Annotated in this window: 97 protein-coding genes, 3 pseudogenes and 1 riboswitch (2 of these 101 running past the window's edge); of the genes and pseudogenes, 63 read left to right on the top strand and 37 right to left on the bottom strand. The window is 67.4% G+C overall.

The window, feature by feature from the left end:
- The 5 genes from QF040_RS20950 to QF040_RS20930 form a co-directional block, all read right to left on the bottom strand.
- Positions 1-748, bottom strand: the 5' portion of a protein-coding gene (locus tag QF040_RS20950; protein WP_429612653.1) for an ABC transporter substrate-binding protein. 239 nt of this gene lie to the left of the window's left edge; 748 of the gene's 987 nt are visible here — the first part of the coding sequence; it begins with the start codon at positions 746-748; its stop codon lies beyond the left edge, outside the window.
- Between the two features lie 58 nt (positions 749-806).
- Complete coding sequence (locus tag QF040_RS20945; protein ID WP_176661549.1) at positions 807-1,670, bottom strand: creatininase family protein; 864 nt, start codon at positions 1,668-1,670, stop codon at positions 807-809.
- 23 nt (positions 1,671-1,693) lie between these two features.
- A complete protein-coding gene (locus tag QF040_RS20940; RefSeq protein ID WP_429612652.1) occupies positions 1,694-2,965 on the bottom strand; it encodes an amidohydrolase family protein in 1,272 nt (423 codons plus the stop codon).
- A complete protein-coding gene (locus QF040_RS20935; protein ID WP_429612651.1) occupies positions 2,962-3,549 on the bottom strand; it encodes an NAD(P)H-dependent oxidoreductase in 588 nt (195 codons plus the stop codon). Before QF040_RS20935 ends, QF040_RS20940 begins: the two co-directional genes overlap by 4 nt.
- 123 nt (positions 3,550-3,672) lie before the next feature.
- The gene (locus QF040_RS20930; protein WP_429612650.1) at positions 3,673-5,685 is read right to left on the bottom strand and encodes a helix-turn-helix domain-containing protein; all 2,013 of its coding nucleotides are present in this window, start codon (positions 5,683-5,685) and stop codon (positions 3,673-3,675) included.
- 195 nt (positions 5,686-5,880) lie between these two features.
- Here QF040_RS20930 and QF040_RS20925 point away from each other — a divergent pair, with 195 nt between their 5' ends.
- The 9 genes from QF040_RS20925 to QF040_RS20885 all read left to right on the top strand — a co-directional run bounded on the left by QF040_RS20925 (position 5,881) and on the right by QF040_RS20885 (position 15,620).
- On the top strand, positions 5,881-6,672 hold the full coding sequence (locus QF040_RS20925; protein WP_429612649.1) for an SDR family oxidoreductase: 792 nt from the start codon (positions 5,881-5,883) through the stop codon (positions 6,670-6,672).
- Positions 6,673-6,737: 65 nt separating this feature from the next.
- On the top strand, positions 6,738-7,988 hold the full coding sequence (locus QF040_RS20920) for a branched-chain amino acid ABC transporter substrate-binding protein (protein WP_429612648.1): 1,251 nt from the start codon (positions 6,738-6,740) through the stop codon (positions 7,986-7,988).
- An 84-nt stretch (positions 7,989-8,072) separates the two neighbouring features.
- Positions 8,073-9,014, top strand: coding sequence for a branched-chain amino acid ABC transporter permease (locus QF040_RS20915; RefSeq protein WP_429612647.1), 942 nt, complete (start codon positions 8,073-8,075; stop codon positions 9,012-9,014).
- A 4-nt stretch (positions 9,015-9,018) separates the two neighbouring features.
- Positions 9,019-10,263, top strand: a complete 1,245-nt coding sequence (locus tag QF040_RS20910) for a branched-chain amino acid ABC transporter permease (RefSeq protein ID WP_429612646.1) — start codon at positions 9,019-9,021, stop codon at positions 10,261-10,263.
- Positions 10,260-11,015: an ABC transporter ATP-binding protein gene (locus QF040_RS20905; protein ID WP_429612645.1), complete on the top strand. Its 756-nt coding sequence runs from the start codon at positions 10,260-10,262 to the stop codon at positions 11,013-11,015. Before QF040_RS20910 ends, QF040_RS20905 begins: the two co-directional genes overlap by 4 nt.
- On the top strand, positions 11,012-11,734 hold the full coding sequence (locus QF040_RS20900) for an ABC transporter ATP-binding protein (RefSeq protein WP_307684597.1): 723 nt from the start codon (positions 11,012-11,014) through the stop codon (positions 11,732-11,734). Before QF040_RS20905 ends, QF040_RS20900 begins: the two co-directional genes overlap by 4 nt.
- 38 nt (positions 11,735-11,772) lie before the next feature.
- Positions 11,773-12,720, top strand: a complete 948-nt coding sequence (locus QF040_RS20895; protein WP_429612644.1) for a 3-keto-5-aminohexanoate cleavage protein — start codon at positions 11,773-11,775, stop codon at positions 12,718-12,720.
- Positions 12,721-12,763: 43 nt separating this feature from the next.
- The gene (locus tag QF040_RS20890) at positions 12,764-13,669 is read left to right on the top strand and encodes an SDR family NAD(P)-dependent oxidoreductase (RefSeq protein WP_429612643.1); all 906 of its coding nucleotides are present in this window, start codon (positions 12,764-12,766) and stop codon (positions 13,667-13,669) included.
- Between the two features lie 169 nt (positions 13,670-13,838).
- The gene (locus QF040_RS20885; RefSeq protein ID WP_429612642.1) at positions 13,839-15,620 is read left to right on the top strand and encodes a tannase/feruloyl esterase family alpha/beta hydrolase; all 1,782 of its coding nucleotides are present in this window, start codon (positions 13,839-13,841) and stop codon (positions 15,618-15,620) included.
- A gap of 18 nt (positions 15,621-15,638) precedes the next feature.
- Here the strand turns inward: QF040_RS20885 and QF040_RS20880 are convergent, their stop codons facing one another.
- Positions 15,639-16,865, bottom strand: coding sequence for an MFS transporter (locus tag QF040_RS20880; RefSeq protein ID WP_429612641.1), 1,227 nt, complete (start codon positions 16,863-16,865; stop codon positions 15,639-15,641).
- Between the two features lie 114 nt (positions 16,866-16,979).
- On the opposite strand from QF040_RS20880, the pseudogene QF040_RS20875 reads away from it, so the two are divergent.
- A pseudogene (locus tag QF040_RS20875) lies at positions 16,980-17,928 on the top strand (LysR family transcriptional regulator).
- Here QF040_RS20875 and QF040_RS20870 read toward each other — a convergent pair.
- Positions 17,909-18,595: a TetR family transcriptional regulator C-terminal domain-containing protein gene (locus tag QF040_RS20870; RefSeq protein WP_429614680.1), complete on the bottom strand. Its 687-nt coding sequence runs from the start codon at positions 18,593-18,595 to the stop codon at positions 17,909-17,911. The pseudogene QF040_RS20875 and the gene QF040_RS20870 sit on opposite strands and share 20 nt — an antisense overlap.
- A gap of 149 nt (positions 18,596-18,744) precedes the next feature.
- On the opposite strand from QF040_RS20870, the gene QF040_RS20865 reads away from it, so the two are divergent.
- Complete coding sequence (locus tag QF040_RS20865; protein WP_429612640.1) at positions 18,745-19,815, top strand: asparaginase; 1,071 nt, start codon at positions 18,745-18,747, stop codon at positions 19,813-19,815.
- Between the two features lie 114 nt (positions 19,816-19,929).
- Here the strand turns inward: QF040_RS20865 and QF040_RS20860 are convergent, their stop codons facing one another.
- Genes QF040_RS20860 through QF040_RS20850 form a run of 3 tightly spaced genes read right to left on the bottom strand, consistent with a single transcriptional unit; the run spans position 19,930 to position 22,567 of the window.
- Entirely contained in the window at positions 19,930-20,763 is an 834-nt protein-coding gene (locus QF040_RS20860; protein WP_429612639.1) for a phosphatase PAP2 family protein, read from the bottom strand.
- 11 nt (positions 20,764-20,774) lie between these two features.
- On the bottom strand, positions 20,775-21,602 hold the full coding sequence (locus tag QF040_RS20855) for a metallophosphoesterase family protein (RefSeq protein ID WP_429612638.1): 828 nt from the start codon (positions 21,600-21,602) through the stop codon (positions 20,775-20,777).
- The gene (locus tag QF040_RS20850; RefSeq protein ID WP_429612637.1) at positions 21,599-22,567 is read right to left on the bottom strand and encodes a diacylglycerol/lipid kinase family protein; all 969 of its coding nucleotides are present in this window, start codon (positions 22,565-22,567) and stop codon (positions 21,599-21,601) included. The genes QF040_RS20855 and QF040_RS20850 overlap by 4 nt, the downstream gene beginning before the upstream one ends.
- 228 nt (positions 22,568-22,795) lie before the next feature.
- On the opposite strand from QF040_RS20850, the gene glyQ reads away from it, so the two are divergent.
- The 5 genes from glyQ to QF040_RS20825 are packed head-to-tail and all read left to right on the top strand — an operon-like array spanning position 22,796 to position 28,200.
- Positions 22,796-23,704: a glycine--tRNA ligase subunit alpha gene (gene glyQ / locus QF040_RS20845; protein WP_306881403.1), complete on the top strand. Its 909-nt coding sequence runs from the start codon at positions 22,796-22,798 to the stop codon at positions 23,702-23,704.
- Positions 23,705-23,722: 18 nt separating this feature from the next.
- Entirely contained in the window at positions 23,723-25,858 is a 2,136-nt protein-coding gene (glyS, locus tag QF040_RS20840) for a glycine--tRNA ligase subunit beta (RefSeq protein ID WP_429614679.1), read from the top strand.
- A gap of 34 nt (positions 25,859-25,892) precedes the next feature.
- Complete coding sequence (gene gmhB / locus QF040_RS20835; protein WP_013543748.1) at positions 25,893-26,471, top strand: D-glycero-beta-D-manno-heptose 1,7-bisphosphate 7-phosphatase; 579 nt, start codon at positions 25,893-25,895, stop codon at positions 26,469-26,471.
- The gene (locus tag QF040_RS20830; protein ID WP_013543747.1) at positions 26,471-27,205 is read left to right on the top strand and encodes a lysophospholipid acyltransferase family protein; all 735 of its coding nucleotides are present in this window, start codon (positions 26,471-26,473) and stop codon (positions 27,203-27,205) included. The genes gmhB and QF040_RS20830 overlap by 1 nt, the downstream gene beginning before the upstream one ends.
- Positions 27,206-27,231: 26 nt before the next feature.
- The gene (locus tag QF040_RS20825) at positions 27,232-28,200 is read left to right on the top strand and encodes a M48 family metallopeptidase (protein ID WP_429612636.1); all 969 of its coding nucleotides are present in this window, start codon (positions 27,232-27,234) and stop codon (positions 28,198-28,200) included.
- Positions 28,201-28,222: 22 nt separating this feature from the next.
- Here QF040_RS20825 and QF040_RS20820 read toward each other — a convergent pair whose 3' ends face one another.
- The 4 genes from QF040_RS20820 to QF040_RS20805 form a co-directional block, all read right to left on the bottom strand.
- The gene (locus QF040_RS20820) at positions 28,223-29,098 is read right to left on the bottom strand and encodes a carbohydrate ABC transporter permease (protein WP_013543745.1); all 876 of its coding nucleotides are present in this window, start codon (positions 29,096-29,098) and stop codon (positions 28,223-28,225) included.
- 10 nt (positions 29,099-29,108) lie between these two features.
- Positions 29,109-30,017 carry a carbohydrate ABC transporter permease gene (locus QF040_RS20815; protein ID WP_429612635.1) on the bottom strand — a complete coding sequence of 303 codons (909 nt, stop codon included), beginning with the start codon at positions 30,015-30,017 and terminating at the stop codon, positions 29,109-29,111.
- A 31-nt stretch (positions 30,018-30,048) separates the two neighbouring features.
- Entirely contained in the window at positions 30,049-31,377 is a 1,329-nt protein-coding gene (locus QF040_RS20810) for an ABC transporter substrate-binding protein (protein ID WP_013543743.1), read from the bottom strand.
- Between the two features lie 74 nt (positions 31,378-31,451).
- The gene (locus QF040_RS20805; RefSeq protein WP_429612634.1) at positions 31,452-32,525 is read right to left on the bottom strand and encodes an ABC transporter ATP-binding protein; all 1,074 of its coding nucleotides are present in this window, start codon (positions 32,523-32,525) and stop codon (positions 31,452-31,454) included.
- A gap of 176 nt (positions 32,526-32,701) precedes the next feature.
- Between QF040_RS20805 and QF040_RS20800 the strand changes: the two genes are divergently transcribed.
- From QF040_RS20800 to QF040_RS20790, 3 genes are read left to right on the top strand one after another with little or no spacing between them, the layout of a single operon-like run.
- On the top strand, positions 32,702-33,544 hold the full coding sequence (locus tag QF040_RS20800; RefSeq protein ID WP_429612633.1) for a FadR/GntR family transcriptional regulator: 843 nt from the start codon (positions 32,702-32,704) through the stop codon (positions 33,542-33,544).
- The gene (gene denD / locus QF040_RS20795; protein ID WP_429612632.1) at positions 33,541-34,557 is read left to right on the top strand and encodes a D-erythronate dehydrogenase; all 1,017 of its coding nucleotides are present in this window, start codon (positions 33,541-33,543) and stop codon (positions 34,555-34,557) included. Before QF040_RS20800 ends, denD begins: the two co-directional genes overlap by 4 nt.
- Positions 34,557-36,410: an IlvD/Edd family dehydratase gene (locus QF040_RS20790; protein WP_429612631.1), complete on the top strand. Its 1,854-nt coding sequence runs from the start codon at positions 34,557-34,559 to the stop codon at positions 36,408-36,410. The genes denD and QF040_RS20790 overlap by 1 nt, the downstream gene beginning before the upstream one ends.
- 170 nt (positions 36,411-36,580) lie before the next feature.
- Here the strand turns inward: QF040_RS20790 and QF040_RS20785 are convergent, their stop codons facing one another.
- The 4 genes and pseudogenes from QF040_RS20785 to QF040_RS20770 all read right to left on the bottom strand — a co-directional run bounded on the left by QF040_RS20785 (position 36,581) and on the right by QF040_RS20770 (position 40,885).
- Positions 36,581-37,351, bottom strand: a complete 771-nt coding sequence (locus QF040_RS20785) for an SDR family oxidoreductase (protein ID WP_429612630.1) — start codon at positions 37,349-37,351, stop codon at positions 36,581-36,583.
- 69 nt (positions 37,352-37,420) lie between these two features.
- Positions 37,421-38,338 (bottom strand): pseudouridine synthase, encoded by a 918-nt coding sequence (locus tag QF040_RS20780; RefSeq protein WP_429612629.1) that lies wholly within the window; start codon positions 38,336-38,338, stop codon positions 37,421-37,423.
- Positions 38,335-39,642, bottom strand: coding sequence for a leucine-rich repeat-containing protein kinase family protein (locus QF040_RS20775; RefSeq protein ID WP_429612628.1), 1,308 nt, complete (start codon positions 39,640-39,642; stop codon positions 38,335-38,337). The genes QF040_RS20780 and QF040_RS20775 overlap by 4 nt, the downstream gene beginning before the upstream one ends.
- Positions 39,643-39,822: 180 nt before the next feature.
- A pseudogene (locus tag QF040_RS20770) lies at positions 39,823-40,885 on the bottom strand (MBL fold metallo-hydrolase).
- A 134-nt stretch (positions 40,886-41,019) separates the two neighbouring features.
- Here QF040_RS20770 and QF040_RS20765 point away from each other — a divergent pair.
- The 9 genes and pseudogenes from QF040_RS20765 to iaaH all read left to right on the top strand — a co-directional run bounded on the left by QF040_RS20765 (position 41,020) and on the right by iaaH (position 51,975).
- A complete protein-coding gene (locus tag QF040_RS20765; RefSeq protein WP_429612627.1) occupies positions 41,020-41,436 on the top strand; it encodes a MerR family transcriptional regulator in 417 nt (138 codons plus the stop codon).
- A gap of 30 nt (positions 41,437-41,466) precedes the next feature.
- Entirely contained in the window at positions 41,467-42,210 is a 744-nt protein-coding gene (can, locus tag QF040_RS20760) for a carbonate dehydratase (protein ID WP_429612626.1), read from the top strand.
- Positions 42,211-42,223: 13 nt separating this feature from the next.
- Positions 42,224-44,045 (top strand): annotated as a pseudogene (aceK, locus tag QF040_RS20755) (bifunctional isocitrate dehydrogenase kinase/phosphatase).
- Positions 44,046-44,111: 66 nt separating this feature from the next.
- A complete protein-coding gene (locus tag QF040_RS20750; protein ID WP_013543731.1) occupies positions 44,112-45,296 on the top strand; it encodes an acetyl-CoA C-acyltransferase in 1,185 nt (394 codons plus the stop codon).
- Positions 45,297-45,387: 91 nt separating this feature from the next.
- Entirely contained in the window at positions 45,388-46,638 is a 1,251-nt protein-coding gene (locus tag QF040_RS20745) for a M20 family metallopeptidase (protein WP_307501296.1), read from the top strand.
- 28 nt (positions 46,639-46,666) lie between these two features.
- Complete coding sequence (locus QF040_RS20740) at positions 46,667-47,797, top strand: acyl-CoA dehydrogenase family protein (RefSeq protein ID WP_429612625.1); 1,131 nt, start codon at positions 46,667-46,669, stop codon at positions 47,795-47,797.
- Between the two features lie 83 nt (positions 47,798-47,880).
- Positions 47,881-49,542, top strand: coding sequence for an alpha,alpha-trehalase TreF (gene treF, locus QF040_RS20735; RefSeq protein ID WP_429612624.1), 1,662 nt, complete (start codon positions 47,881-47,883; stop codon positions 49,540-49,542).
- Positions 49,539-50,372: a metallophosphoesterase gene (locus QF040_RS20730; protein WP_429612623.1), complete on the top strand. Its 834-nt coding sequence runs from the start codon at positions 49,539-49,541 to the stop codon at positions 50,370-50,372. Before treF ends, QF040_RS20730 begins: the two co-directional genes overlap by 4 nt.
- A gap of 88 nt (positions 50,373-50,460) precedes the next feature.
- A complete protein-coding gene (gene iaaH / locus QF040_RS20725) occupies positions 50,461-51,975 on the top strand; it encodes an indoleacetamide hydrolase (RefSeq protein ID WP_429612622.1) in 1,515 nt (504 codons plus the stop codon).
- Between the two features lie 15 nt (positions 51,976-51,990).
- Here the strand turns inward: iaaH and QF040_RS20720 are convergent, their stop codons facing one another.
- On the bottom strand, positions 51,991-52,728 hold the full coding sequence (locus QF040_RS20720; RefSeq protein ID WP_429612621.1) for a response regulator transcription factor: 738 nt from the start codon (positions 52,726-52,728) through the stop codon (positions 51,991-51,993).
- A 118-nt stretch (positions 52,729-52,846) separates the two neighbouring features.
- On the opposite strand from QF040_RS20720, the gene QF040_RS20715 reads away from it, so the two are divergent.
- From QF040_RS20715 to QF040_RS20690, 6 genes are all read left to right on the top strand, one after another.
- Complete coding sequence (locus tag QF040_RS20715) at positions 52,847-54,667, top strand: hybrid sensor histidine kinase/response regulator (RefSeq protein WP_429612620.1); 1,821 nt, start codon at positions 52,847-52,849, stop codon at positions 54,665-54,667.
- Between the two features lie 65 nt (positions 54,668-54,732).
- Positions 54,733-55,167: a YchJ family protein gene (locus tag QF040_RS20710; protein WP_306881422.1), complete on the top strand. Its 435-nt coding sequence runs from the start codon at positions 54,733-54,735 to the stop codon at positions 55,165-55,167.
- 36 nt (positions 55,168-55,203) lie between these two features.
- A riboswitch (TPP riboswitch) is annotated at positions 55,204-55,309 on the top strand.
- Between the two features lie 86 nt (positions 55,310-55,395).
- The gene (gene thiC, locus QF040_RS20705) at positions 55,396-57,282 is read left to right on the top strand and encodes a phosphomethylpyrimidine synthase ThiC (protein ID WP_429612619.1); all 1,887 of its coding nucleotides are present in this window, start codon (positions 55,396-55,398) and stop codon (positions 57,280-57,282) included.
- Positions 57,283-58,083: 801 nt separating this feature from the next.
- Positions 58,084-58,776: an HAD family hydrolase gene (locus tag QF040_RS20700; RefSeq protein WP_429612618.1), complete on the top strand. Its 693-nt coding sequence runs from the start codon at positions 58,084-58,086 to the stop codon at positions 58,774-58,776.
- A gap of 74 nt (positions 58,777-58,850) precedes the next feature.
- Positions 58,851-59,183 (top strand): thioredoxin family protein, encoded by a 333-nt coding sequence (locus QF040_RS20695; protein WP_429612617.1) that lies wholly within the window; start codon positions 58,851-58,853, stop codon positions 59,181-59,183.
- A 12-nt stretch (positions 59,184-59,195) separates the two neighbouring features.
- On the top strand, positions 59,196-59,651 hold the full coding sequence (locus QF040_RS20690; RefSeq protein WP_429612616.1) for a hypothetical protein: 456 nt from the start codon (positions 59,196-59,198) through the stop codon (positions 59,649-59,651).
- A gap of 36 nt (positions 59,652-59,687) precedes the next feature.
- On the opposite strand, the gene QF040_RS20685 is transcribed toward QF040_RS20690, so the two are convergent.
- On the bottom strand, positions 59,688-60,722 hold the full coding sequence (locus tag QF040_RS20685; RefSeq protein ID WP_429612615.1) for an AraC family transcriptional regulator: 1,035 nt from the start codon (positions 60,720-60,722) through the stop codon (positions 59,688-59,690).
- A 140-nt stretch (positions 60,723-60,862) separates the two neighbouring features.
- Between QF040_RS20685 and QF040_RS20680 the strand changes: the two genes are divergently transcribed.
- From QF040_RS20680 to QF040_RS20650, 7 genes are all read left to right on the top strand, one after another.
- Positions 60,863-62,035, top strand: coding sequence for an isovaleryl-CoA dehydrogenase (locus QF040_RS20680; protein WP_307601257.1), 1,173 nt, complete (start codon positions 60,863-60,865; stop codon positions 62,033-62,035).
- A 145-nt stretch (positions 62,036-62,180) separates the two neighbouring features.
- Complete coding sequence (locus QF040_RS20675) at positions 62,181-63,863, top strand: AMP-binding protein (RefSeq protein ID WP_429612614.1); 1,683 nt, start codon at positions 62,181-62,183, stop codon at positions 63,861-63,863.
- Positions 63,860-65,518 carry a carboxyl transferase domain-containing protein gene (locus QF040_RS20670; protein ID WP_429612613.1) on the top strand — a complete coding sequence of 553 codons (1,659 nt, stop codon included), beginning with the start codon at positions 63,860-63,862 and terminating at the stop codon, positions 65,516-65,518. The genes QF040_RS20675 and QF040_RS20670 overlap by 4 nt, the downstream gene beginning before the upstream one ends.
- A 13-nt stretch (positions 65,519-65,531) precedes the next feature.
- On the top strand, positions 65,532-66,326 hold the full coding sequence (locus tag QF040_RS20665) for an enoyl-CoA hydratase/isomerase family protein (protein WP_429612612.1): 795 nt from the start codon (positions 65,532-65,534) through the stop codon (positions 66,324-66,326).
- A 16-nt stretch (positions 66,327-66,342) separates the two neighbouring features.
- Entirely contained in the window at positions 66,343-67,014 is a 672-nt protein-coding gene (locus tag QF040_RS20660; protein ID WP_429612611.1) for a DUF4126 domain-containing protein, read from the top strand.
- A complete protein-coding gene (locus QF040_RS20655; RefSeq protein WP_429612610.1) occupies positions 67,007-69,094 on the top strand; it encodes a biotin carboxylase N-terminal domain-containing protein in 2,088 nt (695 codons plus the stop codon). Before QF040_RS20660 ends, QF040_RS20655 begins: the two co-directional genes overlap by 8 nt.
- Positions 69,095-69,184: 90 nt before the next feature.
- Complete coding sequence (locus QF040_RS20650; RefSeq protein WP_429612609.1) at positions 69,185-70,141, top strand: DUF4349 domain-containing protein; 957 nt, start codon at positions 69,185-69,187, stop codon at positions 70,139-70,141.
- 18 nt (positions 70,142-70,159) lie between these two features.
- Here QF040_RS20650 and QF040_RS20645 read toward each other — a convergent pair whose 3' ends face one another.
- The gene (locus QF040_RS20645; RefSeq protein WP_429612608.1) at positions 70,160-70,474 is read right to left on the bottom strand and encodes an EthD family reductase; all 315 of its coding nucleotides are present in this window, start codon (positions 70,472-70,474) and stop codon (positions 70,160-70,162) included.
- A 90-nt stretch (positions 70,475-70,564) separates the two neighbouring features.
- Between QF040_RS20645 and QF040_RS20640 the strand changes: the two genes are divergently transcribed.
- The 7 genes from QF040_RS20640 (at position 70,565) to QF040_RS20610 (ending at position 76,596) form a co-directional block, all read left to right on the top strand.
- Complete coding sequence (locus QF040_RS20640) at positions 70,565-71,485, top strand: 2-hydroxyacid dehydrogenase (protein WP_429612607.1); 921 nt, start codon at positions 70,565-70,567, stop codon at positions 71,483-71,485.
- 90 nt (positions 71,486-71,575) lie between these two features.
- Positions 71,576-72,325, top strand: a complete 750-nt coding sequence (locus tag QF040_RS20635) for an IclR family transcriptional regulator (RefSeq protein ID WP_429612606.1) — start codon at positions 71,576-71,578, stop codon at positions 72,323-72,325.
- Positions 72,322-72,723 (top strand): cupin domain-containing protein, encoded by a 402-nt coding sequence (locus QF040_RS20630; protein WP_429612605.1) that lies wholly within the window; start codon positions 72,322-72,324, stop codon positions 72,721-72,723. Before QF040_RS20635 ends, QF040_RS20630 begins: the two co-directional genes overlap by 4 nt.
- 26 nt (positions 72,724-72,749) lie before the next feature.
- Positions 72,750-73,763, top strand: coding sequence for a Bug family tripartite tricarboxylate transporter substrate binding protein (locus tag QF040_RS20625; RefSeq protein ID WP_429612604.1), 1,014 nt, complete (start codon positions 72,750-72,752; stop codon positions 73,761-73,763).
- A 134-nt stretch (positions 73,764-73,897) separates the two neighbouring features.
- Positions 73,898-75,124, top strand: a complete 1,227-nt coding sequence (locus QF040_RS20620) for a CaiB/BaiF CoA transferase family protein (RefSeq protein WP_429612603.1) — start codon at positions 73,898-73,900, stop codon at positions 75,122-75,124.
- A complete protein-coding gene (locus QF040_RS20615; RefSeq protein WP_429612602.1) occupies positions 75,121-76,290 on the top strand; it encodes an acyl-CoA dehydrogenase family protein in 1,170 nt (389 codons plus the stop codon). Before QF040_RS20620 ends, QF040_RS20615 begins: the two co-directional genes overlap by 4 nt.
- 9 nt (positions 76,291-76,299) lie before the next feature.
- Positions 76,300-76,596 (top strand): acylphosphatase, encoded by a 297-nt coding sequence (locus QF040_RS20610; RefSeq protein WP_429612601.1) that lies wholly within the window; start codon positions 76,300-76,302, stop codon positions 76,594-76,596.
- Between the two features lie 9 nt (positions 76,597-76,605).
- Here QF040_RS20610 and QF040_RS20605 read toward each other — a convergent pair whose 3' ends face one another.
- The 5 genes from QF040_RS20605 to QF040_RS20585 all read right to left on the bottom strand — a co-directional run bounded on the left by QF040_RS20605 (position 76,606) and on the right by QF040_RS20585 (position 81,603).
- Positions 76,606-77,583 carry a Bug family tripartite tricarboxylate transporter substrate binding protein gene (locus QF040_RS20605; RefSeq protein ID WP_429612600.1) on the bottom strand — a complete coding sequence of 326 codons (978 nt, stop codon included), beginning with the start codon at positions 77,581-77,583 and terminating at the stop codon, positions 76,606-76,608.
- A gap of 138 nt (positions 77,584-77,721) precedes the next feature.
- A complete protein-coding gene (locus QF040_RS20600) occupies positions 77,722-78,663 on the bottom strand; it encodes a Bug family tripartite tricarboxylate transporter substrate binding protein (RefSeq protein ID WP_429612599.1) in 942 nt (313 codons plus the stop codon).
- Positions 78,660-79,466 (bottom strand): citryl-CoA lyase, encoded by an 807-nt coding sequence (locus tag QF040_RS20595; RefSeq protein ID WP_429612598.1) that lies wholly within the window; start codon positions 79,464-79,466, stop codon positions 78,660-78,662. Before QF040_RS20595 ends, QF040_RS20600 begins: the two co-directional genes overlap by 4 nt.
- Positions 79,467-79,501: 35 nt before the next feature.
- The gene (locus QF040_RS20590; RefSeq protein WP_429612597.1) at positions 79,502-80,413 is read right to left on the bottom strand and encodes a dioxygenase; all 912 of its coding nucleotides are present in this window, start codon (positions 80,411-80,413) and stop codon (positions 79,502-79,504) included.
- A 38-nt stretch (positions 80,414-80,451) separates the two neighbouring features.
- A complete protein-coding gene (locus QF040_RS20585; protein WP_429612596.1) occupies positions 80,452-81,603 on the bottom strand; it encodes a CaiB/BaiF CoA transferase family protein in 1,152 nt (383 codons plus the stop codon).
- Between the two features lie 123 nt (positions 81,604-81,726).
- Between QF040_RS20585 and QF040_RS20580 the strand changes: the two genes are divergently transcribed.
- The 8 genes from QF040_RS20580 (at position 81,727) to QF040_RS20545 (ending at position 88,008) form a co-directional block, all read left to right on the top strand.
- Positions 81,727-82,644 carry a LysR substrate-binding domain-containing protein gene (locus QF040_RS20580; RefSeq protein ID WP_429612595.1) on the top strand — a complete coding sequence of 306 codons (918 nt, stop codon included), beginning with the start codon at positions 81,727-81,729 and terminating at the stop codon, positions 82,642-82,644.
- A 137-nt stretch (positions 82,645-82,781) separates the two neighbouring features.
- Positions 82,782-83,702, top strand: coding sequence for a hydroxymethylglutaryl-CoA lyase (locus tag QF040_RS20575; protein ID WP_429612594.1), 921 nt, complete (start codon positions 82,782-82,784; stop codon positions 83,700-83,702).
- Positions 83,703-83,733: 31 nt separating this feature from the next.
- Entirely contained in the window at positions 83,734-84,372 is a 639-nt protein-coding gene (gene rhtB, locus QF040_RS20570) for a homoserine/homoserine lactone efflux protein (protein WP_429612593.1), read from the top strand.
- Positions 84,373-84,397: 25 nt separating this feature from the next.
- Positions 84,398-84,886 carry a YbaK/EbsC family protein gene (locus QF040_RS20565; protein WP_429612592.1) on the top strand — a complete coding sequence of 163 codons (489 nt, stop codon included), beginning with the start codon at positions 84,398-84,400 and terminating at the stop codon, positions 84,884-84,886.
- Positions 84,883-85,167: a DUF1289 domain-containing protein gene (locus QF040_RS20560; RefSeq protein WP_429612591.1), complete on the top strand. Its 285-nt coding sequence runs from the start codon at positions 84,883-84,885 to the stop codon at positions 85,165-85,167. Before QF040_RS20565 ends, QF040_RS20560 begins: the two co-directional genes overlap by 4 nt.
- Positions 85,164-85,808 (top strand): 2-hydroxychromene-2-carboxylate isomerase, encoded by a 645-nt coding sequence (locus tag QF040_RS20555; RefSeq protein ID WP_429612590.1) that lies wholly within the window; start codon positions 85,164-85,166, stop codon positions 85,806-85,808. The genes QF040_RS20560 and QF040_RS20555 overlap by 4 nt, the downstream gene beginning before the upstream one ends.
- Positions 85,809-86,000: 192 nt before the next feature.
- Positions 86,001-87,695 (top strand): MFS transporter, encoded by a 1,695-nt coding sequence (locus tag QF040_RS20550; protein WP_429612589.1) that lies wholly within the window; start codon positions 86,001-86,003, stop codon positions 87,693-87,695.
- 163 nt (positions 87,696-87,858) lie between these two features.
- The gene (locus QF040_RS20545) at positions 87,859-88,008 is read left to right on the top strand and encodes a hypothetical protein (RefSeq protein ID WP_164546835.1); all 150 of its coding nucleotides are present in this window, start codon (positions 87,859-87,861) and stop codon (positions 88,006-88,008) included.
- Positions 88,009-88,032: 24 nt separating this feature from the next.
- Here the strand turns inward: QF040_RS20545 and QF040_RS20540 are convergent, their stop codons facing one another.
- The 3 genes from QF040_RS20540 to QF040_RS20530 form a co-directional block, all read right to left on the bottom strand.
- Positions 88,033-89,148, bottom strand: a complete 1,116-nt coding sequence (locus tag QF040_RS20540) for an ABC transporter substrate-binding protein (protein ID WP_429612588.1) — start codon at positions 89,146-89,148, stop codon at positions 88,033-88,035.
- Between the two features lie 173 nt (positions 89,149-89,321).
- Positions 89,322-90,434: an ABC transporter substrate-binding protein gene (locus tag QF040_RS20535; RefSeq protein WP_429612587.1), complete on the bottom strand. Its 1,113-nt coding sequence runs from the start codon at positions 90,432-90,434 to the stop codon at positions 89,322-89,324.
- Between the two features lie 181 nt (positions 90,435-90,615).
- Positions 90,616-91,728 carry an ABC transporter substrate-binding protein gene (locus QF040_RS20530; RefSeq protein WP_307501379.1) on the bottom strand — a complete coding sequence of 371 codons (1,113 nt, stop codon included), beginning with the start codon at positions 91,726-91,728 and terminating at the stop codon, positions 90,616-90,618.
- 178 nt (positions 91,729-91,906) lie between these two features.
- Between QF040_RS20530 and uvrA the strand changes: the two genes are divergently transcribed.
- Positions 91,907-97,660 carry an excinuclease ABC subunit UvrA gene (uvrA, locus tag QF040_RS20525; RefSeq protein ID WP_429612586.1) on the top strand — a complete coding sequence of 1,918 codons (5,754 nt, stop codon included), beginning with the start codon at positions 91,907-91,909 and terminating at the stop codon, positions 97,658-97,660.
- A gap of 51 nt (positions 97,661-97,711) precedes the next feature.
- Here the strand turns inward: uvrA and QF040_RS20520 are convergent, their stop codons facing one another.
- From QF040_RS20520 to gabT, 7 genes are all read right to left on the bottom strand, one after another.
- On the bottom strand, positions 97,712-99,190 hold the full coding sequence (locus tag QF040_RS20520) for an NAD-dependent succinate-semialdehyde dehydrogenase (protein WP_429612585.1): 1,479 nt from the start codon (positions 99,188-99,190) through the stop codon (positions 97,712-97,714).
- Between the two features lie 40 nt (positions 99,191-99,230).
- Entirely contained in the window at positions 99,231-100,190 is a 960-nt protein-coding gene (gene speB, locus QF040_RS20515) for an agmatinase (protein WP_429612584.1), read from the bottom strand.
- A gap of 16 nt (positions 100,191-100,206) precedes the next feature.
- Positions 100,207-101,025, bottom strand: coding sequence for an ABC transporter permease (locus QF040_RS20510; protein ID WP_257864875.1), 819 nt, complete (start codon positions 101,023-101,025; stop codon positions 100,207-100,209).
- A gap of 30 nt (positions 101,026-101,055) precedes the next feature.
- Entirely contained in the window at positions 101,056-102,312 is a 1,257-nt protein-coding gene (locus tag QF040_RS20505; RefSeq protein WP_429612583.1) for an ABC transporter permease, read from the bottom strand.
- A gap of 18 nt (positions 102,313-102,330) precedes the next feature.
- The gene (locus QF040_RS20500) at positions 102,331-103,359 is read right to left on the bottom strand and encodes an ABC transporter substrate-binding protein (protein ID WP_307601310.1); all 1,029 of its coding nucleotides are present in this window, start codon (positions 103,357-103,359) and stop codon (positions 102,331-102,333) included.
- Between the two features lie 63 nt (positions 103,360-103,422).
- Positions 103,423-104,517: an ABC transporter ATP-binding protein gene (locus QF040_RS20495; RefSeq protein WP_429612582.1), complete on the bottom strand. Its 1,095-nt coding sequence runs from the start codon at positions 104,515-104,517 to the stop codon at positions 103,423-103,425.
- A gap of 34 nt (positions 104,518-104,551) precedes the next feature.
- A complete protein-coding gene (gene gabT, locus QF040_RS20490) occupies positions 104,552-105,844 on the bottom strand; it encodes a 4-aminobutyrate--2-oxoglutarate transaminase (protein ID WP_429612581.1) in 1,293 nt (430 codons plus the stop codon).
- Positions 105,845-106,008: 164 nt separating this feature from the next.
- Here gabT and QF040_RS20485 point away from each other — a divergent pair, with 164 nt between their 5' ends.
- From QF040_RS20485 to QF040_RS20465, 5 genes are all read left to right on the top strand, one after another.
- Positions 106,009-107,418: a PLP-dependent aminotransferase family protein gene (locus QF040_RS20485; protein WP_429612580.1), complete on the top strand. Its 1,410-nt coding sequence runs from the start codon at positions 106,009-106,011 to the stop codon at positions 107,416-107,418.
- Between the two features lie 134 nt (positions 107,419-107,552).
- Entirely contained in the window at positions 107,553-108,602 is a 1,050-nt protein-coding gene (locus QF040_RS20480; protein WP_429612579.1) for an ornithine cyclodeaminase, read from the top strand.
- Between the two features lie 45 nt (positions 108,603-108,647).
- Positions 108,648-109,694 (top strand): histone deacetylase family protein, encoded by a 1,047-nt coding sequence (locus QF040_RS20475; protein ID WP_429612578.1) that lies wholly within the window; start codon positions 108,648-108,650, stop codon positions 109,692-109,694.
- Positions 109,695-109,789: 95 nt separating this feature from the next.
- On the top strand, positions 109,790-110,758 hold the full coding sequence (locus tag QF040_RS20470) for a Bug family tripartite tricarboxylate transporter substrate binding protein (RefSeq protein WP_429612577.1): 969 nt from the start codon (positions 109,790-109,792) through the stop codon (positions 110,756-110,758).
- 112 nt (positions 110,759-110,870) lie between these two features.
- Positions 110,871-111,947, top strand: coding sequence for a Fic family protein (locus tag QF040_RS20465; RefSeq protein WP_307501399.1), 1,077 nt, complete (start codon positions 110,871-110,873; stop codon positions 111,945-111,947).
- A 126-nt stretch (positions 111,948-112,073) separates the two neighbouring features.
- Here QF040_RS20465 and QF040_RS20460 read toward each other — a convergent pair whose 3' ends face one another.
- Complete coding sequence (locus QF040_RS20460) at positions 112,074-112,649, bottom strand: TetR/AcrR family transcriptional regulator (RefSeq protein WP_429612576.1); 576 nt, start codon at positions 112,647-112,649, stop codon at positions 112,074-112,076.
- Positions 112,650-112,737: 88 nt separating this feature from the next.
- Between QF040_RS20460 and QF040_RS20455 the strand changes: the two genes are divergently transcribed.
- A protein-coding gene (locus QF040_RS20455; protein ID WP_429612575.1) for an MFS transporter crosses the window boundary here: on the top strand, positions 112,738-113,442 show its 5' portion. 561 nt of this gene lie beyond the right edge of the window; the window shows 705 of its 1,266 coding nt (coding positions 1-705); it begins with the start codon at positions 112,738-112,740; the stop codon falls past the right edge of the window.

Raw genomic sequence — 113,442 nt, 5'->3', positions numbered from 1 at the left:
TGATGAGCGCATTGGCGGGCGCCGGATCGGCGAGGTAGCTCTTCCAGCCCTCGGCCGAGGCCTTCACGAACGCGGCGACCTGCTTGCTGCGCTCTTTCACCGTCTTCTCCATGCACGACACCGTGGTCGCGTAAGCGGGGAAACCGTGGTCGCTGAACATCAGCACCGTGCTCTTCACGCCGGCCTTCTGGATGGCGTAGGGCTCGGAGGTCAGGTAGCCCTGCTGCGCGGTGTTCTTGTCCGCCACGAAGGGCTGGATGTTGAAGGTGTAGGGGCGCGTCTGTTCGTCCACGAGGCCGAACTTGGCCTTCAACCAGGGCCAGTAGCCGCGGTTGGCCTGCGCGCCGATCAGGAGCGTCTTGCCTTTCAGGTCCTCGAACTTCTTGACGTCGTCGTGCGCGATCAGCACCTGCGGGTCCTTCTGGAAGAAGGCCGCGACGTTGACCACCGGCACGCCGCCTTCGCGCACCTGCATCATCTGGATGTCGCTCGAACCCATGATGCAGTCGGCCTGGCCGGCCGCCATCATCTGCGTGATGTTGACCTGCGGGCCGCCCATCTTGATGGTCACGTCCAGCCCGTGCTTCTTGTAGATGCCCTGCGCCACCGCCTGGTAGAAGCCGCCGTGCTCGGCCTGCGCGTACCAGTTGGTCATGTAGGTGAACTTGTCTTGTGCATGTGCGGGTGCGACCGCGGCGAAGAGCGACAGCGCGGCGGCGCCGGCCAGGGAAAGAGCGAAGGAACGCATGGTGGGGACCTCTCGAAGGCTGGATGAAAAAGAATGAAGCCGATGCAAGGAGCGCGCCTCAGGCCGGCACGAACGATTGCTGGATGAAACCCTGCTGGTGGCCGCGCTCCCAGGTGGGCTCTTCGCGCACCACCCAGCGCAGTGCATGCAGTTCGGTCAGCGCCTGCACCCAGCTGTCGGAGAGCGTCTCCAGGATCTCGATGCCCTGCTCGCGCGTGGCGCTGGTCGGGTCGCCGATCACGCCGCTCGGGCCGAAATCGCGCGCGGTCCATGCGCAGGCGGGCCGGCCGTCGGCCGACAGCAGCTTGATCGGGAAGGGCGGCGGAAAGTTGGCCGCCGCGCGCTCCATGTGCACCGTGTCGGGCGCGAGCGCGAGCATCAGCGCGGTCTCTGAATGGCCGGCGTGCATCGACAGGCGCTTTTCCTGTTCGCTGATCTGCTTGCTCGATGCGTTCGGCAGGCGCGACACGCCATGCGGCACCACCACGAAGTCGCCGTGCCGCAGCCGCAGTTCGCGCGCCGCCATCTCCAGCACCTGCGGCTGGCCGCCGTGGCCGTTGGCGAACAGGAGCTTGCGAAAACCCGCGCGGTAGACCGACTCGCCGATCTCGGTCACGGTCGAGAGCAGCGTGGTGCCGGTCAGCGTCATCGTGCCGGGGAAGTGCAGGTGCTCTTCCGACTTGCCGTAGGTGATGGTGGGCAGCGCGAAGGCGCGCACCTCGGCGGGCAGCTTCTCGAGCGCCCGGCCCATCACGCCCGAGGCGATCACGCTGTCGACCGAGCACGGCAGGTGCGGGCCGTGCTGCTCGATGGCGCCGCAGGGCAGCACGATGACCGTGTTCTCGCGATCGGGCAGCGCCGCGATTTCGGTCCAGCTCAGGTAGGGCAGGAAGCGGTGGGGCGGGATGTAGCCGTGGAGCATGGGAGTCCTTGCGTGTTCTTTGCTTACTTGGGGAAGAAGGGCGTGGCGTCGCCGTGCGTCACATGGCCGTCGCGCAGCACCACGCGGGTGGCGGTGCGCGAGGGCCAGCCGTGGCGGTCGGCCTGCGTGAAGAGCACGAGGTCCGCTTTCGCACCGACCAGCGTGGGCGCCGTCGTGGCGGGCGCGCGTTGCAACCAGTCGCCGCGGCACAGCGCCTGCGACCAGTTGTCGAAGGGTTCGTCGAGTTGCGCCACCAGCGCGGCCGTGCCCAGCGCCTCGACCGGGTCGAAGCTGCCGAGCCGGCAGAACGGGTCCTGCACGTTGTCGCTCGCGAACAGCAGTGGAATGCCGCGCTCGCGTATTTCCTTCACGAGCGTGATGCCGCGCAGCCGCGGCGTGCGGCCCGTGACCGCGTCCTGCAGCAGCAGGTTGGTCGCGGGCAGCGAGACGACGGTGATCGGCGCGCGCGCCACCGCATCGAGCGTGGCGAGGGCCTCTGCCTCTGGCTGCACCGCGAGCGCGCAGATGTGGCCACAGACCACGCGACCCTCGAAGCCGATCTCGCGGAGGATGCGCGCGGTGGTCTCAAGGCCGACCGCGGAGGCGTTGAGTTCCTCGTCGACATGCAGGTCAATGTCCAGGTCGCAGGCCTGCGCCGCAGTCAGCAGGTTGCGCAGCGCGTTCTCGCTCCAGTTGGTCGAATGCACGAAGCCGCCGAGCAGCGCATGCGGCCCCGTGGCCTTCACCTGTGTCGCCAGGCGCAGCGCCTGCGCGGCGTCTTCGAAGAGCGGCAGCTTGATGAGGCTCACCTGCTCGAGATGCACCCGGCCCGCCCATTCCTCTGCGAGCTCGGCCAGCACCGGCCAGGCCAGCGGCACCGCATCGGGCTCCCACCAGTCGACGTGCGTGCGCACATGCGTGGTGCCGCATTCCCAGGCCCACTGCAGGCCGCGCTCGGCGCGCTCGCGCACGTCGGCGGGGCTCCAGTGCACGCGGTCGGCGAGCATCGCGTCGATGGCGCCGAGCAAGCCCGGCTGCACATCTTTCATGCGCGGGAGCGTGAAGGCCTTGTCCAGGTGCGTGTGGGCGTCGACGAAGCCGGGCAGCACGAGGGTGCCTGCGAGATCCCAGCTTTGGGGGGAGGGCACGGCGTCGTCGGCGGGGCGCACCGATTGCACGCGCCCGGCGTCGAGCGCGATGCATGCCAGCACCGGAACGCCGTCGCGCTGCGGCCAATCCGTCGGAAGCAGCCAGCGCGGCAGCCGCGCGTTGTCCAGCAGCACGGGCGCGTTCATGCGAAGCGCGCCATCGCTTGACCCACTCGCGCCATGAAGCGCTTGAGCTGGGGCTCGGTCGCCACGTTCATGTGGTAGTGAGCGTGGTAGTCCACCTTGGCGCGTTGGCCGGTGAGCCGCTTCATGTAGCGCGTGACGATCTTGCGCGGCGGATCGCCCATGTACCAGGCCATCCAGCGCGGCCGGCCGTAGGTGACCACGGCGCTGATGCGCGTGATGTGCGTGAGCATCGGCTTCACGTTCGCCGGATCGCTGATGTCGAAGGCCACGCCCGGCATGAAGAGCCGGTCGAAGTAGCCCTTGAGCATGGCCGGCAGCCCGAAGCACCAGGTCGGAAAGCAGAACACGATGCCCTCGGCCCACTGCAGCCGCTCGACATACGGCTGGAGCGGCAGCTGGTTGGCCGGCACGTCGTGGTAGCCGAGCCGCTCCTCGCGCGAGAGCACCGGGTTGAAGCCCTCGGCGTACAGGTCGCAGTCGTCCACCTCGTGCCCGGCGGCGCGCAGGTTCTTCAGCACTTCCTGGTGCAGGGCCGCATGGAAGCTGGTTTCGACCGGGTGGCAGTAGACGACGAGCACGCGCATGGTGTGTTTGACCGCTTAATCAGAGCAAGTGGTCAGGTTATGCAAGCGACGTGCCAGTCCGGATGCACCGGAGTGGTGATTTCTCCTGGATTACGCTGTTGGGGCCTGGCAGGCCCGGCCGGATCAGCCCTCGAGCGTCGGCGCGTCGCCCGCCATCCCCAGGCTCCAGAGCCGCAGCGCCACATGGATCTCCAGCGCCCGGCTCGCGTTGCCCCAGTGCCCCAGCAGTTCTTCCACGCTGGCAAGCCGCTGCCGCACCGTGTTGACGTGGATGCCCATGCGCGCCGCGGTCGTCTTCGCGTTCTGGTTGTTGTCGAAATACGCCAGCAGCGTGGCCGTGAGTTCCGAGCCGCGCTTCCTGTCGTGGCCCATCACGGCGCCGATGGCTGCATTCAGGAAGGTGTTCAGGCTCGCCTGGTCGTGCGTCTCGAAGAGCACCGAATACAGCGCCATCTCGTTCTGCCCGACGATGTGGCCGCGCATGCCCAGGCGACCCAGCACCGCGAGCGCGCGCCGCAGCGTCGCATACAGCGCCGGCATCTCGGCGGGCGTGCGCACCGGCCGCGACAGCACACCCCGGTAGGCATCGCCGAGCTCGCGGCTGGCGAATGCGGTGAATTGCGCCAGGACATCCTGCGCCTTCGTCGCACCGCACACGATGGCCAGCGCGCCATCGACTTCGTCCATCACCAGGTCCGAGAGCGGTGCGCCGGTCCTGAGGCGGCGCGCCCAGAAGCCCGGCCGGGGCTGCTCCATCTCGACCACCATCAGCGAGATCGGCTGCGACAGGTCGAGGCCGAAGCGTTCGGCGCGGTCCTGCGTGAGGGCGGGTTCGTCTTGCCTGGGCGAGATGAGCGTGTGCAGCAGCGCCGAGACATCGCGGCTCTTGCTCGCTTCCACGCGCTCCTGCGACAGCAGCACGACGCCGATGACGCTCGAGCTCCGTTCGAAGGTGCGCACCGAGATGTCGCGCAGGTCCTCCTGCCGGAAGAGCAGCACCGCGCCGAGCACGTCGTTGCCGCCGATCACCGCGATCGCGCGGCACAGCTCGCCGTCGCGTGTGTAGGCGACCGCCGAGCGGCCGGCTTGGCGGCTCTCGCGCAGCGCCTGCGCCAGCGCGGCGCTGTGTTCGTCGTGCGGTGCATAGGCATCGGCCGCCGTGCCGATGTAGCCCGGTGCCGTGGCGCGGCCGATCACCTCGCTGGCTTCGTCGAGCACCAGCACGCTGCCGTTGAGCAGTTGCGCGACCGACTCGCACAGCGCGCCGAGCGACGCGCCCTTCGCGAGCAGCGAGGTGAGTTGCTCGTGCGCCTCGGCCGCCTCCTGCACATCGCGCGCATGCCGCTCGAGCTCGGCACGCGCGAGGTCCGCGTTGTCCAGCGCGGTCTTCGCTTCCGCAAAAGCCTTGGCGTTGTTGATGGCGACGGCCGCATGCGTGGCGAGCGTGCAGAGGATCGACACGTTCAGCGCCGTGTGCGTGCGGTGGTAGCGGTCGGCCACGAAGAGCAGGCCGATCACGTTGTCGTCGCACATGAGCGGCGCACCGACCAGTGCCGCGACGCCTTCGTCTCGGAAGGTGTCGTCCAGCGCCGGGTCGTGCGCGAAGCGGTTGTCGTGCAGGTAGTCGGGCGTGAAGAAGGGCAGGCGCGTGGACATCACGATGCCTGCCACGCCCAGGTTCCGGCCGGCGGTCATCTTGCCGGTGCGGTCGGAGATGGCGCCGTCGGCCACGACCACCTGGAACTCGCCGCTCGCCGTGTCGTAGATCGTGAGCCAGCACAGGTGCGCGCCCATCAGCTTGCGCGCGCGGCTCACGATGGCTTTCAGCAGGCCCGCGAGATCGAGGCGGCTCGACAGGTCCTGCGCCGATTCGATCACCGCGAGCATGCCGCGCTCGCGCTGCTCATGCAGTTCGAGCCGGTTGCGCAGCGCCATGGCCATGCGCACCAGTTCCACCAGGCCGGGCTTGCGCTGCAGCGCATCGGGCAGCGACTCGACATGCGCGAGGCAGGCGGCGAACTCTTCTGCGGATGCGTTCCGGTGCAGGAGGCCGATGAGCTCGGGTGCGATCTCCTCGCCTGTCTGGCCCAGCGACGGGCCGTTCGTTCGCTTTCGTTCGTGGGGCGGTGCCGGCATAGGGCGCGAAGGCTAGCAGAACGATGCGCGCATGGGCATGGGCCCAAGCCCTAGTTCGCGCGGCTGCGCGCCGCGTGCGCCATGGATCACATCGCACGGGCGTCGGATGTGTGTCTGCCGCACATAGGTTTCGGCCGGGGGCTTCCGGACACTTGCCGTGCCGAACCGTTCACACGAGACATCACGACACATCCCATGAGCATCATCGATTCACTGCGGCCCGCGCCCGGCCTGCGCGTGCTGGTCACCGCGGGCGGCTCCGGCATCGGCGCGGCCGTTGCCCGCGCCTTCCGCGAAACCGGCGCGCGCGTGCATGTGTGCGACATCGACCGCGGCGCCCTCGACCGCCTGGCCGTCGAGGCGCCGGAGATCACCTCGAGCATGGCGGATGCCTCGGTGCCCGACGACGTCGACCTCGTCTTCGACGACGTGCACGGCGCGCTGGGCGGGCTGGACGTGCTGGTCAGCAACGTCGGCATCGCGGGGCCGACCGGCGCGATCCAGGACCTGAGCCGCGGCGACTGGGAACGCACGGTGGCCGTCAACCTCAACAGCCAGTTCTATTTCGCGCAGCGCGCCGTGCCCTTGCTCCGGCAGTCCGCGCAGAACCCGTGCCTCATTGCGATGAGTTCGGTCGCGGGCCGGCTCGGCTATGCGTTCCGCACGCCGTATGCCGCCACCAAGTGGGCCATCGTCGGCCTCATGAAATCGCTGGCGATCGAGCTCGGCCCGCACGGCGTGCGCGTCAACGCGATCCTTCCGGGCACGGTGGAAGGCGAGCGCATGAACAGCGTGATCGGCGCGCGCGCGGCGACCGCGGGCGTGTCCGTGGAGGCGATGCGCGCGCAGTACCTGCAGAAGATCTCGCTGCGCCGCATGGTCACGCTGGACGACGTGGCGGCCATGGCGCTTTTTCTCTCTTCGCCCGCGGCGCGCAACCTGACCGGCCAGGCGATCAGCGTCGACGGGAACATGGAATACCTCTGAGCGCCCCGGGCGCGGCCGCTGCATCCCCTTTCGATTTCCTTTTCATAAAAAGCATGGAGACATCAATGCACAAGTTCAACGCACTCGCCTTCGCCCTCGTTCCCGCGGTGGGCCTTCTTTGCGGCGCTTCGACCGCATTCGCCGCGCCGGTCAAGATCGGCGTGCTCGAAACGCTCTCGGGCCCGCAGGCCTCGTCGGGCCAGGCGTATCGCGCGGCCGTTCGCTACGCCATCGACCAGATCAACGCCGCGGGCGGCTGGAACGGCGAGCCCGTGCAGCTGATGGAGTACGACAACCAGGGCGGCCCTGCGGGCGCGGCCGACAAGCTCAAGGCCGCTGCCGCGGACGGCGTGCAGCTCATCGTGCAGGGTGCCTCGTCGGCCATCGGTGGGCAGATCACCGAAGACATCCGCAAGTACAACCTGCGCAATCCCGGCAAGGAGATGGTCTACCTCAACGTCGGCGCCGAAGCGCTGGAGCTCACCGGCGAGAAGTGCAACTTCCACCACTTCCGCTTCGGCGGCGATCCGCAGGTGCGCACCAAGGCGCTCGTGAGCGCGATGAAGCAGGCCAATGCGCTGGGCACCAAGGTCTATTCGATCAACCAGAACTACTCCTGGGGCCAGGACATGGAGAAGGCCATCGCCGACAACGCGGCGGCCGGCGGCTACCAGGTGGTCGAGAAGACGCTGCACGACGTCAACAAGGTGCAGGACTTCGCGCCCTACGTCGCGAAGATCGCCGCGTCGAAGGCCGATTCGGTGCTCACGGGCAACTGGTCGAACGACCTGCTGCTCCTGATGAAGGCCTCGAAGTCGGCGGGCCTGAAGGCGCGCTTCGGCACGGTCTACCTCGACCAGCCGGGCAACCTCGCCAACGCCGGCGACCTGGCCGTCGGGCACTTCGTCGTGCAGACCTTCAACCCCGAGGCGGGCGGTGCCGAAGGCGAGCGCTTCGTCAACGACTACAAGGCCAAGACCGGCCACGTGCCCGTGTTCATCGAGCCGCAGACCGTCTTCGGCATGGCCATGGTGGCCGATGCATTGAAGCGCACCAAGCCCGAAGGCGGCGCGCTCAACGTCAACGCATTCGCGAAGGCGCTGGAGGCCACCACCATCAAGACGCCGATGGGCGAGATGAGCATGCGCGCCGCCGACCACCAGGCGCAGCTGCCGATGGTGGTGTCCACCGTCACCAAGGATGCGAAGTTCAAGGTCGACGACACCGACATGGGCTTCAAGCCGGTCAAGCGCTTCACCGCGCAGGAAGCCTCGACGCCCGCGCAGGCCAGCTGCGCGATGAAGCGGCCCGGCTGAGCCCGGCATTTCCTGAACCTTCACCAGGCCGGCGAGGCGAAGGCGCCCCGGCCGGCGCAGCTTCGGCTGCTCCCGAGAAAACCTATGGACCAGATCATCGTTTCCCTCATGAACGGCGTCATCTACGGCTTGCTGCTGTTCATGGTGTCCGCCGGGCTCACGCTCATCTTCGGAATGATGGGCGTGCTCAACTTCGCGCACGCCTCGTTCTACATGCTCGGGGCGTACTTCGCGTACACGCTGCAGGGCGCGATCGGCTTCTGGCTCGCGCTCGTTGTCTCGCCGGTGCTCGTGGGGCTGGTCGGCGTGGTGGTCGAGCGCTTCTTCCTTCGGCGGGTGCACCACCACGGGCATGCGCATGAGCTGCTCCTGACCTTCGGCCTCTCGTTCATCGTGGCCGAATCGATCAAGCTCTTCTTCGGCAACTACCCGGTCGACTACCGGATTCCCGCGGCACTCGATGTGTCGGCTTTCAGCGTCGGCGGCTCGCAGTACCCGGTGTACCGCCTTTTGATGGGCGGCGTCGCCATCGCGATGTTCGTGGTCATCTACCTGCTGCTGACGCGCACGCGCGTGGGCATCGTGGTGCGCTCGGCCATCTACAAGCCGCGCATGGCGGAGGCGCTGGGCCACAACGTGCCGCTGGTCTTCATGGGTGTCTTCGGCGTGGGCGCGGCGCTCGCGGGCCTCGCGGGCGCGGTGGCCGGCGCGTTCTACACGACGAACCCCAACATGGCGCTCGAACTCGGCGTGATGGTGTTCGTGGTGGTCGTGGTCGGCGGGCTGGGCTCGCTCGGCGGCGCGATGCTGGCTTCGCTCCTGATCGGCGTCGTCACCTCGCTGGCCGTCGGCGTGGACCGCAGCCTCGCCGACCTGTTCGCGCTCTTCGGCGCGGGCGAATGGGCCACGAGCGTGGGCGGCCTGATGACGCTGAAGATCTCCAGCCTGTCCGCGACCATTCCGTTCGCGCTCATGTTGCTGATCCTGCTCGTGCGGCCCAGCGGCCTCATGGGCGAGAAGGCCTGACGCGATGAAGACGGCTCTTCTCCTCGTCCTCGCGGGCGTCGCGGCGCTCGCCGCGCTGCCTTTCCTGCTGTCGCAGGGGCTGCTGAACGCGGCGATCCAGATGCTCATCGCCGCGCTGTTCGCGAGCGCCTACAACCTGCTGTGCGGGCAGGCGGGCATGCTCTCCTTCGGCCACGCGGCCTACTTCGGTGTCGGCGCGTTCGGCACCGTGCATGCGATGAACGCGATTGGCGGCGTGGGCCTCCTGCCCACCCCCTTGATGCCGCTCGCGGGCGCCGCCTGCGGCCTCGTCTTCGGCGGCATCGCCGGCTGGTTCGCGACCCAGCGCACCGGCACCTACTTCGCGATGATCACGCTCGCCATCGCCGAGCTGGTGCACTCGCTCGCGCCGCATCTGAAGGGCCTCTTCGGCGGCGAGGCCGGTGTGTCCACCATGCGCATGCCGGCATGGGGCCTCGAATTCGGATCGACCACGCAGGTCTACTACCTCACGCTCGCGTGGGTGCTGCTGTCGGTGCTGCTGCTGTACCTCTTCACGCGCACGCCCATGGGGCGGCTCGCCTATGGCCTCCGCGAAAACAGCCACCGGCTGCGCTTCCTCGGCTACAACGTGCACGGCCTGGGCATGCTGGTGTTCGCGATCTCGGCGATGTTCTCGGGCATCGCGGGCGGGCTGCAGGTGGTGTCGAACGAATCGGCGAACTACGTGGTGTTCGATCCGGCGCTCTCGGCCGCGGTCGTTCTCAACACCTACATCGGCGGCGTGAAGGTGTTCCTCGGCCCCGCGTTCGGCGCGGCGCTCATGACCTTCTTCGGCTACGCCGTGTCGGACCTCACGCAGTCGTGGCTGCTCTACCAGGGCATCCTGTTCGTGCTCGTGATGATGTTCATGCCCTCGGGGCTCGCGGGCCTCATCGGCACCACCGGGCGACTGCGCCAAAGCATCGGCATCGCGCGCCTGGTGCCGCTCGTGCTGCTGTCCGTCGCCGCTGCCGTGCTGCTGAGCATGGGCGGCGCGTTCGCGGTCGAGATGCTGCAGCGCATCTTCTCGCAGGACTACCGCGCGATGGCCAAGCTCGCTGCGGGCGGTGCCTGGCCGCCGGTCACGCTGCTCGCGCGCGCCTGGTCGCCGACGGCGGTGGCGACGTGGGCGGTGCCGGTGGTGCTCATCGGCGCGGGCGCCTTGCTCGCATGGATCGGGCAGCGACAACTCAAGCAAGCCACCGAGCGTGCGGGAGGTGCCGCATGAGCGATCCGATCCTCAGCATCCGCGGGCTGCGCAAGTCCTTCGGCCCGACGGAAATCATGCGCGGCGTGGACCTCGACCTGCTCGGCACCGAAAGGCATGCGCTCATCGGCCCGAACGGCGCGGGCAAGTCCACGCTCTTCCATCTCATCTCGGGGCACCTCGCGCCGAGCGCCGGCACGGTCCATTTCGACGGGCATTCCATCGGTGGCCGCACGCCGCAGGCGATCAACCGGCTGGGCCTGGCGCGCTCGTTCCAGATCACCAACATCTTTCCGAAGCTCAGCGTGTTCGAGAACATCCGCCTCGCGGTGATGCGCCCGAACGGGCTCGCGTACGCGTTCTGGAAATTCATCGACAGCGACCGGCGCGTCCGCGAAGAGACGTACCGGTTGCTGGAGCTGGTGCGGTTGACAAGCCGCGCGGGCGCCATCGCCGGTGAGATGGCGTACTCCGAGCAGCGCTCGCTCGAGATCGCGATGACGCTCGCCTCCGACCCGAAGGTGATCCTGCTGGACGAACCGATGGCGGGCATGTCGAACGAGGAAACGCACTACACGGCCGAGCTGATCCTCGAAGTGACCAAGGGGCGCGCGCTGATGCTCGTGGAGCACGACATGGACGTGGTGTTCTCGCTGAGCGACCGCATCAGCGTGCTGGTGTACGGCCAGGTGATCGCGACCGGCACGCCCGACGAGATCCGCGCCAGCGCGAGCGTGAAGGAAGCCTACCTGGGCGAGGAGGTGGCCGCATGAGCGCCGCCGCCGAAACCCTGCTGCACGTCGAAGACCTGCACGCCCACTACGGCAAGAGCCACATCCTGCACGGCGTGAACCTGCAGGTCGCGCGCAACGAGGTCGTGAGCCTGCTCGGACGCAACGGCTCGGGCCGCTCGACCACGATGAAGGCGGTCATGGGGCTGGTCACGCCGACCTCCGGCCACATCCGGCTGCAAGGCCGCGAGCTCGCGGGCGCAAGGCCCTACGCCATCTGCCGCGCCGGCATCGGCTACGTGCCCGAGGAGCGCGAGGTGTTCGCCAACCTCACCGTCGACGAGAACCTGCGCATGGGCGAGCAGACGCCCGTGCCCGGCGCGCATCGCTGGCGCATCGAGGAGATGTTCGACTACTTCCCGCGGCTCAAGGAACGCCGCAACACCAAGGCCGGCAGCATGTCCGGCGGCGAACAGCAGATGCTGACGATGTGCCGCTCGCTGCTGGGCAATCCGCTGGTGCTGCTGATCGACGAGCCCACCGAGGGCCTTGCGCCCAAGATCGTCGCGCAGGTGGCCGAATGCATCCGCGACATGCACCGCAAGGGCGTCTCGGTCGTGCTGGTCGAGCAGAAGCTGGCCATTGCGCTGAAGGTCTCCACGCGCGTGTGCGTGATGGGGCACGGGCGCATCGTCTTCGAGGGCACGCCGCAGGAGCTGGCGGCCAACGAGAAGCTCGTGGCCGAGTGGCTCGCGGTCTGACTCTTTTCTCCTTTTCATTCACCGCTGCGAATCCCGACATGACAACCACGACAACCCAAGACAAGGTCATCATTTCCTGCGCGGTCACCGGCTCGGTCCACACGCCGACGATGTCCGAGCACCTGGCACTCACGCCCGACCAGATCGCCGAGCAGGCCATCGAAGCGGCGGAGGCCGGCGCCGCCATCCTGCACCTGCATGCGCGCGATCCGAAAGACGGCCGGCCCTCGGCCGATCCGAAGATCTTCGATGCCTTCGTGCCGCGCATCCGCGATGCCACCGACGCGGTCATCAACATCACCACCGGCGGCAGCACGCGCATGACGCTGGAGGAGCGGCTGGCCTATCCGCTGCAGGCCAAGCCCGAGATGTGCTCGCTGAACATGGGCTCGATGAACTTCTCGATCCACCCGGCCGCGCGGCGCATCGCCGAATGGAAGCACGAGTGGGAAAAACCGTACGTCGAAGGCATGGAGGACCTGATCTTTCGCAACACCTTCCGCGACATCAAGCACATCCTGAAAGTGCTGGGCGATGACTGCGGCACGCGCTTCGAGTTCGAGTGCTACGACGTCGGCCATCTCTACAACCTCGCGCACTTCGTGGACGAGGGGCTCATCAAGGGGCCGCTCTTCATCCAGAGCATCTACGGCATCCTGGGCGGCCTCGGGCCGGACCCGGAAAACCTCGTCGTGATGCGCACCACCGCCGACCGCCTCTTCGGCCGCGACGGCTACCGCTTCTCGATCCTCGGCGCGGGCCGCCACCAGATGCCGCTTCTGACCATGGGCGCGGTGATGGGCGGCAACGTGCGCGTGGGCCTCGAAGACAGCCTCTACCTCGCCAAGGGCCAGCTCGCGAAGTCGTGCGCCGAGCAGGTGCGCAAGATCCGCCGGATTCTCGAAGAGCTTTCGCTCGAGATCGCCACGCCCGACGAGGCGCGCGCGATGCTGGGCCTGAAGGGCCGGGACGCGGTCGCGTTCTGAACGCCCGGCACCGGCAAGCCATTCATATCAATCAGGAGTAGCAATGAAGAAGTTCTTGGACGGCCGCGTGGCCATCGTCACGGGGGCCGGCAGTGGCCTGGGCAAGGCGCATGCGATGGCGCTCGCCCGGCATGGCGCGCGCGTCGTGGTCAACGACGTGGCGGGCCGGCACGAAGGCTCGCCGGGGCGCACCGTCGCCGACGAGATCGTGCGGGCCGGCGGCCTGGCCATCGCCGACGGCGGCGACGTCACCGATTTCGCGCAGATGGAGCAGATGGCCGCGCGGGCCATCGGCGAATGGGGCCGCATCGACATCCTCGTGAACAACGCGGGCGTGCTGCGCGACAAGACCTTCTCGAAGATGTCGCTCGACGATTTCCGGCGCGTGATGGACGTGCACCTGATGGGCACCGTCCACTGCGTGAAGGCGGTGTGGGAGCACATGCGCGAGCGCAGGTACGGGCGCATCGTGATGACGACGTCTTCATCGGGCCTGTACGGCAACTTCGGCCAGTCGAACTACAGCGCCGCGAAGATGGCGCTCGTGGGCCTCATGCAGACGCTGGCGCTCGAAGGCGCCAAGCAGAACATTCGTGTCAACTGCCTCGCGCCCACGGCCGCGACGGCCATGACCGAAGGCGTCCTGCCGCCCGAGGCGCTGGCCCGGCTCGCGCCGGACAACGTGAGCCCGGGGCTCGTCGCACTCGTCGGCGAGGACGCGCCGACGCGCACCATCCTGCTCGCGGGCGCCGGCAGCTTCGAGAGCGCGAACATCACGATGACGCAGGGCATCTTCATCGGCGACGCGGAAGACCCGGTGGCGCACATCCGTTCGCGCATGGACGAAATCCTCGACCGCCAGGACGAGCGCGTGCCCGGCACGGGGTTCGAGCAGTACCAACTGGAGCTTTCCAAGGCCGGCATCGAGATGGCGCTGCCCGGCGCGTAACGCGAGCAAAGGGCGCGGCGAGGGTTTTCACTGCATGGGGGCACCACATCGGATGTGCCCCGCCGATGTCGGGTTCGCACATTGGATTCGAGAGGGGCGCGCGCGAGACTTTGTCGGGCCCCGAAAGAAGGCCGTGTACGCAACTCACAAAGACATCGGAGACAGACCCATGAAATCCAGCAACAGAGACCTGGCCCTGGTGGCCGCAGCCTGCCTCGCCGCGACGGCCATGCTCGCCGGCTGCGGTGGTGGCGGCAGTGGCGGCGGCGGCTTCCCGTTCGTGACCCTGCCCCCGGCCGCGCCACCGCCCGGGTCGCCGCCACCGGCTTCTCCGCCGCCGCCTTCGCAGCCTGCGGCGCTCACCTGCGACCGGCTGCAGGGCATGACCGTTGCCGCATCGGCGATCGGCCTGCCCACTTCCGGCGCCACCGTCACGTCCGTCAAGACCGTGGCCGCGAGCGGAAGCGGCGCGGCCGCCGTGCCCGAGTACTGCGAGGTCGCGGGCAAGATCGCGCCGGTCGATCCGGCTGCACCCAACATCCTCTTCCAGCTGGCGCTGCCCACGCGCTGGAACCAGAAGGTCGTCATGTTCGGCGGCGGCGGGTTCAACGGCACGATCCCGAACGTGAAGGGCAATGTGCCCAACGGCCCCGTCGACCAGCCCACGCCGCTCGGCCGCGGCTACGCCACCTTCGCGAGCGACTCGGGCCACCAGGCCAACGCGCTCGGTTCGCAGGACGGCTCCTTCGGCCTGAACGACGAGGCCGTGCGCAACTTCGGCGGCGACGTGCTCAAGAAGGTGCACGACGTGGCGCTTTCGCTGGTGAAGTCGCGCTACGCCGCGAGCCCGGTGAAGGCGTATTTCGCGGGCGGCTCGACCGGCGGGCGCGAAGCGCTGACGGCCATCCAGCGCTGGCCCGCGGACTGGGACGGCGCGATCGCGTGGTACCCCGCGTGGAACGATGCAGCGGCGCTCCTGGCCGGACACCGCATGAGCCGCGCGCTCGCGCAGCCGGGTGCCTACCCCAACGTGCCGAAGCGCGAGGTGCTCTACAAGGCCGCGATGGAAGCCTGCGACGCGCTCGATGGCGCCACCGACGGCCTCATCAGCAACCAGAACCTGTGCAACGCGCGCTTCGATCCGTCGACGGCCACGCTGGCCGGCGTTCCGGTGCGCTGCGCGGGCGGTGCCGACACCGGCAACACCTGCCTCTCGGATGCGCAGATCGCGGCACTGAAGACCATCGACACGCCGACCAACTTCAATTACCTGCTCGCGAGCGGCGAGACCCAGTACCCGGGCTACAACGTGTGGGGCGCGGACCTGGGCATCACCACCTGGCCCTCGCCGCTGGAGCCGGTGGTGACCTTCCTCGCCTTCGGCACCTCGCAGCCGGGGCGGCCGATGCCCGCGACCGCGCCTTATGTCAGCGTGCTGACCGACCAGTGGATCAAGTACTCGGTGACGCGCGATCCGCTGTACGACTCGCTCTCGCTCGATCCGGAGAACGCCGGCCCATGGGCCAACCGCATCAGCGCGCTGAGCACGCAGCTGGATGTCAGCACCGACATCTCGGCGTTCAAGGCGCGCGGCGGCAAGCTGCTGCTGGCCCACGGCCTGGCCGACGTGCTGGTGAGCACGCGTGCCACCGAGCAGTACTACCAGCGGCTGCAGTCGCGGCTGGGGCTTGCGGAGGTCGACTCGTTCGTTCGGTACTACGAGGTCGCGGGCCTCGGCCATGCGGTGAGCAGCGTCTTCAATGCGACCTGGGATTCGCTCACGGCGCTGGAGCAATGGGCCGAGAAGGGCGCAGCCCCCGCGGGTCAGGTGACGACCGACACGGCGGGCGTCCCCGGCCGCACCCGGCCGCTGTGCGATTACCCGAAGTGGCCGCAGTACAAGGGGGCCGGCGACGTGAACCTCGCGGCCTCCTTCCGCTGCGCCGACTGAGGCATCGGCGGGGCTGGCTCAGGGCTTGCGGGGCGCGGGCAGCAACCGCACGGCCAGGGCCGCGGCCGCCGTGCCGGTTGCCAGCCAGGTCACGCCGGCCCAGCCCCATTGCGCCAGCGAGAGCGCGCCGAGTGCCGAGCCCGCCGCCATGCCGATGAACATGCTGGTGAACAGCACCGCGTTCAGCCGGCTGCGCGCGCCGGGCTCGATGCCGTAGACGATGGTCTGGTGCGCGATCAGCGTGGCCTGCATGCCGAGGTCGAAGCCGACGGCCGCGAGCGCCAGCAGCCAGAGCTGCGCATGCGGCGTCATCAGCGGCGCGAGGCCCATCGCGGCGAACGACACAACGGCCAGCCCCGCGCCCAGGCGCGTCACCAATTGAGGCCCGCGCCGGTCGGCCAGGCGCCCGGCCAGTGGTGCCGCGAGTGCGCCCGCCGCGCCGGCCAGGCCGAAGGCGCCGGCCGCGGCGCTCCCGAGGTGGAAGGGCGCGCCGTGCAGCATCACCGCCAGCGTCGACCAGAACGCGCTGAAGCCCACCGCCAGCAGCGCCTGCGCCAATGCGGCGCGGCGCAGCGCGCCATGGCGCGACCACAGCGTGCCCAGCGAACCGAGCAGCGCACCGTAGGCCAGGTGCGTGGTCGCCCGGAAGCGCGGCAGCCCGCGCCAGGCGGCCGCACCGATGAGCGCGATGCTGGCCGCCGCCGCGATGAACATCGCGCGCCAGCCGAAATGCTCGGCCACGAAGCCGCTCACCACACGCGACAGCAGGATGCCGAGCAGCAGTCCCGTCATCACCGTGCCGACGGTCTTGCCGCGCGAGGCTTCGGGTGCCAGCGCGGCGGCGGCGGGCACGATGTCCTGCGCCATCGTGGCCGCGAGGCCGATGGCGAGGCTGGCCGCGAGCAGCACGCCGATCGACGGTGCGGCGCCGGCCACCAGCAGCGCGGCGCAGAGCGCGGCGGCCTTGATCAGCACGATGCGGCGGCGGTCGAAGCGGTCGCCCAGCGGCGCCAGCAGCAGGATGCCGAGCGCGTAGCCCAACTGCGTGAGCGTGGGGATGAAGCCGACTGCGCGGGGAGAGGCGCCGATGTCGGCGCCCAGCACGCCGAGCATCGGCTGCGCGTAGTAGAGCGACGCCACCGACAGGCCGGCGCCGGTGGCCAGCAGCAGGACGAGCGAGGCCGGCAGTGCCTGGCCGTCCGGGGCAGCGCCTGGGTGGGCATGCATTGTTTGAATGGAAGACATGGTGATAACCCTTGTTTTTCTGGCTAGGGGCTGAAATGTGCTCCTCTAGGGAGCGACTTGGTAGCCCCGCGGGTCGCACAATGTCTATACGAGATGCGCATAAAGAGCGAAGAAATGCCCCATTCACCCCCGGCCGCCGACCGCATCGAGCTGATGCAGACCTTCGTCCACATCGTCGAAGCCGGCAGCCTCTCGGCCGCCGCACTGCGGATGGACGCGACCCAGCCCACCGTGAGCCGCCGGCTGCAGGCGCTGGAGCGCTCGCTGGGCGTGCGGCTGCTGCGCCGCTCCACGCACGCCATGAAGCTCACCGAGGACGGCGAGCGCTGCTACGAGCGCGCCAAGGAGCTGATCGCCAACTGGCGCGCCTTCGAGGCGGACCTGCGCGGCGTGGGCGACGAGCCCGAAGGCACGCTGCGCGTGGTGGCGCCGCATGCGCTGGGGCAGCGGCTGCTGGTCGGCCCCGCTGGCCGATTACCTGCGCGCCTACCCGCGGGTGTCGGTCGAATGGCTGCTGCACGACCGCCGGCCCGACTTCATCGCCGAGGGCGTCGACTGCGCGATCCAGGTCGGCGAGGTGACCGACACCATGGCCGTGGCCATCAAGCTCTCGGAGGTGCCGCGCGTGGTGGTCGCCGCGCCGTCGGTGCTGGAAGGGCGCAAGCCGCCCACGCACGCGTCGGAGCTGGCCGAGCTGCCGTGGCTCGCGCTGCGCACCTTCTATCGCAACGAGGTGCAGCTCACGCACCGGCCGAGCGGCGAGATCGCGCGGGTGCCGATCCGCCCCTGCCTGAGCACCGACAGCCTCTATGCGCTGCACAGCGCGGCGGCCATGGGGCTGGGCGCCTGCATCGGCTCGGCCTGGCTCATGAACGACGACATCGCCGCCGGCCGGCTGGTGCAGCTCGCGCCGCAATGGCATGCGGTGCCGCTGCCGGTGTACCTGACCTATTCGCCGGCGCGCTTCCAGCCTGCGCGGCTGCGCCGCTTCATCGAGATGGTGCGGCTCGCGCTGGCCGATCCGACCGGCCGCGCCTGGGAGGTCAAGGCGTCGTCGTCTTGATGCCGCAGCCGCCCAGCACGAAGGCCACGAGCTCGCGCGCGATGGGTTCGCGGTCGATCGGCGCGTCGGGCGGCAGGCCGAGCATCACGCGCGTTTGGATCGCGTAGTCGGCATAGCTCTGGGTCATGGCCCAGATGTGCATGAGGAGGATGCGCGCATCGAGCGGACGCATCTGCCCGCGCGCGATCCAGCCGTTGATGATGTCCACCTTCTTCTGCGTCCAGGCCCGGGCGTTGGGCCAGTAGCGGTCGAGGTTGCGGCCGCCGTCCAGGATCTCGCGGGTGAAGATGCGCGACATCTCGGGGCTGTCGATGGCATGGTCCAGCTTCTTCCGGATGTAGTCGCCCAGCACGGTGGCCGGGTCGCTTGAGTCCTCGAACGAGAACACCACCTTCCAGGCGTGCAGCACCTGCATCAGCAGCTCTTCGTAGAGCTCTTCCTTGCCGGCGATGTAATAGTGCAGCTGGGGCTTGGTGAGGCCGGCGCGCGCGGCGATGGCCTGGGTCGAAGTGCCCTTGAGGCCATGCAGGCTGAACTCGGCGACCGCCGCGGTGCGGATGGCGGCCATGATGCGCTCGCGCCCCGGGCGTGCGCGCGACAGCGGGCCCTCGGGGGCGGGCATTTCCTGGGCGGTGGAGGAGGGCAGGGCGGCGGTGTCGGAGGTCATGCTGGAGATTGCGGCGTGGCGCCCGGGCGATGGTAATCCTTGGCGCATGGCCGCATGCCGTGCCGGCATGGCCGCGGGGCGCAGGCGGGCATGGTTCATGTATCTTCCTCGCCGCTTCCAGAATTTCACCTCAGACCAAGGAGTCTTCCATGTACCTTTCCCCCCGTTTCCGGGCCTTCGCCGCGGGCGCCGCCCTGCTTGCCGCCAGCGCCATCGCGCAGGCCCAGCAGGCGCTGCCCAACGTGGTGATCCTCGCCACCGGCGGCACCATCGCCGGTGCCGGCGCCTCGGCCGTCAACAGCGCCACCTACGCAGCCGCCAAGGTCGGCGTCGACAAGCTCATCGCCGGCCTGCCCGAGCTCTCGAAGGTCGCCAACGTGCGCGGCGAGCAGGTGTTCCAGGTCGCATCGGAAAGCCTCACCAACGACAACCTGCTGACGCTGGCCAAGCGCGTCTCGGCGCTGTCCAAGCAATCGGACGTCGACGGCATCGTCATCACCCACGGCACCGACACGCTGGAAGAAACCGCGTACTTCCTCACGCTCACCGTGCACACCAACAAGCCGATCGTCGTGGTCGGTTCGATGCGTCCCGGCACGGCTCTCTCGGCCGACGGCGCGCTCAACCTGTACGACGCGGTCAACGTGGCGGGCAGCAAGGACGCCGTGGGCAAGGGCGTGCTGGTGACGATGGGCGACAACATCGACAGCGGCCGCGACGTGAGCAAGAACGTCAACATCAAGACCAGCGCGTTCTCCAGCCAATGGGGTCCGCTGGGCATGATCGTCGAGGGCAAGAACTACTGGTTCCGTGCACCGGTCAAGCGCCACACCATGAACTCGGAGTTCGACATCGACAGCATCAATGCGCTGCCGCCGGTCGAAATCGCGATGGGCTATGAAGGCGTGTCGTCGGTGGCCATCGACGCGATTGCCAAGAGCGGCGCCAAGGCGCTGATCCATGGCGGCACCGGCAACGGCTCGGTGGCCGACCGCATCGTTCCGAACCTGCAGAAGGCGCGCACCGATGGCGTGATCGTGATCCGCAGCTCGCGCGTGCCCGACGGTTTCGTGATCCGCAACGCCGAGCAGCCCGACGACAAGTACGACTGGGTGGTGGCGCACGACCTGCGCCCGCAGAAGGCGCGCATCCTGGCGATGGTGGCCTTGACCAAGACCAGCAACACCAAGGAACTGCAGCGAATCTTCTGGGAATATTGATCTCCCCCAGGCTTGCTCGCTTCGCGTAGCCTCCCACCCCCCTTCCGGGGGCAACACCTGCGGCCCGGCAAAGCCGGTTCCGCGGTGTTTCTGGCGAAGACGCCGAAGCGATGCTCAGGCCTGCGCGCGTCGCCCTTTGCGGTGCCGCGCGTATTCCAGGCTGCTCACGCACACGAGCAGCCAGGCGAAGCCGGTCAGCAGGCCGGCCGCCACATCGCTCGCAAAATGCACCTGCAGGAAGATGCGGCTGCACGCGATGGTCAGGATGGCGCCCACGGCTGCCATGGCCGCCGGCACATGCCAGCGCGCCGGCAGCGTGCGCAGCGCCAGGTACAGCAGCATTCCGTAACTCACGATCGCGCCCGCGCTGTGTCCGCTCGGGAAGCTGTAGCTCGTCTCGAACGCCAGCCCGTGGTCATGCACCGGCCGGGCCCGCTCGAAGATGTGCTTGAGCGCAGGGTTCAGCACCACGATGCCGCCGAGCGCCAGCACCCAGCCGAGCGCGAGGCCGCGGTACGCGTGGCGCCACAGCACGGCGGCGACGATCAGGCACACCGGCGCAAGAAAGGCGAAGTCGCCCAGGTGGGTGAGCCAGCTGAACGCGACGAGGGCGGCCCACGGCACGTGGGTGCCGATGGCATCGGCCAGCGCCTGATCGGCCCGGCCCATCGAATGGCCGTCCGAGAGGTTCGAGGCGATCCAGGCGAACACGCTCGCGGCCGCAAGGATCAACAGGAAACCCGCCGCGAGCCCGAGCGCGATGCGCGGTTCGCTCGGCTCCTCGGCATCGCGGGCCTTTAAATGGCGGCGCTGCAGCGTCCAGCAGACGGCACCGGCGCCGAGCACGGACGCAATCCAGATCGAGAGAAACCAGCCGAGCGCATGGGCGCCGAGTTGCTGGGCGAGGAGAACGAGAGGCGGGGTCAGTGAGGAGGCTTCCAATGGCATGCGGCAGGACCCTAAGGGGGCGCGGTGCCGCTGGCAAGCGAAAGCGGGAATACTTTGGCGCACTCGAAGGCTTTGCCGGCGGCCGCGTAGTCCCAGCGTTCGACGCGGCAGGCGCGCGCGTCGCCGGACATGGCGAGGCGCACCACGTTCACCGAATTCGCAAAGCCGGCGCGCACGCGATGCGACACCGCCGTGCCCGCCTGCACGGCGAACGCGGTGCGCTTGCAGCCCGAGAACGCGTCGTGCAGCGAGCGCACGTAGGGCAGGTGGATGTGCCCGCCCAGGATCAGGTCGACGCCCGCTTCGGACCAGCGCGCGACCGCCCGCTCGCGGCCGTGCAGCCGGTTCGACAGGTCTTCCTCGCGCGTGACCATCACCGGCTGGTGCGTCACCACCACGCGCAACTGCGAGGGCGATGCGGCCGCGAGGCGCGCCGCCACCCGCTCGACCTGCGCGGGCGACACCACGCCGTCCGAATGCCGGTACCAGCGCGTGGTGTTCACGGTGACGACGAGCCAGTCTTCCGATTCGAATGCCGGCTCCAGGTCGTCGCCGAAGGCCTCCATGTACCGGCCGTAGGGCGAGAAGCAGCGCGCGGCGAGCTGGAACAGCGGGATGTCGTGATTGCCCGGAACGACCAGCTTCGCGGGCGCCGCCAGCCGGTCGACGAAGGCGCGCGCCGCCGCGAACTGCACGCGCGTCGCGCGCTGCGTGATGTCGCCCGACATCACCACCACCTGCGGCGCCAGCGCGTCGGCGAAACGCTCGAGCGCGCGCAGCACGTCCGGCTGCTCGGTGCCGAAATGTGGATCGGAGATCTGCAGCAGGCAAGCGCTCATTGCTTGGCCGCTTCCAGCTCGGGCGCGATGTCGGGCCGCACCAGCCACAGCGGTTCGGGCGACACGCGGAACAACAGCGGCATGTCGGCCCAGGCGATTTCGCCGTCCGTCGCCACCTTCACGCGGCGCGGCGCGCGCAGGGGGCCTGCCTTCACCGTCATCGATTCGAAGGGAAAGCTCAGCACCTGGTCGGCGCGGCCGAGCCGACCCATTGCGCCGCGCACCAGCAGCCCGGGCATCGCGAGCACCCCGACCGGCTTGAGCGCGATGGCGGCCAACTGCCCCTGCTCGGGCGCATCGGCGTGCTCGATGCCCACCTGCAGCAGTTGCAACGGGTTGTTGCCCACGAAAAGCGTCGGCGTGCGGATGTCCTTTTCCTGCCCGCGCCAGGCCATGCGCAGGTTCCAGTGCCGGTGGCGGCCGCGCATCACCGTCAAGAGGCCCGCGAAGAAGGCGATCCAGCGGCTGCGGCCGTAGCGCGCCTTGTAGGTCTCGCGCTCTTCCAGCAGCTCGGCGTACAGGCCCATGCTGGCGTTCACCAGGAAGACCCGGTCGTTGACCAGCCCGACCTGCACGGCGCGCGGCTGCTCGGCCAGCAGGATCTTCAGCGCCTCTGCCGTGTCGCGCGGAATGCCGTGGGTGCGGCTGAAGTAGTTGAAGGTGCCCTGCGGCAGCACGCCGAAGGCGCACCCGCTGCCGAGCGTGGCCTGCGCCACCGCGTTGATGGTGCCGTCGCCGCCCGCGGCCACCACCACGCCGCCCACGGCGCGGGCGCGTTCCACGGCTTCGCGCGCCAGTGCCTGCAACCGGCCAAGGCCGTCGACCAGGAAGATCCGGTGCTTGCGGTCGGCCGCGGCAAGGCCTTCCTCGATGACCTGGCGGGCCGCGGCGGTGCTCTCGCTGCCCGAACTGGCGTTGAGCACGATGAAAAACGGGGCATTCGGGCCGATGTGGGGCGGTTGCATGTCTGTGGGAATGGGGAAAGACGGGCCTGGAAGGGCCTTGTGAAGGGCTGCGGTGTGAAGGGCTGCCGCGTGCGGCCGGCCGGTGGTTGTCTCATGCCCGGCCGGGCGGCGGGAGCGGCCGGCATCCCGCCCGGCTGTGGGAGAGTTGCCCTCCGCCCGTAAAATCGTCCGCTTTCGCGGCGCATCGCCGCGCTACCGTCCAATGTCCGGCTCGTGCCGGCCAGCTTCATGTTGAACTTCCAGCAAATCATTCTCAAACTGCAGTCGTACTGGGCCGACCAGGGCTGCGCGCTGCTGCAGCCGTACGACATGGAGGTCGGCGCGGGCACCTCGCACACCGCCACCTTCCTCAGGGCCCTCGGCCCCGAACCCTGGAAGGCAGCCTACGTGCAGCCCAGCCGCCGCCCCAAGGACGGCCGCTATGGCGAGAACCCCAACCGCCTGCAGCACTACTACCAGTACCAGGTCGTGCTGAAGCCGGCGCCCGCCAACATCCTGGAGCTGTACCTCGGCAGCCTCGAAGCCCTTGGCTTCGACCTGAAGAAGAACGACATCCGCTTCGTCGAAGACGACTGGGAGAACCCCACGCTCGGCGCCTGGGGCCTGGGCTGGGAGGTCTGGCTCAACGGCATGGAGGTGACGCAGTTCACCTACTTCCAGCAGGTCGGCGGCATCGATTGCAAGCCGATCACCGGCGAGATCACCTACGGCCTCGAGCGCCTGGCGATGTACCTGCAGCAGAAGGAAAGCATCTACGAACTGGAATGGGCGCCCGGCGTGACCTACGGCGACGTGTACCACCAGAACGAGGTCGAGCAGTCGACCTACAACTTCGAGCACAGCGACGCCGAGTTCCTCTTCACCGCCTTCAACGCGCACGAGAAGCAGGCCAAGCACCTCATGACCGAGCAGCTCGCGCTGCCGGCCTACGAGCAGGTACTCAAGGCCGCGCACAGCTTCAATCTGCTCGATGCGCGCGGCGCGATCAGCGTGACCGAGCGCGCGGCCTACATCGGCCGCATCCGCAATCTCGCGCGCAGCGTGGCGCAGAGCTACTACGACAGCCGCGAGCGACTGGGCTTCCCGATGGCGCCGCGCGAATGGGTCGCGCAGATTCCCCCGAAGAAAGCCGCCTGAGCGATGACGACGACTCCCATGAACAACAAGAACTCCCTGCTGGTCGAACTGTTTGTCGAAGAGCTGCCGCCCAAGGCCCTCAAGAAGCTCGGCGACGCCTTTGCGGGCGTGCTGCGCGACCAACTCGTGGCGCAAGGCCTGGCCGAAGCCGGCTCGGTGCTCATCGCGTATGCCTCGCCGCGCCGCCTGGCCGCGCACCTCACGCACGTGGCCGAGCGCGCCGCCGACAAGGCCGTCTCGCAAAAGCTCATGCCCGTGGCCGTGGGGCTCGATGCCTCGGGCCAGCCGACGCCCGCGCTGCTCAAGCGCCTGGGCGCGCTCGGCGCCGACGCCTCGGCCGTGCCCGGCTTGAAGCGCGCGATGGACGGCAAGGCCGAAGCGCTCTTCTACGAAAGCACCGCCAAGGGCGCCACGCTGGCCGAGGGCCTGCAGAAGGCGCTGGCTGAAGCGATTGCCAAGCTGCCGATTCCCAAGGTGATGAGCTACCAGCTCGAAAGCGGCTGCGAACTGCCGGGCTGGAGCAGCGTGAGCTTCGTGCGCCCCGCGCACGGCCTCGTGGCGCTGCATGGCGACACCGTGGTGCCCATCGAGGCGCTGGGCCTCAAAGCCGGCCGTGAGACGCACGGCCACCGCTTCGAGGCGGCGGTCGATCCGGTCGTGCTGCGCGATGCGAACAGCTATGCGCTGCAGCTGCAGGACGACGGCGCGGTCATCGCGAGCTTCGAGGCGCGCCGCGCCGAAATCGCGCGCCAGCTCGCGGCGGCCGCGGTCAAGGTCGGCGGCGGCTCGGTGCCGATCGACGACGACGCGCTGCTCGACGAAGTGACCGCGCTGGTCGAACGCCCCAACGTGCTGGTCTGCAGCTTCGAGCGCGAGTTCCTCGAAGTGCCGCAGGAGTGCCTCATCCTCACGATGAAGGCCAACCAGAAGTACTTTCCGCTGCTCGACGCGTCGAGCAAGCTGACCAACAAGTTCCTGGTCGTCAGCAACATCAGCCCCGACGACGCGAGCGCGGTCATCGAAGGCAACGAGCGTGTGGTGCGCCCGCGCCTGGCCGATGCCAAGTTCTTCTTCGACCAGGACCGCAAGAAATCGCTGGCCTCGCGCGTCGAGTCGCTGGGCAAGGTGGTCTATCACAACAAGCTCGGCACGCAGGGCGAACGCGTGCAGCGCGTGATGCACATCGCGCGCGGCATTGCAGAGAAGCTCGGCGATGCGAAGGTCGCCGCACAGGCCACGCAGGCCGCCCAACTGGCCAAGGCCGATCTGGTGACTGACATGGTCGGCGAGTTCCCCGAGCTGCAGGGCACGATGGGCCGCTACTACGCGCTGCACGACGGCCTCGACGCCGCGGTGGCCGATGCGATCGAAGACCACTACAAGCCGCGCTTCGCCGGCGACGAGCTGCCGCGCAACAGCGTCGGCCTCGTGGTCGCGCTGGCCGACAAGCTCGAAACGCTGGTCGGCATGTTCGGCATCGGCAACCTGCCCACCGGCGACCGCGACCCGTTCGCGCTGCGCCGCCATGCGCTGGGCGTGATCCGCATGCTGATCGAGAAAGACCTCGCGCTGGGGCTCGACGCCCTGCTGCAGGACGCCGCCGCGCAGTTCAAGGACATCGCCGGTTTCGACGGCAGCAAGGCCACGGTCGAGCTGCGCGACTTCATCCTCGACCGCCTCGCCGGCAGCCTGCGCGAGCAGGGCGCGAGCGCCCAGGAAGTCGACGCCGTGCTGGCCCCGCTGCCGCAGCGCCTGGGCGAAGTGCCCAAGCTGCTGGCCGCCGTGCGCGCCTTCGCCGCACTCCCCGCCGCCGCCGCGCTGGCCGCTGCCAACAAGCGCATCGGCAACATCCTGAAGAAGGCGCCCGAGGCCGACGCGCACGTCAGCGAACTGCTGCTGCAGGAGCCCGCCGAAAAGGCGCTGCACGCCGCGATGGCCGAGGTCGTGCCCGCCGCCAACGCGCAGTTCGAAGCCGGCGACTACACCGGCTCGCTGCAGACGCTGGCCGCGCTGCGCGAGCCGGTCGATGCCTTCTTCGACGGCGTGATGGTCAATGCCGAGCAGGCCGACCTCCGGCTCAACCGGCTGGGCTTGCTGATGTCGCTGCACACCGCGATGAACCGCGTGGCGCAGCTCGAGCGGCTGGCTGTCTGACCCCTTCGACGACTTCTCCACCGGTGGCCTCGCCATGAAACTCGTCATCCTCGACCGCAACGGCACGATCAATGTGCACCGCGAAGATTTCGTGAAGAGCGACATCGAGTGGACGCCGCTGCCCGGTGCGCTCGAAGCCGTGGCGCGGCTCAACCATGCGGGGTGGCATGTGGTGGTCGCGTCGAACCAGTCGGGCCTGGGCCGGGGCCTGTTCGACATGGCTTCGCTCAACGCCATGCACGCCAAGATGCACAAGATGCTCGCGGCGGTGGGCGGCAAGGTCGATGCGGTGTTCTATTGCCCGCACAGCCCCGACGAGGACTGCGATTGCCGCAAGCCGAAGTCGGGCCTGTTCCTGCAGATCGGCGACCGCTACGGCATCGACCTCAAGGGCGTGCCGACCGCGGGCGACAGCCTGCGCGACCTGCAGGCGGGCGCGGCCGCCGGCTGCGAGCCGCACCTTTTGCTCACGGGCATGGGCGCGGCCTGCATCGGCGTGGATCCGCTGCCTCCCGAATATCCGGCGAACACGATGGTTCACGAGAACCTCGCCGCCTTTGTCGATTTCCTGCTTGCGCGCGAAGCGCGGGCTGCACTCCAGGTAGCTGTCTGATGGCGTTTATCCGTTCCGTTCTCCACGCACTCTGGATGCTTGTCACCGTGGTGCCGTGGGGCATCATCATGTGCGTCAGTTCGATCTGGAAGCGCGGCATTCCGCTCTACTGGATGGCCGAGCAATGGCTCAGCTGGGCCATCGGCGGCGCGCGTGTGTTGCTGGGCATCAAGACGCGCGTGACCGGCATGGAGAACCTGCCGACCGACCAGCTCGCCGGCGCGATCCTGCTGGTCAAGCACCAGTCCACGCTCGAGACCTTCCTCATGCCGACGCTGATGCCGCATCCGCTGGCCTACGTGTTCAAGAAGGAACTGATCTACGTGCCCTTCTTCGGCTGGGCGATGGCGCGGCTGGACATGATCCACATCGACCGCAGCCAGCGCGCGCAGGCCTTCAACAAGGTGGTGAACCAGGGCCGCAAGCTGCTCGCGCAGGGCATCTGGATCATCATGTTCCCCGAAGGCACGCGCATTCCGCGCGGCCAGAAGGGCACCTACAAGAGCGGCGGCACGCGCCTGGCCTGCGAGACCGGCGTGCCGGTGATTCCGATTGCCGTCACCTCGGCGAAGGTCTGGCCGCGCAAGGCGTTCATCAAGCGGCCGGGCGTGGTCGATGTGTCGATCGGGCCGGCGATCTCGAGCGTGGGCCGCAAGCCCGACGAGCTGATGCGCGAAGTCGAAGCCTGGATCGAAGCGGAGATGCACCGGCTCGACCCCGAGGCGTACCGCTAGAAGCTGGAAGGAACAGAGGGCACCAGATGCAAGGTCTGCTGCAGTTCACCATGGACCTGTTCGAGGGGCTGGGCAGCGAGTTCGCGCAGCCCGAGCCGCCCGCGCCGCGCCCGAAGAAGGTCCGCAAGGCTGCGCCGCCCGTCGTGACGCCGGTGCCGGTCTCGCCGGAAGCGGAGGTTCAGAACATCGGCCCTGCGCTGCCCGCGATCCCGCTGCGCGACACGCTGACCCTCGCGAGCTTCATCCATCCACAGGCCACGCGCGAACTGGTGCTGGGCTCGGCGCGCGTGGCTTACGAATTCAAGCGCGGCAAGCGCAAGACCATCGGTTTTCTCGTGGGCGCCGACGGGCTCTCGGTGCGCGCGCCGCGCTGGGTCGCGCTGCGCGATGTCGATGCCGCGGTGCGCGAGAAGGCCGACTGGATCCTGCGCAAGCTCCAGGAAACGCAGCAGCGCCATGCGCGCGTCGAAGCCACGCGCATCGAGTGGATGGACGGCGCTGCGTTTCCGTTCATGGGCGGGCCGGTCGTGATCCGGCTCGATCCGAAACATGGCTTTGCCAGCGTCGGCGGCACGCTCGACGAGGCCGAGGTCGCGGGCGGTCCGCGCATCCTGCGGCTGGCCGTCGCGCAGAACGCCGAGCCCTCGCAGATCCGCGATGCCGCGCAGGCCTGGCTCATGCGGCAGGCGCGCAAGCTCTTCATCGAGCGGCTCGACCATTTCGCGCCGCTCTTGGGCGTGCGCTGGCAGAAGCTGTCGCTGTCGAACGCCGCCACGCGCTGGGGCAGCGCGAGCGCTGACGGATCGCTTCGCCTCAACTGGCGGCTCATTCACTTCCGCCTGCCGGTGATCGACTACGTGGTGGCGCACGAGCTGGCCCATCTGCGCGTGATGGACCATTCGCACCGCTTCTGGGAAACCGTCGAGAGCGTGGTGCCCGACTACGACGTGCTGCGCCAGCAGCTCAAGGACGAAGCCGTTCCGCGCTGGAACTGACGCTGCGCACCGTGCGCGCCGTTTATTCCTTGACCGACCCGGTCATCCCCGACACGTAGTACTCGACGAAGAACGAGTAGATGAACGCCACCGGCAGCGAGCCCAGCAGCGCGCCGGCCATGAGCGGCCCCCACTGGTACACGTCGCCCTGCACGAGCTCGGTCACCACACCGACGGGCAGCGTCTTCACCTCCGACGACGAGATGAAGGTGAGCGCGTAGATGAACTCGTTCCACGACAGCGTGAACGCGAAGATGCCCGCCGAGATGAGCCCCGGCACCGCCAGCGGCAGCACGATCTTCACGAGGATCTGCCAGCGGCTCGCGCCGTCGATGAGCGCGCACTCTTCGAGCTCGGCCGGGATCGAGCGGAAGTACCCCATCAAGAGCCATGTGCAGAAGGGAATGAGGAAGGTCGGATACGTGAGGATCAGCGCCCAGCGCGTGTCGAAGAGGCCGAGGTTGAACACCACGTTCGCGAGCGGAATGAACAAAATCGACGGCGGCACCATGTACGCGAGAAAGATCGAGAGCCCGACGTGCTTCGACCCCTTGAAGCGCAGCCGCTCGATGGCATAGGCCGCGAACACCGAGGCCGCGAGCGACACGAAGGTCGACACCACCGACACCAGCACCGTGTTCCACAGCCACTGCGGGTACGAGGTCTCGAACAGCAGCTTGTAGAAGTGCGAGAGCGTCGGGTTGATCACCCAGAACGGATTGCCTTCGCGCGAGAGCAGTTCGGCATCGGGCTTCACCGAGGTGATGGCCATCCAGTAGAACGGGAACAGCAGCACGATCAAGAAGACCACGAGCGGCAGGTACACGGTCACCGCCTTGCGCGGGATCGTGTCGAGGTAGCTCATGCCGACGGTGTCGACCTGGCCGGCATTGCTCATTGGAAATTCCTCATTTGTCCGATCCCCCCTGCTGCCACGCGCGGCGCTGCAGGCCGAAGAAGCTGAACATTACGCAAGCCAGCAGGAACGGCACCATCGCGATCGCGATGGCCGCGCCTTCGCCCAGCGCACCGCCCGAAATCGCGCGCTGGAACGACAGCGTGGCCATCAGGTGCGTCGCATTGAGCGGGCCGCCGCGGGTGATGACGTAGATGAGCTGGAAGTCGGTGAAGGTGAACAGCACCGAGAAGGTCATGACCACCGCGATGATCGGCGTGAGCAGCGGCATCGTGACGTGGCGGAACTGCTGCCACGGCGTCGCGCCGTCGATGGCGGAGGCTTCGTAGTAGGAGGGCGAGATCGTCTGCAGGCCCGCGAGCAACGTGATCGCCACGAAGGGCACGCCGCGCCACACGTTCGCGATGATCACCGCAATGCGCGCGTTCCACTCGGAGCCGAGGAAATCGATGTACTGGTCGATGAGCCCCATCTTCACCAGCGCCCAGCTGATGATGGAGAACTGCGAGTCGTAGATCCACCAGAACGCGATCGCCGAGAGGGCCGTCGGCACGATGTACGGCAGCAGGATCACCGCGCGGAAAAAAGTCTTGAAACGGATGTTCCGGTTCAGCAGTATCGCGAGCCACAGGCCCAGGAAGAACTTGAACACGCTCGCCACGGTTGTGTAGAAGAGCGTGTTGAAGAGGGCGAGCCGCGTCACGGCGTCGCCCCACAGGTACTCGTAGTTCTCCAGGCCGATCCACTGGCCTGCGCGGCCCACCTTGGCGTCGGTGAAGCCGAGGTAGGTGCCCAGGCCGAGCGGATAGGTCAGGAAGAGGAGCAGCAGCACCGCCGCCGGCAACATGAACGCGAGCCCGAGCGCATTGCGGCTGTTCTGGAACCTGGCGAGAAGTGTCATGAGCGGGCTGCTTCGGAAGTTGAAGGATCGGTCAGACCTTGTAGTAGCGCTCGGCACGCTTCTGCGCGCGCTCGGCGGCTTCCTTCGGCGTCTTCGATCCGCTCGCAGCCTCGGCCACCATGTTCGGAATGATGAAGTCCGCCGCCGCGCCGGCCGACGCGTAGCCCAGCTTGCCGTCGTAGCCGCCCGGGCGCAGGTTCTTCACCGAGTCGCGGTAGGGCATGTTCTTCGGGTCCGAGGTCCAGATCGCGCTGTTCTCGTAGAAGCGCAGGGGCTGCGCCACGTAGCCGCCGCCGCCTTGCAGCCACGGGTCGAACTGCTCCTTCTCCATCATGAAGCGCAGGAACTCCTTGGCCGCCTGCGGGAATTTCGTGTACTTCATGACCATCTGGTTGAAGAACAGGTGCGACTCCGTCGGCACGCCGACCGGGCCGATGGGGAACACCGCGTGGTTGATGTCCGCGGCCATTTCCTTGATCTTGGGGTCGGCGGAATTCTTGGCGGCGTAGTAGACAGAGATGCCGTTGTTGGTGACGCTGATCTGCCCGTCGAGAAAAGCCTTGTTGTTGTTCGGGTCCAGCCATGAGAGCGTGCCCGGAATGAAGTTGGCGTAGAGCTCCTTGCCGTACTCCAGCGCCTTCAGCGTCTCGGGGCTGTCGATGACCACCTTGTTGTTCTTGTCGACCAGCTTGCCGCCGTGCGACCAGATGAGCCAGTTGCACCAGGTGCTGTCGCCGGTCGCGTTGCCCAGCGCCATGCCGCCGGGCGTGCCCTTTTCCTTCAGTGCCTTGTAGAGCTTGAGGAAGTCGTCGGTGGTCTTGGGGAAGGTCGCGAAGCCCGCGGCCTTGACCATGCTCTCGCGGTACACGATGAGCGAGCCCGAGGCGCCCAGCGGCAGGCCCAGCCACTTCTTGCCGTCGGGGCGCATGAAGGCTTCGCCGGCCGGATACCAGCCGCCGTATTTCTTGCCGAGGTATTCGGCCAGGTCCGTCACGTCGAGCAGCTTGTCGGGATAGAGGTTGGCGTCGTCGTTGGTCGACAGGATGATGTCGGGGCCCGCGCCCGTGTTGGCGGCCACAGCAGCCTTCGGGCGCACGTCTTCCCAGCCTTCGTTGTCCACGCGCACTTCGACGCCCGTGGCCTCGGTGAACTTCTTGACGTTGGCCATGTAGGCATCGATGTCGCCCTGCACGAAGCGGCTCCATCGCAGCACGCGCAGCTTGGCGCCCTTCTCGGGCTTGAACGTCAGGTTCTGCGCCTGCGCGAACGGTGCGAACAGGGCGCTGCCCGTGCCGACAGTCGCGGCAGCGGCAACGCCGGCCGAACCCTCGAGAAACCTGCGGCGATTGAAATCACTCATGAGCTGTCTCCTTCGTTGTAAACGGACCGGTGTGAACCAAAGACAAGGCGAACAAGGCGAGAAATCGGGCGAGCTCAGGCGACCAGGCGCAGGCCGCTTTCGGCATCGAACAGGTGGGCGCGCGCAAGGTCGGGCAAGAGATGGATCGTGCTGCCCGGCGCGAAGTCGTAGCGCTCGCGGAACACGGCCGAGAGCTCGGCGCCTTCATGCCGGCACGCGACGAAAGTGTCCATGCCGGTCGGCTCCATCACCACCACGCGCGACGGAATGCCGCCGCTGTTGCCGAGCGTCAGGTGCTCGGGGCGCGTGCCGTACACGACCGGCTGGCCATCGGTGCCGCCTGCGTGAAGGGGCGCATCGAGCCGCGTGCCGTCGGGCAGTTCGACATGCGCGGCACCGCCCGCGCGCCGCAGCGTGCCGGGCAGGAAGTTCATGGCCGGCGAGCCGATGAAGCCCGCGACGAACTGGTTCGCCGGATGGTCGTACAGGTCCAGCGGGCTGCCGGTCTGCTCGATGCGGCCGTCGCGCATCACCACGATCTTGTCGCCCATGGTCATGGCCTCGATCTGGTCGTGCGTGACGTAGATCGACGTGGTCTTCAGGCGCTGGTGCAGTTCCTTGATCTCGCTGCGCATCGCCACGCGCAGCTTGGCGTCGAGGTTCGACAGCGGCTCGTCGAAGAGAAAGACCTGCGGATCGCGCACGATCGCGCGCCCCATCGCCACGCGCTGGCGCTGTCCGCCCGAGAGCTGGCGCGGATAGCGTTCGAGCAGCGGCGCGAGCGCAAGGATTTCGGCCGCGCGCTGCACCTTGCTGTCGATGGTGGCCTTGTCCATCTTCGCCAGCGAGAGGGCGAAGGCCATGTTGTCGCGCACCGTCATGTGCGGATACAGCGCGTAGTTCTGGAACACCATCGCGATGTCGCGTTCCTTGGGCGGCAGGTCGTTCACGCGGCGATCGCCGATGCGGATCTCGCCGCCGTGAATCTCCTCCAGCCCCGCGATCATGCGCAGCAAGGTCGACTTGCCGCAGCCCGAGGGGCCCACCAGCACCGTGAACGAACCGTCGGCAATGTCGATGTCCACCCCGTGAAGGATGGCGACTTCGCCGAATCGCTTCTTGACCGCCTGAATCGTGACACTGGCCATGCAAGGAGTCCTGACAAATCGCGGGAAGGGGAGCCGAGCGACACGGAGACCTCCGCATCGCAGCCCGCGCAGTATCGGCACTCGTTTTTGAAACCGGTATCAGGGCAAACCGGTACGAGAAAATCCCGGTTGACTTGTATGATGACCCGATAACAGCGCTCCAATTTTCCGCAGTCGTGCAGGCCTCCGCCCTCTCAGAACCCTTTCCCCTGGTCACGGATCGCCTGTCCGACCGCCTCGCATCCCGGCTGGCGGCGCAGATCGAATCGGGCGCGCTGCGGCCCGGCGATCGTCTTCCCACCGAACAACAGCTCGCGGCCTCGCACGGCGTCTCGCGCACCGTGGTGCGCGAGGCGGTGCACCAGCTCAAGTCGCAGGCGCTGGTCACTTCGCGGCAGGGTCTCGGCTGCTTCGTGGCGCAGGCGCCGCTCAACCGTCCGCTCGCCTTCGATCCGGCCGTGCTCGAGTCGGTGCAATCCGTCGTCGATGTGGTCGAGGTGCGCCGCGTGCTCGAAGGCGAGATCGCCGCGCTCGCCGCCAAGCGCGCAACGCGCAGCCAGATCGCGGCGCTGCGGCGCGCACTGAAGGCCATCGACACGGCCGCCGCGGCAGGGCAGGACGGCGTCGCCGAAGACCTCGCCTTCCACCGCGTGATCGGCGAAGCCACGGGCAATCCGCAGTTCCGTTTGCTGCTCGGCTTTCTCGAGCAGTACCTGCGCGAAGGCATGCGCATCACCCGCGGCAATGAAGCACGGCGGCTCGACTTCATGGAGGCGGTGCAGAACGAGCACCGCGCCATCGTCGAAGCCATCGCGGCGCGCGACCCCGTGGCCGCGCGCCATCACGCCACACAGCATCTGATCCGCGGCGAGCAGCGGCTCGTCGAAGGCGGAGTCATTACCGGCCAGCGCCGTCGCGCGGCGGCGCGCGCATTGCGTACCGCCGCACCGGTTGCCACACCAAAACGCGCGACCGGCACCACCAGCACCACCAAGAGGACAAAAAGGGACACCCCATGAAACTGTTGATCACCGGAGGCGGCGGCTTCGTCGGCTCCCGACTTGCGCGCGCGCTGCTCGCGCGCGGCACGCTGGCTGGCCAGCGCATCGAGCGGCTGGTGCTGACCGACATCGCGCCGCCGCCCGCCGACCTGCTGTCCGATGCGCGCGTCGAGGCCCGCACCGGCCCGCTGCTCGCGCAGACAGAGGCGCTGAAGACAGAAGCCTTCGACGGCGTGTTCCATCTCGCCTCGGCCGTGTCGGGTGAATGCGAGGCCGATTTCGAACTGGGCCTGCGCTCCAACCTCGACAGCACGCGCGCACTGCTCGATGCGCTGCGAGCCAACGTCGGCGCGGGCGGCAAGGTGACGCGGCTGGTGTTCTCCAGCTCGGTCGCGGTGTTCGGGCCCGACCCCTCGGTGCCGCTGCCCAAGCTGGTGGCCGACGACACGCTGCCGCTGCCGCAGACCTCCTACGGTACGCAGAAGCTGGTCTGCGAGCACCTCATTTCCGACTACACGCGCAAGGGCTACATCGACGGCCGCGCCGCGCGGCTGATGACCGTCACCGTGCGTCCGGGCCGCCCGAACGGTGCTGCCTCGTCGTTCTTCAGCGGCATCATCCGCGAGCCGCTGGCGGGCGTGGAATCGGTCTGCCCGGTGTCGCCCGACGTGTCGCATCCGATGACCTCGCCGGCGCACACGGTCGATGGCCTCATCGCCGTCTACGAAGCCAGCCGCGAGGCCTTCGGCGGGCGCGCCGCGCTCAACCTGCCGGCGCTCAATGTGCGCGTGAGCGACATGCTCGATGCGCTCGAGGAAGTGGCCGGCCCGAAGGTGCGCGCGCTGGTGCGTTTCGAGCGCGACGAGCGCATCGCCGGCATCGTGGCCAACTGGCCGGCCGGCGCCACCGCCGAGCGCGCGGCCAAGCTCGGCCTGCATCCGCACGAGAATTTCGCAGACATCATTCGCCAATACATCGCCGATTGCGCCGCGCTTCCGAATGCGGCAGAAACCCTGAAGGGAATGTCCTGATGAGCAAGAAGAAAAGCCCCAAGCCCACCTCCGAACCCAAGGTCCGGAGCGGCGCCTCGAAAAAGCCTGCGAGCGCGCTCAAGCTGCGCTCGCAGGAATGGTTCGACAACCCGGCCAACACCGACATGACGGCGCTCTACCTGGAGCGCACCATGAACTACGGCCTCGGCCTCGAGGAACTGCAATCGGGCCGTCCGATCATCGGCATTGCGCAGACGGGCTCCGACATCGCGCCCTGCAACCGCCATCACCTCGTGCTGGCCGAGCGCGTGCGCGAGGGCATCCGCGACGCAGGCGGCATCGCGTTCGAGTTTCCGATCCATCCGATCCAGGAAACCTGCAAGCGCCCGACAGCCTCGCTGGACCGCAACCTGCAGTACCTCTCGCTAGTCGAAATTCTGTACGGCTACCCGCTCGATGGCGTGGTGCTGACCACCGGCTGCGACAAGACCACGCCGGCGCAATTGATGGCGGCGGCCACCGTCGACATTCCGGCCATCGCGCTCAACTCCGGGCCGATGCTCAACGGCTGGTACAAGGGCGAGCGCACGGGCTCGGGCACCATCGTCTGGAAGGCGCGCGAGCTGCTGGCCGCGGGCGAGATCGACGAGACCGGCTTCCTGAAGCTGGTGGCGTCTTCGGCGCCATCGACGGGCCACTGCAACACCATGGGCACGGCCTCCACGATGAACTCGCTGACCGAGGCGCTCGGCATGACGCTGCCCGGCAGCGCCGCCATTCCCGCGCCGTACCGCGATCGCCAGGAGATGGCCTACATGACCGGCAAGCGCATCGTCGAGATGGTGCGCGAGAACCTCAAGCCCTCGGACATCCTCACGCGCGCCGCCTTCGAGAACGCGATCGTCGTGAACTCGGCCATCGGCGGTTCGACCAACGCGCCCATTCACCTGAACGCCATCGCGCGCCACATCGGCGTGCCGCTGACCACCGGCGACTGGGAGAAGCACGGCTACAAGATCCCGCTGCTGGTCAACCTGCAACCCGCGGGCGAGTACCTCGGCGAGGACTACTACCGCGCGGGCGGCGTGCCCGCCGTGGTGGCCGAACTGATCGCCAAGGGCAAGATCCAGCACTCGATCACCGCCAACGGCAAGAGCATCATCGAGAACTGCGAAGGCCGCTTCACCGAAGACCGGAAGGTGATCTTCCCGTACGCCAAGCCGATGATGAAGAACGCCGGCTTCCTCGATTTCAGCGGCAACCTGTTCGACTCCGCGATCATGAAGACCAGCGTGATCACGCCCGAGTTCCACACCCGCTACCTCGAGAACCCGGCCGATCCGATGGCCTTCGAAGGCACCGCCGTGGTGTTCGACGGGCCCGAGGACTACCACCGCCGCATCGACGATCCGAAGATGAAAATCGATGCGCACAGCATCCTGTTCATGCGCGGTGTCGGGCCGGTCGGTTACCCCGGTGCTGCCGAGGTCGTGAACATGCGCGCACCGGCCTACCTCCTGAAGAAGGGGGTCACCGCGCTGCCCTGCATCGGCGATGGCCGGCAGTCGGGCACGTCGGGCTCGCCATCGATCCTGAATGCTTCGCCGGAGGCGGCGACGGGTGGCGCGCTCGCGCTCTTGAAGACGGGCGACCGCGTGCGCATCGACCTGAAGAAGCGCACGGCCAACATGCTGGTGTCCGACGAAGAGTTGGCCCAGCGCCGCCAGAAGCTCGAAGCCGCCGGCGGCTACCCGTATCCGCCGAGCCAGACGCCGTGGCAGGAGATCCAGCGCTCGGTGGTCGATGAACTCTCCGAAGGCATGGTGCTCAAGCCGGCGGTCAAGTACCAGAAGATCCACGCCACCTTCGGCGTGCCGCGCGACAACCACTGACGCGGCAGGAACCCCAGCCGTTCGCGCGAGAACCGCAACCGTTCGGGCTGAGCCCTGCACCGCCGTTCGGGCTGAGCTTGTCGAAGCCTCGCGCGGCGCTTCGACAGGCTCGGCGTGAACGGATTTATTTTCAGCCCGAACGGCTTTTTATTTCCGCAAGCTTCAGGCGCTCAGCGCGCGTGCGTCACGCCGCCATCGACGACAAGCGTGGAGCCCATCACGTAGTCGCCCGCGCGCGATGCAAGATAGATCGCGGCGCCGGCCATGTCTTCCGGCGTGCCGATGCGGCCCGCGGGAATGCGGCCCTTGACCTCGTCGCCGTGGTCGCGCGCATCCTTGTTCATGTCGGAGGCGAACGCGCCGGGCGCGATCGCGCTCACCACGATGCGCTCTTGCGCGAGGCGCAGCGCCATGCGGCGCGTGAGCTGGATCAGCCCGGCCTTGCTGGCCGCATACGAATAGGTTTCCTGCGGGTTCACCGAAATGCCGTCGATCGAGGCGATGTTGATCACCTTCGAGAGGTGATCGGTCGCGGCCTTCTTGAGCATCGGCGTGAGCGCCTGGGTCAGGAAGAAGGGCGTCTTCAGGTTCAGGTCGACCACCTTGTCCCAGCCGCTCTCGGGAAACTCCGCGTACGGCGCGCCCCAGGCGGCACCGGCGTTGTTGACGAGGATGTCGAGCGAGCCTTCATGCTTCGCATAGGCATCGACCAGACCCTGCGCACCTTCGACCGTGGACACGTCCGCCGGCAGCGAGACGCAGTGGCCGAAGGCCGAGAGCTCCTTGGCGGTCTGGTCGCAGGCGGCAGCCTTGCGCGCCGAGATGTACACGCGCGCGCCCTGGGCCAGGAAGCCCTCGGCGATCATGCGGCCGATTCCGCGCGAGCCGCCGGTGATCAAGGCGGTGCGGCCCTTCAGCGAGAAGAGTTGGGTGGTGTCCATGGTGCGGGTGTCTCCTGAATTGAAAGAACTTCAGGAAACGAGCTTAGTGCGGAGCGTGCCCGCGCCGCGTCACCTTGGTGCCAGCGACAGGCTCCGGGGGCTGGTGAAGCTGCGCAGGTTGCCGGTGACCGGGTCCTGGAAGGCGACCGACTTGGCCAGCAGCTGCAACGGCTTGTCGAAATCGTCGGTGTTCTCGGGCATGAGCACAGGGTAGATCGGGTCGTTCTCGATCGGCATGCCAAGTGCGAGGCAATGCACGCGCAATTGGTGCTTGCGGCCGGTGACGGGCGAGAGCCGCAGCAGCGCGCGGCCGCCTCGTATTTCTTGAACCTCGATGCGCGTCTCGGAGTTCGGCTCGCCCGGCTCTTCGCGCATGCGCATGAAATGCTCGTCGTCCACGAGGCGGCTGCGGTAGATGCCGGGCACCGTCGAGACGCCTTCCTGCCACGGCACCACCGCCTCGTAGTGCTTGACGATGCGGCGCTCCGGAAACATCTGCTGGTAGGCGCCGCGCGTCTCGCGGCGCACGGAGAACAGCACGAGGCCCGAGGTGCTGCGGTCGATGCGATGCAGCGGCACGAGATCGTCGATGTTCAGCTTGCGCTTGAGCCGTACGAGCAGGCTTTCCTGCAGGTACTTGCCCGTCGGTGTGATGGGGAGGAACGGGGGCTTGTCGGCCACGACGAGCTCGTCGTCCTGGAACAGCACCTGCTCCTCGAAGGGGATGTGAACCTCGCCGTCGAGTGTGCGGTAGTAATAAACACGCAGCGGCGATTCGTAGCGGCGCTGGATGGTGACGGGGATGCGGTGCTCGTCGATCACGTTGCCGGCCGCGATGCGTTCCAGCCATGCGTCGCGCGTGATCGCGGGGAAGCGTTCGATGAGGAACTCGGAGATGGTCGGCCAGGGTCCGTACGGCAGGCCGACGCAGCTCGGGCCGACGCCGTCGCGCGTGGGCAGCGGCGGCGTCTGGCGGGGGCGGCTCACGATGCGGCTTCCTGTTGCAGCACGCGCAGCGCTTCGTCGAACGACGGGCGCGCGGCGACGTCGGGATGCATGCAGCGATCCTTCAATGCGGACATGGCGGCGGGCGGCGCATCGGTGCAGCGTTCGAGCAGTTCTTCGAGCAGGCAGCCGAAGGCGCGCATCTCCAGGCGCTGCAGGACCGTGGTTTGGCTGCTATCGAGCGAGCCCGTCATCCAGCCCGCGCCGAAGTCGCCGAGCCGGCCGCCGCCTTGCGCATTCCACAGGATGTTGTGCGCGTAGAGATCGCCGTGGAGGATGCCGCGTGCGTGCAGGTGCTGCATGGCGGAGGCGATGTCGCTTGCGATACGCAGCGCGATATCGGCGGTCCATTTCGCGTCGTCCGCATAGATGTCGCGTGTGCACGATGCGAGGCTCGGTGGTCCCGCCAGCGTGCGGAAGGAGGGCGGCACCAGCGGCATCACGAGGCCCTCTGTGCCGTCGGGGTGGCCGTCGATGCGGCTCTGCGCGGCGATCAGCGTCGGGTGCGCGCCGGCCGCGATGCAGGCGGCCATTTCGCTGTGCGGCCAGCCATCGCTGGTGACCGCGCCCTTGAAGAGCTTCACGGCCACGCCCTGCTGCAATGGCCCCAGCGTGGCCTGATGGATCACGCCCGACGCACCTTCGCCGAGCTTCTTGCCGAGCGCGAGATCGCGCCAATCGACATGCGGCACCGACTGCGCGGTCATCGCGGCGTCCTCGGCTTGCGTATCGAACGGATTGCCGGCGGCGGCAAGCCACGAAAGACGCGGCAAGGAGAGCAGCCACTCAGGCAGCGCATCGAAGCGGTTCGCGGAAATGCGCAGCAGTTCGAGCCGTTGCAGCGCAGCCATCGAATCCGGTAGCCGGCTCAACCGATTACCCGCCAGCATCAGCTTCTGCATCCGCGTGCAATGGCCCAGCGTGTCGGGCATTTCCTCGATCTGGTTGTCCGTGAGGATCAGCCAGCGCAGCGAGGGCGGCAACGCAGCGGCCGGCACGTGCGCGATGCGGTTGGCCTTGAAGCCGACGATGTCGATGCCGTGGCACCCACCGATGGATTCGGGCAGTGCCGTGAACCGGTTGTCGGAGCAAAAAAGCACCCGCAGCTTGCCCAGGCGCGCAAGGTCATCGGGCAGCGCATCGAGCGCATTCCCGGAGAGATTCAGTGTTTCGAGCGAATCGGCAAGGTCGAAGATTTCGCGCGGGAACTCGGTGAGTCCGCACGAGAGATCGAGCCTGGTGGCGCCTGCCAGCCGACCCGCGCGCAGCTCGGCCAGTGTGTCCATCCGTCGAGTCTAAATCCCTGGTACGCCGCCCCGGAGATTTCGAAACATGACGAAAGCGATGGATTCGCGCCGAGGGCAAGGCGCAAACCGCAGCGATACCTGTAGGTATCGCGAGGATTTGCAAAGCCGCCATCAGGGCGAAGACGCGCTTTCGTGTTTCGAAATCTCCGGGGCGGCGTACTAGCCCCGGGGGCCGAAGCGGTAGACGCCGTCCTTGCCCAGCTCGCGCTTCACTTGGCCCGAGAACCACAGGAGGTGCAGGTGCGCCACCGTCTCGCCCATCGCGAAGGTGATCTGGTGCAGGTCGAGCTCACGCTTGAAGAGGATCGGCAGGCCCTCGGCCGCCGTCAATGCGCGCGCAGTGCAGGCTTCGAGCAGCTCGGCCAGCCGGTCGCGGTGGTGCTCCTGCAACTGGTCCACGCGCCGGTGGATGCCGGTGAACGGCTTGCCATGCGAGGGCAGGCCCACCGTGTCGGCCGGCAGCGCCTTGAACTTGTCGATGCTGTCCAGGAAGAGCCGCAGCGAATTCGCCTCGGGCTCGCCCGCGTGCACGCTCACGTTGGTCGAGATGCGCGGCAGCATCATGTCGCCGCCCAGGAGCAGCTTCTGTTCGTCGCAGTACAGCGCGATGTGTTCGGGTGCGTGGCCGTAACCGCTGATGCAGCGCCACGCGTGCCCGCCGATGGTCACGATGTCGCCGTCCATCATGCGCACGTACCGGTCGGGCACCGACGGCACCATGTTCGCGTAGTAGTTGGTGCGCGCGCGGATCTTGGCGATGCCCACCGGATCGCTCATGCCGTGCGAGGCGAAAAAGTCCGCCGCCGCATCGCCACCCGCGAGCGTGTCGCCGGCGGTGCTCAGCACGCGGGCCACGTGGTAATCGGTGGCGCTGATCCAGAGCGGCGCATTCCAACGTTTGCAGAGCCAATCGGCCAGGCCGATGTGGTCGGGGTGCATGTGGGTGACGATCACACGCAGGATCGGCAGGCCCTCGAGTTGCGTCTCGAAGATCTGCTCCCATTGTTTGCGCGCCTCGTCGTGCGAGATGCAGCAGTCGACCACCGTCCAGCCTTCGACGCCGTCGATCGTGTCGCGCAGCAGCCAGAGGTTGATGTGGTCCAGCGCAAAGGGCAGCCGCATGCGGATCCAGCGCACGCCCGGCGCGACTTCCAGGGCTTCGCCGGGGCCCGGGCAGGGTGTCGCCCAGGGTGTAGTGGAGTTCGCGTTCGAGGAGGTTCATGTAAGATTGACGTTTACGTAAACGTCATGTGTAGGTGGAGCCATTGTAGGGATCGCGGCAAGAACCTGCTGTCGCCCCCATAACACCCCTGTCTCACTCCTCCTGGCGCTTTCCGGAACGTCCTTTCATCCCGCATGTCCACGCCAACCTTCACCATCAGCGAGCTCGCCAAGGAGTTCGACCTCACGACGCGGGCGATCCGCTTCTACGAGGACATGGGCCTTCTCACGCCCGAGCGGGCCGGCCTGCAGCGCGTGTACAGCGCGCGCGACCGGGCGCGGCTCACGCTCACGCTGCGTGCCAAGCGCCTGGGCCTGAGCCTCACCGAGGCCAAGGACATCCTGGACATGTACGACAGCCCGCGGGACACCGTGCCGCAGCTGCAGAAGTTTCTCGGCGTGCTGGGCGCGCACCGTGCCCAGCTCGAGGCGCAGTTGGCCGAGCTGCAGGCCAACCTGGCGGAAGTGCGCGCACACGAGAAAAAGGGCCGCGCCACGCTGGCAAAGGCCGAAAAAGTCAAGAAGGCGGCCAAGTCCACCCGGGCGACCTGACCGGCCACGACTCATCGACAATCACGATCTATGTCCGACAACAACCTCGAAGACCTGTTCGCTCACAACCGTGCCTGGTCCGCACAAATGGAACGCGACCGTCCCGGCTTCTTCACCAGCCTGGTGAAGCAGCAGACGCCGCGCTACATGTGGATCGGCTGCTCCGACAGCCGCGTGCCCGCCAACCAGATCACCGGCCTGGAACCGGGCGAAGTGTTCGTGCACCGTAACGTCGCCAACATCGTGGTGCACTCCGACCTCAATGCGCTCTCGGCGATCCAGTTCGCGGTCGAGCACCTGAAGGTCGAGCACATCATGGTGGTGGGCCACTACGGCTGCGCGGGCGTGAAGGCCGCGCTCAGCGGCAAGCGCATCGGCCTGGCCGACAACTGGATCCGCCACATCCAGGACGTGCGCGACCGCCACAGCGTGATGATCGAAAGCCTGCCCGAAGAAGTGCGCGTCGATGCCCTGTGCGAACTCAACGTGGCCGAGCAGGTGGTCAACGTGGCGGTGAGCACCGTCATGGTCGATGCCTGGGCGCGCGGCCAGAAGGTGCAGATCCACGGCTGGACCTTCGGCGTGCACGACGGCCTGCTGCAGGACCTGGGCCTGAGCGTCGACGGCGCCAAGCCGCTCGATTCGGCCTACAAGGCCGCGGTGCAGCGCATCCGCTACAAGTGGAGCAAGCCGGTGGGCGCGGAGGCGCTTGCATCGCCCTCCGCGCAGGCGGGCGCCGACGGCACCGAACGCAGCGAAGACGCGGCGAAGTAATCCGGCCGGGCCCATGTTCCCGCAGCGCCTCGATTCACCGCTGGCCTACGACATCGCCAAGGCGATGATCGACGGGTTCAACCGGCACTACCGGTTGTTCCGCGCCGAATCGGCGCGCGCCCAAGCACCGTTTCGAAACCGCCGACTGGCACGGCCAGCAGCGGGCGCAGCGCGAGCGCATCGAGTTCTACGATTTGCGCGTGAACGAGGCCGTGGCCCGGCTCGAAAAAGAGTTCAAGGCCGGCGACCAGCCGATGGAGGTGTGGCACCAGGTCAAGCTGCACTTCATCGGCCTTTTGGTGGACCACCACCAGCCCGAGTTGGCCGAGAGCTTCTTCAACTCGGTGACCACCAAGATCCTGCACCGCGCGTATTTCCAGAACGACTTCATCTTCGTGCGCCCGGCGATCAGCACCGAGTACATCGAGCCGCGCGGCGCACCGACCTACCGCCCGTACTACCCCGCGCACGACACGCTCGCCGACACCATCGAGCAGATGCTCGACGACTTCGCGCTGCAAGGGAGCTATGCCAACAAGCGGCGCGATGCCGAGCGCGTGGCGCACGTCATCCTGAGCCGCTTTCACCAGGTGAAGCTGCGCGCCAACTTCCAGCTGCAGGTGCTCTCGGGTCTCTTCTTCCGGAACAAGGGCGCGTACGTGGTCGGGAAGATCATGAACGGCTTCACCGAGATTCCGTTCTCCCTGCCGATCCTGCACGACAGCACCGGCAAGTTCTACATCGATGCGGCGCTCTTCGGTGAAGACGACCTGCAGATGCTCTTCAGCTTTGCGCGTGCTTACTTCATGGTCGACATGGAAGTGCCCTCGGCCTGGGTGCAATTCCTGCGCTCGCTCATGCCGCGCAAGCCGCGCGCCGAGATCTACAACGCGCTCGGCCTCGCCAAGCAGGGCAAGACGCTTTTCTACCGCGACTTTCTCTCGCACCTGAACTATTCGAGCGACCGCTTTCGCATTGCGCCCGGCATCAAGGGCATGGTCATGCTGGTGTTCGATCTGCCGTCGTTTCCGTTCGTGTTCAAGGTCATCAAGGACTTCTATCCGCCGCAGAAGGACACCACGCGCGAGCAGATCAAGGGCAAGTACATGCTCGTGAAGCAGCACGACCGCGTGGGCCGGATGGCCGACACGCTGGAGTACAGCGACGTGGGCTTTCCGCTCGACCGCTTCGAGCCCGAACTGATCGAGGAAATCCAGAAGTTCGCGCCCAGCCAGCTCGAGATCGGCGACCGCGACGGCAACGGGGAGATGGAGGTCGTGGTCAAGCACGTCTACATCGAGCGCCGCATGATTCCGCTGAACATCTACCTGCAGGAAGCCTTCGACACGCTGGCCGATCCCGAGAGCCCGGCGCATGCCAAGCGCGCGAAGGAGCAGCTGGAGCATGCGGTGATCGAGTACGGCAATGCCATCAAGGACATGGTCGCCGCCAACATCTTTCCCGGCGACATGCTGTGGAAGAACTTCGGCGTCACGCGCGGCGGCAAGGTGGTGTTCTACGACTACGACGAGATCGAATACATCACCGACTGCAAGTTCCGCAAGGTGCCGGCGCCGCGCAACGAGGAAGACGAGATGAGCGGCGAGGTCTGGTACTCGGTGGGGCCGAAGGACGTGTTCCCCGAGACCTTCGAGCCCTTCCTGCTCGGCAACAGCGACGTGCGCGCCGCCTTCATGGCACACCACGCCGACCTGCTCGACGCCGCCTTCTGGCAGCACCACAAGGAACGCATCCAGGCGGGACAGATGCTCGATGTGTTCCCGTACGAAGAATCGCAACGCTTCCAGCACGAGGGGCACGCGACCCATTTCTGACCGGCTGCGGCAACGGCCGCAGTCGACCGTTTCACTTTCGCATTCACATCCAAGAAGGAGACCACCATGTCCGAATCCATCGTCATCGTCGGCGCCGCCCGCACCCCCATGGGTGGCTTTCAAGGCGACTTTGCTTCCCTCTCCGCGCACGACCTCGGCGGCGCGGCCATCAAGGCCGCCGTCGAGCGCGCCGGCATCGCCCCCGAGAGCGTGGGCGAAGTGCTGTTCGGCAACTGCCTCATGGCCGGCCAGGGCCAGGCCCCGGCGCGCCAGGCTGCGTACAAGGGCGGCCTGCCCGACAGCGCGGGCGCGGTCACGCTCAGCAAGATGTGCGGCTCGGCCATGAAGGCCGCGATGCTTGCGCACGACCTGCTCTTGGCCGGCACGCACGACGTGATCGTCGCGGGCGGCATGGAGAGCATGACCAACGCGCCCTACCTCATGCTCAAGGGCCGCGGCGGCTACCGCATGGGCCACGACAAGATCTATGACCACATGATGCTCGACGGCCTGGAAGACGCCTACCAGCCGGGCCGCTCGATGGGGACCTTCGGCGAGGACTGCGCCGCCAAGTACAAGTTCACCCGCGAGCAGCAGGACGCCTTCGCCATCGCGAGCGTGCAGCGCGCCAAGGCCGCGACCGAATCGGGCGCCTTCAAGGAAGAAATCACCCCCGTCACCGTGAAGGGCCGCGGCGGCGACACCGTGATCTCCATCGACGAAGGCCCGGGCAAGGTCAAGCTCGACAAGATCCCCACGCTCAAGCCCGCGTTCAAGAAAGAAAACGGCACCATCACCGCCGCCTCGAGCTCGTCGATCAACGACGGCGCCGCCGCGCTGGTCATGATGACCGAGTCGCACGCGAAGAAGATCGGCGCCAAGCCCATCGCCCGCATCGTCGGCCACGCCACGCATGCGCAGGAACCCGAGTGGTTCTCGACCGCGCCCGTCGGTGCGGTGGCCAAGCTCTTCAAGAAGACCGGCTGGACCGTGAAGGACGTGGACCTCTGGGAAGTGAACGAAGCTTTCGCCGTGGTGCCGATGGCGCTGATGCACGAACTCGACGTGTCGCACGACATCGTCAACGTGAACGGCGGCGCCTGCGCGCTGGGCCACCCGATCGGCGCGAGCGGTGCGCGCATCATGGTCACCTTGATCCATGCGCTGAAGGCGCGCGGCAAGAAGCGCGGCGTGGCGACGTTGTGCATCGGCGGCGGCGAAGGCACCGCCGTGGCACTCGAATTGCTCTAAGCAGCACGGCCGGCAGCGTCCCTTGGGGCACGCCTGGCCTTCGCCATCCGGCATTTCAACAATCAGATATTGCGTCAGAGCAGGAGATTTCATGCGCCCATCCATCCACCGTACCGCCTTGGCCGCCCTGCTGGCCACCGCCTTCCTGGCACCCGCCGCCAGTTGGGCGCAGAAGCGCGACAACGTGCTGTTCCAGGCCGCCACCGACGAGCAGCCCGCCGTCATCAAGACGCTGGAAAAACTCGTCAACATCGAGACCGGCACGGGTGACGCCGAAGGCATTGCCGCCGCCGGCAACTACCTCGAAGGCGAACTCAAGAACCTGGGCTTCACCGTCACGCGCAGCAAGTCGGCCGGCATCGTGGTCGGCGACAACATCATCGGCAAGATCAAGGGCCGCGGCGGCAAGAACCTGCTGCTGATGTCGCACATGGACACCGTGTACCTGAAGGGCACGCTCGCCAAGGCGCCGTTCAAGGTCGAGGGCGACAAGGCCTACGGCCCCGGCATCGCCGACGACAAGGGCGGCAACGCGGTCATCCTGCACACGTTGAAGCTGCTCAAGGACTACGGCGTGCGCGACTACGGCACGATCACCGTGCTCTTCAACACCGACGAGGAAAAAGGCTCCTTCGGCTCGCGGGACCTGATCCAGGAAGAAGCCAAGCTCGCCGACTACGTGCTCTCGTTCGAGCCCACCAGCGCGGGCGACGAGAAGCTCTCGCTCGGCACTTCGGGCATCGCCTATGTGCAGGTCAACATCACCGGCAAGGCTTCGCATGCGGGCGCCGCGCCGGAGTTGGGCGTCAACGCATTGGTCGAGGCGTCGGATCTCGTGCTGCGCACGATGAGCATCGACGACAAGGCCAAGCACCTGCGCTTCAACTGGACCATCGCCAAGGCCGGCAACGTGTCGAACATCATCCCGGCCAGCGCCACGCTGAATGCCGACGTGCGCTATGCGCGGAACGAAGACTTCGAAGCCGCGATGAAGACGCTCGAAGAAAAGGCGCAGCAGAAGAAGCTGCCCGAAGCCGACGTCAAGGTGCTGGTCACACGCGGCCGTCCGGCCTTCAATGCGGGCGAAGGCGGCAAGAAGCTGGTCGACAAGGCCGTTGCCTTCTACAAGGAAGCCGGCGGCACCCTCGGCGTGGAAGAGCGCACCGGCGGCGGCACCGATGCGGCCTATGCGGCGCTCTCGGGCAAGCCCGTGATCGAAAGCCTGGGCCTGCCCGGCTTCGGCTATCACAGCGACAAGGCGGAATACGTGGACATCAGCAGCATCCCGCGCCGTCTGTACATGGCCGCGCGCCTGATCATGGACCTGGGCGCGGGCAAGTAACTGCAAAGAAAAAGAAGGAGACAAAGTCATGCTGCTCAGTGCCGACCAGGAAGCCATCCGCGACGCGGTGCGCGATTTCTCGCAAGCCGAACTCTGGCCCAACGCCCCCAAGTGGGACCGCGAACACAGCTTCCCGAAGGAGGCGCACCAGGGCCTCGCGGCGCTGGGCGCCTACGGCATCTGCGTGCCCGAGGAGCACGGCGGCGCGGGCCTCGACTACCTCACGCTCGCGCTGGTGCTCGAGGAAATCGCGGCCGGCGACGGCGGCACCAGCACCGCCATCAGCGTGACCAACTGCCCGGTCAACGCGATCCTCATGCGCTACGGCAACGCGCAGCAGAAGAAGAAGTGGCTCGAGCCGCTCGCGCAAGGCCAGATGCTCGGCGCCTTCTGCCTCACCGAGCCGCAGGCGGGCAGCGACGCATCGAGCCTGCGCACCACCGCGCGCAAGGACGCCGACGGCTACGTGATCGACGGCGTGAAGCAGTTCATCACCAGCGGCAAGAACGGACAGGTCGCCATCGTCATCGCGGTGACCGACAGGGGCGCGGGCAAGCGCGGCATGAGCGCGTTCATCGTGCCCACCGACGCACCCGGCTACGCCGTCGCGCGCCTGGAAGACAAGCTCGGCCAGCACAGCAGCGACACCGCGCAGATCAACTTCGACGGCTGCCGCATCCCGGCGGAAAACCTCATCGGGGCCGAAGGCGAGGGCTACAAGATCGCGCTCGGCGCACTCGAAGGCGGTCGCATCGGCATTGCCGCGCAGAGCGTGGGCATGGCGCGCAGCGCGTTCGATGTGGCGCTCGCCTATGCCAAGGAGCGCCAGGCCTTCGGCGGCTCGATCTTCGACCAGCAGGCCGTGGGTTTTCGTCTCGCCGAATGCGCAACGCAGATCGAAGCGGCACGCCAACTCATCTGGCACGCAGCGAGCCTGCGCGATGCGGGCCTGCCGTGCCTGAAGGAAGCGGCGATGGCCAAGCTCTTCGCGAGCGAAATGGCCGAGCGCGTGTGCAGCGCCGCGATCCAGACGCTGGGCGGCTACGGCTACGTGAACGACTTTCCGCTGGAGCGCATCTATCGCGACGTGCGCGTGTGCCAGATCTACGAAGGCACGTCGGACATCCAGAAGCTTTTGATCCAGCGCGCACTGGCTTGATGCCCCGCCGGGCGACAGGGTGACGGTCGCCGATCGTCACCCGTCATGTAGAGTTTCCGCCGACCAAGACAGGGGAGACTGACATGACCCAGGCATTCGCGGCCACGCTGCTTCGTCGTCCGCGCTTCACGATCGTTGCGGCTGCCGCGGCAGTGGCAACCAGCCTGGCATTCGGTGCATTCAACGCGCCTGCGAATGCCGAAGTACTCGTTGCCACCCAGCCCGCCGCGGCCTGGCCGGCGCCGCCTTCCGCGCTGTATCCGGAGCTGTTCGCCGCGGTGCAGTTGGGGCAGGTCTTCAAGGACGGCAAGACTTTCGTCGATGCCGTGCCCAAAGGTTCACCCGCCGCCGTCGCCGCGCAATACAAGCGCGAAAAGGACCGCCCCGGTTTCGATCTGTCCGGCTTCGTGCGGCAGCATTTCAATCTGCCGCAAGACAACGCCGACGTTTACGTCAGCGATCGCTCGCAGTCGCTCACGCAACACATCGCCAGCCTCTGGCCGCACCTGACACAGCAACCGCAGAAGCCGGCCGCAGGCTCCTCGCTGCTGCCTCTGCCCGGCCGCTATGTGGTGCCGGGCGGGCGCTTTCGCGAGGTGTACTACTGGGACTCGTACTTCACCATGCTGGGCCTGCTGCAGAACGGCGAGCCACGCGCGATACGCGACATGGTCGGCAATTTCGCGAGCCTCATCGACCGCTACGGCCACATCCCGAACGGCAATCGCAGCTACTACCTGAGCCGCTCGCAGCCGCCCTTTTATTTCAAGATGGTGGGGCTGCTGTCCACGCAGGACGAAGCCGCCGCCTATGCGCGCTACCTGCCGCAGCTCCAGCGCGAATACGCGTTCTGGATGGAGGGCGCGAAGGGCCTCAAGCCCGGCACCGCGCACCGCCGCGTGGTGGCGCTGGCCGACGGCAGCGTGCTGAACCGCTACTACGACGATCGCGCCGTGCCGCGCGACGAGTCGTATGCGGAAGATGTCGCGCTGGCCAGGAAGAGCAGCCGCCCCGCCGCCGAGGTCTATCGCGATGTGCGCGCCGCCGCGGAGAGCGGATGGGACTTCAGCAGCCGCTGGTTCGCCGACGGCAAGACCCTTGCCACCATCGAGACCACCGCGGTCGTGCCCGTGGACCTGAACAGCCTGCTGTACGGCATGGAAAACGCGATCCGCCTGGGCTGCGAGCGCGTGCGGGACGCCGCGTGCACCGCCGATTTCACGCAGCGCGCCGAACGCCGCCGGCAGGCGGTGCAGAAGTACCTGTGGAACGAAGCCGCCGGTCACTACGTGGACTACCAGTGGATCAGGCGGCAACCGACCGGCCGGCCGGGTGCCGCCACGCTGTACCCGCTGTTCGTCGGCCTTGCGGAGCCAGCGCAGGCGGCGCGCGTCGCCGATTGGACAAGCAGGCAACTGCTGAAGCCGTACGGCCTCGTGACCACGCCGGTTCCCACCGACCAGCAATGGGATGCGCCCAACGGCTGGGCGCCCTTGCAATGGGTCGCGGTCGACGGTCTCCGGCGCTATGGGCAACATGCGCTCGCGCGCGACATCGCGACGCGCTGGATGGGCAAGGTGCAGCAGGTCTACGGCCGCAGCGGCAAGCTGGTCGAGAAATACAACGTGATCGACAACAGCGGCGAGGCCGGCGGCGGCGAGTATGTGCTGCAGGACGGCTTCGGCTGGACCAACGGCGTGGCCATGCAGTTGATGACGATCTATCCAGAATTGAAGCGGCCTTGACCGAACCTCGAAGACGCCCCTGGGCTCGGATCACCGCGGCACTCGTGCTCGCGGCGCTGGCGGTGTGGGGCTTCGTCATCGAACCGCGCTGGGTCGCGGCGCGCGTCGAGCCGTTGGCTTCGTCGCAGTGGCAGCCGCCGGCCGGTCTCAAGGTGGCGATGGCGGGCGACTGGCACCTCACCACGCGCTCGGTGTGGCGCGTCACCGGCGCGGAGCGCGCCGCGCGCATCGTCGACGAGATCAACGCAGCGCAGCCCGACGTGATCCTGCTGCCCGGCGACTTCCTGGCCGGTTCGGGCGACGACGAGGCCTTCTCCATCGAAGACATGGCCGCCGTGCTCGGTCGCCTGAAAGCGCCGCAGGGCGTGTACGCGGTGCTGGGCAACGACGACTGGTGGCACGACGGCGAACGCACGGCCAAGGCGCTGGCCGCGCAGGGCATCCACGTGCTGGAGAACGCCTCGGTGCGCCTGCCGGGCCACGACCTCTGGGTGGTCGGCATCGGTGACGACTCGACCGGCCATTCGGAGGCCGGCAAGGCGCTGGCCGGCGTGCCGAAGGGCGCGGCCACGCTGGTCATGATGCACGACCCCTTCAGCTTCGCGACCATGCCGCGCACGCGTGGGCTGGTGGTCGCTTCGCACACGCATGGCGGGCAGATCAGTGTGCCGGGCCGTGGCGCGCTGGTGGTGCCGGGCCGCGCGCCGCGCGAGTGGGCCTACGGCTGGGTCGCGCACAAGGGCAATCGCATGTACGTGACGAGCGGGCTGGGCGTGAGCATCCTGCCGGTGCGGTTCAACATGCGGCCCGAGTGGGTGATGTTCCAGTAGCGCCTTCAGTCCGTGTCATCGGTTTCGATGACAGACAGGACGACACCGGCGGCGCAGCATGGCGGTCTCTTCGTCGGAGGTTATTGCCATGCCCATTTCAAAACCCGTTTCCTTTGCCGCGGCCGTGTTGTCGTGCCTCGGCGCATCCGCACAAGCGCAGCAACCCGCCGCCATGGACGTCGCCACGCTGACCGCGAGCGATGCCGTGCAGCAGCTCTGTGCCGGCACTGTAACCAGCGAGCAGTTGGTCTCCGCCTACGTCGCGCAAGCCAAGGCCAGGGCGAATCTCCATGCCTTCGTCACGCTCGACGAGGCCGGCGCGCTGAAGGCCGCCCGCGCCGCCGATGCAGAGAGAAAGCGCGGCGGAGCCTGCAAGCCGTTGGCCGGGCTGCCGGTGGTCATCAAGGACAACATCCAGGTGAAGGGCCTGCCCGCCACGGCCGGCTCGCCCGCGCTCAAGGGCTTCGTGCCCGCCGCCGATGCGCCCGTGGTCGCCAAGCTGCGCGCGGCGGGCGCGGTCATCCTCGGCAAGACCAACATGCATGAGCTGGCCTTCGGTGTCACCGGCTACAACCCCGCGTTCCAGACCGGCCCCGAAGTCGGCGTGCGCAATGCCTACGACGCGAGCCGCATCGCGGGCGGATCGTCGTCGGGCAACGGCGCGGCGCTCGGCGCGCGCATGGCGCCGGCGGCGCTGGGCACCGACACGGGCGGCTCGGTGCGCATTCCGTGTGCGTTCAACGGCTGCGCATCGCTGCGCCCGAGCATGGGGCGCTATTCGCAGCAAGGCATCGCGCCGATCTCGCACACCCGCGACACCGCGGGTCCGATGGCGCAGTCGATGGCCGATGTCGCGCTGCTCGACCGCGTGATCGCGGGCGGCGCGCCGCTCAAGCCCGCCGACCTGAAACGCGTGCGGCTCGGCGTGGTGCCGGCCTTCTACGCGAACCTCGATGCCGACACGCGCGCCGCCACCGATGCCGCGCTCGCCAAGCTGCGCGCGGCGGGCGTCACGCTGGTGGATGTGGAGATGCCGAAGCTCATGGAACTCAACGGCGCCATCGGCTTCCCGCTCGCGCTGTACGAAGCGCACGACGACATGGTGGCCTACCTCGCGAAGTACCGCACCGGCATCGACATCGCCCAGTTGACGGCCGGCATCGCGAGCCCCGACGTCAAGGGCACCTTCGAAGCCTTCGTGATCCCGCGCAAGCTGCCCGCGCCGAACGGCACGGTCGACGCGAAGCCGGCTTACGACAACGCGATGCGCGTCGCACGGCCCGCATTGCAGAAGCTTTACCGCGACATCTTCGCGAAGAACAAGCTCGATGCGCTCGTGTTTCCCACGGTGCCGCGCGTTGCATTGGCGGCCGCGCCCGAAGCCAGCAGCCCCGAGAACTTCGGCGCGCTGATCCAGAACACCGACCCTGGCAGCAACGCCGGCATTCCGGGAGTGCAGTTGCCCTCGGGCCTGGGGGCGGCCAGCGGGCTGCCCATCGGGTTGGAACTCGACGGGCCGGCCGGCAGCGACCGCAAGCTGCTCGCCGTGGGCATGGCGGTGGAGGGCGTGCTGGGCCGCCTGCCCGCACCCAAGGCGAAGTAGGGCGGCCCGGCCGTATCAGCGCTTGGCGAGCCCCGCCAGCGCCGACCGGCGCTCGATCCCGAGCTTGTCGAAGATGCGCCGCAGATAGGTGCGCACAGTGGGCACGCTCACCGCCATGCGCCGCGCGATCTCCTTGTCGGTCAGGCCCTCGCACACGGCCCGTGCGACCTCCTGCTCACGCGCGCTCAGGTCATCCCATGAAGCAGTCCCGGCGGGCATCGGCACCGCGGCCGCCGTGCGCTGTGCACGCTGCAGCGCGCCGATGAACGCAGGCTCGATCAGGTCGAGCAGCGCCTTCTCGTGTTCGCCGAAATCGCCGCGCCCCTTGCGCCGCCAGATGCGCAGGTCGCCCAGCGCGCGGCTTCCTTCGAAGGCATGCAGGTTCATGCCCCAGTGCAGTCCGTCGCGCGAGAGAAAGTCGGTGAAGAACTCCGTGCGCATCAGTTCGCGCTGTGGCATCACATCGGTCACGCGCGTGGCGCGGCGGTGCGACTGCAGCACGAAGGTGATCGGGTCGTGGTGCTGGTGCCATTCGCCGTAGCGATCGAGGTTGGCGGGGTCCATGTTGAGTGCCACGCGCCCGTCAAAGCGGCCGCTCTCGGCGTTCCACACGAAGGAGGCGAACTGGTCCGCATGCAGCAGGTCGAGCAGCGCCCAGCCCAGGCGCTCGCGGACGTCGCTTTCGCCGCGCTCCTGCGCCAGCAGCGTGAAAACGCCGCGCAGTGCCTGCTGTTCGGAGCCTGTCAGGTACATCGCCGCCTCGCTCTGGTTGTCCACATGTAAGGCTAACGTTTAGCAAGCGCCGCGCCAAGGGTGGATGCCCCGGTGCCGTCACGGGGAGCGCGCAGAATCGCGTGCTGCACGCCCATCCATGTCTTCGAGTCCTACTCCTTCCCTTTCGCCCGAAACGCAGCCTTCCGCATCCCCGTGGCAGCGGCTGCGCGGCTACTGGGTCGAGGCGCCCAACCCCAACCCGCTGGTCGACCAGAGCCTCGCGCGCGCCTACATCGTCGACACGCGCGACACGCCGCTCTCGGCGGCTGTGACGGCGGCGGTGTTCTGGGCGCTGTTCCTTGTGCTGACCGGCGACCGCGGCACGCTGGTGTGGGCCGTGCTGGTGCATGCGATGCAATGGAACATGCACCGCCACCTGCACCGCGTGGACCCGGACACCATCGACGCCGCCTTGGCCGCCCGCACGCGCCGGCAACTGGAGCTGCGCATGCTGTTCCCGGGGCTGGTGTGGGCGCTCGCGCCGTGGCTCTTCTTTCCGCACGGCGATCTTGCGTACATCCTCCTGATGTACTTCTTCATCAGCGGCACTACCGGCGTGATCATCGCCGCGCTCGCGCAATGGTGGCTGGCCGCGGTGTGCTTCGGCGTGCCGGTGTTCCTGAGCCTGGCGCTGCGGCTGGTGCTGGAGCCGGGCAGCGTGCCGGTGATCATGGGGTGCCTGGCGGTGTCGCAGTTGCTTGCATCGCTGCACTACGCGCGCAAGCAGAACCGGCTGATCGTGCGCTCCATCGAGAACGGCTTCGAGAACGCGCGCCTGGCCGATGCCTTGTCGCGCCAGCTCGACCATGTGGCTCGGATGGCCGCGCAGCGCGCGCGCATCTTCGCGGCCGCCAACCACGACCTGCGCCAGCCGATGCATGCGCTGGCGATTTTTGTGGATGCGCTCGACACCCGTAGCGCGCCCCGTGTGGACAACCTGCGCTTCATGCGCGACAGCGTCGATGCGCTGCGCGGCTCCATCGACGCGCTGCTGGACATCGCACAACTCGATGGCGGTGCGGCGCCGGTGCGGCTGGAGCCCTTGCGTCTGGACGCGTTGTTCCGGTCGCTCGACGGGCGTTTTGCGGCGCTGGCCGACGCCAAGGGGCTGACGCTTCGAATCCGCCCGACCGAGGCGGTGGTGCGGGCCGATGCGCGCATGCTCGCGCGCGTGCTGGGCAACCTGGTCGACAACGCCATCAAGTACACGCCCGTGGGCACGGTGTTCGTGCTCGCGCGGCGGGTGCAGCGTCCGGCGAACGGCATGCCCGCCTGGCGCATCGAGGTGCGCGACTCGGGCGTGGGCATCGAGGCGCAGCATCGGGAGCAGGTGTTCGAGGAGTTCTTCCAGGTCGACAACCCCGGCCGCGACCGCAGCCGCGGCCTCGGGTTGGGCCTGTCGCTGGTGGCGGGCATGGCGCAGGTGATGGGCTCGCGCATCGAAGTACGCTCCGCGCCCGGCCGTGGCAGCACCTTCTCGCTGGTGCTGGAGGAAGCGGTCGCCCTGGCCGGCGCCGTGCCCGCCGAATCGGCCCTGGTGCCCGCCAGCCCCTTGGCGGGCGCCCCGATCCGCATCCTGGTGCTCGACGACGAGCAACCCGTGCGCGAGGCGATGCGTTCGCTGCTCGGCGGCTGGGGCCACGACGTGGCGCTGGCCGCCAACCCGCGCGAGGCGCTGCAGCACGGCGGCGTGTTCGACCTGATGCTGAGCGACCTGCGGCTGGGCAGCGGCCTCTCGGGCCTGGCGGCCGCGCAGGCGCTGCAGGCGGTCGGCAAGGTGCGCAACGTGGTCATCCTGACGGGTGAAACCGCCCATGCCAACCGGGTGGAGGTCGAGCGCGCGGGCTATGCGCTCATCTACAAGCCGGCCGATGCACGGGCGCTGCGGGACGCCATCGCGGCGAGCCGCCCCGGCTAGCTTCCCGAGGCTCCGGGGTTGCCCCATCGGAGGGATCGTCGCGAGGTGTTCCAATAGCGGTCTTCATGAGCGCCATCGATCCCACCACCGGACCTTGCCCCTGCGGCCGCACCGACCGCCGCGACAAACCCATCGGCTACGCCCTGTGCTGTGGCCGCTATCTCGATGATTTCGAGAACACGCCCGCCCCCGACGCCGAATCGCTGATGCGCTCGCGTTATTCGGCCTTCGTGCTGGAACGCGCCGAGTACCTGCTGGCCACCTGGCATGTGTCGAAGCGACCGGCATCGATCGAATTCGAGCCGGGCGTCAAGTGGCTGGGCCTCGACATCCGCTCGCGCTCGGTGCTCGATGCGGACCACGCAGAGGTCGAATTCGTCGCGCGCCAGCGCAGCGCCGCCACCGGTACCGCCACCCGCCTGCACGAGCGCAGCCGCTTCGTTCGGGAAGGCGAACGCTGGTACTACCTCGAAGGCGATCTGCAACACCCCGTGGCCTGACACGGGTTGACGCGCCGGGCCGGGGCTCGCACAATCGGCCCCGCTCCGGGGTGCACACACGTGGTGTGCTGAGATGGCAAAGCTGCCGACCCGCGAACTTGATCCGGGTCATACCGGCGTAAGAAGAGCTGCACTCCCTGACCGAGGTCCCGTCACCCACCTTCCGTGACGGCCCCAAGTCCACCGAGCGATTGCGGAGCACCCTTTCCCTCAACAAGGAGTGCCCACATGAATGCCCCCGACAAGTTCACCTCTTTGCTCTCGCTCACGCGCGAGCCCTTTCCCGCATCCCACAAGTGCCTGATCCCGGGCAGCCGGCCCGACCTGAACGTGCCGGTGCGCGACGTGTTGCTGACCAACGGCGAGACCGTCTCGCTTTATGACACCTCGGGCCCGTACACCGATGCCAAGGTCGACATCGACGTGCGCCGCGGCCTGCCGAGCGTGCGCGATGCATGGATCGCCGAGCGCAACGACACCGAAAGCTATGAAGGCCGCTCGCACCAGGCGCTCGACGAAGGCCTGAAGCACGCGCAGGACCACGATGCCCAGCGCCTGGCCGAGCTGCGCGCCGGCGCCTCGGCGCTGCAGCGCACGCCGCGCCGCGCGAAATCGGGCGCCAATGTCACGCAGATGCACTACGCGCGCCGCGGCATCGTCACGCCCGAGATGGAATACGTGGCGCTGCGCGAGAACGGCAAGCGCGAATGGATGGCCGAATACCTCGCCAACGAGGAACGCGCCAAGCGCGTGGCCGGCAACCCGATGGGCGCGAGCATTCCGCGCATCATCACGCCCGAGTTTGTGCGCGATGAGGTGGCCCGCGGCCGCGCGATCATCCCCGCCAACATCAACCACCCCGAAGTCGAGCCGATGGCCATCGGCCGCAACTTCAAGGTGAAGATCAACGCGAACATCGGCAACTCGGCCGTCACCTCGAGCATCGAGGAAGAGGTCGAGAAGCTCGTGTGGGCGATCCGCTGGGGCGCCGACAACGTGATGGACCTGTCGACCGGCAAGAACATTCACACCACGCGCGACTGGATCGTGCGCAACTCGCCGGTGCCCATCGGCACGGTGCCGATTTATCAGGCGTTGGAGAAGGTCGGCGGCGTGGCCGAAGACCTCACCTGGGAGATCTTCCGCGACACGCTGATCGAGCAGGCCGAGCAGGGCATCGACTACTTCACCATCCATGCGGGCGTGCGGCTGCCGTTCATCCATCTCACGGCCGACCGCATGACGGGCATCGTCTCGCGCGGCGGCTCGATCATGGCCAAGTGGTGCATCGCGCACCACAAGGAGAGCTTTCTCTACGAACGCTTCGAGGACATCTGCGACATCATGAAGGCGTACGACGTGAGCTTCTCGCTGGGCGATGGCCTGCGTCCGGGCTCGGGCGCCGATGCGAACGACGAAGCGCAGTTCGCCGAGCTGCGCACGCTGGGCGAGCTCACGCAGATCGCGTGGAAGCACGACGTGCAGACCATGATCGAAGGGCCGGGCCACGTGCCGATGCACATGATCCAGGCGAACATGGACGAGCAGATCAAGCATTGCCACGAGGCGCCGTTCTACACGCTCGGGCCGCTGACGATCGACATCGCGCCGGGCTACGACCACATCTCCAGCGCCATCGGGGCCGCGATGATCGGCTGGGCTGGCACTGCGATGCTGTGCTACGTGACGCCCAAGGAGCACCTGGGGTTGCCGGATCGCGACGACGTGAAGCAGGGGATCATTGCGTACAAGATCGCTGCGCATGCAGCGGACGTTGCCAAGGGGCACCCGGGTGCGCGTTCGCGCGACGATGCGCTGAGCAAGGCGCGCTTCGAGTTCCGCTGGCAGGACCAGTTCAACCTCGGCCTCGACCCCGACACCGCACGCGAATTCCATGACGAGACGCTGCCGAAGGACTCGAGCAAGGTGGCGCACTTCTGTTCGATGTGCGGACCGAAGTTCTGCTCGATGAAGATCACGCAGGAAGTGCGGGAGTACGCGGCGAAGAAGGGCGTGGCCGAAGCCGAGGCGATGGCTGAAGGCATGGAGGAGAAGTCGAAGGAGTTCATGGCTGGAGGTGGGGAGATCTACATTCCTATTCGGGCTGTGTCGTAAGGTTTTTTCCCGAGGCCGGGTCTCGCCCCGGCGGGCGACTTACTTTCTTTTGCTTCGCCAAAAGAACGTAAGCAAAGAAAAGGCGACCCTGCTGTCTGCGACCCCTGCGCTTCGCTACGGGGCAACCTGCGGTGCTCGCGGTTCGCGGGGTCTCGCAGAACTCGCTTCGCTCAAACAGCTGCGAGCCCCTGATCCGCGAACCGCTGCGCTCCTCGGCGCAGCCAGAAGGGGTGGGGTACCGAACGGGCCATCGCTGCGCTCGGCTTGCAATCGGGCCATTGCTTCGCTCGGCCGCTGATTTCGGTCGGGCCTTTGCCTTTGCTTGCGGGAGGTTGGACTTGCTCCCTCTCCCCTTGGGGAGAGGGCGGGGGTGAGGGCATCGGCCTTCATGCGGACGAAGCGTTGTTTCTGCGCCGTCGGCCCTCACCCCAACCCTCTCCCCAAGGGGAGAGGGAGCAATTCGAGCCGAGCAAAGCGAAGGCCCGAGGAAGTCGCCGAGCGCAGCGATGGCGCGTCGGTTCCCCAAGCCCTTCTGTATGCGCCGAGGAGCGGAGCGTTTCGCGGATCAGGGCTCGCCCTTGTTTGAGCGCAGCGAGTTTGGGCGAGACCCCGCGGAACGTGAGCACCGCAGGTTGCCCGAAGCGAAGCGTAGGGACGCAGACAGCAGGGTCGCCTTTCTTTTGCCTACCTTTCTTTGGCGAAGCAAAGAAAAGTAGGTCGCCCGCCGGGGCGAGACCCGGCCTCGGAAAAGAAAAACCCCCAATTGCTACCATCGTCCCAAGCCACCAGACGAAACCCCCAATGACCCCATTCCCCTTCGCCGCAGTCCTCTTCGACTGCGACGGCGTCCTCGTCGACTCCGAACCCATCACCAACCGCGTGCTCGCCGAAATGCTCGGCGAGCTCGGTTGGCACCTCACCACCGAAGAGTCGATGAACACCTTCACCGGCAAGGCCGTGAAGGACGAGGCCCCGCTGATCGAAGCCAGGACCGGCGTGAAGATCACCGACGAGTGGCTCAAGCTCTTCAGAGCCCGTCGCAACGAAGCTCTCGAACGCGACCTCATCGCGATCCCCAACGCCCCCGCGGCCATCCGCCAGATCCACGCGATGCTGAAGGGCCGCATCGCCTGCGCCTCGGGCGCGGACCGCCACAAGGTCGAGCTGCAGTTGGCCAAGGTCGGCCTGCTCGACTGCTTCGAAGGGCGCATCTTCAGCGGCCACGAAATGCCGCGCTCCAAGCCGCATCCGGACGTGTACCTCGCCGCCGCCGAAGCGCTGGGAGTCGACCCGAAGCGCTGCGCCGTCGTCGAGGACACGGTCACCGGCGCGATGGCCGGCGTGGCCGCTGGCGCGACGGTGTTCGGCTACAGCACGGGCGAATCGGGCCACAGCGGTCCCGGTCCGCTGCTGAGCGTGGGCGCGGTGCGGGTGTTCAGCGACATGGCCGAATTGCCGGCGCTGCTATCGGGCTTTGGCCTGCAGGCGGCCTGACTTTCTGGTGGAATGGTCGGCACCGTTTTCTCTTCCGTTTTCCCTCCATTCGCAGGAACCAAGGAACCCAGCCCATGACCTCCGAGTACAAGACAGAACAACCCGACCGCGCCGAGATCGACGCACGCTCGGGCCCCGCCGTGGTCGAGTTCGGCACCAACTGGTGCGGCATCTGCAAGGCCGCGCAACCGAACATCGCCGAAGCTTTCGCCAAGTACCCCGACATTCCGCGCATCAAAGTCGAGGACGGCAGTGGTCGCCCGCTCGGCCGCTCGTTCAACGTGCGGCTCTGGCCGACGCTCGTGTTCATGCGCGATGGCAAGGAAGTCGCGAAGCTGGTGCGGCCGGAAGACAGCCAGTCGATCGCCGACGCGCTGGCGAAGATCGCCGCGGCACCCTCCGCCTGAAGAGAGAAGGAAATGAACGCCGAACTCCGGCGTCTCGCCGAGGCCGCCGATCTCGAGGCCGAAGCCCATTCGCTGCTGCGGCTGCGCTTTGGCCTTGCGTGTGTGCAGCGCGTGCGGCACCTGCTCGAATCCCCGGAGGCCATCGATTGCCTGGACACCCTCGGCGCCTTTCTCGAAGGCCGGTGCGATGCGGCGGCCTTGGCGTCGGCGCGGCAGCGCGCAGCCGCCACGGCCGGCAGCCATCCGGGGTCGGGCTCCATCGATGGCGCGGCGCATGCGGCGGTGTCCGCCACTTACGCGGTTTCCAAGGCGCTGGCCGGACAGGCGCTCGAAGCCGCCGACTACGCGGCGTATGCCACGGTCTATGCCTATGGCGCCTATGCGCTCAAGGACCCCGACGCGTTCGCGGAGGAGCACGCATGGCAGGCCGCGCAGTTCCAGGCGATGGCCGCCGTGGCATCCGCCTGACGACGGCTCGCCACGAGCAGCACGGACCCCGTCAGTTCACGAAGAAGGTCCCTGCTGCCGGAAATCCCTTGGCGCATACCCCGTCCACTGCAGGAACGCGCGCGAAAAGCTCTTCTCGTTGCGAAAGCCCACCGCCAGCGCCACCTGCTTGATCGGCCGGTTGGTGCGCCGCAATTGCTCCACGGCGAGTTCGTGGCGCACTTCGTTCTTCAGCGTCTGCAGCGAAGTGCCTTCCTCGTGCAACTGCCGGTGCAGCGTACGGCCTGACACGTTCAGCAGCCCCGCCAGCGCCTCGGCAGTGCTGGCCTCCGCCGCGCGCGAGCGCAGCAGCTCGCGCACGCGCTGGCCGAGCAGGCGGTCGCGGCGGTACTGCAGGATGGTGAGCGGCAGCGCGCGCTTGAGCATGGTGCGCAGCGCGCGCTCGTCGCGCTGCAGCGGCAGGGCGAGGTAGCGCTCGTCGAAGCTGATGGTGGCCTGTGGTGCGTCGAAGCGCACTTCGGGCGTGAACATCGGCGCGTAGGCGTCGCGGTGCGGCGGCTCGGCGAACGGAAAGGTTGCGCTGCGCAGCGAGATGCGCGAGTCGATCGCCCAGCACATGTAGCCGTGCATGAAGCGCAGGCTGGTGACCAGGCAGAACTCGCGGAAGGCCTCGTCCAGCGGGCGGTTCTCGGTGATGCGCAGCGTGGCCACGCCGCCGGCCACTTCGAGCGCGAGGCCGATGTCTTCCGTCAGCAGGCGGTGGTGGCGGCACCAGCGCTTGATGGCCACGCCCAGGTCGGGCGAGGTCAGCGAGGCACGGCACAGCATTCCGTAGCTGCCCCAGGGCAGGCGCCGCGAGAACCAGCCGAGGGCTTCGTCGTCCAGTTCCTGCATGGCGTGTTCCGAGAGCGCCTCGAACTGCGCCGCCGTCACGCGCGCGCCCGGCCGGGCCAGTTCACGCGGCGTGATCTGTGCCGACTTCAGGGCCTCGACCGGGTCCTTTCCATATCGCTCGTAGCCCTTCACGATGGCTCTCACGAAGGCCATGGGGGTGACGGCGCGGGCGGGCTTCAGGAAGGCGGGCGAGGTCATGGTCGGGCGGTGAAGTCGTGGCGCAATTTGCAACCATTGTGGCGCCAATTGCGGCGCGACGAGGCGTAAGCTGCGATTCTTCCAAGCGCCATTCCGCGTGGGCAGCCCTGCGCGCCGACCCCTCAGAGGAGACAAGACACATGCACGATCCCGGCCTGAACTTCGACCTGGGCGAGGACATCGACTCGCTGCGCAGTGCCATCCAGGACTTCGCCGCCAACGAAATCGCCCCCCGCGCCGCCGACATCGACCGCGACAACCTGTTCCCGCACGACCTCTGGCAGAAGCTGGGCGAACTCGGCCTGCACGGCATGACGGTGAAGGAAGAGTTCGGCGGCACCGAGCTGGGCTACCTGGCGCACATCGTGGCCATGGAAGAAGTCTCGCGTGCCTCGGCCTCTGTGGGCCTGTCGTACGGCGCGCACTCCAACCTGTGCGTGAACCAGATCCACCGCAACGGCAGCGACGCGCAGAAGAAGAAATACCTGCCCAAGCTGGTGAGCGGCGAGCATGTCGGCGCACTGGCCATGAGCGAGCCCAACGCCGGCTCCGACGTGGTGAGCATGAAGCTCAAGGCCGAGAAGAAGAACGGCTACTACGTGCTCAACGGCGGCAAGATGTGGATCACCAACGGCGGTGACGCCGACACGCTGGTCATCTACGCCAAGACCGAGCCCGAGATGGGCGCGCGCGGCATGACGGCCTTCATCGTGGAAAAGAATTTCAAAGGTTTTTCGGCCGGCACCAAGCTCGACAAGCTCGGCATGCGCGGCTCCAACACCTACCCGCTGTTCTTCGACAACTGCGAAGTGCCCGAAGAGAACGTGCTCGGCGGCGAAGGCCTGGGCGCGAAGGTGCTGATGAGCGGCCTCGACTACGAACGCGCCGTGCTCTCGGGCGGCCCGCTGGGCATCATGGCCGCGTGCATGGACGCGGTGCTGCCCTTCATCCACGAGCGGAAGCAGTTCGGCCAGAGCATCGGCGAGTTCCAGCTGATGCAGGGCAAGCTCGCGGACATGTATTCGACGTGGCAGGCCACGCGCGCCTACGTGTATGCCGTGGGCAAGGCCTGCGACCGCAACGACCATGCGCGCACCTTCCGCAAGGACGCGGCCGGCGCGATTCTTTATTCGGCCGAGAAGGCAACATGGATGGCCGGCGAGGCGATCCAGGCGCTGGGCGGCGTGGGCTACACCAAGGACTTTCCGGTCGAGCGGCTGTGGCGCGATGCGAAGCTGTACGAGATCGGCGCTGGCACGAGTGAAATCCGCCGGATGCTGATTGGTCGCGAGCTGTTCGCGGAAACTGCATAAGCTGTTTTTCTCCCTCCCCTTCCGGGCGAGGGCGGGTGGGGGCTAGCGGCAATCGATGAAGCACTGCGCCGAACAAGCGCCGCTTGCCCCCATCCCGACCTTCCCCCGGAAGGGGAAGGAGCAAGACAAAACGGAGACAAGGAACATGAGCATGATTGCTGCGTTGACCGAGAGCTACGGCAAGGGCGTCACCGACGTCCCGCTGATCGAGCAAACCATCGGCGACTTCTTCGACGACATGGTCGAGAAGCAACCCGATCGCGAAGCCCTCGTCAGCCGCCACGAAGGCAAGCGCTTCACCTATCGCGAACTGCAGACCGAGTCGAACAAGCTCGCGAGCGCGCTGCTGAACCTCGGCCTCGCGACCGGCGACCGCGTCGGCATCTGGTCGCACAACAACGCGCCCTGGGTGTTGATGCAGATCGCCACCGCCAAGGTCGGCCTCGTCCTCGTCAACATCAACCCGGCCTACCGCACCTCCGAGCTCGAGTACGCGCTCAACAAGGTCGGCTGCAAGGTGCTGGTGACGATGGCGCAGTTCAAGACCAGCGACTACCTGGGCATGCTGCGCGAGCTGGGTCCCAAGCGCCTGCCGCAGCTGCAGCACACCTTCTGGATCGACGGCAAGGCCGCAGCCGATGTCGAAGAGCCCGGCATGCAGCGCTTCAGCCAACTGCTCGCGAGCGGTGATGCATCCGACCCACGCGTAGCGGCCGTCCAGAAGACGCTGAAGGCCACCGACCCGATCAACATCCAGTTCACCAGCGGCACCACCGGCTTTCCCAAGGGCGCGACGCTCACGCACCGCAACATCCTGAACAACGGCTTCTTCATCGGCGAATGCATGAAGCTTTCGCCTGTCGACAGGCTCTGCATTCCGGTGCCGCTGTACCACTGCTTCGGCATGGTGCTCGGCAATCTCGCCTGCCTCACGCACGGCTCGGCGATCGTGTACCCGAACGACGGCTTCGATCCGCTCACCGTGCTGGAGACCGTGCAGGCCGAGAAGTGCACGGGCCTGCATGGCGTGCCCACGATGTTCATTGCCGAGCTCGACCATCCGCGCTTCAAGGAGTTCGACCTCTCCACGCTGCGCACCGGCATCATGGCCGGCTCGCCGTGCCCCATCGAAGTGATGAAGCGCGTGGTGAACGAGATGCACCTGGGCGAAATCACCATCGCCTACGGCATGACCGAGACCAGCCCGGTGAGCTGCCAGAGCAGCACCGACACGCCACTGGACAAGCGCGTGTCCACCGTCGGGACGGTGCAGCCGCACCTCGAAGTCAAGATCATCGATCCGGAAACCGGCGCCGTCATGCCCGTGGGCAAGTCGGGCGAGCTCTGCACGCGCGGCTATTCGGTGATGCACGGCTACTGGGAAGACGAGCCGAAGACGCGCGAGGCCATCGATGCCGAGCACTGGATGCACACCGGCGACCTCGCCACCATGGACGCCGAGGGCTACGTGAACATCGTCGGACGCATCAAGGACCTGGTGATCCGCGGTGGCGAGAACATCTACCCGCGCGAAATCGAGGAATTCCTCTATCGCCACCCGAAGGTGCAGGACGTGCAGGTGGTCGGCCTGCCCGACAAGAAGTACGGCGAAGAGCTGTGCGCCTGGATCATCGTCAAGCCCGGCCAGACCGCAACCGACACCGAGATCCGCGACTTCTGCAAGGGCCAGATCGCGCACTACAAGGTGCCGAAGTACATCCAGTTCGTCACTGAATTCCCGATGACGGTGACCGGGAAGATCCAGAAATTCAAGATCCGCGATGCCATGACCGAGCAACTCGGTCTCACGCAAGAAAAGACAGCATGAGCAAACTCGAAACCAAACTCAACGCACGTTCGGCTGACTTCCAGGCGAATGCCGCAGCGATGCGTGCGCTGGTCGACGACCTGCACGCGCAGTTCGCCAAAGTGGAGCAGGGCGGCGGCGACGCCGCGCGCGCCAAGCACACGGCGCGCGGCAAGCTGCTGCCGCGCGATCGCGTGGCAGAGTTGCTTGACCCCGGCACGCCGTTCCTCGAAATCGCGCCGCTCGCCGCGCATGCGATGTACCTCGATGCCAAGGGTGCGGAGTCCGCACCCGGCGCCGGCATCATCGCGGGCATCGGCCGCGTGAACGGCGTGGATTGCATGATCGTCTGCAACGACGCGACGGTGAAGGGCGGCACCTACTACCCGATGACGGTGAAGAAGCACCTGCGCGCGCAGGAAATCGCCGAACAGAACCGCCTGCCCTGCATCTACCTGGTCGACTCGGGCGGCGCCAACCTGCCGAACCAGGACGAGGTGTTTCCCGACCGCGACCACTTCGGCCGCATCTTCTTCAACCAGGCCAACATGAGCGCCCAGGGCATTCCGCAGATCGCGGTGGTCATGGGCTCGTGCACGGCGGGCGGCGCGTATGTGCCGGCGATGAGCGATGAATCGATCATCGTGAAGAACCAGGGCACGATTTTCCTGGGCGGTCCGCCGCTCGTGAAGGCTGCGACCGGTGAGCTTGTCACGGCCGAAGACCTCGGTGGCGGCGATGTGCACACGCGGCTCTCGGGCGTGGTCGATCACCTTGCGCAGAACGATCTGCATGCGCTGGCGCTCGCGCGCTCGGCGGTGGCGAATCTCAACAGGACCGTTCGCACTGAGCCTGTCGAAGTGTCGCGCGAGGCTTCGACAAGCTCAGCCCGAACGGGCGGGGTGGTGCCTCCCCAGTTCCCGCGCGAAGAGCTCTACGGCGTGATTCCCACCGACACGCGCAAGCCCTTCGACGTGCGCGAGATCATTGCGCGCATCGTGGACGGCAGCGAGTTCCACGAATTCAAGGCGCGCTTCGGCGCCACGCTGGTCTGCGGCTTCGCGGAGATCGAGGGCATGCCCGTCGGCGTCATCGCCAACAACGGCATCCTGTTCAGCGAGTCGGCGCAGAAGGGCGCGCACTTCATCGAGCTGTGCTGCCACCGCAAGATCCCGCTGGTGTTTTTGCAGAACATCACCGGCTTCATGGTCGGCCGCAAGTACGAGAACGAAGGCATCGCGCGCCACGGCGCCAAGATGGTGACGGCCGTGGCCACCGCCAACGTGCCCAAGTTCACCATCATCATCGGCGGCAGCTTCGGCGCCGGCAACTACGGCATGTGCGGCCGCGCGTACAGCCCGCGCTTTCTCTGGATGTGGCCCAACGCACGCATCAGCGTGATGGGCGGCGAGCAGGCCGCGAGCGTGCTGGCGACGGTGAAGCGCGACGGCATCGAATTGAAGGGCGGAAGCTGGAGCAAGGACGAGGAAGAAGCCTTCAAGGCGCCGATCCGCCAGCAGTACGAAGACCAGGGCCATCCGTACTACGCGACGGCGCGATTGTGGGACGACGGAATCATCGATCCGGCCGACACGCGCCGCGTGCTCGCGCTGGGCCTGGCCGCGTCGCGCAACGCGCCGATTCCCGAGCCGAAGTTCGGCATCTTCCGCATGTGAGGAGGCGCACGGCATGAGCAGTACCTTCACCAAGCTGAACCTCTCCATCGACGGCGCCATCGCCCGCATCTGGCTCGACCAGCCCGATGCCCGCAACGCCTTCGACGATGTCGTCATCGCCGAGCTGACGCAGGCCTTCACCGAAGCCGGCGCCGCACCGCAGGTGAAAGCCATCGTGCTCGGCGCGAACGGCCCGGCCTTCTGCGCAGGCGCCAACCTCAACTGGATGCGCCGCATGGCGGACTACACGCGGGGCGAGAACATCGCCGACGCGGGCAAGCTGGCCGACATGCTGCGCACCATCGCCGAGTGCCCCAAGCCCACCATCGCGCGCGTGCAGGGCGATGTGTATGCGGGCGGCATGGGCCTCGTCGCGGCATGCGACATGGCCGTGAGCGTGGACACCGCCTGGTATTGCCTCAGCGAAGTCAAGATCGGCCTCGTGCCTGCCACCATCAGCCCGTATGTGCTGCGTGCGATGGGGACGCGCGCCTCGCAGCGCTACTTCCTCACGGCCGAGCGCTTCACCGCCGCCGAGGCACACCGCATCGGCTTCGTGCATGAAGTGGTGGCTGCCGGTGCGCTCGACGCCAAGGTCGATGAACTGCTGAAGGCGCTGACCGGCGCGAGCCCAGCCGCTGTGCGCGCCTGCAAGCAGTTGATCGCCGATGTGGACGGCCGCGAGATCGACGACGCGCTCATCGCCAAGACGGTCGAGGGCATCGCCGATATCCGCGCGAGCGAAGAAGGCCGCGAGGGCGTGCAGGCCTTCCTGCAGAAGCGCAAGCCTTCCTGGCTCGCGGGCTGACCGACAAGGACGCGCCATGAACGCACTCGACATGCCCCAGTTGCTCGCGCTCGCCGCAGCCATCGGCTGGGCCAGCGGCGTGCGCCTGTACCTCGTGGTGCTGCTGACGGGCATCGTCGGCTACTTCGGCTGGGTGCCGCTGCCGAGCGGGCTTCAGTTGCTGGCGCATCCGGTGGTGATCGCGGCCAGCGGATTCATGGTGTTCATCGAGTTCTTCGCCGACAAGATCCCGGGGCTCGATTCGCTCTGGGACGTGGTGCACACCGCGATCCGCATTCCCGCGGGTGCCGCGCTCGCGGCCAGCGTGTTCGGCGCGGACCATGGCGTGATGGCCATCGTCGCCGCGCTGGTCGGCGGCGGCTTCGCGGCCACCGCGCATGCGGCCAAGGCCACCACGCGCGCAGCCATCAACACCTCGCCCGAGCCGTTTTCCAACGTGGGCGCTTCGCTGGTCGAAGACACGATGGTGCCGGCCGGGCTGTGGCTCGCGGTGGCGCATCCGCTCGTCTTTCTCGTGCTGTTCGTCTTCGTGCTGGTGCTCAGCGTGTGGCTCATTCGCAAGAGCTGGCGTTTCTTGCGCGCGCTGTTCAGCCGCGTGGCCCGCATCTTCAGCGGCCGACCCGATCCGGGCGTCGTGCCTGCGTTTCAACTGAAAAAGAATCCTCCGGGAGACACTCCGAATGTTTAAGAAAATCCTGATCGCCAACCGTGGCGAGATTGCGTGCCGAGTTGCGGCAACTGCTCGTCGTATGGCGATTCGCACGGTCGCCGTGTACTCCGATGCCGACGCGCATGCCAACCATGTGCGCGCCTGCGACGAGTCGGTGCAAATCGGAGGCAGCGCCCCCAAGGAAAGCTACCTGCGCTGGGAGCGAATCCTCGAGGCCGCCAAGGCCACGGGCGCCGAAGCAGTGCATCCCGGCTACGGCTTTCTGAGCGAGAACGAAGAGTTCGCACAGGCGTGCGCCGACGCGGGGCTGGTCTTCATCGGCCCGCCGCCCTCGGCAATCAAGGCGATGGGCCTGAAGGCCGAATCGAAGCAACTGATGGAGAAGGCCGGCGTGCCGCTGGTGCCCGGCTACCACGGCCACGACCAGGACCCGGCGCTGCTGCAGCGCGAGGCCGACCGCATCGGTTACCCGGTGCTCATCAAGGCGAGCGCGGGCGGCGGCGGCAAGGGCATGCGCGCGGTGGACAAGGCCGCGGATTTCGAAGCGGCGCTCGCCTCGTGCAAGCGCGAAGCCATCAACAGCTTCGGCGACGACGCGGTGCTGATCGAGAAGTACGTGCAGCGTCCGCGCCATATCGAGATCCAGGTGTTCGGCGACACGCAGGGCAATTACGTCTACCTGTTCGAGCGTGACTGCTCGGTGCAGCGTCGCCACCAGAAGGTGCTGGAAGAAGCGCCCGCGCCCGGCATGACCGAGGCGATGCGCAAGGAAATGGGCGATGCGGCCGTGGCGGCTGCGCGTGCGGTGAACTACGTTGGCGCGGGCACGGTGGAATTCATCGTCGAGCAACGCGAAACTCGCGCCGCGCCGGGCCGCCCCAAGCAAGCGAGCGCCCCCTCGGGGGGCAGCGAGGACACGTCAGTGCCGAGCGTGGGGGCCGATGCTGTCGAGATGAACTTCTTCTTCATGGAGATGAACACGCGCCTGCAGGTGGAGCATCCGGTGACCGAAGCGATCACCGGCCTCGACCTCGTGGAGTGGCAACTGCGCGTGGCCTCCGGCGAGACGCTGCCCGCCAAGCAGGCGGACCTGCAGATCCACGGCCACGCCATCGAAGCGCGCATCTGCGCCGAGAACCCCGACAACAACTTCCTGCCCGCCACCGGCACGCTGCGCGTGTACCGCAAGCCCCAGGCGACCGCCTTCCAGCGCAGCCGCGTGCGCATCGACGACGGCGTGCGCGAGGGCGGCGAGATCTCGCCCTTCTACGACTCGATGATCGCCAAGCTGATCGTGCACGGCAGCACGCGGGCCGAGGCGCTGGCCCGGCTCGACGCCGCGCTCGCGCAGGTGCAGATCGTGGGCGTGGCGACCAACGTGCAGTTTTTGCGCGGCATCCTCGCGACCGAGTCGTTCTCGAAGGCCAACCTCGACACCGCGCTGATCGAGCGCGAGCGCGCCGTTCTGTTCGACCGCGAGGCACTGGGCCTGCCGATGGCCGCCGCCGCCGCGATCACGCGCACGCTGATCACCGAGTGGCCCGCGAAGATGCCCGATCCGTTTGCCCGCCGCGACGGATGGCGCGCATTGGGCGAATACCGCCGCCACTTCGACTTCGAGTTCCGCGGTGCGGAGCAGACGGCCGTGCTGGCCTACAAGCGCGACGGCGGCCTCTGGCTCGAAGCCGGCGGCACGGCCGGGCCGCTGGTCATCGGCCAGTTCCCGACCGGCGAGTTCGAGGTCGAGTTCGGCGGTTCGCGCCAGACGCTCGACGTGCACCTGGACGGCGCCACGGCCCACGTGTTCGCCGCGAAGGGTGCCACGAAGATCACCGCCATCGACCGCCTCGCCCACGCGGGCGACACGCAGGCCGAAGGCGGCCGGCTCACCGCGCCGATGCCCGGAAAAGTCGTGTCCTTCGCCGTGAAGGCGGGCGACAAGGTCAGCCGCGGCCAGCCGCTGGCCGTGATGGAAGCTATGAAGATGGAGCACACCATCGCGGCGCCGGCCGACGGTACGGTGGAAGAACTGATGTTCTCGCCCGGCGAGCAGGTGGCCGAGGGCGAAGAGCTGCTGCGAATGGCCGCCGCGGCCTGACCAGCTTCGCGGGCGTTCCGCGAATTCGTTAACCCCGTTGCGGGGGCTCGCCCGTATCAGTTGCGGTAGTCATCACTTCAAGGGATTTTCATGACGCATCGCAAGCCCTCCGCTTCGCCCCTCTTCGCTCGCCGCAACGCGGGCCTCGCCGCCGTCACGTTGGCCGCCGCGCTCGCACTCGCCGGTTGCCAGCGCAACGAGGTCGCCTCGCTCGACGCGGCGCCACCGCCAGCGCCCATGTCGGCCCCCACGGGCTTTGCCGGCGGCATGGCGATGAAGGAGCGATCGCGTGCCGCTCCCCAGGTCGAGCAAGCCTCTGCCGCCGCCGATGCAAGTCAAGGGCAAGAGGCGCCGCTGCAGCGCTTTCTCGCGGTACGGCAGGACCTGAACGTCGAAGTGCCGCCCGAGCAGCTCGCCGAAGCCTGGGGCAAGGTGCGCGACCTCTGCGGCACGCTGCAGTGCGAGTTGCTGTCGTCCTCGCTGCTGCGCGAAACGCCGCAGCAGCCCGGCAATGCCATGCTCGAGATGCGCGTGGCGCCGGCCGACGTCGACAAGCTGCTCAGCGGCCTCGCGGGCGTCGCCAAGGTGGTGTCGCAGAACACCACGAGCGAGGACAAGACGGCCGAGGTGATCGACGTCGAGGCGCGCATCAAGAACCGCATCGAGTTCCGCGACAGCCTGCGGCTGATGCTGCGCGACACGGTCACCAAGCGCACCATGGCCGACCTGCTGGCGATCCAGCGAACGCTGTCCGACACGCAGGCCGAGCTCGACGCCATCGCCACCCAGCGCAAGGTGCTGGCGCAGCAGACGAGCAAGCAGCACATCCAGATCCAGTTCACGCCGAGCCGCACGCTGGTGCAGGGCGGGCGCAGCTACAACCCGATGGTGCGGGCGCTGCGCGAAGCCGGTTCGGTGCTTGCGGAAAGCGTGGGCGTGCTCATCACCTTCCTGGCGGCTGTGTTGCCGTGGCTGTTGCTGGTGGGGTTGCCGCTCGCGTGGCTGGTGCGGTTGGTGTGGCGCCGCCGCCGCGCGAAAGCGGCGTGAGCGAAGGGAGGTGGGCGGTCAGCCCACCACCACTTCACTGATCTGCATCACCGGCGCGATGTCGGTGTAGTTCTTGATATCGCCGTTGATCTCCTTCGCATGCGGCCCGAACGCCTTCTGAAAGGCTTCGACCGATTCGCAGAACACATGGCACATGCCGATGTAGGTCGGCGGTGATCCAGGTGCGCCGCCGCCCAGTCCCTTGTCGATGGTGTACGAAAGGCAGGCATCGCCCATGCGCGCCTTCAGCAGCGGCATGTGCTTGTCGCGGTAGTAGGCGTGGTCGAAGCGGGCGTCGGCCGTGTAGGGGTACATCACGCTGACTTTGATCATGGGTGTCTCCGGATGAGCTGAGGTGTGGGTGGCGTTCGAGCATAGCCATCCATGGGCATTGCGTCAGCGCCCTCACTAAGATTCGTCCCCATGCGAATCACCGTCTACCTCACCGACAACCGCCCAGACCCCTGGATCGAAGGCCTCAAGGCCGAACTCCCCGATGCCGTCATCGAAGCATGGAAGCCCGGCGCGCCGCAGGCCGACCACGCCGTGGTGTGGGCGCCGCCGCAGGAGTTCATCGACCAGCAGCCGCAACTGCGGGGCATCTTCAACATCGGCGCGGGTGTCGATGCGCTGCTCAAGCTCAAGGTGCCCGCGCACACGCGCATCGTGCGGCTCGACGATGCGGGCATGTCGGTGCAGATGGCCGAGTACGTGTGCCACACGCTCATCCGCCACTTCCGCGAGTTCGATGTGTACGAAGCCGACGCGCGCGAAGGCAAGTGGAGCTACCGCAAGCCGAAGCTGCGGCGCGATTTTCCGGTCGGGATCATGGGGCTCGGCGTGCTGGGCGAGCGCGTGGCCAAGGCCGTGGCGCAATTCGAGTTCCCGGTGCTGGGCTGGAGCCGCTCCCCCAAGGCCATCGATGGCGTGCAGGTGTTCAGCGGCGAAGCGCAGTTCGACGAGTTTCTCGCGTCCACGCGCGTGCTGGTCAACCTGCTGCCGCTGACCGATGCGACGCGCGGCATCCTGAACCGCAAGACGCTGGGCAAGCTGAAGCCCGAGGGCTATCTCATCAGCATCGCGCGCGGCGGGCATCTGGTCGAAGACGACCTGATCCCGATGCTCGATGCCGGCGAACTCGCGGGCGCGACGCTCGATGTGTTCCAGGTCGAGCCGCTGCCGGCCGACCATGCCTTCTGGCGCCACCCCAAGATCACCGTGACCCCGCACGGCTCGGCGCGCACGCTGCGCGAGGAGTCCATCACCCAGATCGCCGGGAAGATCCGCGCGATGGAAGAGGGGCGGCCGGTCAACGGCATCGTCGATCCCGTCCGCGGCTACTGACGCGATGCGCTACCGACGATCTGGCTGAAAGGAGGCGAACAAAGGGGAAACCCTGACACGTTTGTTTTTCACATACGAGAAAATTTCTTCATGGTTGTGAAAACAGCGTTTCGCGTGATCGAGATCGTCGAGCTCTTTGCCCGGGAGAAGCAGCCGCTGGCGCTGTCCGAGATGGCGCGGCTGCTCGACATGCCGGTGTCGAGTTGCCTCGGTCTCATCCGCACGCTCGAAGAGCAGGGCTACATGTACGAGACCGGCCGTCGCCAGGGCTACTACCCGACGGGCCGGCTGCTCGCGATGGCGCAGGTCATCGCCGCGCACGATCCGGTGCTCGACCGGGTGAAGGCCACGCTCGAAGAACTGCGCGACGCCGCCCGCGAGACCGTGGTGTTCGGCAAGTTCCGGGATGCGGGGCACGTCGTCTACCTCGACGTGCTGAGCGCGCCGCAGCGCATCCGCTACACGGCCGAATCGGGCGAGACGCGCCCGGCGTATGCCAACTCGCTGGGCCGTGCGCTGCTCTCCACGCTCGCGCCCGAGGCGCGCCGCAAGCTCCTCGAAGGCACGGCGCTCCTGCCACTCACCGACGCCACGCTCACCACCGCCGACGCCATCGAGGACGAACTGCAGCGCTCCGCCGCGCGCGGCTGGTACGGCAACCTCGGCGAAAGCATTCCCGACCTGATCGGCCTTGCCTGGCCGCTGCGCATCGGCGGCGAGGCTTATGCGATCTCGGTCGCCGGCCCGCGCTATCGCGTGGAGCCGCGCATCGAGGACATCGCCGCGATGCTGCGTTCGGCGTGCCTTGCGATCGAACCCAAGACAGAAAGCCCCCGATGACTGCCACCGCTACCGCCACCGCTGCACGCTACTTCGTCCGCGAGGACGAGATCACCGGCTACCACCCTGCCAACCACACCGGCACGCTGAACAAGCGGCTGATCGGCCCCGAGACCGTGGGCGCAAAGCAGCTCGAGGTGCTGGTGGGACACATCCAGAAGGGCAAGGGCGCGCTGCCGCATGCGCACCCGGGCATCGAGCAGGTCTGCTACATGCTCGAAGGCCGCGCGGTCGCCGAGGTGGGCGGCCAGCGGCAGGAGCTGCACCCCGGCGACAGCTGCTTTTTTCCGGCCGACGCGATGCACACCTTCACGGTGGTGAGCGACGAGCCGGTGCGCGTGCTGGTGATCTACAGCCCGCCGTACGAGGAACTGCCGGAGCGCGTGAGCCGGCCCTGAACGACAACCACCCGGAGACAAAAACCATGCAGACGAAGAACGCGACAGAAACAGTCGCGGTGGAAAGCCGCCGCCGTTTCATTTCCATCAGCGCCGCGGCGGGCCTCGCAGGGGCCGCGCCCTGGGCCTTCGCGCAGGACAGCGGCTACCCGAAGCAGCCGATCAAGCTCGTCGTGCCCTTCGCGGCCGGCAGCGGCACCGACGCGGTGGCGCGCATCACCGGGCAGATGCTCGGCGAGGCGCTCAAGGGCTCGGTCATCGTCGACAACAAGGCGGGCGCCAACGGCGTGATCGGCGCGGAGGCGGTGGCCAAGGCGCCGCCCGATGGCTACACGCTCTTCATGACCACCAACACCACGCACTCGGCCAACCCGAGCCTCATGAAGTCGCTGCCCTACGACCCGGTGAAGGACTTCGCACCGGTCAGCCGCATGGGCAACCTGCCGTTCATGCTGGTGGTCAACAACGACCTGCCGGTCAAGAGCGTGGCCGAGCTGCTGGCCTGGGGCCGCGCGCATCCGGGCAAGCTGACCTATGCGAGCGGCAACAGCACCGGCATCGTGAGCGGCGCCACGCTCTCGCGCATGAGCGGCGTGCCGATGCTGCACGTGCCCTACAAGAGCACGCCGCCGGCGATTGCCGACCTGATCGGCGGGCAGGTGTCGATGATGGTGGTCGACCTCGCCGCGGGGCTCACCACGGTGAAGGCCGGCAAGATGCGCGCGATCGCGGTCACCACGCAGGAGCGCACCAAGCTCTTTCCCGAACTGCCGCCGCTGGCCGACACGCCGGAGCTCAAGGGTTTCGACATCACTTCGTGGAACGGCGTGTTCGCGCCGGCCGGCACGCCGCGCGACATCGTGCTCAAGCTCAACAAGGCGTTGTCGGAGATGGCGAATGGCGCGGTGTTTCGCGAGCGCGTGAGCAAGCTGGGCTTCGATGCGTTCGGCAGCACGCCGGAGGAGCTGGGTGCGTTCACCGTGTCCGAACTGGCCAAGTGGAAGAAGCTGATCCAGGCCGCCGGCATTCAGCCCGAATGAGCAATCTGTGTTTCTCCCTCTCCCGCTGGGGGAGGGCCGGGGTGGGGGCAAGCGGGCGTATCCATCGGGCGCTCTGCCTGCCCCCATCCCAGCCTTCCCCCAGAGGGGGAAGGAGCCAATACCAACACCAAGACATGAACAGCACCGGACCCCTCGACGGCATCCGCATCCTCGACCTCACGGCCGTGGTGATGGGCCCCTACGCCACGCAGACGCTCGGCGATCTTGGTGCCGATGTCATCAAGGTCGAGCCGCCTTCGGGCGACAACCTGCGTGCCGTCGGCCCGATGCGGCACGCCGGCATGGGCGCGATGGCGATGCACCTGAACCGCAACAAGCGCTCGATCGTGCTCGACCTGAAGCAGCCCGAAGGCCGCGAGGCGTGCCTGCGGCTTGCGGCGGGTTGCGATGCGCTCATCTACAACACGCGCCCGCAGGCGATGGCGCGGTTGGGGCTCGGCTATGAGGCCGTGGCAGCGGTCAACCCGAAGATCGTTTATCTCGGCGCGTTCGGCTACGGCGAAGACGGCCCGTACGCCGGCAAGCCCGCTTACGACGACCTGATCCAGGGCGCGGCCGGCGTCGCCTCGCTTTTCGCGCAGCAAAGCGGTGATGCGCCGCGCTACGCGCCCGTCACGCTCGCCGACCGTGCCGTGGGCCTGCAGGCCGCCATCGCGCTGCTCGCCGCGGTGCTCAGCGCACAGCGCACTGGCAAGGGCCAGGCGGTCGAGGTGCCGATGTTCGAGGCGCTCTCGCAGTTCGTGATGGGCGACCACCTCGGCGGCCACAGCTTCGAGCCGCCGCTCGGCCCCACCGGTTATGCGCGCCTGCTCGCGCCGCACCGCAAGCCCTATGCGACGGCCGACGGCCACCTCAGCGTGCTCATCTACAACGACAAGCACTGGCAGGCTTTCTTCGACGTGATCGGCCGACCCGAGCTGCGCGCCTCACCGATGTTCGGCACGCACACGGCGCGCGCCGCGAACATCGGCGCGGTCTATGCGTTCGTCGCCGAAGTGATGGCCACGCGCGGCAGCGACGAATGGATGGTGGTGCTGGAAGAGGCCGACATTCCGGTCGCGCGCCTGCACACGACCGAAAGCCTGCTGGGCGATCCGCACCTGCGCGCTGTCGGTTTCTTTCCCGAGTTCGATCATCCGAGCGAAGGCCGCATCCGCACGCTCGCGCCGGTTGGGCGCTACAGCGCCACGCCCGCGTCGATCCGCCGCCCTGCGCCGCGCATCGGCGAACAGAGCGTGGAGTTGCTGCGCGAAGCAGGCTACACGGACGACGAGATCGACCGGATGCTTGCGCGCGGCGTCACGCTGCAGCCGGAACCCACGAAAGACAACAGCGAATGAATTTCTCCCTGAACGAAGACCAGCGCTCGCTCGTCGCCGCCATCGAGCGCCTCTGCGAAGACTTCCCCATCGACTACTGGCGCGACCACGACGAGCGCGCCGCGTTCCCGCACGCGTTCCACCGCGCCGTCGCCGAAAGCGGCTGGCTCGGCATCGCGATGCCCGAGGCGCAGGGCGGCGCGGGCTTGGGCATCACCGAGGCGGCGCTGATGATGCGCGCCATCAGCGCGTCGGGCGCGGGCATGTCGGGCGCGTCGTCGGTGCACATGAACATCTTCGGCCTCAACCCGGTGGTGGTGTTCGGCAGCGAGGCGCAGCGCCAGCGCTTTTTGCCGCCGTTGATCGCGGGCACCGAGAAGGCCTGTTTCGCCGTGACCGAGCCCGATGCGGGGCTCGACACCACCAGCCTCAAGACGCAGGCGGTGCGCCAGCCGAATGGCAGCTATCTGCTGCACGGCCGCAAGATCTGGATATCGACCGCGCAGGTGGCCGACCGCATGCTGATCCTCACGCGCACCACGCCCATCGACCAGGTGAAGAAGCCCACGCAAGGCCTCACGCTGTTCTATACGGCGCTGGACCGCAGCAAGGTCGAGGTGCGAGAGATCCACAAGCTGGGCCGCGCGGCGGTGGACTCGAACATGCTCTTCATCGATGGCCTCGAGGTGCCGGAAGAAGACCGCATCGGCGAGGAAGGGCGCGGCTTCGAATACATCCTGCACGGCCTCAACCCCGAGCGCATATTGATCGCGGCAGAAGCCATCGGCATCGGCCGCGCCGCGCTGCGCATCGCCTCGCAGTACGCGCAGGAGCGCGTCGTCTTCGGCCGGCCCATCGGCCAGAACCAGGGCGTGGCGCATCCGCTCGCACGCGCCTGGGCCAACCTGGAAGCGGCCGACCTGATGATGCTCAAGGCCGCCACGCTGTACGACGCGAACGAGCCCTGCGGCATCGAGGCCAACGCCGCCAAGTACCTCGCGGCCGAGGCGGCGCACGACGCCTGCCAGAACGCCGTCCTCACGCTGGGTGGCATGGGCTATGCCAAGGAATACCATGTCGAGCGGTTGCTGCGCGAGAGCTACATTCCGCGCATCGCGCCGGTGAGCCCGCAGATGATCCTGAACTTCATCGCCGAGAAGGCGCTGGGGTTGCCCAAGTCGTACTGACCACTGTTCATGAACGCCAACGCCATCGTCACCCGCCATCTCGTCGTCCGCGGCCTCGTGCAGGGCGTGGGCTATCGCTGGTCGATGGTGCAGGCCGCGCAGCGGCTCGGCGTGCGCGGCTGGGTACGCAACCGGCGCGACGGCAGCGTGGAGGCGCTCGCGGCCGGAGACGCCAATGCCGTCGAGGCGCTGGTCCGCTGGGCGCGCCAGGGGCCGGCGGGTGCGCGCGTGGATGCGGTCGATGTGAACGATGCGCCGGCCACGGACGATGTGCCCGATGGCTTCGCGCAGCGCGAAACCATCTAGCGCATCGCTTCAATCCACCCGGATGTTCTTGGCCTTCACGATGCGGCTGTAAATGTCTGCATCGCGCCGCACCGCCGCGGCCATCTCGGCCTGCGTGAGTCCGAGCGGCTCGCTGTTCAGGTCGCGGATGCGCTTGGCCAGGTCGGGGTCCTTGCTGGCTTCGATCATCACGGCGTTGAAGCGCTGCTGTATCGCAACCGGCGTCGCTGCCGGCGCCCAGAGGCCGTGCCATGAAGTCATCACGAGGCCCGGCACCACTTCGGAGAGCGTGGGCACATCGGGCATCGCGGGGTGGCGGCTCGGGCCGGAATAGGCGAGGGCCTGCACGCGGCCGCTGCTGATGAGCTGGTAGCCGGTGGCGATTGGCTCCATCACCGTGTCGACCTGCCCGCCCACCACGTCGGCCACTGGGCTCGCGCGGTAGGGAACGTGCAGCATGTCGGTGCCGGTCTCGTCCTTGAACCATTCCACGATCAGGTGCGACGGGCTCCCCGCGCCGTAGGAGGCATGCGAGATCGTGCCCGGCTTCGCCTTCGCGGCGGCGATCAGTTCCTTGACCGACCTGGCCGGGAATTTCGGGCTCGCGATCAGCACCAGCCCCTGCCGCATCGTGGTCGCGACCGGCACCAGGTCCTTCTGCGGATCGAAGGGCAGCTTGGCGTAGATGTACGGGTTGATCGTGAACGCCGTCGACAGGTTGTAGAGGTAGGTGTAGCCGTCGGGCGGCGCTTTCGCCACCGCGTCGGAGGCCAGGTTGCCGGCGGTGCCGGGCTTGTTGTCGATCACCACCGGCACGCCGAGTTGGCGCGCCATGTATTCGCCATACAGCCGCGCGAAGATGTCCGGCGGTGTGCCGGGCGCGAAGCCCACCACGATGCGGATCGGCTTGCTGGGCCAGGCCGCGCCCTGCGCGAATGCGAAGCTGCACGCGAGGCCGAGAAGGAGGCCGATGAAGGGGCCGGCCAGCCATTTGAATGTCGAACGCATGAATGTCTCCTGTCGCGGGTCGTGCCCGCTTTTGTTTGCTTGAATCGGCTCTGCGGCCGGTGCTCTTCTTCTTCGCCCTGTTGATCCGTCGAGGGCCTGGACTCCTTTGCGCTTGCGGGCTCGCGCCGTGCGCGCCCGTCAGTCGATCTGCGCGCCCGAGCGGCGCACGGCCTCGCCCCACTTGGCGATCTCGGTGCGCGCGAAGGCGTCGAGTTGCTCGGTGTTCATCTCGGCGTGTTCGATGCCTTGCTGCGCAAGCTTCTCGCGCACCTCGGGCTGGGCCAGCACCTGGCGCGTGGCCTCGCGCAGGCGGTCGCGTTGCGCGGCCGGCATGCTGGTGGGCGCATACAACATGAACCACGCGACGAGGTCGAAGTCCTTCACGCCTTGCTCCATCAGCGTGGGCACATCGGGTGCGGCGGCGCTGCGCTTGGCGCCCGACGCGCCGAGCGCGCGCAGCTTGCCCGCGCGCACCTGCGGCATCACCGCGGCCGGGTGATAGAACATGAACTGCACGTTGCCGGCCATGAGTTCGGTCATGGCCTGCGCGCCGTCGCGGTAGGGCACATGCATGAAGTTCTTCGCGAGGCGCACATTGAGCAGCTCGCCCGCGAGGTGGCCCGAAGTGCCGTTCCCGGCCGAGGCGAAGTTCACGTTGCCGGTCGCGGCCCCCAGGTCGGCCACGCTCTTCCACGGCGAGTTGGCCGGCACCACCAGCAGCGTGGGCGTGGCGCCCGCAAAGCCCAGCGGCACGAAGTCGCGCAGCGGCTGGTAGGACAGGCGCTTGTAGAGCGAGGGGTTGATCGCATGCGTGCCGACCGTGCCCATCAGGAGCGTCTGGCCATCGGTGGCGCGCGCGACCTGCTCGCTGCCGATCGAGCCGCCCGCGCCGGGCTTGTTCTCCACGATCGCGGCCACGCCGAGCTGCCGGCCCAGCGCATCGGCCAGGATGCGGCCGACGATGTCGGTGGAGGTGCCGGCCCCGAAGGGCACCACGATCTTCAGCGGGCGCGGCGAACCTTGCGCGAGCGCTGCGCCCGCGGCCAGCAGTGCGCTGGCGAGCAGCAGGCGGCGCTTCATGCCGCGCTCCCGAAGCCCGCTGGCACCTGGCCGTCGTACTGCAGTTCGCGCGTGGCCTGGTAGGAGAGGGCGAAGCCGCTCGGCGTCTCGGCCTCTTCGGCCAGGTGCGCGATCAGGCCCGCGGTGCGCGCAAGGATCGGCACGCCGCGCAGCGACGCCACCGGAAAGCCCACGCCCAGCAGCACGGCCGGAATGGCGGCCGAGACGTTCATGCGCAACTCGCGGCCCACGATGCCGGGGATCACGCGCTCCAGCGCCTGCGCGATGCGCACGTAGCGCATGTCGGCGCCGGCTTCGGCGGCCACTTCGATGAGCCGGTCCACCCGCGGGTCGTTGGCCTTGTGCAGCGGGTGGCCGTAGCCGGGGATGGCCTGGCGGCTTTCCTTCAGCTTGCGGATCGTGTCGGCGGCCACCTCGTCGAGCGCTTCGCCCGCATCGACGCGCGCCGCCACGTCGGCGAAGAGGCGTCCCGCGGTTTCCGACGCGCCGAGGATCACCGAGCCGCAGCCCAGGATGCCCGCGGCGACTGCGCCCTGCAGTGCGTCGGGCGCGGCGGCGAAGGTCATGCGGCTGGCCTGCACGCTGGGCACGAGCCCATGCTCGGCGATGGCCACCAGCGTGGCGTTGAGCACGGTGCTGCAGGCCGCGTCGGGCTGCTTGCCGGTGAGCAGCAGGAAGAAGTAATCCGCGAACGAGAGCTTGCCGATCAGGTCACGGCACAGGTCCTGCCCGCGAACGACGATGGTGTGTTCGTCCGAGGTGCAGATGGCGGTGCGCGGGACGGTGGATTTGCCGATTTTCATGAGAGCGTACGCAGTGGGTCGGGGTGGATCGGGGCTCAGGCGGCCTCGGGTTGGAGATGGAAGTCGTAGTGCGCGGACCAGTACGGCCGCTCGATCGCGCGGCCGTCGGGCGCCTTTCCGGGCGGGTGCGATTCGAAGTCGACGACGAGGCTGGGCCGCACGCCGAACACCGCATCCGAATCGATGTAGGGGCTGCCCGCGACGAAGAGATGCGTGGTCACCGGCACGTGCCCTTCGGCCGCCACCTTCATGTGGATGTGGCCGGGCCGGTTGGGGTGGCGGCCCATGCCGGCGAGCATGCGGCCCACCGGGCCGTCGACCGGCACCGGGTAGTACGAGGGCTTGATCGACCAGAACCAGTAGCGGCCCTCGGCGTCGGTGCGGATGCGCGCACGCGCCGCCATGCCCGCGCCTTCGACCTGCATGTCGTACACGCCCTCGCCGTCGCCCGACCAGATGTCGAGCAGCGCGTTGGCGAGCGGCTGGCCGCGGGTGTCGGTGACGCGGCCGCTGTAGAAGGCGGGCTCGCCGCGCACGCCGGGCGCGATGTCGGCGCCGAGAGGCAGGTCGGGCGCGCCGTCCCAGTAGTAGGGGCCCTGCACCGTGGCCTCGGTGGTCTCGGTCGCGTGCAGCGTCTTGCCGGCCTGGCTTGATTGGCCTGTGCGGGCGGCGGCGCGCAGCTGGTCGAGCATCACCACCATCATCGAAGCGCCGAGCGTGTCCGACAGCAGGATGAACTCCTGGCGCTTGTCGTCGCAGGCCTGGCCCACGGCGGTGAGGAACTCGATGCCGGCCATCCATTCGCCGGGCTGCAGATCGACCTCGCGGATGAAGGCGTGCAGGTGGGTGATGAGCGAGCGCATCACTTCTGCGAAGCGCGGGTCGGCGGCGCCCTCCAGGCGCTGCAGCGCGGCCTGGGTGAGCTCGTTCTCGTTCGAGGGGGTCATGGGGCTTGTCTCCTTTTTCTTGTGGCGATGGGATGGCGTCAGGTCGTGGCTTGCAGACGCCGCCGTATCGGTTCGACGATGGCCTCGTTGTCCGCGCCCAGCAGGGGCGGCGCGGTGACCTCGAGCGGCCGTTCGCCGTCGAAGCTCACGGGCGAGCGGATGGTCCGCCACTCGCCGCCTTCGGGGTGCGGCGCGCTCACCTCGAGTTGCAGGTGGCGGGCCTGAGGGTCTTCCATCGCTTCACGGGTGTCGTACATGGGGGCGTGCGGCACGTCTTCGGCCTCCAGCCGCGCGCACCAGTCGGCGCGGGTGCGTGCGCGGAACAGGCCGTCGAGCAGGGCGATCATGTCGTTCTGGTGCGCGATGCGGCCCTCGCGCGAGGCGAAGCGCACATCCTGAAAGAGGTCGGGCCGCTCGATGGCGTTGGCCAGGCCCTGCCAGAACTTCTCGGGCGACGACATGTGCAGCGCGATCCACAGGCCGTCGGCGCACTCCAGCACGTACGACTGCGAGACGCTCGGCCGGCTGAACGGACCCATGATCTCGTTCTCGGAAAAGTAGTGCGTGAAAGCATCGAGGTTGAAGTGGCACATGGCCTCGAGCATCGACACCTCGACCTTGCGGCCCTGGCCGGTGCGCCCGCGTTCCACCAGCGCGCCCATCACGCCGTAGGCTGCGTAGAAGCCGGTCATCGCATCGGCCACGGCCGGGCCCACCACGCGCGGATTGGCCGGGTTCACCAGCAGCTTGAGGAAGGCGCTGGCCGCCTGCGCCACCGTGTCGTAGGCGGGGCGGTTGGCGGCCGGGCCGGTCTGGCCGAAGCCGCTGATCGCGCAGTACACCAGCCGCGGGTTGAGCGCGCGCAGCCGCGCCTCGCCCGCACCCAACCGCTCGGCCGCGCCGGGGCGGAAGTTCTGGATGTAGACGTCCGATTCCTTCACCAGCTCGTCGAACACCGCCGCGTCTTCGGGCAGCTTGGGGTTGAGCGTGATGCTGCGCTTGTTGCGGTTGTAGGTCTGGAAGTGCGGGCTGTAGAGGCCGCCGCGGAAGGAGCGGAACGGATCGCCGCTGCCCGGCTGCTCGAGCTTCACCACCTCGGCGCCCAGGTCGGCGAGGAACATGCCTGCCGCCGGCCCGGTGATGAATGTGCCTTGCTCCAGCACCTTGATGCCGCTGAGGACTTTGTGCACCGCGTTGTCTCCTGTGTGTTCGTGGCTGGGGCGAACTCTATGCAGGCGCGACGATTTTTAACAATGATGGATTTGCATGGATACCATCGATGCCATCGATCGTTCGAGGCACCGGGGATCTCCATGGAATTGCGTCACCTGCGCTACTTCAGCGCGCTGGCCGGCTCGCTCAACTTCACCCGCGCGGCCGAGCGGCTGCATGTGACGCAGTCGACGCTGTCGCACCAGATCAAGCAGCTGGAAGAGGAACTGGGCACGCTGCTCTTCGACCGTATCGGCAAGCGCGTGGCGTTGACGGAAGCGGGCGAGGCCTTCCTGCACCACGCGACCCGCGCGCTGCAGGAAATCGACCGCGGCCTCGGCGCCCTGCGCGAAGATCCCGAAGCCGCGGCCGGCGAGCTGCGCATCGGCTCGACCCACACCTTCAACCTCGGCTTCATTCCGGACTGCATCGCGGGCTTCCAGAAGCGCTATCCGCGGGTGCGCGTGAGGGTCGACGAGCTCGCGGCCGACCTGATCGCCGAACGGCTGCAGGCGGGCACGCTCGACCTGGGCATCGCCTACCGGCCCGGCGTGCCCGGGACGCTGCAGTTCGAGCCGCTCTACAACGAGGAGATGGTGCTGGTGGTGGCCGAAAACCATCCGCTCGCGCGCCGCAAGCGCGTGCGCATGGTGGAGCTGCACAGAATGCCGATGGTGCTGCTGCCCGCGAGCTTCGCGACGCGGCAGATGCTCGACGAGTGCTTCCGCTCCTGCGGTGCCGAGCCGCAGGTGGTGGCCGAGATCAACACGCTGGCGCCGATCATGGGGCTGGTCGCCAAGACGCAGCTCGCGGCCATCGTCTCGGCCAACGCGGTGCAGCCAAACTCGGGCCTTGCCACCGTGCGGCTGGAGAGCCCGACGCCGGTGCGCACGCCGGGCATGTTGTGGTCGCAGAAGGCGCGCGAGTCGGCGCCCACGCGCGCCTTCGCCGCGATCGTGCGCAAGGTGGCGTTTCGCACGAGCATGCTGGAGCGATCGGACCTCCAACCCGAGCGATGAACGCGGGGCTGGCACCATTTGCAACCGCTCTGGCGCGCATTGCTACCTTCCGCGCGGTCTGTACCAGGCAGGGCCTTCCCAGGTGTCCGACAATCGAAGACGGCTTTTTCATCCTCCCGCGACACAAGAGACATCCCATGAAACTCCCCACCCGCGTCAAGCTCGTCGACGTCGGCCCGCGCGACGGCCTGCAGAACGAAAAGCAGCCCGTCTCGGCCGAGGTCAAGATCGGCCTCGTGCATCGCCTGCAGGATGCGGGGCTCCAGGAAATCGAAGTCACCAGTTTTGTCTCGCCCAAGTGGGTGCCGCAGATGGCCGACAACGCCGAGGTGATGCACGGCATCGTGCGCAAGCCCGGCGTTCTCTACTCGGTGCTCACGCCCAACATGAAGGGCTTCGAGGCCGCCATCGCCGCACCGCGCGAAGAGTGGCCCGACGAGATCGTGGTGTTCGGCGCCGCGAGCGAGGCCTTCAGCCAGAAGAACATCAACTGCTCGATCGCCGAGAGCATCGAGCGATTCGCGCCGGTGGTGGCAGGGGCGCTCGAGAAGGGCATTCGTGTGCGCGGCGCGATGTCGTGCACGGTCGGCTGCCCCTATGAAGGCGAGATCGCGCCGGCCAAGGTTGGCTATCTCGCGCAACTGATGAAGGGCATCGGCGTGCAGCGCGTGGATGTGGCCGACACCATCGGCGTGGGCACGCCGCGCAAGGTGCAGGCGGCCATGGAAGCCACGCTGGCGCACTTCGAAGTCGATGCCATTTCCGGCCACTTCCACGACACCTACGGGCAGGCGCTGGTCAACACGCTGGCGGCGCTCGAGATGGGCGTGTGGAACTTCCAGTCGTCCTCGGCGGGCCTGGGCGGCTGCCCGTATGCCAAGGGCGCGACGGGCAATGTCGCGACCGAGGACGTGGTCTACATGCTGCACGGCATGGGCATCGAGACCGGCATCGACCTGGACAAGCTGATCGACGCGGGCGTCTACATCAGCGAGGCGCTGGGCCGCGAGCCGAACTCGCGCGCGTCGAAGGCCATCCGCACCAAGCGGGCCGGCTGAAGACTCGACAACAACAAGCACAGGAGTTTTCGTGGACCTGCATGTCTGGCTTGCATTTCTGGTGGCCAGTTGCGTCATCGCGGTGTCGCCCGGATCGGGCGCGGTGCTCAGCATGAGCCATGGGCTCAGCTACGGCGTGCGGCGCACCACGGCGACCATCGTCGGCCTGCAGTTGGGCCTCGCCGTGATCCTGCTGGTGGCGGGGCTCGGCGTGGGCGCGGTGCTCACCGCTTCGGCGACCGCGTTCACGGTGATCAAGGTCGTCGGCGCCTGCTATCTGCTGTGGCTGGGCTGGCGCCAGTGGCGCGCGCCGGTCGCGGCGGTGAACGGCGATGCGTCGGAGTCCGCCGGCGAGCCCGACCTCACGACACGGCAGCGCGTACTGCGCGGTTTCCTCACCAACGTGACGAACCCCAAGGGCATCGTCTTCATGGCGGCCGTGCTGCCGCAGTTCATCGAGCCGACGCGTCCGTTGTGGCTGCAGTTGCTGGTGCTGCTGGCCACGACGGTGATGGTCGATGTGACCGTGATGCACGGCTACGCCTGGCTGGCCGCGCGGCTGCAGGGCGTGCTGCGTTCGGTGCGTGCGCGCCGCGCGCAGAACCGCGTCTTCGGCGGCGTGCTGATGGCGATGGGCGCATTCCTCTTCATGTTCAAGCGCAGCGCTTGAAAACCGATCCTGTAGATTCGAATCCATGTGCGGCTCTGAACTCCACTCCCTCCCCGAAGGCGTCCAGCGCGTGTCCCGCGTGCTGCAGGACGCCGGCCATCCTCATTCCCCCCGCATGCTCGACGACGCCTGCCGCACCGCGCAGCAGGCGGCCGATGCCCTCGGCATCGCGGTCGGGCAGATCGCCAAGAGCATCATCTTCCGCCGCAAGAGCGACGACGTGGCGGTGCTGGTCATCACCTCGGGCGACAAGCGCGTGGACGAGAAAAAAGTCGATGCGCTCGTCGGCAAGACCGGCCGCGCCGATGCCGAGTTCGTGAAGGCGCGCACCGGCTTCACCATCGGCGGCGTGTCGCCGGTGGGGCATGCGACGAAGCCGGTGGTGCTGATCGATCGCGAGCTGTTCCGCTTCGAGGAGATCTGGGCTGCGGCGGGCCATCCGCATGCGGTGTTCCAGCTCCGGCCGCAGGACCTCGAAGCCCTCACCGGCGCGCCGGTGGCGGACGTGGTTTGAACTTCGCGGAAGCCGAGACCCTGGCTGCACGCGCGGTCGCCGTGCGCGACCTGCCCGAAGACGTTCCCTCGCCCTGCACCTCGGTCTGCCGCATGGACCGCCTGAGCGGCTTCTGCGAGGGGTGCCTGCGCACCATTCCCGAGATCGCGGGCTGGAGCAAGATGGAAGACGACGCGCGCCGCGGCGTGTGGCGCGCGATAGAGTTGCGGGCCCGGGCCGGCATCTGGCGTGTTCCAGAAATCCCGGAAATCCCGGAAACCTCTGGAGACACCGACGCATGAAGCACATCGACTTCTATCTCGACTTCATCTCGCCCTACGCGCACCTCGCATTCGAGCACCTGCCGGAGGCGCTCGAAGGGCTGAGCTACAGCGTGGCCTACAAGCCGGTGCTGCTGGGCGCACTGCTGAAGCAACATGGTCAGCTCGGACCGGCCGAGATTCCGTCGAAGCGCAGCTGGACCTACCGCCATGTGCTGTGGCTCGGCCACGCGAACGGCATCCAGATCGAGATGCCGGCCTCGCACCCCTACAACCCGCTCGCGCACCTTCGGCTCGCGGTCTCGACGAGCGATGACGGCAGCATCAGCCGCCTGGTGGCCGAGACGATCTTTCGCAACGTGTGGCGCGGCGGCGAAGAAGCCGGCGATGCCGCGCGGCTCGCGGCGCTCACCGCGCAACTGCAACCCAACCGCGAAGCGGGCAGCGACGAGAGCAAGGCGCTCCTGAAGCGCAACACCGACGAAGCGCTCGCGCTCGGCGTGTTCGGCACGCCCGCCTATGTGGTCGACGGCCGCCTCTTCTGGGGCTTCGACGGCCTCGCGATGCTGCGTTCGTACCTTGCCGGCGATGCGTGGTTCGACGGCCCCGCATGGACCTCGGCCGACCAGCGCCCCTCTTTGCTGCGCAGCAGCAAGGCCTGAAAAGGCGCCTGAGGACAAACCCGAGCAGGGTTGCGATTTCTTACAGGCTGAAACGCGCCCCACGGGTTTCACCTTAATCCGTAAGCATCGGTTCAGTTTCGCGCAAGTCTCGGGTCAGTCACGCCTCCAAGAATGCCTCACGGCCCCGGATACCGGGTGCCGCATGAACGCAAACACACAGGAGACGACGCAATGGCCGCCACACTAGATTCACGGGGAGTGCCGCATCCGGCCCCCCGGCCCATGTCCTCGGAGGAGAAGAAAGTCATCTTCGCCTCCTCGCTCGGCACCGTGTTCGAGTGGTACGACTTCTATCTCTACGGTTCGCTCGCGGCGATCATCGCCAAGCAGTTCTTCAGCGGGCTGGATGCGGGCGCTGCCTTCATCTTCGCGCTGCTGGCGTTCGCCGCCGGCTTCCTGGTGCGTCCGTTCGGCGCCATCGTGTTCGGCCGCCTGGGCGACATGATCGGGCGCAAGTACACCTTCCTGGTGACGATTTTGATCATGGGCCTGTCGACGTTCATCGTCGGCCTGTTGCCCAGCTACGCGACCATCGGCGTCGCGGCGCCGGTGATCCTGATCGCGCTGCGCATGCTGCAGGGCCTCGCGCTCGGCGGCGAGTACGGCGGTGCCGCCACCTATGTGGCCGAGCACTCGCCGCACGGCAAGCGCGGTGCGTACACCTCGTGGATCCAGACCACGGCAACGCTCGGCCTGTTCCTGAGCCTGCTGGTGATCCTGGGCGTGCGCGAGTTCATGGGCGAAGCCGCATTCAACGACTGGGGCTGGCGCATTCCGTTCCTGGTGTCGATCCTGCTGCTGGGCATCTCGGTGTGGATTCGCCTGACGCTGTCGGAGTCGCCCGCCTTCCAGAAGATGAAGGCCGAGGGCAAGACCTCGAAGGCGCCGCTGGCCGAATCCTTCGGCCAATGGAAGAACCTCAAGATCGTGATCCTGGCGCTGGTCGGCCTCACGGCTGGCCAGGCGGTGGTCTGGTACTCGGGCCAGTTCTATGCGCTCTTCTTCCTCACGGCACAGCTGAAGGTCGATGCGACCACGGCCAACCTGATGATTGCCGCCGCACTGCTGCTGGGCACGCCCTTCTTCGTGATCTTCGGCACGCTGTCGGACAAGATCGGCCGCAAGCCCATCATCATGGCCGGCTGCCTGCTGGCCGTGGTCACGTACTTCCCGGTCTTCAAGATGCTGACCGAAGCCGCCAACCCCGACCTTGCCCGCGCACAGGCCACGGCCGGCGTCACGGTGACGGCCGACCCGGCGACCTGCTCCTTCCAGGGCAACCCGGTGGCCCGCGAGATCGACTTCAAGAGCTCGTGCGACATCGCCAAGCGCTACCTCGTGCAGAACTCGGTGAGCTATGAGAACGTGGCCGGCGCGCCGGGCTCTGCCGCCGTCGTGAAGATCGGCAGCAAGACGATCGAGGCGCCCACCGGCGTGGTCGTGAACTCCAAGTTCGACGAGAACACCGTCAAGTCCATCGCCGCCTTCAAGAAGGGCGTGGCCGAAGACCTGAAGATCGCGGGCTACCCGGCCAAGGCCGATCCCGCCAAGATCAACAAGGTGCTGACGATCGTGCTCTTGTTCTGGCTGGTGCTGCTGGTGACGATGGTCTACGGCCCGATCGCCGCGATGCTGGTCGAGATGTTCCCGACCCGTATCCGCTACACCTCGATGAGCCTGCCGTACCACATCGGCAACGGCTGGTTCGGCGGCCTGCTGCCGACCACCGCCTTCGCCATCGTGGCCTCGACCGGCAACATGTACAACGGCCTCTGGTACCCGATCATCATCGCGGGCATCACGCTGGTGATCGGCACGCTGTTCATCCGCGAGACGAAGGACGTGGACATCTACGCGAACGACTGATCGATCGCGAACGCACATCGCACACGCGAAAGGAGGGCTGCGCAGGCGGCCCTCCGTTCAACAAAGGGGCTTCATGCCATCCAACGGCATGAGGCCCTTTTCTTGAGCCCCTCGAGCCCTTGAACCCTTCTCACCATCCCCATCCTCTTCAGGAGACAGCACCATGTGGAAAATCGTCGTCGGCTTCGTCATCTTTGCCGCCATTGCCCTGTACGTGATTTCGAAGGCCGGCGACAAGGTCGACATGTCGGGCGAAAAGCATGGTGGCGACACCACCACGCACGAGCCCGCACCGGCCGCCGCGCCCAAGTAAGAAGCAAACAGCGCGGCGGAGCGATCAACGCTTGAAGCGCCCCTCGCTGATGATCGACAGGTCGACGTAGTCGATGCCCGAGTGGTCCGTCGGCGAGTAGTTCACATCGAGCCCGCCGCCCGCGTCGTACTGGAAGCTGTTGAGCGTGGCGACCAATCGGGCGCGCGTGGGCTTCGGGCCCGTGCGGCGCAGCGCTTCCACCAGCACCTTGGTGGCGACGAAGCCTTCGAGCAGCGCGGGCGACAGCTCGTTCTGCCCCTTGGCCTTCGCAAGCGCCATCGCTTCCTTGATCAGCGGGTGGCCGAAGGAGCGCTCGTACGGCAGCACCTGCGTGACGATCACGCCGCCGCTCGACGAGCCCAGTTCCTTGATGAAACCCGAGGCGGCGTTGTTCGACAGCGTGATCACCTGCGCCGCCGAGCCCGCCGCGCGCAGTGCCTTCACGCCTTCGGTGACGGCCGTGCCTGAAGCGATCCACAGCACGGCCTGCACGTTCGCCTGTGCCAGCGGCGGAACGATGGTGCCGTAGTCGGGTTTGCGGCGGTCCGCGGGCACCAGCACCGCGGGCTTGATCTTCGCGCTCTCGAAGCCCTTGTTCGCGCCCACCATCGCGTCGGTCGCGAAGGCGGAATCCTGCTCCTGCACCACGCCGATGCGCTGGATGCCGATGGTGTGCAGGTGCTGCACGGCCTTCTCGGCCTCGCGCTGATAGGTCGAGCGCACGTTGAAGATGTACTTCTGCAGCGGCGTGTGCAGCACCATCGCGCCGGAGGAAGGGCCCACCAGCGGCACGCCGTGCTTCTCGAGCAGGGGAATCACGGCCGTCGCGTTGGGCGTTCCGCGGTTGAGCAGCAGCGCAATCACTTTCTTGTCCTCGATCAGCGTGCGCGAGTTCTCCACGCTGCGCTTGGGATCGAAACCGTCGTCCATGCGGATCACCTCGATCCGCTCGCCGTTGATGCCGCCTTGGGCATTGACCTGGTCGATGACCAGCTGCGAACCCAGGATCGCCTCCTTGACGCTGGCGGAGACCAGGCCGGAAAGATCGGCCGACTGGCCGATCACGATCTGGGCCGAGGCCCCTTGGGAGATCACTGCCAGCAAGAGCGCGGCGGCGCAGGACTTCAACATCTTCTTCATCGAGCGAGGTCTTTCACGAATTGTTTGTAATGTCAAAAGATGTGTAGTGTGTTTCTATAAGTGACATTTCTCTGCGTGTGGAAACCCTGCGGACCGTTGTTTTCAATCGCCCAAAAGAAACGGCCCGCCGGGTGCGCCGGCGAGCCGTGTTGACGGAGGAAAAGTGGCTGCGGTCAGCGCTTGAAGCGGCCTTCGCTCACGATCGACAGGTCGACATAGTCGATGCCCGAGTGGTCCGTCGGCGAGTAGGTCACCTCGACGCCGCCGCCCGCGTCGTACTGGAAGCTGTTGAGCGTGGCGATGAGCTTCGCGCGCGTGGGCTTGGGTCCGGTGCGGCGCAGCGCCTCCACCAGCACCTTGGTGGCGACGAAGCCTTCGAGCAGCGCCGGCGACAACTCGTTCTGCCCCTTGGCTTTCGCGAGCGCCATCGCTTCCTTGATCATCGGATGGCCGAACGAGCGCTCGTAGGGCAGCACCTGCGTGATGATCACGCCAGCGCTCGCCGAGCCCAGTTCCTTGATGAAGCCGGAGGCCGCGTTGTTCGACAGCGTGATGATCTGCGCCGCCGAACCCGCGGCCCGCAGCGCCTTCACGCCTTCGGTCACCGCGGTGCCCGAGCCGATCCACAGCACGGCCTGCGCATTGGCCTTGGTGATCTGCGGCACGATCGCCGCGTAGTCGGGCTTGCTGCGGTCGGCCAGCGCCACCACCGCCGGCTTCAGGTTCGCCTTCTCGAAACCCTTGTTCGCACCTTCCATCGCGTCCTTGCCGAAGGAGTCGTCGGCCTGGACCACGGCGATGCGCTGGATGCCGGTGGTCTGCAGGTGCTGCACCGCCTTTTCGGCCTCGCGCTGGTAGGTCGAGCGCACGTTGAAGATGTTCTTCTGCAGCGGCTTGTGCAGCACCATCGCACCCGTCGAGGGGCCGACCAGCGCCACGCCGTATTTGTCGAGCAGCGGGATCACGGCGATCGTGTTGGGCGTGCCGCGGTTCAGGAGCAGCGCGACGACCTTCTTGTCCTCGATCAGGATGCGGGTGTTTTCCAGCGAGCGCTTGGCATCGAGGCCGTCGTCCAGGCGGATCACCTCGACCTGCTCGCCGTTGATGCCGCCCTGGGCGTTGACCTGGTCGATCACCAGTTGCGAGCCAAGGATCGTCTCCTTCACGCTGGCCGACACCGGGCCCGAGAGGTCGGCCGACTGGCCGATCAGGATCTGGGCCGACGCCGCGGGAACCACCGCTGCCAGGAGGAGCGCAGCGGCGCAGGAGGCGAACATCGTCTTCATCGAACAAAGCCTTTCCACGAGGCACCGGCCCCATGTCAGAAGATGTGTAATGTGTTGCTTTGGGTGACATTTCATTGCTCGTGGAAACCCTGTCAAACCATTGTTTGCAGAGCCCCAAAAGCAACGGCCCGCCGGGGAGCCGGCGGGCCGTAATAGATAGAAGACAGAGAGAGCTAGAGCGTCAGCGCTTGAACCGTCCGTCGCTGATGATCGCCAGGTCCGCGAAGTCGATGCCGCTGTGGTCCTGCGGCGTGTAGCTCACCTCCAGCCCACCGCCGAGGTCGTAGCTGCGGATGCTCTCCAGCGCGGCCAGCACCTTGGCGCGCGTGGGCTTCGGGCCCGCGCGGCGCAGCGCCTCGACCAGCACCTTGGCCGAGGCAAAGCCTTCGAGCGCGGCGGGCGAAAGCTCCGCCTGCCCCTTGGCCTTGGCCAGCGTGAGCGCCTCCTTCACCATCGGCTGGCCGAGCGAGCGCTCGTTCGGAAACACCTGCGTCACGATCACGCCCCGGCTCGCATCGCCCAGCTGCTTGATGAAGCCCGACGAGGCGTTGTTCGACAGCGTGACCACCTGCGCCGCCGAGCCCGAGGCGCGCAGCGCCTTGATGCCGTCGACCACCGCGACGCCCGAGCCGATCCACAGCACGGCCTGCGCGTTGGCGTCCTTGATGGTCGGCACGATGGCCGCGTAGTCGGGTTTGTCGCGGTCGGCCGGAATGGTCACCGTCGGCGTGGCCTTGCCCTTGGTGAAGCCGGTCATGGCGCCTTCGAGCGCGTCCTTGCCGAACGAATCGGTCACGTACACCACGGCGATGCGCGTGAGGCCGATGGTCAGCAGGTGCTGCACCGCCTTCTCGGCCTCGCGCTGGTAGGTGGCGCGCACGTTGAACACATGCTTTTGCAGCGGCTTGTGCAGCACCATCGCGCCGGTGGAAGGGCCGATGAGCGCGACCTCGTTCTTGTCGAGCCAAGGAATGATCGCCTGCGAGTGCGGCGTGCCGCGGCTCATGAAGAGCGCCACCACCTTCTTGTCCTCGATCAGCGCGCGGGCGTTGTCGCTGGCGCGCTTCACGTCGAAACCGTCGTCCATGCGGACCACCTCGATCTTCTCGCCGTGGATGCCGCCCTGGGCATTGGCCGCATCGATCACCAGCTGCGCGCCGCCGATGGTCTCGTTCACGCTCGCGGCGACCGAGCCGGTCATGCCGGCGGTCTGGCCGATGAGGATCTGGGCCGAGGCGCCCATCGCGGTCAGCGCCAGCGCGGCGGCGACGCAAAGCGTGCGCATCTTCGTCATAAAAGAAGCCTTTCGGGGTGTCTCTCGTTTAAATGCAAACAAACGTGCTATTTGTTTCCGAAAGTGTCCCTCAGATGAATACGGACAAACCCCTGCGCGAGCGCAGACCTTGTGACGCAGTGCACGGATGCGTCAGGGACCACTCCCTAGAATGTTTGCCCCACCCCCCAAGGCACTCATGACACAGGGCTCCATCCGGATTCGCGGCGCGCGCCAGCACAACCTCCAGAACCTCGACCTCGACATCCGCACAGGCGAGATGACCGTGGTCACCGGGCCCAGCGGCTCGGGCAAATCGAGCCTCGTGTTCGACACCCTCTACGCCGAAGGCCAGCGGCGTTATGTGGAAACCTTCTCCGCCTACGCACGCCAGTTCCTGGACCGCATGGACAAGCCGGCCGTCGACAAGGTGGAGGGCGTGCCGCCCGCCATCGCCATCGACCAGACCAACCCGGTGCGCTCCTCGCGCTCCACGGTCGGCACGATGACCGAACTCAACGATCACCTGAAGCTGCTCTACGCCCGCGCGGCGCAGCTTTTCGACCGCGAAACCGCGCTGCCGGTGCGCCACGACTCGCCCGACAGCATCTATGCGCAGATCGCCGAGCGCGCGGCTGCGGCGGGCGATCCGAGGCTGGTCATTACCTTCCCTGTGGAGTTGCCGGCCGGCACGTCGGCCGAAGAAGTAACGCAATGGCTCTCGGCCAGCGGCTTCACCCGCGTGCAGTCCGAGCGCGAGGTGGCCACGCCCACCGGTCCGCGCAAGGTGCTCGACGTGGTGGCCGACCGCTTTCGCATCTCCAGCGCCGAGCGTTCGCGCGTGGTGGAGGCGATCGAAGTGGCGCTCAAGCGCGGCAGCGGTCGTGTGACCGTGCATGCGACGGGTGCTGAGGAAAACGCCTCGACCGACGTCTGGAAGTTCTCCACCGGCCTGCACTGCCCCGAGAGCGACATCCGCTACACCGACCCGATCCCGTCGATGTTCTCGTTCAACTCGGCCGTCGGCGCCTGCGAGACCTGCCGCGGCTTCGGTCGGGTGATCGGCGTGGACCTCGGCCTCGTGATCCCGAACGACAAGCTCACGCTGCGCGCCGGCGCGATCAAGACCATCCAGACGCCCGCGTGGAAGGAGGCGCAGGACGACCTCATGCGCCACGCCGAGGCGGCAGGCATTCCGCGCGACACGCCCTGGAACAAGCTCACCGACGAGCAGAAGCACTGGGTGATCGAGGGCACGCCCAACTACAAGGAAGGCAACTGGAACAAGCAGTGGTATGGCGTGCGCCGCTTCTTCGGCTACCTGGAGAGCAAGGCCTACAAGATGCACATCCGCGTGCTCTTGTCCAAGTACCGCAGCTACACGCAATGCCCCGTCTGCAGCGGCGCGCGCCTGAAGCTCGACAGCCTGCTCTGGCGCATCGGCAGCAAGGAAGATGCCGACGCGGTGCTGCCGCCCGAAAAGCGCTTCATGCCGACCGGCGTGAAGTGGTCGCGCGCGCAGCTCGAAGCACTGCCCGGCCTTTGCCTGCACGACCTGATGCTGTTGCCCATCGAGCGGCTGCGCAGGTTCTTCGACCGCGTCGAGCACCACGGCAACGGCAGCCCCGCGAGCGAAGGCGAGGCGCAGGCGCTGAAGCTGCTGTTCGAGGAAATCACCACGCGCCTGCGCTACCTGCACGACGTGGGCATCGGCTACCTCACGCTCGACCGCCAGAGCCGCACCTTGAGCGGCGGCGAGGTGCAGCGCATCAACCTCACGACCGCGCTCGGCACCTCGCTGGTCAACACGCTCTTCGTGCTCGACGAGCCCAGCATCGGCCTGCATCCGCGCGACATGAATCGCATCACCGAAGCCATGCTGCGCCTGCGCGATGCGGGCAACACGCTGGTGGTGGTCGAGCACGACCCGGCCGTGATGCTCGCGGCCGACCGCGTGATCGACATGGGCCCCGGCCCCGGCATCCGCGGCGGACAGATCGTGTTCGACGGCACCACCGACCAGCTGCGCGACGCCGACACGCTCACCGGCCAGTACCTGGGCGGGCGCAAGAAGATCGGCATGGGCTTCAAGCGCCTCGTGAGCGAGAACACGCACCGGCTCATCCTCGAAGGCGCGCGCGAGCACAACCTGCAGAACGTGACGGTCGAATTCCCGCTCGCGCGGCTGGTGTGCGTCACCGGCGTCAGCGGCTCGGGCAAGTCGACGCTGATCCAGGACGTGCTGGCGCCCGCGCTCATGCGCCACTTCGGCAAGGCGACGGAAACGCCGGGCGCGCACGACCGCCTGCTGGGCGCCGATCATCTGGGCGACGTGGTCTTCGTCGACCAGTCGCCCATCGGCAAGACCGCGCGCTCCAACCCCGCGAGCTACGTGGGCGCGTGGGACGCGATCCGCGAGATCTTCGCCACCGCGGCGCTCTCGCGCCAGCGCGGCTACACCGCGAGCAAGTTCAGCTTCAACTCCGGCGACGGGCGCTGCCCGACCTGCGGCGGCTCGGGCTTCGAGCACGTCGAGATGCAATTCCTCTCGGACGTCTACCTGCGCTGCCCCGACTGCGACGGCAAGCGCTACCGGCCTGAAATCCTCGAAGTGAAGATCGAGCGCAAGGGCAAGAGCTACAACGTGGCCGACGTGCTCGACCTCACCGTGGCCGAGGCTGCGGCAGTATTCGAAGCCGACCGCGACGTGCTGCGCGTGCTGCAGCCGATTTCCGACGTGGGCCTGGACTACGTCAAGCTCGGCCAGCCGGTGCCCACGCTGTCGGGCGGCGAAGCGCAGCGCCTGAAGCTCGCGGGCTTCCTTGCCGAGGCCGCGAAGAGTGCGACCGCGAGCAAGCAATCGGTCGCGCGCAGGGGCACGCTGTTCCTGTTCGACGAGCCGACCACCGGCCTGCACTTCGACGACATCGCGCGCCTGATGCGCGCGCTGCGCAAGCTGCTCGATGCCGGCCATTCGCTGATCGTGATCGAGCACAACCTCGACGTGATCCGCGCGAGCGACTGGTGCATCGACCTCGGCCCCGAAGGCGGCGAGGGCGGCGGCTTGGTGGTGGCCGAGGGCACGCCCGAGCAGCTGCGCGAGAACCGCGCCTCGCTCACCGGCGCGGCGCTGGCCGATTACGAACTGGCGATCGGCCCCGAGGCCTACAAGGTGGCCGAGCGCGCCGCCCGTCGCTACATTGCGAACGCGAAGACGGCGCCCGGCAGCAACGCCATCGAAATCGTGAATGCGCGCGAGCACAACCTGAAGAACCTCAGCGTGGACATTCCGCGCGGCAAGTTCAGCGTGGTGACGGGCGTGAGCGGCTCGGGCAAGTCGACGCTGGCCTTCGACATTCTTTTCAACGAAGGGCAGCGCCGCTACCTCGAATCGCTCAACGCGTATGCGCGCAGCATCGTGCAGCCCGCGGGGCGCCCTGAGGTGGACGCGGTCTACGGCATTCCGCCGACCGTGGCCATCGAGCAGCGCCTCTCGCGCGGCGGCCGCAAGAGCACGGTGGGCACGACCACCGAGGTGTGGCACTTCCTGCGCCTGCTGTACGTGAAGCTGGGCATCCAGCACTGCACGCACGACGGCGCGGCCGTGCAGCCGCAGACGCCCGACAGCATCGCCGCGCAGCTCATGCGCAACTTCAAGGGCCAGCACATCGGCCTGCTCGCGCCGCTGGTGAGCAACCGCAAGGGCGTCTACACCGAGTTGGCCGACTGGGCGCGGCCGCGCGGCTTCACGCACCTGCGCGTGGACGGCGACTTCCTGCCGACCACCGGCTTCCCGCGCATCGACCGCTTCAAGGAGCACAGCATCGAGCTGCCTGTGGCGAGCCTCGACGTGCTGCCTTCGAAGGAAACCGAATTGCGCGAGGCGCTCACCAAGGCGCTCGAACACGGCAAGGGCGTGGTGCATGTGCTGAGCGAGCTCGACGGCCTGAAGGCCGCGATGATGGCCGGCGTTTCGGCCGCCGGCATCGGCCGCGTGAACGTGTTCTCCACGCTGCGCGCCTGCCCGGTCTGCAGCACCAGCTACGCCGAGCTCGACCCGCGCCTCTTCAGCTACAACAGCAAGCACGGCTGGTGTCCCGATTGCGTGGGCACCGGCGTCAAGCTCAGCAAGGACCAGCGCAAGGTCTTCGACGATTCGATCCGCGACGACGACAACAAGGGCCGCGAACAGACCTTCGCCGAGCCCGAGATCGAGGACCTCGCCGACACCGCCTGCCCGACCTGCGAAGGCACGCGCCTCAACGCCACGGCGCGCGCGGTGAGCTTCGGCGCCTCGCTGGCCGACGGCACGGGCGGCATCGGCATCACCGAACTCGCGCGCATGAGCGTGACCGAGGTGCGGCAGTGGTTCGAGGGGCTCGCGCTCACCGGCCGCGAAGCCGAGATCGCACGCGACCTCGTGCCCGAGATCAAGAGCCGGCTCGAATTCCTCGAGGAGGTGGGCCTCGGCTACCTCACGCTCGACCGTGGTGCGCCCACGCTCTCGGGCGGCGAGGCGCAGCGCATCCGCCTCGCGGCCCAGCTCGGCAGCAACCTGCAGGGCGTGTGCTACGTGCTCGACGAGCCGACCATCGGCCTGCACGCGCGCGACAACCAGATCCTGCTGAACGCGCTGCACAAGCTCGGCGAGAAGGGCAACACGCTGGTGGTGGTGGAGCACGACGAAGACACCATCCGCCGCGCGGACCACATCATCGACATCGGTCCGAGCGCCGGCAAGCGCGGCGGACGGCTCGTGGCCGAAGGCTCGGTGGCCGACATCGAGGCGGCGGGCGATTCGCAGACAGGCCGCTACCTGCGCGACGCGATCAAGCATCCGCTGCAGGCGCGACGCCTGATTCCGTCGCCGGATCCGAAGGCGGAAGACAGCGGCAACTGGCTCACCGTGCACGGCGCCGACCTGCACAACCTGCAGGACGTGACGGCCACGCTGCCGCTGCACCGCCTCGTGGTGGTGACCGGCGTCAGCGGCTCGGGCAAGTCGACGCTCGCGCGCGACGTGCTGCTGGCCAGTGTGCAGGGCATCGTGATCCAGCGCATGACCAAGGCCGGACGCGACGCCGATGCCGCGGGCAAGCGCGCGGCCTGGTCCGGCTGCAGCAAGGTCGAGGGCTACGAGACCATCGACCGCGTGCTCGAAGTCGACCAGACCCCCATCGGCAAGACGCCGCGCAGTTGCCCCGCCACCTACATCGGCTTCTGGGACACCATCCGCAAGCTCTTCGCCGACACGCTCGAGGCCAAGGCGCGCGGCTACGGCCCGGCGCGCTTCAGCTTCAACACCGGCGAAGGCCGCTGCCCGGGCTGCGAAGGCGCGGGCGTGCGCACCATCGAGATGAGCTTCCTGCCCGATGTGAAGGTGCCTTGCGAGGTGTGCCACGGCGCGCGCTTCAACCCCGAGACGCTGGCCGTGAGCTGGCGCGGCAAGAGCATCGGCGACGTGCTGAAGATGGAAGTGGACGAGGCGGTCGAGTTCTTCTCGGCCATGCCCAACATCAGCCATCCGCTGCAGTTGCTGAAGGACGTGGGACTCGGTTACCTCACGCTGGGGCAACCCTCGCCCACGCTCTCGGGCGGCGAGGCGCAGCGCATCAAGCTGGTGACCGAACTGAGCAAGGTGCGCGACGACATCACCCGCCGCGGCCAGAAGGCGCCGCACACGCTGTACGTGCTCGACGAGCCGACGGTCGGCCTGCACATGGCCGACGTCGAGAAGCTGATCCACGTGCTGCACCGGCTGGTGAACGGCGGCCACAGCGTGGTGGTGATCGAGCACGACCTCGACCTGATCGCCGAAGCCGACTGGATCATCGACCTCGGCCCCGAAGGCGGAAACGCCGGCGGACGCATCGTTGCGGCGGCGCCGCCGGAGGAAGTCGTGCGGCTTGGCACGCACACCGGCGTGGCATTGAAGCCGGTGCTGGCGAGATAAAGAACGACGGGCGGGGCTCGGCTCCCGCCCTTCTTCCTTTTCCTTCGCTTCCTACTTCTGGATGTCGCCCAGGCAGAGGTACTTGATCTCCACGTAGTCGTCCATGCCGTGGTGCGAGCCTTCGCGCCCCAGGCCCGACTGCTTCACGCCGCCGAAAGGCACGTGCTCGGTGGCGATCACGCCCGCGTTGATGCCCACCATGCCGTATTCCAGCGCTTCAGCCACGCGGAAGATCCGGCCCACGTCGCGCGTGTAGAAGTAGCTCGCGAGGCCGAACTCGGTGTTGTTCGCCGCGTCGATGCCCTCCTGCTCGGTCTTGAAGCGGAACACCGGTGCGAAGGGCCCGAAGGTTTCTTCGCGCGCGCACAGCATGTCGGCGGTGGCTTCGGCCACCACGGTCGGCTCGAAGAACTGGCCCTGCATCTTGCGGCCGCCGGCCAGCACCTTGCCGCCCTTGGCGATGGCGTCGGCGACGTGGCGCTGCACCTTGTCGATGGCCGCTTCCTCGATCAGCGGGCCCTGCACCACGCCCTCGTCGAAGCCGTTGCCGACCTTGAGCGCCTTGACCCTGGCCGCGAACTTCTCGACGAAGGCGTCGTAGATGCCGTCCTGCACATACAGCCGGTTCGCGCACACGCAGGTCTGGCCGGCGTTGCGGTACTTGCTCGCCATCGCGCCTTCGACGGCGGAGTCCACGTCGGCATCGTCGAACACCAGGAAGGGCGCGTTGCCGCCCAGTTCCAGCGACAGCTTCTTGACCGTCGGCGCGCACTGGCTCATCAGGATGCGGCCCACTTCGGAGGAGCCGGTGAAGCTCAGGTGGCGCACGACGTCGCTCTCGCACAGTTCCTTGCCGATCGCGATGCTGTTCTGGCTGTCGGCCGTGAGCACGTTGAGCACGCCCGCCGGAATGCCGGCGCGCACCGCCAGTTCGGCCGCGGCCAGCGCGGTCAGCGGCGTGAGCTCGGCGGGCTTGATGATGACCGTGCAGCCCGCGGCCAGCGCCGGCGCCACCTTGCGGGTGATCATCGCGAGCGGAAAATTCCACGGCGTGATCGCCGCGCACACGCCGATGGCCTGCTTCATCACCAGCAGGCGGCGGTTGTTGTCGAACTGCGGCAGCACCTCGCCGTTCACGCGCTTGGCCTCCTCGGCAAACCACTCGACGAAGCTCGCACCGTAGACGACCTCGCCCTTGGCTTCCGCAAAGGGCTTGCCCTGTTCGGCGGTCATCAGGCGGCCGAGGTCTTCGGTGTTGGCGATGAGCAGGTCGAACCACTTGCGCAGCACGATGCTGCGCTCCTTGCCGGTCTTGCCGCGCCAGGCGGCCAGCGCCTTGTTGGCGGCGGCAATGGCCTCGGCGGCATCGGCGCGCGTGAGGTTGGCCACGTCGACCAGCTTCTTGCCGGTGGCGGGGTCGTTCACGTCGAAGCGGCTGGCGCCGCGTGTCCATTCGCCGGCGATCAGCGCATCGGTCTTGAGCAGGCTGGGATCGTTCAGGAGGGCGAGGGGAGAAGTCTGGGTGTCCATGGTGTCGTGTTGTCTCGAAAGGAATGGAGGGCGATGGAGATCAGCGAAAAGGTACACCGGGAAGCACGCACAACATTTCGTAGAGCAGATTGGCCCCGAGCAGCGCAGTGTTTCCGCTCGTGTCGTACGGCGGGCTGACCTCCACCAGGTCGGCGCCCACCACGTTCAGGCCGCGGCAGCCGCGCACGATTTCCAGCGCCTGCGGCACGGTGAGCCCGCCGATCTCGGGCGTGCCGGTGCCGCCGGCGAACGAGGGATCGATGCCGTCGATGTCGAAGCTGATGTAGACCGGATGCGTCGGCCCGATGCGCTCGCGCACTTGCGCCATGAGCGGTGCGAGCGACTGGTACCAGACCTCGTGCGCCTGCACCACGGTGAAGCCCTGTTCGCGCGGCCAGTCGAAATCGTCCGCCGCATAGCCGGTGCCGCGCAGGCCGATCTGCCAGACCTTGTCGCAGGCCAGGAGGCCTTCTTCGACCGCGCGGCGGAACGGCGTGCCGTGGGCGATGCGTTCGCCGAACATGTCGTCGTTCACGTCCGCATGCGCATCGACATGCACCAGCGCGACCGGGCCGTGCCGCTTCGCCACCGCGCGCAGGATGGGCAACGCGATCGTGTGGTCGCCGCCGAGCGTCAGCGGCGCGCAGCCTGCGGCCAGCACCGTGTCGTAGAAGGCCGAGACGATGTCGACCGACTTCTCGAGCGAGTAGGTGTTGATCGGCACGTCGCCCAGGTCGGCCACGTTCAGCTTGTCGAAGGGCGCGGCGCCGGTGGCCATGTTGTAGGGGCGCAGCAGCGCCGATTCGGCGCGGATCTGGCGCGGGCCGAAGCGCGCGCCCGGCCGGTTGGAGGTGCCGATGTCCAGCGGCACGCCGATGAACGCGGCGTCCAGCCCCTCGGGGGAGGTGGCAGCGGGCAGCCGCATCATCGTGCCGGGGCCGGCGAAGCGCGGCATCGTGTTGCCGCCGAGCGGCTGGTTCGGAGTTGGGTTGGCGGGCATCGCAGGAAGGTTCAGTTCAGCGCCGCCGGCCGCGCAGCCATTCGAGCGCGAGCAGCAGCGTGGTGGTGAAGACGATCAGCAGCGTCGCCACGGCGGCAATGGTGGGCGAGATGTTCTCGCGGATGCCGGTGAACATCTGGCGCGGCAGCGTGACCTGGTCGGGCCCCGCGAGGAACAGCGTGACCACCACTTCGTCGAACGAGGTGGCGAAGGCGAACAGCGCCCCCGAGATCACGCCCGGCGCGATCACCGGCAGCGTGATGCGCATGAAGGTCCTGAACGGCGTCTCGCCCAGGCTCAGCGATGCGCGCACCAGGTTCTGGTTGAAGCCGGCCAGCGTGGCGAGCACCGTGGTCAGCACGAACGGTGCGCCCAGCGCCGCATGCACCACGATCAGCCCGAAGTAGGTGTCGGCCAGGCCAATGGGCGCGAAGTAGAGGTACGTGGCAACGCCCACCACCACGATCGGCACCACCATCGGCGAGATCAGCACGCTCATGAGCAGCCCCTTGAACGCGAAGCTCGTGCGCGACAGGCCCACCGCCGCCAGCGTGCCCAGCACGGTCGCCAGCACCGTGGCGGCCGGCGCAACGATGAAGCTGTTGCGCGCCGCGCGCGCCCACTCGGGCGACTCGAAGAGGTTGCGATACCAGCGCAGCGACCAGCCCGGGATCGGGTAGGCGAGGAACGAACTGTCGGAGAACGACAGCGGAATCACCACCAGGATCGGTGCCAGCAGAAAGGCCAGCACCGCGACGCAGCCCGCGCGCACCGCCCACCAGCCGAGCTTGTCGGCGAAGGTGGCGTAGGCCGGGAAGTGGGGGAGCTTGAACATGCGTGTCTGTCTTTCTTGCTTTCGCGTCGTTCAGCCGAGGCTCAGCTCGGCCTTGCCGATGCGGCGGTACACGGCATACAGCAGCAGCGTGGCGACCAGCAGCACCGTGCCCAGCGCGCAGGCCATGCCCCAGTTGATTTCCACGTTGGTGTAGCGCGCGATGTAGTAGCTCAGCATCTGGTCGTCCGCACCACCGAGCAGCGCCGGCGTCACGTAGTAGCCGATGGCCAGGATGAAGACCAGCAGCGCACCCGCGCCGATGCCCGGATAGGTCTGCGGCACGTACACCCGAAAGAACGCCGCCAGCGGCGAACTGCCCAGCGAGACGGCCGCGCGCAGGTAGGTGGGCGGCACGCTCTTCATCACGCTGTAGAGCGGCAGGATCATGAAGGGCAGCAGGATGTGAACCATCGCGATGATCACGCCGGTGCGGTTGAACAGCAGTGCCAGCGGATGGTCGATGAGGCCGATGCCCATGAGGCCGCGGTTGACCAGCCCCTCGGATTGCAGCAGCACGATCCACGCGGCCACGCGCACCAGGATGGAGGTCCAGAACGGCACCAGCACCAGGATCATCAGCACGTTGGCCTTGCGCGCCGGCAGCGTCGACAGCCACCAGGCCAGCGGATAGGCCAGCAGCAGGCAGAAGAAGGTGACCACCGCGCTGATGTTGAAGGTGCGCAGCAGGATGCCGGCGAATGCGCGCTGGTCTGCGGGCATGCGCTCCACCTCGCCGGCCACGTCGCGCCGCAGGTCGACCGAGGCGAGCAGGTAGTCGGGCGTCCAGCGCGAGCCGTTCTTGGCGATGGCCTGCCAGAACGGCGGCTCGCCCCAGCGTGGATCGAGCTCCAGCATGCGCGCCTTGACCTCTTCCGGCGTGCCGGCAATCGGCAGCGCGCGGAAGGTGCCCATCACCAGCGAACGGGCGCCGGCGATCTCGGTGTTGAGGCGGCGCGCCAGGGCGCCCGCGTCGGAGCTGTCGGGCAGTTGGCCGAGGTCGGCCGCGATCGCCGCATAGGCGGCGGGCGCGGGCGCCTCCTTGCGGTTCCAGCCGTCGAGCGCGCGCACGGTGCGCGGCAGCGCGTTGGCCACCTCGGGGTTTTCGACAGCGCGCTGCAGCAGCGCCACGATGGGCACCAGCAGCGTGAGCAGCAAAAACACCAGCAGCGGCACCGTGAGCGCAAAGGCGCGCCACTTGCGGCGGGCTTCGGCGCGCGCCAGCGCACGACGCAGTTCGCCGGGCGGAGCCTGCGCCGAACCGAGGGGGACAGTCGTTGCCGCGTGCATGGCCTCTTGCCTGCCCGCTTACTGCGTGGCCCAGGATGCGAAGCGCTTCTCCAGCGCCTCGCCCTGGTCGGCCCAGAAGCCGACGTTGAACTGCAGCGAATCCTTGGCGTTGGCCGCCGAAGTCGGCAGGTCGGCCAGCACCTTGGGGCTGAGCGCAGCCAGCGCCTTGGTGTTGGTGGGCCCGTAGGCGATGTTCTGCGCGTAGACCGACTGGTTGGCCGGCTGCATCGCGAACTGGATGTACTTGAGCGAGGCCTCCTTGTTCGGCGCACCCTTCGGGATCACCAGGTAGTCGAGGTCGTAGATGCCGCCCGGCCAGTAGATCTTGAGGTCGCGGCCTTCGCGGTTGGCCGCGTCGATGCGGCCGTTGTAGACGGTGGTCAGCACCACGTCGCCCGCCACCAGGAACTGCGGCGGCTGCGCGCCGGCCTCCCACCACTGGATGTTCGGCTTGAGTTCGGTGAGCTTCTTGAAGGCGCGGTCGGCGCCGTCCTTGGTGCCGAGCACCTTGTAGACATCGCCCGGCTTCACGCCGTCGGCCATGAGCGCGAACTCCAGGTTGTAGCGCGCGCCCTTGCGCATGCCGCGCTTGCCGGGGATCTTCTTCACGTCCCAGAAGTCGGCCCAGCTCGTCGGCGCGCTCTTGAGCTTTTCGCCGTTGTAGGCCATGACGGTGGACCACACGAACAGGCCGACGCCGCAGTCGGTGACGGCGGCGGGGAGGAAGTCGGCCTTGTTGCCGATCTTGGAATAGTCGAGCTTCTCGAACAGGCCCTCGTCGCAGCCGCGCGCCGCATCGGGCGATTCGACCTCGACCACGTCCCAGGTGACCTTCTTGGTCTCGACCATCGCCTTGATCTTGGCCTGCTCGCCGTTGTATTCGACCGGGATGATCTTGGTGCCGGCCTTCTCGTAGGGCTCGTAGTACGCCTTCTTCTGGGCATTGGCGTTGGCACCGCCGAAGTTGACCACGGTGAGCTGCTGCTGGGCGAAGGCCGGCAGCGCGAAGCTGGCGGCGACGGTGCAGGCGAGGAGGGTCTTTTTCATGGGGGAGTCTTCCTGGGTGATGAACGGAAAGAAGGAAACGCGAGGGAACAACGGGCGCCGGCTTCAGGGGGCGTAGATGCGCACATGCGCCATCGGAAATTCGAGCACCACTGCGTCGCCGGCCTGCGGCGCTGCGGCACCGTCCAGGCCGTCCAGCGGCAGCTTCACTGTGGCTTCGGCCTGGCCGTCGCCGACGCCGCACAGCAGCCGCAGGTGGTCGCCGAAATAGATGACGCGCGACAGCTGGGCCGCGAGCATGTTGGCGCCCTGTATGGCCGGGCTGCGGTGCAGCACCACGCGCTCGGGACGGATGCAGGCCTCGACCGCCGCACCCGCCGCCGCGCCACTGACATTGAGCCCGTGCAGCACGCGGCCGTCGGGCAGTGTCATCTCGGCCTGCGCGCCGCCGCGGCCCAGTTGGCCCTTGAGCACCGTGTTGTCGCCGACGAAGCCGGCCACGAAGCGGTTGGACGGCTTCTCGTACAGGCCGTCGACCGTGTCCAGCTGCTGGATCACGCCTTCGTTGAACACCGCCACGCGGTCGCTCATGGTGAGCGCCTCGCCCTGGTCGTGCGTCACGTAGACGAAGGTCACGCCCAGTTGGCGGTGCAGGTCCTTGAGCTCGATCTGCATGTGCTCGCGCAATTGCTTGTCGAGCGCGCCGAGCGGCTCATCCATCAGCACGAGCTGGGGCTCGAACACCAGCGCGCGCGCCAGCGCCACGCGCTGCTGCTGGCCGCCCGAGAGCTGGCCGGGCAGGCGGTCGGTCATGCCGCGCAGCTGGACCATGTCGAGCGCGCGCTGCACGCGGGTTTGCTGCTCGGCCTTGGGCACCTTGCGCACCGTGAGCGGATAGGCCACGTTCTGGCCGACGCTCAGGTGCGGAAACAGCGCGTAGTTCTGGAACACCATGCCGAAGTTGCGCTTGTGCGGCGGCACGCCGGTGATCTGCTTGCCATCGAGCAATATGTCGCCCGAGGTCGGCGACTCGAAGCCCGCCAGCATCATCAGCGTGGTGGTCTTGCCCGAGCCCGAGGGCCCGAGCAGGCTCAGGAACTCGCCGCGATGGATGTCCAGGTCGAGCTGGCGCACCACCAGGTGTTCGCCGTCGTAGGTTTTCTGGACGCGCTGGAAGCGCACCAAGGGTTCTGCTGTCATGGAGGATTTCAGAAGGGGCCGGTCCGTCGTTCGGTCAGCGCAGCGCGGCGAAGCTGTCCGCGAGAAGCGCCAGGCCTTCGTCCACAAGCAAGTCGGATGCCGTCAGCGGCACCAGCACGCGAATGACATTGCCGTAGGTTCCGCAAGACAGCAGGATCAACCCGCGCCGCGCCGCCTCCGCCACCACCCGGCGGGTCAGCGCGGCATCGGGCCGCGCGGTGTCCCCTTCCTCGAACAGCTCGATGGCCACCATGGCGCCGAGCCCTCGCACATCGCCGATGGCCGGCACTTCGGCGGCAATGCGGCGCAAGCCGGCCATGAGCTGTTCGCCCATGGCGCGGCTGCGGGCCAGCAGTTGCTCGTCGTCGAACACCTTGAGCACCGCCAGCGCCGCGGCGCAGCCGATGGGGCTGCCGGCGTAGGTGCCGCCCAGGCCGCCGGGGGCGGGCGCGTCCATTACCTCGGCGCGGCCCACCACGCCGGAGATCGGGAAGCCGCCCGCCATCGACTTGGCGGTGGTGATCAGGTCCGGCGCCGACGGCCACTGCTCGCTGGCGAACCAGGTGCCGGTGCGGCCCGCGCCGGTCTGCACCTCGTCGGCAATGATCAGGATGCCGTGGCGGTCGGCCAGCGCGCGCAGGCCTTCGATGAAGTCGTTGGGCGCCACGTAGAAGCCGCCCTCGCCCTGCACCGGTTCCAGGATGAACGCGGCCACGCGCTCGGGCTCGATGTCGTTCTTGAACAGCAGCTCGATCGAATGCAGGGCATCGTCCACGCTCACGCCGTGCAGCGCATTCGGGTACAGCGCATGGAACACCTCGCCCGGGAACGGGCCGAAGCCGACCTTGTAGGGAGCGACCTTGCCGGTGAGGCCGAGCGTCATCATCGTGCGGCCGTGGTAGCCGCCGTTGAAGGCGATGATGCCGGGCCGGCGGGTGTGGGCGCGGGCGATCTTGACCGCGTTCTCGACCGCCTCGGCGCCGGTGCTCAGGAAGATCGATTTCTTCGCGAATTTGCCGGGCGCCAGCGCATTCAGTCGCTCGGCCAGCTCCACGTAGGGCTCGTAGGCCACCACCTGGAAGCAGGTGTGCGAGTAGAGATCGACCTGCGCCTTCACGGCCGCGCTGATCTCCGGGTGGCAATGGCCGGTGTTGAGCACCGCGATGCCGCCGGCGAAATCGATGTAGCGGCGGCCCTCCACGTCCCACAGCTCGGCGTTGGCGGCCCGGCTGACGAAGATGTCGTGGGCTTGCCCGACCCCGCGGGCGACGGCCGCGGTGCGGCGTGCCATGAGGGCGGCATTGCTGAGGTGGGATTCGCGTTTCATGGGGGGCCTGTGCATCGCAGAAGAGGGAATGCCGGCACTCTAGGTCGCGCGAATCGATCCAGCCATGTACACCGGAAGTGATCGCCGGGAAGACTGTACTGGTCTTGTATCCTGTACATACTTTCCTCAATATGGTGCAGGCCGCACGGCCGCAGACACCCCCGATGCTCATTCTTCGCCCCGAACAGCCGACGCCGCTGGTGAGCCAGATCGTGGAAGGGCTGCGCGGCCTGATCGGCGCGCAGAAGCTCAAGGCCGACACCAAGCTGCCGTCGATCCGCGCCTTTGCCGCGGCGCATGGCGTGAGTGTCTTCACGGTGGTCGAGGCCTACGACCGGTTGGTGGCGCAGGGCCTTCTGGTGTCGCGCGCCAATGCGGGTTTCTTCGTCAAGCGGCGCAGCGAAGAGAGCACCGCCGGCGCGGCCAGCGCACCGCGGCCGGACCCCCGCTTCGACGCCCGCTGGTACCTGCAGCAGATCTTCGAGAACCGCAACCTTCCGCTGAAGCCCGGCTGCGGCTGGCTGCCGCACGACTGGCTGTTCGAAGACGGCATGCGCCGGAGCCTGCGCCACCTGGCCTCCGAAGGCGCCGACATCGGCGGCTACGGCCTGCCCTTCGGCCACATGGCGCTGCGCATGGCGACGGCCGAGGCGCTGTCGGAGCAGCAGATCGTGGTCGAGGCCGGCCAGGTCCTGCTGACCCAGGGATCGAGCCAGGCGCTGGACCTGGTCGCGCGGCGCCTGCTCAAGCCGGGCGATTCGGTGCTGGTGGACGATCCGGGCTATCCGAACCTGATGTTCATGCTGCGCTTCCTTGGCGTGGAAATCATCGGCGTGCCGCGCATTCCTTCGGGCTACGACATGCCCGCGCTCGAGGCGCTGCTCGCCACGCACCGGCCCAAGGCCTTCTTCACCCAGCCGCGGCTGCAGAGCCCGACCTGCTCGATGGCGTCGCTGCCGCAACTGGTGCAACTGCTCCAGCTCGCGCAGGCGCACGATTTCACGCTGGTCGAGAACGACATCTATGCCGAGATGGATGCGTCGATGCGGCCCTCGCTCGCAAGCCTCGGCCAGTTGCGCCGCGTGGTCTACGTCAGCAGCTACTCCAAGACCATCTCGCCGAACATCCGCGTCGGTTTCGTGGTGGCGCAGCCCGAACTGCTGGAAGACCTCGCGCAGCTCAAGATGGTCTCGGGTCTTACCTCGTCCGACATCACCGAGCGCCTGGCCTTCAGCACCGTGACCGATGGCCGCTGGCGCAAGCATCTGAAGGCGCTGCGCGACCGGCTCGCGCAGGCGCAGGGCGGTGTCGCGAGGCGGCTGAACGGGCTGGGCTTCGAACTCTTCCATGAAGCCGCGGCCGGCATGTATCTGTGGGCGCGGCACCCGGACATTGCCGACAGCGCCGAGCTCTCCAGGCGCGCCGCGACGGAGGGCATCATGCTCGGCCCGGGCCAGTTGTTCCTGGTCAATCCGCGCACGACGGGCTGGCTGCGCTTCAACGTGGCCTTCAGCGAGGACGAGCGGCTCTGGCGCTTTCTGGAGCGCAGCATCGAAGAGCGCAGGTACGACTGACGGGGGCTCGCAAGAAGTCGCCGCGAGGCGCAGAATGACCAAACCCTTGGCGCAGGCGCATCCTGAATCAGCCATGGTGGAGTCGACATGCGAGGGGATGAAGCGCCGTGCCGGGCTACGCAAGGAGCCATGCCATGACCCGCTTCATCGATGTCCACAGCCTGGTTCGCCTGGTGGATGAAACCGGCGTTCCGCAATTCCTCGAGGCGCTGGCCGACGCGCTGCGCGACGACTTTTTGCGCTGGCGAGAGTTCGACAAGAAGGCGCGCGTCGCGAGCCACTCGCACCTCGGCGTGATCGAGCTGATGCCGGTGGCCGACGATGGCGCCTACGCCTTCAAGTACGTCAACGGGCATCCGCACAACACCTCGGTCGGGCTGCCGACCGTCATGGCCTTCGGCGTGCTGGCGGAGGTCGACACCGGCTACCCGGTGCTGCTGTCCGAACTCACCCTCACCACCGCGCTGCGCACGGCAGCCACCTCGGCGATGGCGGCGCAGGCCCTGGCGCGGCCCGATTCGCGCAGCCTCGCACTGATCGGCAACGGCTCGCAGAGCGAGTTCCAGGCGCTGGCTTTCCACGCGCTGCTGGGCATCGAGGAAGTGCGCGTGTTCGACACCGATCCGCGCGCCACCGACAAGCTGGTGCGGCACCTCTCGGCTTGCACGCCGATGGAGATCGTGCGCGCCCGCTCGGTGGCCGATGCGGTGCGCGGCGCCGACATCGTCACCACCATCACCGCCTACCAGGGGCACGCGACCGTGCTCACGCCCGAGATGATCGAGCCGGGCATGCACATCAACGCGGTCGGCGGCGATTCGCCCGGCAAGACCGAGCTGCACCCCGACGTGCTGCGCCGCGCGCGCGTGTTCGTCGAGTACGAGCCGCAGACCCGCGTCGAGGGCGAGATCCAGCAACTGGCGGCCGATTTCCCGGTGCACGAGCTCTGGAAGGTGCTGCTCGGCGAAGTGCCCGGACGCGAGAGCGCCGAGCAGGTCACGGTGGTCGATTCGGTCGGCTTCGCGCTGGAGGACTACACCGCGCTGCGCTACATCCACCAGCTCGCGATCGAGCGCGGCATCGGCCAGAAGATCGCGCTGGTGCCGGAGCTCGACGACCCGAAGGACCTGTTCGGGCTCACCGCGTCCGGCAGGCGCCGGGCGGTGCTGCGGCGTGCGGCATGATCGGCCGCATCCGCAACGCCGACCCTGTTTTCTTCTTCTTTTTTCATGCTCACCATCTACAACGACCAGCACGCACTGCATCAAGGCAAAGTCGAAATGTTCCGTGGCGAGCTGGTGCCTTGCTTCGAGGTGCCGGCCCGCGTCGACCATGTGAAGCATGAGCTGGAGCGGCGAGGAGTTGGTCCGTTGCAGTCGCCCGATGCGATCGACGATGCGCTGCTCGCGAAGGTGCATGCGCCGCGCTATCTGGACTTCATCGCCGGCGCGTGGGACGAGTGGGTGGCGCTCGATCCAGCGAATGCGTCGCGCGACGCGCTCCCTTCGTACTGGCCGACGCGCGGCATGCGCACCGATGTGCTGCCGCAGAGCTTTCCGGCGCGCCTGGGGCTGTTCTCCTTCGATGCGGGCACACCGTTCACTGCCGGCAGCTGGGCCGCGGCGCGGCAGGGCGCGGCGTGCGCCTGGACCGCGACGCAACGTGTGCTTGGCGGCCAGCGCTCGGCCTTCGCGCTGACGCGGCCTCCGGGCCATCACGCAGGCGTCGATTTCTTCGGCGGCTACTGCTTCGTCAACAACGCCGCCGTGGCTGCGCAGGCATTGCGCGATGCCGGCATCGAACGCGTGGCGGTGCTCGATGTCGACTACCACCACGGCAACGGCACGCAAGCCATCTTCTACGACCGCAGCGACGTGCACTTTGCCAGCCTGCACGGCGATCCGTTCACCGACTACCCGTACTACCTCGGCCACGCCGACGAGCGCGGCGCCGGCAAGGGCGAAGGCTTCAACCACAACCTGCCGCTGCCGCGCGGCACCGACTTCACCGCGTGGCGCGCTGCGCTCAAGACGGCGCTCGACGGCATCGCGAAGGTGAAGGCCGGCGCGCTCGTGGTCTCGCTCGGCGTCGACACCTTCGAGGGCGATCCGATCTCCGGCTTCAAGCTCAAGAGCGACGACTACCTGCGCATGGGAGAAGACCTCGCGCGCGCAGGGTTACCGACGGTGTTCGTGTTCGAAGGCGGTTACGCGGTGGCCGAAGTAGGCGTCAACACGGTGAACGTGCTCGAAGGTTTCGGCCAGACGGCCGGCTGAGGAACGTCGGCGACAGCCATCGGGTGAGCCCCGATTGCCGCATCGGGCGGGGCAAGGCCCAATCCGCGGTTCTTCAAGTTTCAGGAGCCTCCGCCATGTCCCGCCGTTCCCTTCTCTGTGCCGCCACGCTCGCCGCGTGCGGCCTCGTATCCCCGCTGGCGGCGCTTGCCCAGGCTTTCCCCGCCAAGCCGATCAAGCTGGTCATCGCGTTCCCCGCGGGCGGCCCGACCGACATCACGATGCGCCAGCTTGCCGACAACGCAAGCAAGATCCTCGGCCAGCCCGTCATCGTCGACAACAAGCCCGGCGCCGGCGGCACGCTGCCCGCGCAGGCGCTGCAGACCGCGCAGCCCGACGGCTACACCGTCGCGCAGATTCCGCTGGGCGTGTTCCGCCTCGGCTACACCACCAAGATCAACTGGGACCCGCTCAAGGACATCACCTACGTCCTGAACGTCACCGGCTACGCCTTCGGCATCGTGGTGCCGGCAAACAGCCCGTTCAAGACCTGGGCCGACTTCGTCGCCTATGCCAAGGCCAATCCCGGCAAGCTCACCTATGGCTCTACCGGCAACCTCACGAGCCCGCACCTGACGACCGAAATCATTGCGCAGAAGGCCGGCATCGAGCTGCAGCACGTGCCCTACAAGGGCAGCGCAGACCTGATGCTCGCGGTGGTCAGCGGGCAGTTGATGGCCGCAGCCGACAGCACCGGCTTCGCGCCGCAGGTCGAGGCCGGCAAGCTGCGCGTGCTGAACACCTGGGGCGACAAACGCCTGGCCAAGTTCCCCGATGCGCCCACGCTCAAGGAACTGGGTTACGACGTGGTGCAGAACTCGCCCTTCGGCATCGGCGCGCCCAAGGGCACGTCGCCCGAGGTGGTGAAGAAGCTGCACGACGCGTTCAAGCAGGCGATGGAAGAGCCGAGCTACGTGGCCTCGCTCGGCCGCTACGACATGCTGCCGAACTACATGAGCTCGGCGCAGTACACCAAGTTCGCGCAGGACACGGTGGTGAAGGAGAAGGTGGTTATTGAGAAGTTGGGGTTGGCAAAGGGCTCTTGATCCGTCAATAGCGCACGGTTCATGTTTAAAAAATGCAATTTTTTAAACATGTCCAATGAGACATGTATAAAAATCGGCCTTTTCTATACATGTCCGCCCTCGGCGGCGCCAAATGACGTTCGACCGAAACCAGCCGTTCAATGACCTTCCTCTGCTGCCGCCCGCCTTCGAACTCGAAAGCAAGGTGGTGCTCAAGCAGGCGATCGGTGCCAACCGCGTACTGGCCAATTTGCGGGGGCTGGCCGCGCAGATTCCGAATCAGGCGGTGCTGATCAGCAGCGTCGTGCTGCAAGAGGCGCGGTTGTCTTCGGAAATCGAGAACATCGTCACGACCAACGACGAGCTCTACCGGGCCGATGCCGATGCCGACGGCAACACCGACGCGCAGACCAAGGAGGTCTTGCGCTACCGCGAGGCGCTCTATCACGGCTTCGATGCGCTGAAGACGCGCCCGCTGGCGACCAACCTGTTCATTGAAATCGCCCAGCGCATCAAGCAGATCGAATTCGATGTGCGGGCCGTCCCCGGCACCGCCTTGAAGAACGGACGCGGCGAGGTGATCTACACGCCACCGGTCGGCGAGGCCGTCATTCGCAACAAGCTGGCGAATCTCGAGAAATTCATCCATGCTGAAGACGATCTGGACCCGTTGCTGAAGATGGCGGTGATGCACTACCAGTTCGAGGCGATCCACCCTTTTCCTGATGGGAATGGGCGCACGGGCCGCATCCTGAATCTGCTCTTTCTGGTCGACAAGGGGTTGCTGGACATTCCCGTGCTGTTCTTGTCGCGCTACATCATCGCGAACAAGGCGGACTACTACGACGGGCTGCGTCGCGTGACGGAATCGCAGGACTGGGAAAACTGGCTGCTGTTCATGCTGCGTGCTGTCGAAAGCACTGCTCAGCAGACCTTCGATCAAGTCAACCGCATCCGCGACCTGATGGAGCAGGTTCGTGAACGCGTGCAGCGCGAGGCGCCTGGCGTCTACAGCAAGGACTTGATCGAGGTGATCTTCAGGCACCCGTACACCAAGATTCAGTTCCTGGTGGACGCCGGCATTGCCAAGCGGCAAACGGCCTCAGGCTACCTTCAGGCGTTGGCCAAGCTCGGCGTCTTGCGTGAAAGCAAGCGCGGACGCGAAAAGTACTACATCAACGATGCACTTTTTGCCGAGTTGGTGGAGTGACTGCCATGTTGATGATGTCGACATGGCCATAAAACGTGTCGATTTAATTTGATTTTTTAAACATGTCCGTACGATGTGTCGAGCCAATCGACATGGCCAATGCGCTTGGCGAGCTATTAACGGGCGTTAATTAGCCCTGTCCATGATCGCAAACAGCTCCCCCACCAGCCGATCCGCCAATTCCTGCTTCACCGGCTCCGCCCCGAACACCAGCCGGAACACGATCGGCGCAATCACGTGATCGATCACCTGTTCCGCCTCGGGCGCCGGCTCGCCGCGGGCTTGCGCCTGCGCGACCAGCGTCAGCGCTTCCTTGCGGCGGTTGCGCAGGCAATCCGTGTCCGCATCGCCCGTGGCGAGCGCGGCCGCGGCTTTCAGCAATGACTTGCTGCAGGGCTGCGCGAGGTGCGTGATGAGTTCCTGCGCCCACGCCGTCAGGTCCTTGCGGAGGTTGCCGGTGTCCGGCAGCGGCCGGTTCGGGTCGAGCCGGTGCGTGGCCGTCTCGGCCAGAAGACCTGACAAATCCCCCCATCGCCGGTAGATGCTGGAGGCGCTGACGCCTGCGCGCTCGGCCACCGCCGGCACGGTGACACGCTCGCGCCCCTCTTCGGCCACCAGTTGTTCGAGGGCGGTGCGCACCAGCGCCTGCACCTGGGCGCTGCGGCCGCCGGGACGTTTGTTGGGAAGGACAGCATCGTTCATGGATGGACTTTAACGCAAAGATGTTTGCTTTAGCGGAGATGCAGGTCTAGAATCACAAAAGCTAAAAAAGTTGCGTTAAGGATCTTCAATGCCTTCCTCCTGCCCTGAACTCGCCGTTGCCACCGCTGACGTCGCTGCGCGTTCCAAGCCCTGGCGCTTGCCGGCGGCGGTCGGTTTTCCGCTGCTGGCTGCGGTGCTCTTCGCCTTTTTCTTCGCCGCCGCCGCGCCCACGCCGCTGTTCGTCGTGTTCCAGCATGCCTGGGGCTTCTCGGCGTCGATGCTCACGGTGGCATTCGCGATCTACGCGATCGCGCTGTTGATCTCGCTGCTGGTGGCTGGTTCGCTGTCGGACCACATCGGCCGGCGGCCGGTGGTGCTCGGAGCGTTGGTGCTGCAGGCGATCGCCATGGGGCTCTTCGTACTGGCAGAGGACATCGCCGGGCTGATCGGCGCGCGCGTCGTGCAGGGCGTGGCCACGGGCATCGCGAGCGGCGCGCTGAGCGCGGCGGTGGTCGAGGCGGCACCGGCATCGCGCAAGCGCCTGGGCGCAATGATCACGAGCGTGTCGCCCCTTGCGGGGCTCGCGGTGGGAGCTTTCTTGACTGGCATCGCGGTGAAGTTCACCGCCCAACCGGTGACGCTGGTGTTCGGCGTGCTGGCCGTGGTGTTCGCGGTCGGCGCGGCCGTGGTGCTGTGGATGCCCGAGACGGTCACGCCGCGCCCCGGTGCGCTGGCTTCGCTGGTGCCGCGCGTCTCGATTCCCGTGCGGGCACGGGCCGACTTCGTGCGCGGG

Origin of the sequence: Variovorax sp. W2I14 (assembly GCF_050435205.1) — a bacterium.
GTDB lineage: Bacteria > Pseudomonadota > Gammaproteobacteria > Burkholderiales > Burkholderiaceae_C > Variovorax > Variovorax paradoxus_C.
This window is presented reverse-complemented; position numbering and strand designations above follow the sequence as displayed.

Bases quoted from the DNA above. Each gene is read 5' to 3' on its own strand.
- QF040_RS20945 (WP_176661549.1), bottom strand. From the start codon at position 1,670: ATGCTCCACGGCTACATCCCGCCCCACCGCTTCCTGCCCTACCTGAGC.
- QF040_RS20940 (WP_429612652.1), bottom strand. From the start codon at position 2,965: ATGAACGCGCCCGTGCTGCTGGACAACGCGCGGCTGCCGCGCTGGCTG.
- QF040_RS20935 (WP_429612651.1), bottom strand. From the start codon at position 3,549: ATGCGCGTGCTCGTCGTCTACTGCCACCCGGTCGAAACCAGCTTCCAT.
- QF040_RS20930 (WP_429612650.1), bottom strand. From the start codon at position 5,685: ATGCCGGCACCGCCCCACGAACGAAAGCGAACGAACGGCCCGTCGCTG.
- QF040_RS20925 (WP_429612649.1), top strand. From the start codon at position 5,881: ATGAGCATCATCGATTCACTGCGGCCCGCGCCCGGCCTGCGCGTGCTG.
- QF040_RS20920 (WP_429612648.1), top strand. From the start codon at position 6,738: ATGCACAAGTTCAACGCACTCGCCTTCGCCCTCGTTCCCGCGGTGGGC.
- QF040_RS20915 (WP_429612647.1), top strand. From the start codon at position 8,073: ATGGACCAGATCATCGTTTCCCTCATGAACGGCGTCATCTACGGCTTG.
- QF040_RS20910 (WP_429612646.1), top strand. From the start codon at position 9,019: ATGAAGACGGCTCTTCTCCTCGTCCTCGCGGGCGTCGCGGCGCTCGCC.
- QF040_RS20905 (WP_429612645.1), top strand. From the start codon at position 10,260: ATGAGCGATCCGATCCTCAGCATCCGCGGGCTGCGCAAGTCCTTCGGC.
- QF040_RS20900 (WP_307684597.1), top strand. From the start codon at position 11,012: ATGAGCGCCGCCGCCGAAACCCTGCTGCACGTCGAAGACCTGCACGCC.
- QF040_RS20895 (WP_429612644.1), top strand. From the start codon at position 11,773: ATGACAACCACGACAACCCAAGACAAGGTCATCATTTCCTGCGCGGTC.
- QF040_RS20890 (WP_429612643.1), top strand. From the start codon at position 12,764: ATGAAGAAGTTCTTGGACGGCCGCGTGGCCATCGTCACGGGGGCCGGC.
- QF040_RS20885 (WP_429612642.1), top strand. From the start codon at position 13,839: ATGAAATCCAGCAACAGAGACCTGGCCCTGGTGGCCGCAGCCTGCCTC.
- QF040_RS20880 (WP_429612641.1), bottom strand. From the start codon at position 16,865: ATGTCTTCCATTCAAACAATGCATGCCCACCCAGGCGCTGCCCCGGAC.
- QF040_RS20870 (WP_429614680.1), bottom strand. From the start codon at position 18,595: ATGACCTCCGACACCGCCGCCCTGCCCTCCTCCACCGCCCAGGAAATG.
- QF040_RS20865 (WP_429612640.1), top strand. From the start codon at position 18,745: ATGTACCTTTCCCCCCGTTTCCGGGCCTTCGCCGCGGGCGCCGCCCTG.
- QF040_RS20860 (WP_429612639.1), bottom strand. From the start codon at position 20,763: ATGCCATTGGAAGCCTCCTCACTGACCCCGCCTCTCGTTCTCCTCGCC.
- QF040_RS20855 (WP_429612638.1), bottom strand. From the start codon at position 21,602: ATGAGCGCTTGCCTGCTGCAGATCTCCGATCCACATTTCGGCACCGAG.
- QF040_RS20850 (WP_429612637.1), bottom strand. From the start codon at position 22,567: ATGCAACCGCCCCACATCGGCCCGAATGCCCCGTTTTTCATCGTGCTC.
- glyQ (WP_306881403.1), top strand. From the start codon at position 22,796: ATGTTGAACTTCCAGCAAATCATTCTCAAACTGCAGTCGTACTGGGCC.
- glyS (WP_429614679.1), top strand. From the start codon at position 23,723: ATGAACAACAAGAACTCCCTGCTGGTCGAACTGTTTGTCGAAGAGCTG.
- gmhB (WP_013543748.1), top strand. From the start codon at position 25,893: ATGAAACTCGTCATCCTCGACCGCAACGGCACGATCAATGTGCACCGC.
- QF040_RS20830 (WP_013543747.1), top strand. From the start codon at position 26,471: ATGGCGTTTATCCGTTCCGTTCTCCACGCACTCTGGATGCTTGTCACC.
- QF040_RS20825 (WP_429612636.1), top strand. From the start codon at position 27,232: ATGCAAGGTCTGCTGCAGTTCACCATGGACCTGTTCGAGGGGCTGGGC.
- QF040_RS20820 (WP_013543745.1), bottom strand. From the start codon at position 29,098: ATGAGCAATGCCGGCCAGGTCGACACCGTCGGCATGAGCTACCTCGAC.
- QF040_RS20815 (WP_429612635.1), bottom strand. From the start codon at position 30,017: ATGACACTTCTCGCCAGGTTCCAGAACAGCCGCAATGCGCTCGGGCTC.
- QF040_RS20810 (WP_013543743.1), bottom strand. From the start codon at position 31,377: ATGAGTGATTTCAATCGCCGCAGGTTTCTCGAGGGTTCGGCCGGCGTT.
- QF040_RS20805 (WP_429612634.1), bottom strand. From the start codon at position 32,525: ATGGCCAGTGTCACGATTCAGGCGGTCAAGAAGCGATTCGGCGAAGTC.
- denD (WP_429612632.1), top strand. From the start codon at position 33,541: ATGAAACTGTTGATCACCGGAGGCGGCGGCTTCGTCGGCTCCCGACTT.
- QF040_RS20790 (WP_429612631.1), top strand. From the start codon at position 34,557: ATGAGCAAGAAGAAAAGCCCCAAGCCCACCTCCGAACCCAAGGTCCGG.
- QF040_RS20785 (WP_429612630.1), bottom strand. From the start codon at position 37,351: ATGGACACCACCCAACTCTTCTCGCTGAAGGGCCGCACCGCCTTGATC.
- QF040_RS20775 (WP_429612628.1), bottom strand. From the start codon at position 39,642: ATGGACACACTGGCCGAGCTGCGCGCGGGTCGGCTGGCAGGCGCCACC.
- QF040_RS20765 (WP_429612627.1), top strand. From the start codon at position 41,020: ATGTCCACGCCAACCTTCACCATCAGCGAGCTCGCCAAGGAGTTCGAC.
- can (WP_429612626.1), top strand. From the start codon at position 41,467: ATGTCCGACAACAACCTCGAAGACCTGTTCGCTCACAACCGTGCCTGG.
- QF040_RS20750 (WP_013543731.1), top strand. From the start codon at position 44,112: ATGTCCGAATCCATCGTCATCGTCGGCGCCGCCCGCACCCCCATGGGT.
- QF040_RS20745 (WP_307501296.1), top strand. From the start codon at position 45,388: ATGCGCCCATCCATCCACCGTACCGCCTTGGCCGCCCTGCTGGCCACC.
- QF040_RS20740 (WP_429612625.1), top strand. From the start codon at position 46,667: ATGCTGCTCAGTGCCGACCAGGAAGCCATCCGCGACGCGGTGCGCGAT.
- treF (WP_429612624.1), top strand. From the start codon at position 47,881: ATGACCCAGGCATTCGCGGCCACGCTGCTTCGTCGTCCGCGCTTCACG.
- iaaH (WP_429612622.1), top strand. From the start codon at position 50,461: ATGCCCATTTCAAAACCCGTTTCCTTTGCCGCGGCCGTGTTGTCGTGC.
- QF040_RS20720 (WP_429612621.1), bottom strand. From the start codon at position 52,728: ATGTACCTGACAGGCTCCGAACAGCAGGCACTGCGCGGCGTTTTCACG.
- QF040_RS20715 (WP_429612620.1), top strand. From the start codon at position 52,847: ATGTCTTCGAGTCCTACTCCTTCCCTTTCGCCCGAAACGCAGCCTTCC.
- QF040_RS20710 (WP_306881422.1), top strand. From the start codon at position 54,733: ATGAGCGCCATCGATCCCACCACCGGACCTTGCCCCTGCGGCCGCACC.
- thiC (WP_429612619.1), top strand. From the start codon at position 55,396: ATGAATGCCCCCGACAAGTTCACCTCTTTGCTCTCGCTCACGCGCGAG.
- QF040_RS20700 (WP_429612618.1), top strand. From the start codon at position 58,084: ATGACCCCATTCCCCTTCGCCGCAGTCCTCTTCGACTGCGACGGCGTC.
- QF040_RS20695 (WP_429612617.1), top strand. From the start codon at position 58,851: ATGACCTCCGAGTACAAGACAGAACAACCCGACCGCGCCGAGATCGAC.
- QF040_RS20690 (WP_429612616.1), top strand. From the start codon at position 59,196: ATGAACGCCGAACTCCGGCGTCTCGCCGAGGCCGCCGATCTCGAGGCC.
- QF040_RS20685 (WP_429612615.1), bottom strand. From the start codon at position 60,722: ATGACCTCGCCCGCCTTCCTGAAGCCCGCCCGCGCCGTCACCCCCATG.
- QF040_RS20680 (WP_307601257.1), top strand. From the start codon at position 60,863: ATGCACGATCCCGGCCTGAACTTCGACCTGGGCGAGGACATCGACTCG.
- QF040_RS20675 (WP_429612614.1), top strand. From the start codon at position 62,181: ATGAGCATGATTGCTGCGTTGACCGAGAGCTACGGCAAGGGCGTCACC.
- QF040_RS20670 (WP_429612613.1), top strand. From the start codon at position 63,860: ATGAGCAAACTCGAAACCAAACTCAACGCACGTTCGGCTGACTTCCAG.
- QF040_RS20665 (WP_429612612.1), top strand. From the start codon at position 65,532: ATGAGCAGTACCTTCACCAAGCTGAACCTCTCCATCGACGGCGCCATC.
- QF040_RS20660 (WP_429612611.1), top strand. From the start codon at position 66,343: ATGAACGCACTCGACATGCCCCAGTTGCTCGCGCTCGCCGCAGCCATC.
- QF040_RS20655 (WP_429612610.1), top strand. From the start codon at position 67,007: ATGTTTAAGAAAATCCTGATCGCCAACCGTGGCGAGATTGCGTGCCGA.
- QF040_RS20650 (WP_429612609.1), top strand. From the start codon at position 69,185: ATGACGCATCGCAAGCCCTCCGCTTCGCCCCTCTTCGCTCGCCGCAAC.
- QF040_RS20645 (WP_429612608.1), bottom strand. From the start codon at position 70,474: ATGATCAAAGTCAGCGTGATGTACCCCTACACGGCCGACGCCCGCTTC.
- QF040_RS20640 (WP_429612607.1), top strand. From the start codon at position 70,565: ATGCGAATCACCGTCTACCTCACCGACAACCGCCCAGACCCCTGGATC.
- QF040_RS20635 (WP_429612606.1), top strand. From the start codon at position 71,576: ATGGTTGTGAAAACAGCGTTTCGCGTGATCGAGATCGTCGAGCTCTTT.
- QF040_RS20630 (WP_429612605.1), top strand. From the start codon at position 72,322: ATGACTGCCACCGCTACCGCCACCGCTGCACGCTACTTCGTCCGCGAG.
- QF040_RS20625 (WP_429612604.1), top strand. From the start codon at position 72,750: ATGCAGACGAAGAACGCGACAGAAACAGTCGCGGTGGAAAGCCGCCGC.
- QF040_RS20620 (WP_429612603.1), top strand. From the start codon at position 73,898: ATGAACAGCACCGGACCCCTCGACGGCATCCGCATCCTCGACCTCACG.
- QF040_RS20615 (WP_429612602.1), top strand. From the start codon at position 75,121: ATGAATTTCTCCCTGAACGAAGACCAGCGCTCGCTCGTCGCCGCCATC.
- QF040_RS20610 (WP_429612601.1), top strand. From the start codon at position 76,300: ATGAACGCCAACGCCATCGTCACCCGCCATCTCGTCGTCCGCGGCCTC.
- QF040_RS20605 (WP_429612600.1), bottom strand. From the start codon at position 77,583: ATGCGTTCGACATTCAAATGGCTGGCCGGCCCCTTCATCGGCCTCCTT.
- QF040_RS20600 (WP_429612599.1), bottom strand. From the start codon at position 78,663: ATGAAGCGCCGCCTGCTGCTCGCCAGCGCACTGCTGGCCGCGGGCGCA.
- QF040_RS20595 (WP_429612598.1), bottom strand. From the start codon at position 79,466: ATGAAAATCGGCAAATCCACCGTCCCGCGCACCGCCATCTGCACCTCG.
- QF040_RS20590 (WP_429612597.1), bottom strand. From the start codon at position 80,413: ATGACCCCCTCGAACGAGAACGAGCTCACCCAGGCCGCGCTGCAGCGC.
- QF040_RS20580 (WP_429612595.1), top strand. From the start codon at position 81,727: ATGGAATTGCGTCACCTGCGCTACTTCAGCGCGCTGGCCGGCTCGCTC.
- QF040_RS20575 (WP_429612594.1), top strand. From the start codon at position 82,782: ATGAAACTCCCCACCCGCGTCAAGCTCGTCGACGTCGGCCCGCGCGAC.
- QF040_RS20565 (WP_429612592.1), top strand. From the start codon at position 84,398: ATGTGCGGCTCTGAACTCCACTCCCTCCCCGAAGGCGTCCAGCGCGTG.
- QF040_RS20555 (WP_429612590.1), top strand. From the start codon at position 85,164: ATGAAGCACATCGACTTCTATCTCGACTTCATCTCGCCCTACGCGCAC.
- QF040_RS20550 (WP_429612589.1), top strand. From the start codon at position 86,001: ATGGCCGCCACACTAGATTCACGGGGAGTGCCGCATCCGGCCCCCCGG.
- QF040_RS20545 (WP_164546835.1), top strand. From the start codon at position 87,859: ATGTGGAAAATCGTCGTCGGCTTCGTCATCTTTGCCGCCATTGCCCTG.
- QF040_RS20540 (WP_429612588.1), bottom strand. From the start codon at position 89,148: ATGAAGAAGATGTTGAAGTCCTGCGCCGCCGCGCTCTTGCTGGCAGTG.
- QF040_RS20535 (WP_429612587.1), bottom strand. From the start codon at position 90,434: ATGAAGACGATGTTCGCCTCCTGCGCCGCTGCGCTCCTCCTGGCAGCG.
- QF040_RS20530 (WP_307501379.1), bottom strand. From the start codon at position 91,728: ATGACGAAGATGCGCACGCTTTGCGTCGCCGCCGCGCTGGCGCTGACC.
- uvrA (WP_429612586.1), top strand. From the start codon at position 91,907: ATGACACAGGGCTCCATCCGGATTCGCGGCGCGCGCCAGCACAACCTC.
- QF040_RS20520 (WP_429612585.1), bottom strand. From the start codon at position 99,190: ATGGACACCCAGACTTCTCCCCTCGCCCTCCTGAACGATCCCAGCCTG.
- speB (WP_429612584.1), bottom strand. From the start codon at position 100,190: ATGCCCGCCAACCCAACTCCGAACCAGCCGCTCGGCGGCAACACGATG.
- QF040_RS20510 (WP_257864875.1), bottom strand. From the start codon at position 101,025: ATGTTCAAGCTCCCCCACTTCCCGGCCTACGCCACCTTCGCCGACAAG.
- QF040_RS20505 (WP_429612583.1), bottom strand. From the start codon at position 102,312: ATGCACGCGGCAACGACTGTCCCCCTCGGTTCGGCGCAGGCTCCGCCC.
- QF040_RS20500 (WP_307601310.1), bottom strand. From the start codon at position 103,359: ATGAAAAAGACCCTCCTCGCCTGCACCGTCGCCGCCAGCTTCGCGCTG.
- QF040_RS20495 (WP_429612582.1), bottom strand. From the start codon at position 104,517: ATGACAGCAGAACCCTTGGTGCGCTTCCAGCGCGTCCAGAAAACCTAC.
- gabT (WP_429612581.1), bottom strand. From the start codon at position 105,844: ATGAAACGCGAATCCCACCTCAGCAATGCCGCCCTCATGGCACGCCGC.
- QF040_RS20485 (WP_429612580.1), top strand. From the start codon at position 106,009: ATGCTCATTCTTCGCCCCGAACAGCCGACGCCGCTGGTGAGCCAGATC.
- QF040_RS20480 (WP_429612579.1), top strand. From the start codon at position 107,553: ATGACCCGCTTCATCGATGTCCACAGCCTGGTTCGCCTGGTGGATGAA.
- QF040_RS20475 (WP_429612578.1), top strand. From the start codon at position 108,648: ATGCTCACCATCTACAACGACCAGCACGCACTGCATCAAGGCAAAGTC.
- QF040_RS20470 (WP_429612577.1), top strand. From the start codon at position 109,790: ATGTCCCGCCGTTCCCTTCTCTGTGCCGCCACGCTCGCCGCGTGCGGC.
- QF040_RS20465 (WP_307501399.1), top strand. From the start codon at position 110,871: ATGACGTTCGACCGAAACCAGCCGTTCAATGACCTTCCTCTGCTGCCG.
- QF040_RS20460 (WP_429612576.1), bottom strand. From the start codon at position 112,649: ATGAACGATGCTGTCCTTCCCAACAAACGTCCCGGCGGCCGCAGCGCC.